Annotated in this window: 84 protein-coding genes and 1 tRNA gene (1 of these 85 running past the window's edge); 46 read left to right on the forward strand and 39 right to left on the reverse strand. The window is 60.8% G+C overall.

Annotated elements, in window-relative coordinates; all coding sequences use genetic code 11:
• A protein-coding gene (tyrS, locus tag C1X29_RS17530) for a tyrosine--tRNA ligase (RefSeq protein WP_011336180.1) crosses the window boundary here: on the reverse strand, positions 1-816 show its 5' portion. 384 nt of this gene lie to the left of the window's left edge; the window shows 816 of its 1,200 coding nt (coding positions 1-816); it begins with the start codon at positions 814-816; the stop codon falls past the left edge of the window.
• A 210-nt stretch (positions 817-1,026) separates the two neighbouring features.
• Between tyrS and C1X29_RS17540 the strand changes: the two genes are divergently transcribed.
• A complete protein-coding gene (locus C1X29_RS17540) occupies positions 1,027-2,451 on the forward strand; it encodes a peptidoglycan DD-metalloendopeptidase family protein (protein ID WP_102685677.1) in 1,425 nt (474 codons plus the stop codon).
• A 3-nt stretch (positions 2,452-2,454) separates the two neighbouring features.
• Entirely contained in the window at positions 2,455-3,546 is a 1,092-nt protein-coding gene (locus C1X29_RS17545; protein WP_085746573.1) for an anhydro-N-acetylmuramic acid kinase, read from the forward strand.
• A 72-nt stretch (positions 3,547-3,618) separates the two neighbouring features.
• Here the strand turns inward: C1X29_RS17545 and erpA are convergent, their stop codons facing one another.
• Both erpA and argC read right to left on the reverse strand, forming a co-directional pair.
• Complete coding sequence (gene erpA, locus C1X29_RS17550; RefSeq protein ID WP_003228776.1) at positions 3,619-3,969, reverse strand: iron-sulfur cluster insertion protein ErpA; 351 nt, start codon at positions 3,967-3,969, stop codon at positions 3,619-3,621.
• Between the two features lie 168 nt (positions 3,970-4,137).
• Positions 4,138-5,172, reverse strand: coding sequence for an N-acetyl-gamma-glutamyl-phosphate reductase (gene argC, locus C1X29_RS17555; RefSeq protein WP_011336183.1), 1,035 nt, complete (start codon positions 5,170-5,172; stop codon positions 4,138-4,140).
• 135 nt (positions 5,173-5,307) lie between these two features.
• On the opposite strand from argC, the gene hemJ reads away from it, so the two are divergent.
• From hemJ to coq7, 6 genes are all read left to right on the forward strand, one after another.
• Positions 5,308-5,736 carry a protoporphyrinogen oxidase HemJ gene (hemJ, locus tag C1X29_RS17560; RefSeq protein WP_007956328.1) on the forward strand — a complete coding sequence of 143 codons (429 nt, stop codon included), beginning with the start codon at positions 5,308-5,310 and terminating at the stop codon, positions 5,734-5,736.
• A gap of 33 nt (positions 5,737-5,769) precedes the next feature.
• Positions 5,770-6,738 carry a nitronate monooxygenase family protein gene (locus C1X29_RS17565; protein WP_085646872.1) on the forward strand — a complete coding sequence of 323 codons (969 nt, stop codon included), beginning with the start codon at positions 5,770-5,772 and terminating at the stop codon, positions 6,736-6,738.
• Positions 6,739-6,808: 70 nt separating this feature from the next.
• Positions 6,809-7,759: a DUF805 domain-containing protein gene (locus C1X29_RS17570; protein ID WP_102717993.1), complete on the forward strand. Its 951-nt coding sequence runs from the start codon at positions 6,809-6,811 to the stop codon at positions 7,757-7,759.
• A gap of 61 nt (positions 7,760-7,820) precedes the next feature.
• Complete coding sequence (locus C1X29_RS17575; protein ID WP_007956321.1) at positions 7,821-8,609, forward strand: SDR family oxidoreductase; 789 nt, start codon at positions 7,821-7,823, stop codon at positions 8,607-8,609.
• An 80-nt stretch (positions 8,610-8,689) separates the two neighbouring features.
• A complete protein-coding gene (locus tag C1X29_RS17580) occupies positions 8,690-9,028 on the forward strand; it encodes a histidine triad nucleotide-binding protein (protein WP_007956318.1) in 339 nt (112 codons plus the stop codon).
• A gap of 107 nt (positions 9,029-9,135) precedes the next feature.
• On the forward strand, positions 9,136-9,783 hold the full coding sequence (coq7, locus tag C1X29_RS17585; protein WP_007956317.1) for a 2-polyprenyl-3-methyl-6-methoxy-1,4-benzoquinone monooxygenase: 648 nt from the start codon (positions 9,136-9,138) through the stop codon (positions 9,781-9,783).
• Between the two features lie 62 nt (positions 9,784-9,845).
• Here coq7 and speD read toward each other — a convergent pair whose 3' ends face one another.
• Positions 9,846-10,640 (reverse strand): adenosylmethionine decarboxylase, encoded by a 795-nt coding sequence (gene speD / locus C1X29_RS17590; protein WP_007956315.1) that lies wholly within the window; start codon positions 10,638-10,640, stop codon positions 9,846-9,848.
• Between the two features lie 237 nt (positions 10,641-10,877).
• Positions 10,878-11,300, reverse strand: a complete 423-nt coding sequence (locus C1X29_RS17595) for an OsmC family protein (RefSeq protein ID WP_003228794.1) — start codon at positions 11,298-11,300, stop codon at positions 10,878-10,880.
• A gap of 236 nt (positions 11,301-11,536) precedes the next feature.
• On the opposite strand from C1X29_RS17595, the gene crp reads away from it, so the two are divergent.
• Complete coding sequence (gene crp / locus C1X29_RS17600; protein WP_011336190.1) at positions 11,537-12,181, forward strand: cAMP-activated global transcriptional regulator CRP; 645 nt, start codon at positions 11,537-11,539, stop codon at positions 12,179-12,181.
• Positions 12,182-12,191: 10 nt separating this feature from the next.
• Here crp and C1X29_RS17605 read toward each other — a convergent pair whose 3' ends face one another.
• From C1X29_RS17605 to C1X29_RS17620, 4 genes are all read right to left on the reverse strand, one after another.
• Positions 12,192-12,890, reverse strand: a complete 699-nt coding sequence (locus C1X29_RS17605) for a lipoate--protein ligase family protein (RefSeq protein ID WP_011336191.1) — start codon at positions 12,888-12,890, stop codon at positions 12,192-12,194.
• 95 nt (positions 12,891-12,985) lie between these two features.
• The gene (gene trpC / locus C1X29_RS17610; RefSeq protein WP_102717994.1) at positions 12,986-13,822 is read right to left on the reverse strand and encodes an indole-3-glycerol phosphate synthase TrpC; all 837 of its coding nucleotides are present in this window, start codon (positions 13,820-13,822) and stop codon (positions 12,986-12,988) included.
• Positions 13,819-14,868, reverse strand: a complete 1,050-nt coding sequence (gene trpD / locus C1X29_RS17615) for an anthranilate phosphoribosyltransferase (protein ID WP_039768098.1) — start codon at positions 14,866-14,868, stop codon at positions 13,819-13,821. Before trpD ends, trpC begins: the two co-directional genes overlap by 4 nt.
• Before the next feature lie 9 nt (positions 14,869-14,877).
• Positions 14,878-15,471 carry an aminodeoxychorismate/anthranilate synthase component II gene (locus C1X29_RS17620; protein ID WP_007956309.1) on the reverse strand — a complete coding sequence of 198 codons (594 nt, stop codon included), beginning with the start codon at positions 15,469-15,471 and terminating at the stop codon, positions 14,878-14,880.
• Between the two features lie 403 nt (positions 15,472-15,874).
• Here C1X29_RS17620 and estP point away from each other — a divergent pair, with 403 nt between their 5' ends.
• Positions 15,875-17,785 carry an esterase EstP gene (estP, locus tag C1X29_RS17625; protein WP_102717995.1) on the forward strand — a complete coding sequence of 637 codons (1,911 nt, stop codon included), beginning with the start codon at positions 15,875-15,877 and terminating at the stop codon, positions 17,783-17,785.
• A gap of 69 nt (positions 17,786-17,854) precedes the next feature.
• Here the strand turns inward: estP and trpE are convergent, their stop codons facing one another.
• From trpE to C1X29_RS17675, 10 genes are all read right to left on the reverse strand, one after another.
• Positions 17,855-19,333 carry an anthranilate synthase component I gene (trpE, locus tag C1X29_RS17630; protein WP_102717996.1) on the reverse strand — a complete coding sequence of 493 codons (1,479 nt, stop codon included), beginning with the start codon at positions 19,331-19,333 and terminating at the stop codon, positions 17,855-17,857.
• Positions 19,334-19,404: 71 nt separating this feature from the next.
• Entirely contained in the window at positions 19,405-20,223 is an 819-nt protein-coding gene (locus tag C1X29_RS17635) for a phosphoglycolate phosphatase (protein ID WP_039768095.1), read from the reverse strand.
• Positions 20,220-20,894, reverse strand: coding sequence for a ribulose-phosphate 3-epimerase (rpe, locus tag C1X29_RS17640; RefSeq protein ID WP_007918813.1), 675 nt, complete (start codon positions 20,892-20,894; stop codon positions 20,220-20,222). Before rpe ends, C1X29_RS17635 begins: the two co-directional genes overlap by 4 nt.
• Positions 20,895-21,008: 114 nt before the next feature.
• Positions 21,009-22,157, reverse strand: coding sequence for an iron-containing alcohol dehydrogenase (locus tag C1X29_RS17645; protein WP_085746580.1), 1,149 nt, complete (start codon positions 22,155-22,157; stop codon positions 21,009-21,011).
• Positions 22,158-22,438: 281 nt separating this feature from the next.
• Positions 22,439-23,263, reverse strand: coding sequence for an ABC transporter permease (locus C1X29_RS17650; protein WP_085746581.1), 825 nt, complete (start codon positions 23,261-23,263; stop codon positions 22,439-22,441).
• A gap of 12 nt (positions 23,264-23,275) precedes the next feature.
• The gene (locus C1X29_RS17655; RefSeq protein ID WP_007959935.1) at positions 23,276-24,523 is read right to left on the reverse strand and encodes an ABC transporter permease; all 1,248 of its coding nucleotides are present in this window, start codon (positions 24,521-24,523) and stop codon (positions 23,276-23,278) included.
• A 141-nt stretch (positions 24,524-24,664) separates the two neighbouring features.
• On the reverse strand, positions 24,665-25,708 hold the full coding sequence (locus C1X29_RS17660; protein WP_007959933.1) for an ABC transporter substrate-binding protein: 1,044 nt from the start codon (positions 25,706-25,708) through the stop codon (positions 24,665-24,667).
• Between the two features lie 48 nt (positions 25,709-25,756).
• Positions 25,757-26,881, reverse strand: coding sequence for an ABC transporter ATP-binding protein (locus C1X29_RS17665; RefSeq protein ID WP_007959931.1), 1,125 nt, complete (start codon positions 26,879-26,881; stop codon positions 25,757-25,759).
• Between the two features lie 218 nt (positions 26,882-27,099).
• Complete coding sequence (locus tag C1X29_RS17670; protein ID WP_011336200.1) at positions 27,100-27,729, reverse strand: response regulator transcription factor; 630 nt, start codon at positions 27,727-27,729, stop codon at positions 27,100-27,102.
• Complete coding sequence (locus C1X29_RS17675; protein WP_007959927.1) at positions 27,730-30,129, reverse strand: transporter substrate-binding domain-containing protein; 2,400 nt, start codon at positions 30,127-30,129, stop codon at positions 27,730-27,732.
• 73 nt (positions 30,130-30,202) lie between these two features.
• Between C1X29_RS17675 and C1X29_RS17680 the strand changes: the two genes are divergently transcribed.
• The gene (locus tag C1X29_RS17680; RefSeq protein ID WP_085746583.1) at positions 30,203-31,192 is read left to right on the forward strand and encodes an alpha/beta hydrolase family protein; all 990 of its coding nucleotides are present in this window, start codon (positions 30,203-30,205) and stop codon (positions 31,190-31,192) included.
• A gap of 62 nt (positions 31,193-31,254) precedes the next feature.
• Here C1X29_RS17680 and C1X29_RS17685 read toward each other — a convergent pair whose 3' ends face one another.
• From C1X29_RS17685 to C1X29_RS17695, 3 genes are read right to left on the reverse strand one after another with little or no spacing between them, the layout of a single operon-like run.
• Positions 31,255-32,022, reverse strand: a complete 768-nt coding sequence (locus C1X29_RS17685) for a TerB family tellurite resistance protein (RefSeq protein WP_102717997.1) — start codon at positions 32,020-32,022, stop codon at positions 31,255-31,257.
• Between the two features lies 1 nt (position 32,023).
• Positions 32,024-32,695 carry an N-acetylmuramate alpha-1-phosphate uridylyltransferase MurU gene (gene murU, locus C1X29_RS17690; protein ID WP_102717998.1) on the reverse strand — a complete coding sequence of 224 codons (672 nt, stop codon included), beginning with the start codon at positions 32,693-32,695 and terminating at the stop codon, positions 32,024-32,026.
• Positions 32,692-33,711, reverse strand: coding sequence for an aminoglycoside phosphotransferase family protein (locus C1X29_RS17695; protein ID WP_102717999.1), 1,020 nt, complete (start codon positions 33,709-33,711; stop codon positions 32,692-32,694). The genes murU and C1X29_RS17695 overlap by 4 nt, the downstream gene beginning before the upstream one ends.
• A gap of 130 nt (positions 33,712-33,841) precedes the next feature.
• Here C1X29_RS17695 and C1X29_RS17700 point away from each other — a divergent pair, with 130 nt between their 5' ends.
• The 11 genes from C1X29_RS17700 (at position 33,842) to C1X29_RS17750 (ending at position 48,037) form a co-directional block, all read left to right on the forward strand.
• Positions 33,842-36,640, forward strand: coding sequence for an LPS-assembly protein LptD (locus tag C1X29_RS17700; protein ID WP_102685685.1), 2,799 nt, complete (start codon positions 33,842-33,844; stop codon positions 36,638-36,640).
• Positions 36,621-37,937: a peptidylprolyl isomerase gene (locus tag C1X29_RS17705; RefSeq protein WP_146023262.1), complete on the forward strand. Its 1,317-nt coding sequence runs from the start codon at positions 36,621-36,623 to the stop codon at positions 37,935-37,937. The genes C1X29_RS17700 and C1X29_RS17705 overlap by 20 nt, the downstream gene beginning before the upstream one ends.
• A complete protein-coding gene (gene pdxA / locus C1X29_RS17710; RefSeq protein WP_102718000.1) occupies positions 37,934-38,923 on the forward strand; it encodes a 4-hydroxythreonine-4-phosphate dehydrogenase PdxA in 990 nt (329 codons plus the stop codon). The genes C1X29_RS17705 and pdxA overlap by 4 nt, the downstream gene beginning before the upstream one ends.
• Complete coding sequence (gene rsmA / locus C1X29_RS17715; protein ID WP_085746589.1) at positions 38,920-39,738, forward strand: 16S rRNA (adenine(1518)-N(6)/adenine(1519)-N(6))-dimethyltransferase RsmA; 819 nt, start codon at positions 38,920-38,922, stop codon at positions 39,736-39,738. Before pdxA ends, rsmA begins: the two co-directional genes overlap by 4 nt.
• Before the next feature lie 116 nt (positions 39,739-39,854).
• Positions 39,855-40,235, forward strand: a complete 381-nt coding sequence (gene apaG, locus C1X29_RS17720) for a Co2+/Mg2+ efflux protein ApaG (protein WP_011336209.1) — start codon at positions 39,855-39,857, stop codon at positions 40,233-40,235.
• A complete protein-coding gene (locus C1X29_RS17725) occupies positions 40,235-41,116 on the forward strand; it encodes a symmetrical bis(5'-nucleosyl)-tetraphosphatase (RefSeq protein WP_102718001.1) in 882 nt (293 codons plus the stop codon). Before apaG ends, C1X29_RS17725 begins: the two co-directional genes overlap by 1 nt.
• A gap of 33 nt (positions 41,117-41,149) precedes the next feature.
• A complete protein-coding gene (gene glpE, locus C1X29_RS17730) occupies positions 41,150-41,479 on the forward strand; it encodes a thiosulfate sulfurtransferase GlpE (RefSeq protein ID WP_085746591.1) in 330 nt (109 codons plus the stop codon).
• A 297-nt stretch (positions 41,480-41,776) separates the two neighbouring features.
• Positions 41,777-43,699, forward strand: a complete 1,923-nt coding sequence (locus C1X29_RS17735; RefSeq protein WP_007959909.1) for a PrkA family serine protein kinase — start codon at positions 41,777-41,779, stop codon at positions 43,697-43,699.
• A gap of 205 nt (positions 43,700-43,904) precedes the next feature.
• Positions 43,905-45,176, forward strand: coding sequence for a YeaH/YhbH family protein (locus C1X29_RS17740; protein WP_007959907.1), 1,272 nt, complete (start codon positions 43,905-43,907; stop codon positions 45,174-45,176).
• Positions 45,173-46,744: a SpoVR family protein gene (locus C1X29_RS17745; RefSeq protein ID WP_011336213.1), complete on the forward strand. Its 1,572-nt coding sequence runs from the start codon at positions 45,173-45,175 to the stop codon at positions 46,742-46,744. The genes C1X29_RS17740 and C1X29_RS17745 overlap by 4 nt, the downstream gene beginning before the upstream one ends.
• A 63-nt stretch (positions 46,745-46,807) precedes the next feature.
• The gene (locus C1X29_RS17750; protein ID WP_102718002.1) at positions 46,808-48,037 is read left to right on the forward strand and encodes a multifunctional CCA addition/repair protein; all 1,230 of its coding nucleotides are present in this window, start codon (positions 46,808-46,810) and stop codon (positions 48,035-48,037) included.
• 38 nt (positions 48,038-48,075) lie between these two features.
• On the opposite strand, the gene folK is transcribed toward C1X29_RS17750, so the two are convergent.
• Both folK and folB read right to left on the reverse strand, forming a co-directional pair.
• On the reverse strand, positions 48,076-48,594 hold the full coding sequence (gene folK / locus C1X29_RS17755; RefSeq protein WP_102718003.1) for a 2-amino-4-hydroxy-6-hydroxymethyldihydropteridine diphosphokinase: 519 nt from the start codon (positions 48,592-48,594) through the stop codon (positions 48,076-48,078).
• Complete coding sequence (gene folB / locus C1X29_RS17760; RefSeq protein WP_085697719.1) at positions 48,585-48,941, reverse strand: dihydroneopterin aldolase; 357 nt, start codon at positions 48,939-48,941, stop codon at positions 48,585-48,587. The genes folK and folB overlap by 10 nt, the downstream gene beginning before the upstream one ends.
• A gap of 74 nt (positions 48,942-49,015) precedes the next feature.
• Here folB and plsY point away from each other — a divergent pair, with 74 nt between their 5' ends.
• Positions 49,016-49,585, forward strand: coding sequence for a glycerol-3-phosphate 1-O-acyltransferase PlsY (plsY, locus tag C1X29_RS17765; RefSeq protein WP_007959895.1), 570 nt, complete (start codon positions 49,016-49,018; stop codon positions 49,583-49,585).
• 23 nt (positions 49,586-49,608) lie between these two features.
• On the opposite strand, the gene tsaD is transcribed toward plsY, so the two are convergent.
• The gene (gene tsaD / locus C1X29_RS17770; RefSeq protein ID WP_102685690.1) at positions 49,609-50,634 is read right to left on the reverse strand and encodes a tRNA (adenosine(37)-N6)-threonylcarbamoyltransferase complex transferase subunit TsaD; all 1,026 of its coding nucleotides are present in this window, start codon (positions 50,632-50,634) and stop codon (positions 49,609-49,611) included.
• Between the two features lie 199 nt (positions 50,635-50,833).
• Here tsaD and rpsU point away from each other — a divergent pair, with 199 nt between their 5' ends.
• The 16 genes from rpsU (at position 50,834) to C1X29_RS17850 (ending at position 71,532) form a co-directional block, all read left to right on the forward strand.
• The gene (gene rpsU, locus C1X29_RS17775; RefSeq protein ID WP_002551877.1) at positions 50,834-51,049 is read left to right on the forward strand and encodes a 30S ribosomal protein S21; all 216 of its coding nucleotides are present in this window, start codon (positions 50,834-50,836) and stop codon (positions 51,047-51,049) included.
• A 480-nt stretch (positions 51,050-51,529) separates the two neighbouring features.
• Positions 51,530-53,497 carry a DNA primase gene (dnaG, locus tag C1X29_RS17780; RefSeq protein WP_085746595.1) on the forward strand — a complete coding sequence of 656 codons (1,968 nt, stop codon included), beginning with the start codon at positions 51,530-51,532 and terminating at the stop codon, positions 53,495-53,497.
• Between the two features lie 67 nt (positions 53,498-53,564).
• On the forward strand, positions 53,565-55,412 hold the full coding sequence (gene rpoD, locus C1X29_RS17785) for an RNA polymerase sigma factor RpoD (protein WP_102685691.1): 1,848 nt from the start codon (positions 53,565-53,567) through the stop codon (positions 55,410-55,412).
• 126 nt (positions 55,413-55,538) lie between these two features.
• Complete coding sequence (locus tag C1X29_RS17790) at positions 55,539-59,285, forward strand: bifunctional diguanylate cyclase/phosphodiesterase (protein WP_085746597.1); 3,747 nt, start codon at positions 55,539-55,541, stop codon at positions 59,283-59,285.
• A 15-nt stretch (positions 59,286-59,300) separates the two neighbouring features.
• A tRNA-Ile gene (locus C1X29_RS17795) sits at positions 59,301-59,377 on the forward strand.
• Positions 59,378-59,591: 214 nt separating this feature from the next.
• Positions 59,592-60,680 carry a pyridoxal phosphate-dependent aminotransferase gene (locus C1X29_RS17800; protein WP_085746598.1) on the forward strand — a complete coding sequence of 363 codons (1,089 nt, stop codon included), beginning with the start codon at positions 59,592-59,594 and terminating at the stop codon, positions 60,678-60,680.
• A gap of 107 nt (positions 60,681-60,787) precedes the next feature.
• A complete protein-coding gene (locus tag C1X29_RS17805) occupies positions 60,788-61,249 on the forward strand; it encodes an Lrp/AsnC family transcriptional regulator (RefSeq protein ID WP_064599860.1) in 462 nt (153 codons plus the stop codon).
• Positions 61,250-61,395: 146 nt separating this feature from the next.
• Positions 61,396-63,078: an NAD(P)/FAD-dependent oxidoreductase gene (locus tag C1X29_RS17810; protein WP_102718004.1), complete on the forward strand. Its 1,683-nt coding sequence runs from the start codon at positions 61,396-61,398 to the stop codon at positions 63,076-63,078.
• A 12-nt stretch (positions 63,079-63,090) separates the two neighbouring features.
• The gene (locus C1X29_RS17815) at positions 63,091-63,885 is read left to right on the forward strand and encodes a carbon-nitrogen hydrolase family protein (protein WP_102718005.1); all 795 of its coding nucleotides are present in this window, start codon (positions 63,091-63,093) and stop codon (positions 63,883-63,885) included.
• Positions 63,886-63,923: 38 nt separating this feature from the next.
• The gene (pqqF, locus tag C1X29_RS17820) at positions 63,924-66,350 is read left to right on the forward strand and encodes a pyrroloquinoline quinone biosynthesis protein PqqF (RefSeq protein WP_102718006.1); all 2,427 of its coding nucleotides are present in this window, start codon (positions 63,924-63,926) and stop codon (positions 66,348-66,350) included.
• Between the two features lie 159 nt (positions 66,351-66,509).
• Positions 66,510-66,584, forward strand: a complete 75-nt coding sequence (gene pqqA / locus C1X29_RS17825; protein ID WP_003444522.1) for a pyrroloquinoline quinone precursor peptide PqqA — start codon at positions 66,510-66,512, stop codon at positions 66,582-66,584.
• An 84-nt stretch (positions 66,585-66,668) separates the two neighbouring features.
• Positions 66,669-67,580 (forward strand): pyrroloquinoline quinone biosynthesis protein PqqB, encoded by a 912-nt coding sequence (pqqB, locus tag C1X29_RS17830; protein WP_102685695.1) that lies wholly within the window; start codon positions 66,669-66,671, stop codon positions 67,578-67,580.
• Positions 67,581-67,601: 21 nt separating this feature from the next.
• A complete protein-coding gene (pqqC, locus tag C1X29_RS17835; protein ID WP_011336228.1) occupies positions 67,602-68,354 on the forward strand; it encodes a pyrroloquinoline-quinone synthase PqqC in 753 nt (250 codons plus the stop codon).
• Positions 68,351-68,626 carry a pyrroloquinoline quinone biosynthesis peptide chaperone PqqD gene (gene pqqD, locus C1X29_RS17840; protein WP_064380313.1) on the forward strand — a complete coding sequence of 92 codons (276 nt, stop codon included), beginning with the start codon at positions 68,351-68,353 and terminating at the stop codon, positions 68,624-68,626. Before pqqC ends, pqqD begins: the two co-directional genes overlap by 4 nt.
• Complete coding sequence (gene pqqE / locus C1X29_RS17845; protein ID WP_064380312.1) at positions 68,598-69,758, forward strand: pyrroloquinoline quinone biosynthesis protein PqqE; 1,161 nt, start codon at positions 68,598-68,600, stop codon at positions 69,756-69,758. The genes pqqD and pqqE overlap by 29 nt, the downstream gene beginning before the upstream one ends.
• The gene (locus C1X29_RS17850) at positions 69,724-71,532 is read left to right on the forward strand and encodes a S9 family peptidase (protein ID WP_102718007.1); all 1,809 of its coding nucleotides are present in this window, start codon (positions 69,724-69,726) and stop codon (positions 71,530-71,532) included. Before pqqE ends, C1X29_RS17850 begins: the two co-directional genes overlap by 35 nt.
• Before the next feature lie 3 nt (positions 71,533-71,535).
• On the opposite strand, the gene C1X29_RS17855 is transcribed toward C1X29_RS17850, so the two are convergent.
• Complete coding sequence (locus tag C1X29_RS17855; protein ID WP_003228885.1) at positions 71,536-71,694, reverse strand: YqaE/Pmp3 family membrane protein; 159 nt, start codon at positions 71,692-71,694, stop codon at positions 71,536-71,538.
• Positions 71,695-71,899: 205 nt separating this feature from the next.
• On the reverse strand, positions 71,900-73,183 hold the full coding sequence (locus C1X29_RS17860) for an aspartate aminotransferase family protein (protein WP_102718008.1): 1,284 nt from the start codon (positions 73,181-73,183) through the stop codon (positions 71,900-71,902).
• Between the two features lie 169 nt (positions 73,184-73,352).
• Here C1X29_RS17860 and C1X29_RS17865 point away from each other — a divergent pair, with 169 nt between their 5' ends.
• The gene (locus C1X29_RS17865) at positions 73,353-74,282 is read left to right on the forward strand and encodes a LysR family transcriptional regulator (RefSeq protein WP_085746606.1); all 930 of its coding nucleotides are present in this window, start codon (positions 73,353-73,355) and stop codon (positions 74,280-74,282) included.
• Positions 74,283-74,509: 227 nt separating this feature from the next.
• Here C1X29_RS17865 and C1X29_RS17870 read toward each other — a convergent pair whose 3' ends face one another.
• The 11 genes from C1X29_RS17870 to bioB form a co-directional block, all read right to left on the reverse strand.
• Positions 74,510-76,288, reverse strand: a complete 1,779-nt coding sequence (locus tag C1X29_RS17870) for an acyl-CoA dehydrogenase C-terminal domain-containing protein (protein ID WP_102718009.1) — start codon at positions 76,286-76,288, stop codon at positions 74,510-74,512.
• Positions 76,289-76,472: 184 nt separating this feature from the next.
• Entirely contained in the window at positions 76,473-78,269 is a 1,797-nt protein-coding gene (locus C1X29_RS17875; RefSeq protein WP_102718010.1) for an acyl-CoA dehydrogenase C-terminal domain-containing protein, read from the reverse strand.
• A gap of 90 nt (positions 78,270-78,359) precedes the next feature.
• Complete coding sequence (locus tag C1X29_RS17880; RefSeq protein ID WP_007959861.1) at positions 78,360-79,649, reverse strand: GGDEF domain-containing protein; 1,290 nt, start codon at positions 79,647-79,649, stop codon at positions 78,360-78,362.
• Between the two features lie 210 nt (positions 79,650-79,859).
• Positions 79,860-81,974: a cytochrome-c peroxidase gene (locus C1X29_RS17885; protein WP_102718011.1), complete on the reverse strand. Its 2,115-nt coding sequence runs from the start codon at positions 81,972-81,974 to the stop codon at positions 79,860-79,862.
• 260 nt (positions 81,975-82,234) lie between these two features.
• On the reverse strand, positions 82,235-84,040 hold the full coding sequence (locus tag C1X29_RS17890; protein WP_102685701.1) for a phenylacyl-CoA dehydrogenase: 1,806 nt from the start codon (positions 84,038-84,040) through the stop codon (positions 82,235-82,237).
• A 275-nt stretch (positions 84,041-84,315) separates the two neighbouring features.
• Positions 84,316-84,612, reverse strand: coding sequence for a pyrroloquinoline quinone biosynthesis protein PqqE (locus tag C1X29_RS17895; protein WP_085612954.1), 297 nt, complete (start codon positions 84,610-84,612; stop codon positions 84,316-84,318).
• 106 nt (positions 84,613-84,718) lie between these two features.
• Entirely contained in the window at positions 84,719-85,399 is a 681-nt protein-coding gene (gene bioD / locus C1X29_RS17900) for a dethiobiotin synthase (RefSeq protein ID WP_007959854.1), read from the reverse strand.
• Positions 85,396-86,202: a malonyl-ACP O-methyltransferase BioC gene (gene bioC, locus C1X29_RS17905; protein ID WP_102685702.1), complete on the reverse strand. Its 807-nt coding sequence runs from the start codon at positions 86,200-86,202 to the stop codon at positions 85,396-85,398. The genes bioD and bioC overlap by 4 nt, the downstream gene beginning before the upstream one ends.
• Complete coding sequence (locus C1X29_RS17910) at positions 86,195-86,926, reverse strand: alpha/beta fold hydrolase (protein WP_102685703.1); 732 nt, start codon at positions 86,924-86,926, stop codon at positions 86,195-86,197. The genes bioC and C1X29_RS17910 overlap by 8 nt, the downstream gene beginning before the upstream one ends.
• Positions 86,919-88,097, reverse strand: coding sequence for an 8-amino-7-oxononanoate synthase (bioF, locus tag C1X29_RS17915; RefSeq protein ID WP_102685704.1), 1,179 nt, complete (start codon positions 88,095-88,097; stop codon positions 86,919-86,921). The genes C1X29_RS17910 and bioF overlap by 8 nt, the downstream gene beginning before the upstream one ends.
• Before the next feature lie 171 nt (positions 88,098-88,268).
• Complete coding sequence (bioB, locus tag C1X29_RS17920; protein ID WP_011336244.1) at positions 88,269-89,324, reverse strand: biotin synthase BioB; 1,056 nt, start codon at positions 89,322-89,324, stop codon at positions 88,269-88,271.
• Between the two features lie 91 nt (positions 89,325-89,415).
• Between bioB and C1X29_RS17925 the strand changes: the two genes are divergently transcribed.
• The 5 genes from C1X29_RS17925 to rarD all read left to right on the forward strand — a co-directional run bounded on the left by C1X29_RS17925 (position 89,416) and on the right by rarD (position 94,995).
• A complete protein-coding gene (locus C1X29_RS17925; protein WP_102718012.1) occupies positions 89,416-90,156 on the forward strand; it encodes a ComF family protein in 741 nt (246 codons plus the stop codon).
• A 58-nt stretch (positions 90,157-90,214) separates the two neighbouring features.
• Positions 90,215-90,979 carry a TOBE domain-containing protein gene (locus C1X29_RS17930; RefSeq protein WP_102685706.1) on the forward strand — a complete coding sequence of 255 codons (765 nt, stop codon included), beginning with the start codon at positions 90,215-90,217 and terminating at the stop codon, positions 90,977-90,979.
• A 69-nt stretch (positions 90,980-91,048) separates the two neighbouring features.
• Positions 91,049-92,950, forward strand: coding sequence for a PhoX family phosphatase (locus C1X29_RS17935; protein WP_102685707.1), 1,902 nt, complete (start codon positions 91,049-91,051; stop codon positions 92,948-92,950).
• Positions 92,951-93,066: 116 nt separating this feature from the next.
• Positions 93,067-94,041, forward strand: coding sequence for a serine/threonine protein kinase (locus C1X29_RS17940; RefSeq protein WP_085609068.1), 975 nt, complete (start codon positions 93,067-93,069; stop codon positions 94,039-94,041).
• Positions 94,042-94,107: 66 nt separating this feature from the next.
• A complete protein-coding gene (gene rarD, locus C1X29_RS17945) occupies positions 94,108-94,995 on the forward strand; it encodes an EamA family transporter RarD (RefSeq protein ID WP_007959831.1) in 888 nt (295 codons plus the stop codon).
• Between the two features lie 223 nt (positions 94,996-95,218).
• Here rarD and C1X29_RS17950 read toward each other — a convergent pair whose 3' ends face one another.
• Complete coding sequence (locus C1X29_RS17950; protein ID WP_011336250.1) at positions 95,219-95,737, reverse strand: glycine cleavage system protein R; 519 nt, start codon at positions 95,735-95,737, stop codon at positions 95,219-95,221.
• Positions 95,738-96,191: 454 nt separating this feature from the next.
• Here C1X29_RS17950 and C1X29_RS17955 point away from each other — a divergent pair, with 454 nt between their 5' ends.
• A complete protein-coding gene (locus tag C1X29_RS17955; protein WP_102718013.1) occupies positions 96,192-98,369 on the forward strand; it encodes a malate synthase G in 2,178 nt (725 codons plus the stop codon).
• Positions 98,370-98,541: the final 172 nt, after the last annotated feature.

Below are 98,541 nucleotides of genomic sequence, written 5' to 3' on the forward strand. Positions count from 1 at the left end.
ATTGATCTCATCCATCGAACGGAAGCTGAGCAACTCGAAGTAGCGCCACATCAACGCATCGGGAATCGAAACCAGTTTGCTATACATGACACCTGGCGCTTCCTGAATACCGACGTAGTTGCCCAACGACTTGGACATTTTCTTCACGCCATCCAGACCTTCAAGCAGCGGCATCGTCAGGATGCACTGCGCCTCCTGACCATAACCACGCTGCAGCTCACGCCCCATCAGCAGGTTGAACTTCTGATCGGTACCACCCAGCTCCACATCAGCGCGCAAAGCAACCGAGTCATAACCCTGCACCAGCGGATAGAGGAACTCGTGAATGGCGATCGGCTGATTGGTGGTGTAGCGCTTGTCGAAGTCGTCACGCTCGAGCATACGGGCAACGGTGTATTGCGAAGTCAGACGAATAAAGTCCGCAGGCCCCATCTGATCCATCCAGGTGGAGTTGAACGCGACTTCGGTTTTCGCCGGATCAAGAATCTTGAACACCTGAGTCTTGTAGGTCTCGGCGTTTTCCAGAACCTGCTCACGGGTCAACGGAGGACGTGTGGCGCTCTTGCCGCTCGGATCACCGATCATTCCGGTGAAATCACCAATAAGGAAGATCACCTGATGCCCCAGTTCCTGGAACTGGCGCAGCTTATTAATAAGCACAGTGTGACCAAGGTGCAGATCCGGCGCAGTTGGATCGAAGCCGGCCTTGATTCGCAGCGGCTGGCCACGTTTGAGCTTTTCGATCAGCTCGGACTCGACCAACAGTTCTTCCGCACCACGTTTAATCAGCGCTAGCTGCTCTTCAACCGACTTCATAACAGACCCGCAAGGCTCAGATTCAAAGGGAACCAACCATACAAGATCGCGCACCAAATACAAGTTTTGCCCGGCGCACGGACGCCAATCCACAGACAGGGCGTCCGCAGACTTGCTTCAGGGATGATTTGGTTATATTTTATACAGTTATTTCATCTTCATCATGTCATTCATCTTTTCCAATTCATCTTTTTCAAAGTCAAATTACTTATGACCACTGAACCGTCTAAAGCGCCACCGCTTTACCCGAAGACCCACCTGCTCGCCGCGAGTGGGATCGCCGCCCTTCTCAGCCTGGCGCTCCTGGTGTTTCCATCCAGTGATGTTGAAGCCAAAAAGACAACGCTGAGCCTTGAACTGGAAAGTCCTGCTGAACAACTGACACAAGATCAAGACGCTGCCGAGGCGGCTCAAGCCACAAACGAATCCGTAGCCTCTCCTTTCGCGCAGATCGAAAACAGCGCCGAAGAGACGCAGGAAACCGCTCAGGCCGCACCAGCGCCGACACCGGTAGCTGAAGAAAAGAAGGCCCCAAATCACAGGGAAGTGATCGTCTCCAAGGGCGATACGCTTTCTACACTGTTCGAGAAAGTCGGTCTCCCGGCCGCGGCTGTGCATGAAGTGCTGGCCAGCGACAAACAAGCCAAGCAGTTCAGCCAGCTCAAACATGGCCAGAAACTCGAATTCGAATTGAACCCACAAGGCCAGCTGACCAACCTGCACAGCAAGGTCAGCGACGTTGAAACCATCACCCTGACCAAGAACGACAAGGGTTATGTGTTCAACCGCGTTACCGCCAAACCGACTGTTCGCACCGCCTACGTGCACGGTGTGATCAACAGCTCGCTGTCGCAGTCCGCCGCCCGCGCAGGCCTGTCCCACAGCCTGACCATGGATATGGCCAGCGTGTTTGGCTACGACGTCGACTTCGCTCAGGATATCCGTCAGGGCGACGAGTTCGATGTCATCTATGAACAGAAAGTGGTCAATGGCAAAGCCGTTGGCAACGGTCCGATCCTGTCCGCCCGTTTCACCAACCGCGGCAAGACTTACACTGCCGTGCGTTACACCAACAAGCAGGGCAACAGCAGCTACTACACCGCCGATGGCAACAGCATGCGCAAGGCGTTCATCCGTACACCGGTGGACTTCGCCCGCATCAGCTCGAAATTCTCCATGGGGCGCAAACACCCGATCCTCAACAAGATCCGCGCCCACAAAGGCGTCGACTATGCCGCTCCACGCGGTACGCCGATCAAGGCTGCCGGCGACGGCAAAGTGCTGCTGGCCGGCCGTCGCGGCGGTTACGGCAACACCGTGATCATCCAGCACGGCAACACTTACCGTACGCTGTATGGCCACATGCAGGGCTTCGCCAAGGGCGTGAAGACCGGCGGCACCGTCAAACAGGGCCAGGTGATCGGTTACATCGGCACCACCGGCCTGTCCACCGGCCCGCACCTGCACTATGAGTTCCAGGTCAACGGTGTCCACGTCGATCCACTGGGCCAGAAGCTGCCGATGGCCGACCCGATCGCCAAATCCGAACGCGCCCGCTTCCTGGCACAGAGCCAGCCGTTGATGGCTCGCATGGACCAGGAAAAAGCCACCATGCTGGCTTCGAGCAAGCGTTAAGCCATGGCTCTTTATATCGGAGTGATGTCCGGCACCAGTCTCGACGGGCTGGACATCGCCCTGATCGAGCAATCCTCGGCGATCAACCTGATCGCCACGCACTACATCCCCATGCCTGAAACCCTGCGCGCCGAGCTGCTTGGCTTGTGCGCCAGCGGCCCTGACGAGATCGCCCGTTCGGCGATTGCCCAGCAGAACTGGGTGAAGCTCGCCGCGCAAGGGATCCATACCCTTCTCGAACGGCAACAGCTCAAGCCTGAAGCCATTCGCGCAATCGGCAGCCACGGCCAGACTATTCGCCACGAGCCGGCGCGTGGTTTCACCGTACAGATCGGCAACCCCGCCCTGCTCACTGAACTGACCGGTATCACCGTCGTCAGCGATTTCCGCAGTCGCGATGTGGCCGCTGGCGGCCAGGGCGCCCCTTTGGTTCCGGCCTTCCATGAAGCGTTATTCGAAGAGCGTACCGGCAACCGCGCGGTCCTGAATGTCGGCGGTTTCAGCAATCTCAGTCTGATTGAGCCGAACAAGCCTGTAGCCGGTTTCGACTGCGGGCCGGGGAATGTGCTGATGGACGCCTGGATTCATCAGCAACGGGGCGAGAACTTCGACCGAAACGGGCAGTGGGCAGCCAGCGGGAAGGTTGAGCCTACCCTGCTGAAAGCCCTGCTCAGCGATCCGTTTTTCGTGACACAAGGCCCGAAGAGCACCGGTCGCGAAGTCTTCAACTTGCCTTGGCTGGAGCAGCAACTGTCGCGCCTGCCCGGTTTCGCACCCGAAAACGTACAGGCAACACTGCTCGAACTGACGGCGCTGACAATCGTCGAATCGCTGCAAAGCGCTCAATCGAATACCGAAGAGATCTTGGTCTGCGGGGGCGGTGCCCACAACGCCACGCTGATGAAGCGCTTGGCCGACCTGCTACCCAACGCCAAAGTCGCCAGTACCGCGACCCACGGCGTCGATCCGGACTGGGTCGAGGCCATGGCCTTCGCCTGGCTGGCCCACTGCTGTCTGGAGGGCATCGCCGCCAATCGCCCGAGCGTCACCGGCGCCAAAGGCTTGCGCGTGCTCGGCGCCATCTACCCCAACTGACAAATCGCAGATAACAAAACGCCGCAGAACCGTGAGGTTCTGCGGCGTTTTATTGTGTACGTTGAAGCGCGATCAGATCGAGAACGAGGAGCCGCAACCACAAGTGGTGGTGGCATTCGGGTTCTTGATCACGAAACGCGAACCTTCCAGACCTTCCTGATAATCCACCTCGGCACCCGCCAGATACTGGAAGCTCATCGGATCGACCACCAGACTGACGCCTTCGCGCTCGACGATGGTGTCGTCCTCGGCCACATCTTCATCGAAGGTGAAGCCGTACTGAAACCCTGAACAACCGCCGCCCGTAACGAATACGCGCAGCTTCAAGCGATCATTCCCCTCTTCATCGACCAGGCTCTTCACCTTGTGCGCGGCACCTTGAGTGAATTGCAAAGCCGTGGGGGTGAAGGATTCGACGCTCATGCTGACTATCTCCCGGCGTTACGCCGCCATAATGCGTGATGACGCGCATTATCCGCTTGTCCTAGAAAATCGGTCAACTATTGTTACGGTATATCAATAAAGCTGATCAGCCGACCAGAATGCAAAAAGGCCCGTCAAACGGGCCTTTTTGCCAAGCCAGATCAGTCGTTACGGCAGCATGCCGGCGTGGGACAGGCCCAAACGCTCATCCAGCCCGAACAGAATGTTCATGTTCTGCACCGCCTGACCCGACGCGCCCTTGACCAGGTTGTCGATCACCGAGAGCACTACCACCAGATCACCATCCTGCGGGCGGTGAACCGCGATGCGGCAGACGTTGGCGCCACGCACACTACGGGTTTCTGGATGGCTACCAGCCGGCATCACGTCGACGAACGGCTCATTGGCATAACGCTTCTCGAACAACGCCTGCAGATCCACCGAGCGATCCACCACGGTCGCGTAGAGCGTGGAGTGAATGCCACGGATCATCGGCGTCAGGTGCGGCACGAACGTCAGACCGACATCCTTGCCCGCCGCACGACGCAGCCCCTGACGAATTTCCGGCAGATGGCGGTGACCTTTCACCGCATAAGCCTTCATGCTTTCCGACGTCTCGGAGTACAGCGAGCCTACGGCAGCGCCACGACCGGCACCGCTGACACCGGACTTGCAGTCGGCGATCAGGTGCGAAGCGTCGGCAATACCCGCTTCAAGCAACGGCAGGAAACCCAGCTGCGTCGCGGTCGGGTAGCAACCCGGCACCGCGATCAGACGTGCTTTCCTGATCTGCTCACGATTGACTTCCGGCAGACCGTAAACCGCCTCGTCCAGCAACTCCGGCGCGCCGTGCGGCTGGCCGTACCACTTGGCCCACTCATCGGCGTCCTGCAGACGGAAGTCTGCCGACAGGTCGATGACCTTGGTGCCGGCCGCCAGCAATTCGCCTGCCAGTGCGTGGGCAACGCCGTGCGGAGTGGCGAAGAACACCACGTCGCAAGCGCCCAGCGTCTTGATGTCCGGCACGCTGAATGCCAGACCATCGTAGTGACCGCGCAGGTTCGGGTACATATCAGCCACGGCCAGACCGGCCTCGGATCGGGAAGTGATCACTACCACTTCTGCCTGCGGATGCTGTGCCAACAGACGCAGCAGTTCGACACCGGTGTAACCGGTGCCGCCGACGATACCGACCTTGACCATAAACCTGCCCTCAACGAACCCACTGGAAAGCCGTCGATAATAGGGGCCGCGCGCCTCTGCGACAACCGCCAAGGTGACGTGCGGACGCTCAAGCCTCTACTATCCGGCCTACCGTGAATTAGGGAATAACCAAAAATGCTCTATCTGTGGATCAAAGCGCTTCATATCGTCAGCATCGTGTGCTGGTTTGCCGGGCTGTTCTATCTGCCGCGACTGTTCGTTTATCACGCGCAAAGTGAAGATACGATCAGCAAGGAACGCTTCAGCATCATGGAGCGCAAGCTCTATCGCGGCATCATGGGCCCGGCGATGATCGCCGCGCTGATCTTCGGCGGCTGGCTGATCTACCTGAACCCGAGCATCTTCAGCAGCGGTGGCTGGATCCACGCCAAATTGACCCTGGTCGTGCTGTTGATCGGTTACCACCACATGTGCGGCGCGCAGGTAAAACGTTTCGCCCGTGGCGAGAACACCCGCAGCCATGTCTTTTATCGCTGGTTCAATGAAGTGCCGGTTCTGATATTGCTGGCTATCGTAATTCTGGTCGTGGTCAAGCCGTTCTAACTTCAACAAATACAACTTTCCGGGGTACTTCCGATGTCGCTGCCCGCTCTGCTCGAACAACGTCTGCGCCTGCCCGTAGTGGCGGCGCCGATGTTCCTTATCTCCAATCCTGAACTGGTGCTGGCGTGCTGTCGCAACGGCGTGGTTGGCAGCTTCCCGGCACTGAACCAACGCGAAAGCAGCGGGTTCAAGGCCTGGCTGGAGCAGATCGAAGCGGGGCTGGCGACATTGGAGAACCCGGCGCCGTACGCGGTGAACCTGATCGTCCACCACAGCAACCCGCGCCTGCAGGCTGACCTGGACATCTGCGTCGAGCACAAAGTCCCCATCGTCATCACCAGTCTCGGTGCCGTGAAGGAACTGGTAGACGCCGTGCACAGTTACGGCGGCCTGGTCTTCCATGACGTAACGACCCGTCGCCATGCCGAGAAAGCCGCCGAGGCCGGTGTCGATGGCTTGATCGCCGTCGCAGCCGGTGCCGGTGGACACGCCGGCACCTGGAGTCCGTTTTCGCTGATCGCCGAAATCCGCGAGTTCTTCGACAAGACCCTGTTGCTTGCAGGATGTTTGAACCATGGGCATGAGATTCTCGCCGCACAACTGCTCGGCGCGGATCTGGCCTACTTCGGCACGCGATTTATCGGCACCACTGAAAGTCATGCGCCTGACGCTTACAAGGAGATGCTGCTGACTGCCAAAGCCGCCGACATCATTCATACTCCTGCCGTGTCCGGTGTACCGGCCAGTTTCATGCGCCAAAGCCTGGAGGCCGCCGGTTTCGACATGGCCGCCCTGCAAGGCAAGGGCGAAGTGAATTTCGGCGACAAGCTCAAGCCGATCAACGACGAAGCCAAGGCCTGGAAAACCGTGTGGTCGGCGGGTCAGGGCGTAGGCCAGATCGACGATCTGCCAAGCGTGGATCAACTGGTGGCGCGTCTCGATGCCGAATACCGCCAGGCCCTGGAGCACGCAGCACAATTGCCGAAACGCTGGCCACGTTGAATGAAACCCGTCCAGTCGCTGTCTGACTGGCCTTAGACTCAATTTATCTCGCGACAAGGATGCCTGGGCCATGAGCGAACCCCGTTACAAGATCGTTTTCGACGGCGCGCTCCAGCCCGGCGTCGATATCACCACGGCCAAGCTCAACCTGGCCGACCTGTTCAAAAGCGATGTCGCCGCCATCGAGCGCCTGTTCAATGGCCGCACCGTCGCGCTCAAGCGTGATCTGTCGCACAGCGATGCGCAGACTTATCTACAAGCGCTGGGCAAGACCGGAATCGATGCCCGGATCGAAACCGAAACGCCCATCGAACTGAACCTGTCGGATGTCCACGAGCAAAGCGCCGCCGTCACCGAACCCGATTCGCCTTATGCGCCGCCTCGCGCCGCCGTCGGTGAAAACCTGCCGGCATTCGCACCTCTCAAACCGTTCAGCGTTGAAGGCCGGATCGGCCGCTTGCGTTACCTGGCATGGTCGATGGTGTTGAGCCTGGTAGCCCTGCCAATTGTCAGCGTGTTCGCGCTGATCGGTCTGGGCCTGGTGAGCGCCGACTCGACGACCGGCCTAATCATCGGCGGTCTCCTCGCCTTCTTCCTGTTTCTGGCCTTCGCGATTGTCGGGATCCTGTTCAGCATTCAGCGCCTGCACGATATCGGCTGGTCGGGTTGGCTCTGGCTGCTGACGCTGGTGCCGTTCGTGGGGAGCTTCTTCCCGCTGGTGATCATGGTCGTGCCGGGCAATACCGGCGCCAATCGCTATGGCCCACCGCCTCCGCCGAACAGCACGGCAGTCAAAGTGCTGTGCTCTTTGTGGATCGTGTTTATCGGGCTGTTTTTCATGGGCGGCATGCTGGGCGGGATTACCGCCATCCAGCAGGAATACGAAAGCAGTCTTGAAAGCAGCTACGAGAGCGGCTCGGTGACCACCGATGAAATCGATGTCGAAGTCGAACCCGCCGCGAATTCGGCAGACGATGCAGCCGAAGCCGCCCTCGCCCCTGTAGACTCTGCGAAAGAATGAACAACGCTCCCCGCCGTGACACCTGCGTCCACGGCGCGGCGCTGTTGCGATGGAGATTTGCATGACCCGTTACGCTCTGATCACCGGCGCCTCCAGCGGCATTGGCCTGGCCATGGCCGAAGCCCTGGCGCGCCGTGGCCGCAGCCTGATTCTGGTGGCTCGCCAGCGTGATCAGCTGGAAAGCATTGCGATTGAACTGACCCAGCGCTTCGGCGTGGAAGTGCTGTTCCGCGCCTGTGATCTTGGCGAGCCGCTGCGCCTGTCCGGTTTTCTGCTGGAGCTTGAAGAAGGCGATCGCCAAATCGATCTGTTGGTCAATTGCGCCGGCATCGGTACTTGCGGCCCGTTCCTGGCCCAGGACTGGATGACCGAACAGGACCTGATCGAAGTGAACATCCTCGCCCTTACCCGCCTTTGCCATGCCATCGGCAACAGCATGGCGTTGCAGGGCGGCGGGCAGATTCTCAACGTCGCGTCGGTGGCAGCCTTCAACCCCGGGCCGTGGATGAGCACCTACTACGCCAGCAAGGCGTATGTACTGCATTTCTCGGAAGCACTGCGGGTGGAACTGAAGAAGTGTGCGGTCAAGGTGTCGGTGCTCTGCCCCGGCCCGACCCGCACCGCGTTCTTCAGAACCGCACAACTGAACAACGACAAACTCAACGCCAGCAAACTGCTGATGAGTCCCGAGGAGGTCGCGCTGTATACCGTGCGCGCCCTGGAGAAAAACCGCGCGATCATCATTCCCGGACGCCGAAACCGCTGGTTCGCCTTTCTGCCTCGGCTCGGTTCGCGCTGGCTCAACCGCACCATCGTCGGCATGGTCAACAAAGCTTACTGCCCTCGCTGAAGGGCCGACAGGCAAATGGCTGGGCGTGGTGATCCTCCGTGGGTACACTCAGCCCAGCTCACACAACGGAGAAAACAGCTGTGGATACTCTGTTCACCAAGATCATCAACCGGGAAATCCCGGCGAAGATCATCTACGAGGACGACCAGGTTCTGGCGTTCCACGACATCGCCCCACAGGCACCGGTGCATTTTCTGGTAATCCCGAAGAAACCGGTACGCACCCTCAACGACCTGACCGAAGACGACAAGGCACTGGCCGGGCATATCCTGTTCACCGCCCAGCGTCTGGCGCTGGAACTGGGTTGCGAGGAAGGCTTCCGGGTGGTGATGAACTGCAATGAAATGGGCGGGCAGACGGTCTACCACATTCACATGCACGTACTCGGTCAACGCCAGATGAACTGGCCGCCGGGCTGATTGAACCCGCAGATCGGTGGGAGCGCCCTGCTCCCACATGACCCAGCGCAAACCTTCCCCGGCCGATTCGGTTAAACTGGCCGCCGAGATTCTTCCCGGAGGTCAGCATGACTACCCAACGTCACTACTCGCCCATTGATCGTCTTCTGCTGCAAGCCGATGCCGCGATGCGTACCTTGCTGCCCTTCAGCGGCCAGCCGTACCGTCCGTCGCCGGCAATCGTGCAGCCCGATGTGCAGATGAGCGATGAAGACACCCGCCACGTCGCCGGCCTGATGCGCATCAACCACACAGGTGAAGTCTGCGCCCAGGCGTTGTATCAAGGCCAGGCGCTGACCGCCAAGCTGCCGCAGGTGCGCGAGGCCATGGAGCATGCGGCCGAAGAAGAGATCGATCATCTGGTCTGGTGCGAACAGCGCATTCACCAGCTGGGCAGCCACACCAGCGTGCTCAACCCACTGTTCTACGGTATGTCGTTCGGCATCGGCGCAGTCGCCGGGCTGATCAGCGACAAGGTCAGCCTCGGATTTGTTGCCGCCACCGAGCATCAGGTGTGCAAGCATCTGAACGAGCATCTGGAGCAACTGCCGGCCGAGGACGAAAAATCCCGGGCGATTCTGGAGCAGATGCGTATCGATGAAGAACATCACGCGGAAAGTGCACTGGAGGCCGGCGGTTTCCGCTTCCCGGCTCCGGTGAAGTTCGGCATGAGCCTGTTGGCCAAAGTGATGACCAAGAGCACTTACCGGATCTGAAAAACGCCCACAAAAAAGGCGACTGCCGCAAAGCAGTCGCCTTTTTTTTGTGCCCGGATTTCTTAGCTCGGCATATTGCGCGCGTAGAAGATTTCCAGCATTTCGTGTTTCACACGCTCGGTCACCTGAGCACGTTGCTCGGAAGACAGATTGCTGGTGGCATCGCCGAACAGGTAGTTGTCCAGTTCGAAGTTCTTCAGCAGCATTTTGGTGTGGAACAGGTTTTCCTGATACACGTTCACGTCGGTCATCTGGTACGCGTCGCGGGTATCTTCGGAGAGGTAGTTCTGGATCGAGTTGATCTCGTGATCGATGAAATGCTTGTTGCCTTCAACGTCACGGGTGAAGCCGCGCACACGGTAATCCACGGTCACGATGTCCGAATCGAACTGGTGAATGAGGAAGTTGAGCGCTTTGAGCGGTGAAATGACACCACAGGTCGACACATCGATGTCCACACGGAAAGTCGCAATACCGGCGTCCGGATGGATTTCCGGGTAGGTGTGCACCGTGATGTGGCTCTTGTCGAGGTGGGCCAGGATGATTTCGGGCAACGGGCCCGGGGATTCTTCGATCTGGCTTTCGGTCGGGGTCACCGGCTCTTCCGAAATCAGAATCGTGACGCTGGCACCCTGAGGCTCATAGTTCTGACTCGCAATGTTCAGAATGTTGGCACCAATGATTTCGACAACTTCCGTGAGGATCTGCGTCAGGCGTTCGGCGTTGTACTCTTGATTGATGTACTCGACGTAAGCCTGCTGGTCTTGCGGGGTTTCCGCGTAGCAGATGTCATAGATGTTGAAGCTCAAGGTCTTTGTCAGGTTATTGAACCCGTGGAGCTTGAGTTTGCTTTTCACCGTTAAAAACTCTCTATGTATGCGGCACGGCCGCGTGATCAAGCATGCCCGTCAAGTGCGAACAACGCACCTGCGTAGGACGGTTAACACCTCTTCGCGATGGCGATTTTGGTTATCTGTTCAGGCGGATGACCCGTCGGCTGACTGATCACGGCCCTGAAAAAAGTGGCGCATTATGCAGACGTCAGCGGGGGATCGCCAGAGTCTGCACTGCTTTTATGATAGTTGAATGTCGGCTCAGCCGAGTTCAACGATTTCGTAGTCGTGGGTGATCGCTACGCCAGCTGCGCCGAGCATGATCGAGGCCGAGCAATACTTCTCGGCAGACAGTTCGATGGCGCGTTTGACCTGGGCTTCTTTCAGGCCACGGCCCTTGACCACGAAGTGCATGTGGATCTTGGTGAACACTTTCGGATCTTCGGTCGCGCGCTCGGCTTCCAGAAAGGCTTCGCAGCTTTCAACGGCCTGACGGGACTTCTTCAAAATGCTGACCACGTCGAAGTTGCTGCAACCACCAACACCCAGCAGGAGCATTTCCATCGGGCGGACACCCAGGTTACGACCACCGGCGTCCGGCGGACCGTCCATGACCACGACATGACCGCTGCCGGATTCGCCGAGGAACATGGCTTCGCCAGCCCATTGGATGCGTGCCTTCATCGCCAAGACTCCACTGTAGAAAAAAGGGTCGCCAGCTTAGCACAAGGTCCCGCCTGGACAGCGAGCATGTTCCTGGGACGAATGCACCTTTAACGTAGGTGATTTCTCGAAATTTCGACGAAGTGTCTGGTAAGCTGGCGCCAATTCACTGGCGCCTTCGCCAGACTGTGTAGCGACCGTCTCAGCGCCTCATATAAAAACCAAATATAACCGTGCAGTCTTTTCGGGATACAACCATGGTTGGTATTACCCCCACACCCAAAATCAAGAACCTCGACAAGCTGCTGATGCATTGCCAGCGCCGCCGTCACGCGGCCAAGAGCAACATCATCTGCGCCGGGGATCGCTCCGACACGCTGTACTTCATCATCCGCGGTTCGGTCACGATCCTGATCGAGGACGACGACGGCCGCGAGATGATCATCGCGTACCTGAATGCCGGGGACTTCTTCGGCGAGCTGGGCCTTTTCGAAGAGGCCGGCCAGGAACAGCAGCGCAGCGCCTGGGTGCGGGCCAAGGTCGAATGCGAAGTCGCGGAAATCAGCTACGCCAAGTTCCGCGAATTGTCGCAGCAGGATCCAGACATTCTTTACGTGCTCAGCGGACAAATCGCACAACGTCTGCGCAACACCACACGCAAGGTTGGCGACCTGGCGTTCTTCGACGTCACCGGTCGTGTCGCTCGCTGCCTGCTGGAACTGTGCAAACAACCGGACGCCATGACTCACCCGGACGGCATGCAGATCAAAGTGACCCGTCAGGAAATCGGCCGGATTGTCGGTTGTTCGCGAGAGATGGTCGGTCGCGTGCTCAAGGATCTTGAGGAACGCAACCTGGTGGATGTGAAAGGCAAGACCATGGTGGTCTTCGGCACTCGCTGAGTGCCAAAATTCAGCCGGCGTAGATCTGCGCCAGCATCAAACGAAAGAGTTCATCGAGACGCGCCAGTGCATGGGGCGCCGGGAATTTCTCATGCAAAGCGATGTGGCTGGCGGCACGGACCCGCTGCTCCAGACCACACGCTTCGTTGAAGCGGTTGACCGCCGCGACCATCGACTCACGTTCGTCATCCACCAGCATCGCCCCGTGCACCAACCCCACCGGACGCTGACCACCCTGACTCTGGCGCCAGCGCTGAGCGGTGCCGACCATCTTGCGACCGTCGAGATTGACGTTGAAGCGACCGTCGCAGAACGCACCGTCGATTTCACCCAGCGACGAAGTGCCACCCAACTCATCCAGCAACTCACAGATCGGATCGCACAGCCGCCGGTAACCGGTTTCGATGCGGTTCAGATCGCCTTCGCTGCGAGGCGGCGCGTAGACAAGCGCAATGTTGATGGTCGACGCCGATTGCGGAACAGGTTCGCCGCCGGTCTCACGCAGCAACACCGGCCAGCCGGCAGCAGCGGAGACTTCGCAGGCGTGATCGAATCCGGGCAAGCGATTCAAACGGCGTGGCATGACCAAAGCGCGATCGCTGGGTTGCCAGAACAGCAAGCCAAATTCGGCATCACCAGCGCAGACCGAGGCCAGCAGATCCTGTTCGGCTTGCAGGCCGGCTTCGATGGTCAGGGAAGTGGGGATCATAAGGTTTCCATAGGACGTTGAGTCTGAGGTGAATCTTATGCCGCCTTCGCGGGCAAGCCCGCTCCCACAGTGGACGGGCGCCTGCGAAGACTTGATCAGTCGAGGGTCGAACCGCTCACCGGAACGCCGCGCTCAGGGAAAAACAGACGCTGCAGTTCGATGCCCGGGCTTTCGGCGCGCATGAATGCTTCGCCGACCAGGAACGCGTAAACATCGCTGATTTCCATCAGTTCGACATCGGCACGGTTGAGGATGCCGCTCTCGGTGATGACCAGACGATCGCGCGGAATGCGCGGCAGCAGGTCGAGGGTGGTTTCCAGGCTGACGTCAAAAGTGTGCAGGTTGCGGTTGTTGACCCCGACCAGCGGCGTGTCGAGGGTTTTCAGCGCGCGCTCCAGCTCATCGCCGTCGTGCACTTCCACCAGCACATCGAGGCCGACGTCTTTGGCGACCGACGCCAGTTCCGCCATTTTCACGTCATCCAGTGCGGAGACGATCAGCAGCACGCAATCGGCGCCCAAGGCACGGGCCTCGACGATCTGGTACGGATCGATCATGAAGTCCTTGCGGATCACCGGCAGCGAGCAGGCCGCGCGGGCCTGTTGCAGGTAGGCATCGGCGCCCTGGAAGTAGTCGATGTCGGTCAGCACCGACAGGCAGGTCGCCCCGCCCTTCTCGTAGCTTTTGGCGATGTCGGCAGGAACGAAGTTCTCGCGGATCACGCCCTTGCTCGGCGACGTCTTCTTGATTTCGGCGATCACTGCCGGTTGTTTCTTCTTGGCCTGCGCCAGCAATGCCTGGGCAAAACCACGGGGTGCATCGGCCGCCTTGGCCAGACTTTCCAGCTCGCTCAGGCTCACACGAGCACTACGCTCGGCGACTTCCTGAACCTTGCGGGCCAGAATGTTTTCCAGAACCGTCGGTACACTCATCCCTCATTCTCCACTTTGAATACCGCGGTAAAGGCACCCAACTCCTCGAGTTTCTCCCGAGCAAGACCGGTGTGCAGAGCGTCGTGGGCCAGTGCCACGCCCTCTTTCAGACTTGTCGCCAGGTCGGCGGCGTACAGCGCCGCACCGGCATTGAGCACGATCATTTCGGCAGCCTTCTGGCCGTTCTCGGTCTTGCGCTTGCCGAGTGCATCGCGGATCAGCGCCAGCGACGCTTCCGGGCCTTCGACCGACAGGCCGTGCAGGCTCTGGCTCTTCATGCCCAGATCTTCCGGCTCGACCCAATATTCGGTGATCTGATCGTCCTTCAGCTCGGCGACAAAGGTCGGCGCCGCCAGACTGAACTCGTCCAAACCGTCCTTCGAATGCACCACCAGCACGTGCTTGCTGCCCAGACGCTGCAAGACTTCAGCCAACGGCCGGCACAGCGCCGGGGTGAACACGCCCACCACCTGATGCTTCACACCGGCCGGATTCGTAAGCGGGCCGAGCATGTTGAACAGGGTACGCAGGCCGAGATCGCGACGCGGGCCGGCGGCGTATTTCATGGCTTTGTGGTGAGTCTGGGCAAACATGAAGCCGATGCCGACGTTATCGATGCAGCGCGCCACCTGAACCGGGGTCAGGTTGAGGTAGATGCCGGCGGCTTCCAGCAAGTCGGCACTGCCGCTCTTGCCCGACACTGCACGGTTACCGTGTTTGGCCACGGTGCAGCCAGCTGCGGCGACCACAAAGGAAGACGCGGTCGACACGTTGAAAATGTTTGCCCCGTCACCGCCGGTGCCGACCACATCGACCACGCCGTCGAGGGTCTTGAGTTCGACCTTGTCCGCCAGCTCGCGCATCACCGACACGGCGCCGACGATCTCGTCGATGCTCTCGCTCTTCATGCGCATGGCCATCATGAACGCGCCGATCTGCGCGTCCGTGCATTGGCCGGTCATGATTTCGCGCATCACGTCGCGCATTTCATCGGTGCTGAGGTCGAGGTGATCGACGATACGGCTCAGGGCTGTCTTGATATTCATGGAAAGTCCTTAGCGCGTGCCGCCGGTTTGTTTGAGGAAGTTGGCAAACAGTTCATGGCCCTGTTCGGTGAGGATCGATTCCGGGTGGAACTGTACGCCCTCGATGTTCAGGGTCTTGTGACGCAGGCCCATGATTTCGTCGACCGAACCGTCATCGTGCTGGGTCCACGCCGTCAGCTCCAGGCAATCGGGCAACGTTTCGTGTTTGACGATCAGGGAATGATAGCGGGTGACGGTCAGCGGACGGTTCAGACCGGCAAACACGCCCTTGTCCTCGTGGAATACCGGGCTAGTCTTACCGTGCATCACTTGCCGGGCGCGGACGACATCGCCGCCAAAAGCCTGGCCGATGGACTGGTGACCGAGGCAGACGCCGAGGATCGGCAGTTTGCCGGCGAAGTGCTTGATGGCTTCGATGGAGATGCCGGCTTCGGTCGGTGTGCACGGGCCAGGGGATACGACGATCCGCTCAGGGTTGAGCGCTTCGATTTCGGCAATGGTCAGTTCGTCGTTGCGCACCACCTTGACCTCGGCACCCAGCTCGCCGAGGTATTGCACAACGTTGTAAGTAAAGGAGTCGTAGTTGTCGATCATCAGCAACATGGCGTTTCGAACCTCTTGAATTCTGACTTGAAGACAGCCTTCGGATGACTTGCCAGGGCGCTGCACACTGCCGGACGCGCAGGTCGCATCGGCACAGCGGCATTTCAAACGGGCAAGGAAGGCAAAGCGATACAGATCCGGCGGGGCCGGCAGAAAAGATTCAGGCGCGCCAACGCCAGCGGGCGTGTGCCTTGATGACTTGATCCAGAAGTTTGCTGGTGATCAACACGGGGAAGGTCTCGTTCATACGTTTCGGCACAGTAACTTAGCTGGGCGGAGCGTGCAATATGGCCGGGGCCGTGGGGGATAAAACAATGGGAGGCTTGACGACCGATGGCAAAACGCCGGAAGTTTTTGGTACTGTCGTTTCGTTCACTACAACAATAAATAAACGGACTAGCTCATGATCAAACAGACGTTGTTTGTACCGCTCGCCGGATGCCTGCTCGCGATGGCCTGCGCCCAGGCGAACGCCGCACCCAATCCTTATTCGAATTTCGTGGTTTTCGGCGACAGCCTGAGCGATGCCGGGACTTTCACTGACAGCGGCGGCCCGGCCGGCGCCACGCAGCGCTACACCAACCGCACCGGCCCGGTGTATCTGGACGGCAGCGGTGAACTCCGCTCGCTGAACTCGACGCAACTGCTCGGTGGCCGACTCGGCTTCACACCGGATCAAACCGCCTCCTCGTCCTCGGCAGTTCGTGCCGGCCAAGGCCAGCCGGACGGTAACAACTGGGCTGTCGGCGGCTACCGCACCGACCAGATTCTCGACTCGATCACCAGCCAGTCCGCCACCGGCGAACGCACCCGCGCCGGTTACCTGCCATCGAACGGCTTCCGCGCGGACCCGAATGCCCTGTATTACCTGACCGGGGGCGGTAACGATTTCCTACAGGGCCGCGTCACCAGTCTTCCGCAGGCTAATGCCGCCGCCGATCGACTGGTCGACAGCGTCCGCACGCTGCAAGGCGCCGGCGCCCGCTACATTATGGTCTGGCTGTTGCCGGACATCGGCCTGACTCCGGCCATCAACGGCTCGCCGCTACAAGCCTTCACCTCGCAACTCAGCGCCCAGTTCAACACCGAACTGGTCAGCCAGTTGCAGAGCGTCAATGCCAACGTCATCCCACTGAACGTCCCGGTTCTGCTCAAAGAGGCATTCGCCAATCCGGCGCAGTTCGGCCTGGCGACCGACCAGAATCTGGTCGGCACCTGCTTCAGCGGCAACAGCTGCACGGAAAACGCCCGGTATGGCATCAACAGCGCCACCCCGGATCCGACCAAGCTGATCTACAACGATGCCGTCCACCCGACCGAAGCCGGGCAGCGCCTGATTGCCGATTACGCCTACTCGTTGCTGGCCGCGCCATGGGAAGCGACCCTGTTGCCGCAAATGGCCCAAGGCACCTTGCGCTCGCATCAGGATGAACTGCGCAACCAGTGGCTGGCAGATTGGGAAAACTGGCAGGCCGTTGGCCAATGGCGGGCGATTGTCGCCGGTGGCGGCCAGCATCAGGATTTCGACAGCCAGCGCAGCGGCGCCAGCGCAGACGGCAACGGTTACAACCTGAACATCGGCGGCAGCTACCGTCTCAACGACGCCTGGCGCATGGGCGTGGCGGCCGGTTTCTACAATCAGAAACTCGAGGCCGGCGACAACGACTCGGACTACAAGCTGAACACTTATCTGGGCACCGCGTTCGCCCAGTACCAGCAGAACCGCTGGTGGGGTGATGCAGCCGTGACCGCCGGTCATCTGGATTACGACAGCCTCAAACGCAAATTCCAGCTGGGGGTCAACGAACGCGGCGAGAAAGGCGATACCGACGGCTATGTTCTGGCTTTCAGCGGACGCGTGGGTTACGACATTGCGCCAGAAGCGAGCAGCCCATGGCACCTGTCGCCGTTCGTCAGCGCCGATTTCGCCAAGGTTGAAGTCGATGGTTACTCGGAAAACGGCGCCGACTCCACCGCCCTGACGTTCGATGACCAGTCGCGCATTTCCCGGCGTCTCGGTCTCGGGATCCAGGGCAAGTACCAGATCACCTCGCAGACCCAGGTGTTCGGCGAACTGGCTCATGAGCGCGAGTACAATGACGACACCCAGAATGTGACGATGAACCTCAACAGCCTGCCGAACAACCGCTACACCCTGGCCGGCTACGCCCCTCAAACCAACCTGAACCGCCTGAACCTGGGCGTGAGCCACAACCTCACCAAGGATCTGGCATTGCGCGCGAGCTACGACATCCGCAAGGATGACGACTTCACCCAGCAAGGGATCAACGTCGGCGTAGCGCTCGACTTCTGATTCGCAGGCCATAAAAAACGCGGCGCCCTCACAGGCGCCGCGTTTTTTTATAGCTGAAGCATCAATCACTCAGTCCGGGGTTTGCTCGGCGAGCGCAACAGCGCGGAACATCGCCCGGCGCTTGTTGATGGTTTCTTCCCATTCCAGCGCCGGCACCGAGTCAGCGACGATGCCGCCACCCGCTTGCACGTGCAGTTCGCCGTTCTTGATCACTGCGGTACGGATCGCAATCGCGGTGTCCATGTTGCCGTTCCAGGCGAAGTACCCGACCGCGCCGCCATATACGCCACGCTTGACCGGTTCCAGCTCGTCGATGATTTCCATCGCACGGATCTTCGGCGCGCCGGACAAGGTGCCCGCCGGCAGGATCGCCCGCAGCGCGTCCATCGCTGTCAGCCCGGCTTTCAACTGACCGGTGACGTTGGACACGATGTGCATCACGTTGGAATAACGCTCGATGACCATCTTCTCGGTGAGTTTCACCGAGCCGATTTCCGAAACGCGTCCGGTGTCGTTGCGACCGAGGTCGATCAGCATCAGGTGCTCGGCGATTTCCTTGTCGTCGGACAGCAGGTCTTCTTCCAGTGCCACATCCGCCTCTTCGTTAGCCCCGCGAGGACGGGTGCCGGCAATCGGGCGCACGGTGATCAGGTTGTCTTCGACCCGCACCAGCACTTCCGGCGAACTGCCGACAACATGGAAGTCGCCGAAGTTGAAAAAGTACATGTACGGCGTCGGGTTGAAGCAACGCAGTGCGCGGTACAGATCGATCGGCGCCGCCTTGAAGTCGATCGACATGCGCTGGGACGGCACGACCTGCATGCAGTCACCGGCGAGGATGTATTCCTTGATGGTGTCGACGGCTTTTTCGTAGTCATCCTGGGTGAAACTGGAGCGGAACACCGGCTCGGCCGCCTGCTGCTTGCTGAAATCCAGGCCACGACGCGGGGTGATCGGCTGACGCAGTTTTTCCAGCAGTTGCTGCAATTGCGCCTGGCCCTGCTCGTAGGCATCGGACTGCGCCGGGTCGGCCAGCACGATCGCGTGCATCTTGCCGGCGAGGTTGTCGAACACCACCACCGCATCGGAGACCATCAGCAGAATATCCGGCACACCCAGCGGATCCGGGTTCGGGCATTTGCCGAGGCGCTTTTCTACATAACGTACGCAGTCGTAACCGAAGTACCCCACCAGACCGCCGTTGAAGCGCGGCAGACCGGCAATGGTCGGCACGTTGTAGCGGGCCTTGAAGGTTTCGACGAAGGCCAGCGGGTCTTCAACGTCATGGCTTTCGGTCTCGACACCATCGACGGTGATGCTCACGTGATGATCGTGAACTCGCAGCACGGTGCGGCACGGCAGGCCGATGATCGAGTAACGGCCCCATTTCTCGCCGCCCTGCACCGATTCGAGCAGGTAGGAGTTGGGCTGGTCGGCCAGTTTCAGGTAGATCGACAGCGGGGTGTCGAAGTCGGCCAGGGTTTCGCAGGCCAGCGGAATGCGGTTATAGCCGTCAGCGGCCAGACGCAGGAATTCTTCGCGGATCATAGGGTGCCTCGTGGTGTGAGGGGCAAATCAGTCAGGTGTGCAAACGCGCCGGCAGGCCGGCCAGGAACAAGTCAGGCGCGCCAACGCCAGCGGGCCAGGGCCTTGATGACTTTCATCCAGAGTTTGCGGGTGACCACCACGATGGCGTTTCCAGAAGGGGATTGAGAAGCGTCGGGCAACGTTATCTCAGCGGCCGTATCCAGGCAACCGGGAATTAGCTTGCGCAGATCGTCGATCACCAGCGCCGGGGATTCCTCGGCAATCGGCCGGCCATGGTTGTAGCCATAACTCAGCCCTACGCATTTGACCCCCGCCGCTTTCGCCGCCAGCACGTCGCTGCGCGAATCGCCGACGAACAGCGATTGCGAGGCCGGGATACCGGACATCTTCATGACAAAGAACAGCGCCGCCGGGTCAGGCTTCTTCTGCGGCAGGGTGTCGCCGCCGATGATCCACTTGAAGTAGCGGCCGATCTTCATCTGATCCAGCAGCGGCGCGACGAAGCGCTCCGGCTTGTTGGTGATCAGCGCCATGGCCACGCCCTGCTTGTGCAGCCATTTCAGGGTGTCGCGCACGCCGGGATAGACCACGGTCAGCTCATGGCTGGCGCCGTAGGCTTCCATGAACACCTCCAGCGCATGCTCGGCTTCGACGTCATCCACGGCGGAATGATCGATGCCGCCGGCCAACGCGCGGCGCACCAGCACCGGCGCACCGTTGCCGACCCATTCGCGCACCGACTCGATACCGGCAGGCTTGCGCCCGAGGGAGAGCAGCATGTTATCCACAGCCGCCGCCAGGTCGGGTACCGAATCGATCAGCGTGCCATCCAGATCGAACATCACCAACCGCGGCAGTTGCCCCGGGAACAGCTGCTCAAAACCGCTCATGGGCGAGCCAGCGCCAGTTCGGAACGCATCTTGTCGATGACTTCCTGATAGTTCGGCGCATTGAAGATCGCCGAGCCGGCCACGAAGGTGTCGGCGCCGGCGGCAGCGATTTCACGGATGTTGTTGACGTTGACGCCGCCGTCGATTTCCAGGCGGATGTCACGGCCCGAGGCGTCGATGATTGCGCGCGCTTCGCGCAGCTTGTCGAGGGTGCCGGGGATGAATTTCTGCCCGCCGAAGCCCGGGTTGACGCTCATCAGCAAGACCATGTCGACCTTGTCGATCACGTACTTGAGCACGTCCAGCGGGGTCGCCGGGTTGAACACCAGGCCGGATTTGCAGCCGCCTTCACGGATCAGTTGCAGCGAACGATCGACGTGCAGCGTGGCTTCCGGGTGGAAGGTGATGTAGGTGGCGCCGGCCTCGATGAAGTCGCCGACGATGCGATCCACCGGGCTGACCATCAGGTGCGCGTCGATCGGCGCGGTCACGCCGTACTTGCGCAGCGCGGCGCAGACCATCGGGCCGATGGTCAGGTTCGGCACATAGTGGTTGTCCATGACATCGAAGTGAACGAAGTCGGCACCGGCGGCCAGAACGTTGTCCACTTCCTCGCCCAGGCGGGCGAAGTCGGCGGAGAGAATCGACGGAGCAATAACGAAGGGCTGCATGACGCACCTTTTCTGAGCTAAATCACGATGGCGCGCATTGTATACCTCAAGTTTCCGCGCGCGCACCGTGACCGCGATGATTGGGTTGTGCCATGACCGATGACCGGCGGGTTCTCAGTACGCCGCCCGGTAGATCTTCTCGATGTCGGCGGCGCTGAGCTTGCGCGGGTTGTTGCGCATCAGGCGCTCGATGCCTGCGGCCTCTACGGCCATGGCCGGGATCGCCTCTTCGGGCACCCCGAAACTGCGCAAGCCCAGCGGAATTTCCACCACTGCGCACAGTTCGGTCATCGCCGCGACGGCGCTATCGGCCGCTTCATTGAGACTCAGATGAGCGGTCTTCACCCCCATGGCTTCGGCGATATCCTGCATCCGTTCGACGCAGGCCATCTTGTTCCAGGTCATGACATACGGCAGCAACAGCGCATTGCTGACCCCGTGAGCAATGTTGAAGCGCCCGCCCAGCGGATACGCCAGCGCATGCACCGCGCCGACCCCGGCATTGCCAAACGCCATGCCGGCCATCAGGCTGGCGGTGGCCATGTCTTCCCGGGCCTGCAGGTTGGACGGGTTGGCGTAGGCCTTGGGCAATGACCGGGCGATCAACTTGATCGCGCCGATGGCCAGCGAATCGGTGATCGGCGAGGCATTCAGTGACAGATAGGATTCGATGGCATGCACCAGCGCATCGACGCCACTGGCGGCGGTGACACTGCGCGGGCAGGTCAGGGTCATCTGCGGACTGACCAGCGCCACGTCCGGCAACAGGTAATCGCTGACGATGCCTTTCTTCAGTTGGGCGACCTTGTCCGAGAGGATGGCGACGTTGGTCACTTCGGAACCGGTGCCGGCCGTGGTCGGGATGGCGATCAGCGGCGGGCCTTTGCGCGGGACCTGATCGACGCCGAACAGATCCTCCAGTGCACCGTGATAACCGGCGTAAGCCGCGACGCTCTTGGCGATGTCGATGGCACTGCCGCCACCGAGGCCGATCAGCCCGTCATGCCCGCCTTCGCGGTAGACACGCATGCAATCCTCGACGATGGCGATTTCCGGATCGGGCAACACGCGGTCGAAGATTTCATATTCACGCTCGCCGATCTGCGCCAGCGCCAGCTCTACCGTGCCGGACTTGACCAGCGCGGCATCGGTAACGATCAGCGGGTTGTCGATATCCAGTCGGGTGAGCTCGGCCGCCAGTTGCTCGATGGCCCCGGCGCCGGTGATCAGTTTGTGAGCGATCTTGAACGAGGAAAGACTCATCGTGCGCAGCCTCTTATAGATGTGGGAGCTGAGCACAAGCGTAGCTGGGGAATTCGGGTTGTCTGGTATTCAGGGTGTGAATGACTGAAGCAGGAACAAGAGCGCCCTCACCCTAACCCTCTCCCGGAGGGAGAGGGGACTGACCGTGGTGAACTTTCGCCATCCATTGACCTGAATTACCGAGTTGAACTCAAATTTTGAAAAGCATAGAGATCGGCTCCCTTTCCCCCTTTCCCCATTGGGGAGAGGGTTGGGGTGAGGGGTGGCTCTTGAGCCGAACACTAAATCTGAGCAGTACGCAGTTTCTCACTCCGCCCACGCAACCACTCCAGCGTCAGCAGCAGAATCACCGAGAAGGCAATCAGTAGCGTTGCAGCCGCCGCAATCGTCGGGCTCAGATTCTCGCGAATCCCGCTGAACATCTGCCGAGGCAACGTCGCCTGCTCGGGACCTGCGAGGAACAGTGTCACCACCACTTCATCGAACGAGGTCGCAAAGGCAAACAGCGCCCCGGAAATCACCCCCGGCGCAATCAGCGGCAAGGTCACCCGACGGAACGTAGTCAGTGGCGAGGCGCCCAGGCTGGCCGCCGCCCGCACCAAGTTATGGTTGAATCCCTGCAACGTCGCCGACACCGTGATGATCACGAACGGTACACCCAACACCGCGTGCACCACGATCAGCGAAAAGAAACTGTTGCCCAGCCCCAGCGGCGCGAAGAACAGGTAACTGGCCACGCCGATGATCACCACCGGCACCACCATCGGTGAAATCACCAGCGCCATCACCAGCGGCTTGCCGGGGAAGTCGCCACGGGTCAGGCCGATGGCCGCCAGCGTGCCGAACACCATCGCCAGCACGGTCGCGGCCGGGGCGACGATGATGCTGTTCTTCAACGCGCGCATCCATTCCGCCGAGGCGAAGAAGTCCTGGTACCAGTGCAGCGAAAAGCCTTGCAGCGGGTACACCAGAAAACTGCCCGAGTTGAACGACAGCGGCACGATCACCAGCACCGGCAGGATCAGAAACAACAGGATCAAGCCGCAGAGGATCCGCAAGCTGTAGAACCACACCCGCTCGACGGGCGACATATAAGGACTCAGCATTTCAAATTCCCCTTAGCTCAGGCGCAGGCGACTGGCGCCCACCAGCCAGCTGTAGATCAGATAAAGCACCACGGTCGCCAGCAGCAACAAGCCGCCGAGTGCAGTGGCCATGCCCCAGTTGATGCTGGTGTTGGTGTAGAACGCGACGAAGTAGCTGACCATCTGATCGTTCGGGCTGCCCAGCAGCGCCGGGGTGATGTAGTAGCCGATGGCGAGGATGAACACCAACAGGCAACCGGCGCCGACACCGGCGTAGGTCTGCGGGAAGTACACCCGCCAGAAACTGGCGAACGGATGGCAGCCGAGGGAAATCGCAGCGCGCATGTAGGTCGGCGAGATGCCTTTCATCACGCTGTAGATCGGCAGGATCATGAACGGCAGCAGGATGTGCACCATCGAGATGTAGACCCCGGTGCGGTTGAACACCAGCTCCAGCGGTTTATCGATGATGCCCATCGCCATCAGCGCGCTGTTGATCAAACCACCGGATTGCAGCAACACGATCCACGCGGCGACCCGCACCAGAATCGACGTCCAGAACGGCAGCAGCACCAGAATCATCAGCAGGTTGCTCTGACGCGACGGCAGGTTGGCCAGCAGGTACGCCAGCGGATAGGCCAGCACCAGGCAGATCACGGTGATGATCAGGCCCATCCAGAAGGTCCGGGCGAAGATGTCGAGGTAGATCGCCTGATCCGGGGTGGCCGGGGCAATTTCGCCGAGGTCGTCGATACGATGATCCACCGCCGCCAACAGATAGAACGGGGTGATGCTGCTGGTGTTGCGCTTCACCGCTTGCCAGTAGGCCGGATCGCCCCAACGCTCGTCGAGGCCTTCCAGCGCTTCTTTATAAGAGGCCGGTTCGCTGGCGAATGGCAGCGAGCGGGCGGTTTTGGTCAGCAGGCTGCGATAGCCGGCCAACTCCATGTTCAGGCGTTTGGACAGATCGCCCAGGGTCTGGTTTTTGCGCGCTTCGGCGAGGTCTTCGCTGGCGGCTTTGTAGACCGGTTCTGCGGGCAGGCCTCGGCCGTCCCACGCAGCAATCGCGGTCACGGTGCGCGGCATGCCGCCAACCACTTCCGGGTTGCCGACGCTTTTATAGAGCAGCGCCACGATCGGCACCAGGAACACCAGCAACAGAAACAGCACCAGCGGCGCGATCAGCGCCTGGGCCTTCCAGCGGTTGACCCGCTCGGCGTGCTTGAGCCGCTGCTTCAAGGTGGGGCTGTTGCCCTCGTTCAGGGGAACGGCGATGGCCATGACGTACTCCGCAAATCTTTGATCAATCGAGAATGTGGGAGCGAGCCTGCTCGCGATAGCGCCTTCGGATTCAACATTGATGCCGACTGACACACCGCAATCGCGGGCAGGCTCGCTCCCACAGGAGGGCGAGCCCTCTGGTTACTTCGCAGCCCAGGAATTGAAGCGCTGCTCCAGTTGCTCGCCGTTGTCAGCCCAGAAGCTGACGTCGATCTGCACCTGGTTGGCGATGTTTTCCGGGGTGGTCGGCATGTCTTTCAGGATTGCCTTGTCCAGCAATGGCACTGCCTGGGAGTTGGCCGGGCCGTAGGCGATGTTTTCCGAGTAGGTCTTCTGCTGTTGCGGCTGCACCGAGAACGCGATGAACTTCTTCGCCGCTTCCGCACGCTTGGCGTCCAGGCCTTTCGGAATGGCCCATGCGTCGAAGTCGTAGATGCCGCCGTTCCACACCACTTTCAGGTTGGATTCTTTCTGCACCGCAGCAATACGACCGTTGTAGGCCGAGCTCATGACCACGTCACCGGAAGCGAGGTATTGCGGCGGCTGGGCGCCGGCTTCCCACCATTGAATGTTCGGTTTCAGCTCGTCGAGTTTCTTGAACGCACGATCCTGACCGCCCTTGCTGGCCAGTTCCTTGTAGACGTCTTTCGGCGCAACGCCGTCGGCCATCAGTGCGAATTCGAGGGTGTACTTGGCGCCTTTGCGCAGGCCGCGCTTGCCCGGGAATTTCTTGGTGTCCCAGAAATCCGCCCAGCTGGTCGGTGCGGTTTTCAGCTTGTCGGCGTTGTAGGCCAGCACGGTCGACCACACGAAGAAGCCCACGCCGCACGGCTGGATCGCGCCTTTGACGTAGTCTTCGGACTTGCCGAACAGCGCAGGATCCAGTTGCTCGAACATGTCTTCGTCGCAGCCACGGGACAGCTCCGGCGATTCAACCTCTACCAGATCCCAGGACACGCTCTTGGTGTCGACCATGGCTTTGACCTTGGCCATCTCACCGTTGTACTCGCCGGCGACGATCTTGCCGTTGCCCGCCGCTTCCCACGGTGCGTAGAAGGCTTTGACTTGCGCCGCCTTGTTCGCCCCGCCAAACGACACCACGGTCAGATCCGGCCCAGCGGCCATTGCGCTTGCCGCACCCATCAGGCCCAGGGTCAGGGCTGTGAACTTCAGGGATCTCAACATTTATTGTTCTCTCCACGTGCAGGGTTGGTGTTGGTATTGCGGGGCGTTTCAGTGCGCCTCTAGAAGAGGATCGAGCGCGCGAACGTGCTCGACCTGCCAGCCAAGCGGAACCACGTCGCCGACTGCGAGCGCAGGATCGAGCTCGGCAATCGGTTGTTTCACGAAGAAGTCGGTCTTGCCGCAGACTTCCAGGCGCACCCGGACGTGGTCGCCCAGATAGATGAATTCGGCAACCCGCCCGGAGAAGCGGTTGACGCATTGGTCACTCGAACCGTTGAGGCTGACGCGCTCCGGACGGATCGACAGAGTGACCGGCTCGCCGGTCTGGCCGATGTTGACCGCCAGCGCCTCGACCTTTTCCCCACGCCCCAGCTCGACCACACAACGCTCGCCGTTCTGGCTGAGCAGGCGACCGTTGAGGCGGTTGTTTTCGCCGATGAAGTTGGCGACGAAGGTGTTTTTCGGTTCTTCGTAGAGGGTGCGTGGCGGGGCGATCTGCTGGATCTCGCCCTGGTGGAATACGGCAACGCGGTCGGACATGGTCAGGGCTTCGCCTTGGTCGTGGGTCACGTAGACCACGGTTACGCCAAGGCGCTGGTGCAGGTGTTTGATTTCCATCTGCATGTGTTCGCGCAATTGTTTGTCGAGAGCGCCGAGGGGTTCGTCCATCAGCACCAGTTGTGGTTCGAACACCAGCGCGCGAGCCAGTGCCACACGCTGTTGCTGACCGCCGGACAGTTGCGCCGGGTAACGCGATGCGAACGCGTCGAGCTGGACCATGCTCAGGACTTTCTTGACCTTGTCGCTGACATCGCTCTTGTTCAGGCCGCGCACGGTCAGCGGGAACGCGAGGTTTTCAGCGACAGTCATGTGCGGGAACAACGCGTAGTTCTGGAACACCATGCCGATGTCGCGCTTGTGCGGCGGCACGTTGTTGATCGCCCGCCCGGCCAGGAGGATTTCACCGGCGGTCGGCGTTTCGAAACCGGCGAGCATCATCAGGCTGGTGGTTTTGCCCGAGCCGGACGGCCCGAGCAAGGTGAGGAATTCGCCCTTGCGAATGTCCAGGTTGAGGTCTTTGACGATCAGGTTCTCGCCGTCGTAGCTCTTCTGCACTCCACGAAAGCTGACCAGCACATCGCTGGCCCCTGCGTTTGATTCGACCTGGCTCATACCCACACCTTTGTTATTGATGACTGCTGTGGGATTAAGCCTAGTGGCTGCTTGCAGTCACGCAAATCGGGGCGCAGGAGAGAATCGCCTCAGCCGGATGGAAGGCCGGGGGTAGGGATTGCCCTACAAGGATGGCGCGTTTTGGCAAACCCGACGCATGGGTCGGGGCTCAAGCCGTCAGAACCGGCAAAAGCGCTTGTCGCTATTGGATATGTCGCTCAGAGCAGCTTGTGTTCCATCGCGTACTTCACCAGCTCGGCGAGCGAAGTGATGTTGAGCTTCTGCATCAGCCGCGCCTTGTGGGTGCTGATGGTCTTGCTGCTCAGGGCCAGTTGCTGGGCGATATCGTTGACGTTGGCGCCCTGGGCCAGGCGTTCGAACACCGAGAACTCGCGCTCCGACAGCAGCGAGTGCAGTGGCCGCGCATCGGTCAGGCCGACTTCGAAGACCATGCGGTCGGCCAGCTCCGGATCGATGTAGCGCCCGCCGGCCGCGACCTTGCGGATCGCCGTCAGCAGCAGCGCCGGATCACTGTCCTTGGTCGCATACCCGGCGGCGCCGATCTTCAGCGCCCGGGCGGCCATCTGCGCTTCGTCGTGCATCGACAGCACCAGAATCGCCGGCGGATGGTTCAGCGCGCGGATCCTTGGAATCGCTTCGAGCCCGTTGACGCCGGGCATCGAGATATCCAGCAGCACCACTTCGCAGGGCACGTTGCGCAAGGTTTCGAGCAACTGCTCGCCATTGCTCGCCTCCCCCACCACTTGCAGATCCTTGGCCAGGCCGATCAATTGCTTGATGCCTTCGCGAACGATGGTGTGGTCTTCGGCTACCAGTACACGGATCACTTACTTCTCCTCATCCAGTGGCACCCGCACGCTCAGCGTGGTGCCCTCGCCCGGCTCGCTGTCGAGTGACAGCTGCCCGCCCATGATCAACACCCGCTCGCGCATGCCCACCAGTCCAAAGGATGTCGGCCTGCCGGCAGCGGCGACAAATCCTACGCCATCATCGCTGACCGTCAGACACAATTCGTCGCCTTCCTGCGCCAGCGTCAGTTCAACAGTATGCGCCTGGGCATGGCGCATGACGTTGGTCAGCGCCTCCTGAAGAATGCGGAACAGGCCGATGGCCTTGGCGTCGCTGAGCGGCGCAAGGTTGTCCGGCACCTGCACCAGACACGGAATTTGCGTGCGCGCCTCGAACCGCCGCGCCTGCCACTCGATCGCCGAGGCGATCCCGGCATCGAGAATCGGCGGGCGCAACGCCGTCGCCACATCGCGCACCAGCTGGAACAACTGGGCGATCAGGCGTTTCATGCTGTTGAGCCGTTCGTTCAGACCGGGGTCGAGTTGCGCGTAGGCCAGTTCGCACATCGATGTCTCCAGTTTCAGCACCGTCAGCATCTGCCCCAGCTCATCGTGAACCTCGCGGGCGATGCGCGCCTTTTCCTCTTCCCGCACGCTTTCCAGGTGCGCCGACAATTCGCGCAGTTGCTCGCGGGAGGCCGCCAGCTCCAGTTCGATGCGTTTGCTTTCGGTGATGTCCCAGACAATGCCGTCCCAGACATATGAACCGCCTTCCAGCTGACGGGTGATCGCCTTGATTTCGGCCCAGCGTTGCTCGCCCTGGCGCGTGAGGATCCGGCCCTGCCACGACCAGTCGCTGTCGGTGTCCAGCGCTTGATCCTGGGTCTGGTGATAAGCGGCCCGGTCATCCGGATGCACCAGGCTGCGCAGGCCCATGTCGCGATGGGCGATGGCGGCCGGCGCGTAGCCGACCAGACTTTCGCTGCCCTCGCTGATGTAGGCAAAGTCGATCTGCCCGGTGACCGGTGCGCGCTCGAGACGGAACACCAGCCCCGGCACATTGGCCGCGATGCCTTGCAGCCGCGCCTCGCTTTCCTGCAACGCAGCCAGGGCACGACGGCGCTCGGTGACATCGGTGAGATAAACCACCAGGTATTCGCCATCACGAAAACGCAGGAAACTCAGCGACACGTCCGCCGGCAGCACACTGCCATCGGCCCGCACACAGTTGGTTTCAAAACTAAGCGGCCCTTCTTCGCTGGCCCGGGCGCGTTTCCACAGGTTGAGCCAGCGGTCCATGTGCAGGCCCGGTTCGAAGTCGATCAACGGCCGATCAATGATGGCGCCCTGTGGATAACCGAGCATGTTTTCTGCCGCACGGTTGGCGTAGCGCACATGGCTGTCCCAGTTGACCCAGAGAATGCCGACGGTGCTCTGATCGATGGAAAACTGGGTCAGGCGCAGGGCTTCTTCGCTGGCGGCACGCAGGGCGATGTCTTCACGCGCGTCGAACAAACGTTGTTCAAGACTGCGTTGCTGGCGGCGTTGCCAGAACACGATGGCCACGCAGCTGAGCAGCAACACTGCGAACAACAGACTCAGGTTCTGCCAGAAGCCCGGCGACTCGGAAAGCCGTGGATACTTGGGTTGCAGCCATTGCGCATGCAGGCGTTCCAGATCCTTGGCCGGGATTGCGCGCAGGGCGCTTTCAACGATTCCGGCCAGTTCCGGCCAGTCGCGGCGGGTGCCGATGCGCAGCAGTTGCGGCAGACCGATATCACCGACCACCACCAGCCCGGCAAACTCCGGCTCCGCCGACAGTCGACCGAGCTGCGCCTCATCGACCACCGCGTAGGACGCCTGCTGACTCAGCAACAGTTGCAGCGCCTGACGCTCCATCGGTACGCCTTGCAGATTCAGGTGCGGATAGTTGCCGCGCAGGTAATCGGCGGTGACGCCGGGCATGCGCACGGCGACGCGGGTCTGGCTGTCGAGTTTTTCCAGCTCCACGGTCGCGCTGCTTTTCTGGTCGCTGACCACCAGTTGCGGCACGCGCATGTACGGGTCGGAGAACTGCCACAGACGCAGCCCGCCCGGGGTCTGGGTCAGGCCCGGAGCGATGTCGATTTCGCCATCCCGGGCAGCAGCCTCGAGTTGGGCCAGATCCTGAAAATTGCGCCAGCTCAGCTCGACATTCAGCGCCCTGGCCAATGCTTTCATGACTTCGACGTTGGCCCCTGACAGCCGCTGCAAGCGCCGGTCGTATTGCGCGTACGGCGCCTGCAACACCAGGCCCACGCGCAATTCATTGTGCTGTGCGAGCCACTGTTGTTCGCTCGCCGATAACCGCGCGAGGTGGCTCGGTGGCGCAGGCGCCGCCCAACCCATCAAGGGAAACGCCAGACAGCCGATAACCCACAGGCAGCAAAAACGCATCATTGAAGTCTCATACACTGACAAATTCTGACCAACCCATTAGGCTGCCGGGATAACTTCTGGCCTGGAATAACCGATGCCCCCTGTCTATCGCCTGGCAATGCCAGCATTGTGCCTGTCGCTGATCCTGCCTTGTGCGTTTTCCGTCGAAGCTGCGGATCCGGCACCCGCCCCCGCCGCAGAAAAAGCCGCCGAAGAAAAACCGGTCGAACGCCAGCCACTGCTTGAGCGTAGTCAGGAAGAAGCCGCGGCACTCGAACGCAAGGTTCCGGCCCAGGAACAACAGCAACTGCAAGCGGGCAGCGACACCTTCCTCGCCCTGTGGAAACCGGCCAACACCGCCGAACCCAAAGGCGCGGTGATCCTCGTTCCCGGTGCCGGCGAAACCGCTGACTGGCCCCAGGCGATCGGCCCGTTGCGCCGCAAGTTGCCGGACGTCGAGTGGAGCAGCCTGAGTATCACCCTGCCCGATCTGCAAAGCGATGCCATCGCACCGCGCGTGGCTGAAGCCCCCGCCGCACCGAAAACCGCCGACCCGGGCAGCAAGGATTCGACCACCGCCGAGCCGATCGAACAAGCCGCCGGCGGCGAAGCCGATGTGGCCGACAAAGTCGTGGCTGAATCCACCGAAGAACAGTCCAAGGCCGACGCCGAGCGAATCTTCGCCCGCATCGACGCGGCACTGGCCTACGCCGAACAACAAAGCGCGCGCAGCATCGTCGTGCTCGGTCATGGTACCGGCGCCTACTGGGCGGCGCGTTACGTGAGCGAGCGACAGAGCTCGCAGGTCGAGAAGCTGCTGCTGGTGGCCGCGCAGACCCCGGCCAAGGCCAAACCGGAACTGGTGGAACTGACACCGACCCTGAAACTGCCGACAGCCGACATTTTCTACATGGATAAGGCGCCGGACCGCAACTCGGCACTGGAGCGCATGCAGGCGAGCAAGCGGCTGAAGACGTCCTCTTTCAGTCAGGTCGCACTCAAGGCCCTGCCGGACAACAAGGCCGAGCAGGAGCAATTGTTCCGCCGGGTGCGGGGCTGGTTGAATCCGCAGAGCCCGGACTAAAAATCCGGACTGTAAAAACGCAGACAAAAAAATCGCAGCCCAACGCTGCGATTTTTTTATGCCTAGCGAAAATCCCGCCGTTCGCGAATCAACGTGTAGGCATTGTGCAATTCGCGGGTCCTCTCGGTGGCCTCGCGCACCTGCGCCGGCGTGGCGCCCGTACCGGCCACCTTGTCCGGGTGATGTCGGCTGAGCAGACGCCGATAGGCACGCTTGATCTGCGCCGGTTCACTGGTGGCCGATACGCCGAGCAGGCGCATCGCCTCCTGATAACTCACCGCCGCGCTGACGATCGGACGCTTGTGTGGCTCGTAGTCCGCCGCCAGCGCCTGGATCTGGTGGGTCGTCCAGCCCAGCCACTTGCCCCACTGCGCCAGCAATTCCCGCTCGCTGACGCCGGCCCGACCATCGGCAAAGACCATTCGCCAGCAGGCGCGCAATACGCCTTCGGCCGCATGGGGTTGAGCACTCAGCCGGCGCAGATAACCGCGCAGATTGTCGTTGCCGGACTTGCCGCGATTGAACGCGGCAATCGCCCGGCGCTGCGCCGGCTCGCTCATTTCCAGCGCGCGCATCTCATGACGCGCCTGCTGGATGTGACCGTCCGTGACCCGCCCGTCGCTCTTGGCCAGACGCCCGAGCAACACGAACAACAGCTCGTCGTTGCGCAGCATCGGCCGACCGCCGAGTTTTTCCCGCAAATGCCCCCAGCTCTGCAAATGCAGACGCCGATCCAGCGCCTGCCCCAACAAAGCACCAAGCATGGCCCCCGGAATGCTGGCAATAGCAAAACCCGCTCCGGCTCCAATCAGAGTCCCTGGCCACAACATATCAGCGACTCGCTTCTATCAAGGCTTCAGCTTCGGCCAGACGCTCGTGCGTGCCGACATCGACCCAGTGACCTTTCAACCGCTCGCCGGTCACCTGCCCGTTCGCCATGGCTTTACGCAGCAGCGGCGCCAGTTTGAAGGCACCGTCGCTGCAGCCATCGAACAACTGCGGGTGCAGCACGGCGATACCGCTGTAGGTCAGGGTCGCCGCGTCGGTCTGGCCATCACGCACCTGGCCGTCGGTCAGGGTGAAGTCGCCGGTCGGGTGATGGGCCGGATTGTCCGCCAGCACCAGATGTGCCAGGCCGCTGATCGGCTGATGCAGCACGCTGAAGTCGTAATCGGTCCAGATGTCACCGTTGACTACCAGAAACGCGTCGTCGCCCAACAGCGGCAAGGCGCGGAAAATTCCGCCGCCGGTTTCCAGTGGCTCGCCCTCCGGCGAATACTGGATCGACACGCCGAATTGCGAACCATTGCCCAGATGATCTTCGATCTGCTGTCCGAGCCAGGCGTGATTGATCACGATCTCATTGAAGCCGGCCGCGACCAGGGCACGCAGGTGGTATTCAATCAGCGGCACACCGCCGGCTCGCACCAGCGGTTTGGGGGTGGTCAGGGTCAGCGGGCGCATGCGCTCGCCTTTGCCCGCCGCCAGAATCATTGCCTTCATGCCGTCACCCCACCACGCAGGCTGACCAGCAGTGCCTGCAGATCCGCCAGCTCGGGACGGCGCGCGATGACCGCTTCTATATAGGAGAAGAAACGCGGCACATCGCCGAGGTAACGCGGCTTGCCATCGCGATGGCAGATGCGGGCGAAGATGCCGATGACTTTCAGATGGCGCTGCACGCCCATCAGGTCGCTGGCGCGCAGGAACTCTTCGAAGTCCGGCTGCACCGGGATGTTAAGCGCCGACGCCTGCTGCCAGTAGCTTTCCAGCCAGCCGCGCACACGCTCTTCAGGCCAGCTGAGGAAGGCGTCCTTGAACAGGCAAGTCACGTCGTAGGTCACCGGGCCGTACACGGCGTCCTGGAAATCCAGCACGCCGGGATTTGGCTCGCTGAGCATCAGGTTGCGTGGCATGTAGTCGCGGTGCACCAAGACCTTCGGTTGGGCCAGGGCGCTGTCGATCAGCAGATCGCTGACCTTTTGCCACTGCTGCTGTTGGGTTGCATCGAACTCGACGCCCAACTCGCGTTTCACGTACCACTCGGGAAACAGTTCCAGCTCGCGGCGCAACAACGCGACGTCATAGCTCGGCAGCGGCGCCACCATCGGCAGCTGCTGAAAAGCCAGCAGTGCTTGCAGGGCATCGCTGAATAACGCGTCGGCATTTTCGCTGTCGATCACGTCCAGATAGGTCTTGTTGCCCAGGTCATTGAGCAAAAGAAACCCGCGTTCGAGGTCTTCTGCATAAATTTTCGGCACGTTGATGCCGGATTTCGCGAGCAAAAAGGCGATATCCACGAACGGTTTGCAGTTTTCCTGAGGTGGCGGCGCGTCCATCACGACGAAGCTGCGACCCGCGCCTTCCCAACGGAAATACCGACGGAAACTCGCGTCGCTGCTGGCCGCGGTCAACGTGGCCGGGGGTACGGCTCCCCAGCCCTGATCTGCAAAAAGGGTTGCCAACTGTTCATCGAGCCAAACTTTCAGGTGTTGCAAGCGTACATCTTGATCAGGCATTGCAAGGGTCTCCGACGGCGCTAGCCGTCAAGCGGGTCATGCTTTATTATCCAGCATCTTTTTCAGACCATCGAGAGGCGTGCGGCCCACACCGCGGGCAGATGGCACGCAGGAAGCCCGGACTAATAAGATGGCATTGAAATCCCCCGCGTTTCGTAAAAAATTTCCGTTGTTGGTAACCGGCAGTCTGCTGGCTATGCAACCTCTGGCCAGTTCATTCGTTGTTGCCGCCGAGCAGTATGACTGCGCCGTCTCGGCAACGGGAGGCTGGGCCTGCTCGCCGAAGACGCCGGCCGCTACCTTGCCGCCGCGTCCCGTGCATGACGGCAGTGCCGTCAGTGCCGCTGGCGAAGCCCCGGCCGAGAGCGGCTCCACTGCGGAGTCCGGGCCCAAGCCGGTACTGGTTACCGAGTCCAAGGGCCGTGGCCTGAAATCCCGTAGCGAAGACTACAGTCACCTCGACTGGGTTCCGCGCGAGAAGCTCACCGCCGCCCAGCTGGCCGAGACCGGTCCTTACTGCTCTGGTTCCTATATCGAACCGATTCGTCCTGGCATGAATGACAAGACGAATAAAAGTGACGCCCCGACCTTCATCGGCGCCAAAGCGTCGCGTTACCAGCAGGATTCGCAGGTCGCGAGTCTCGCCGGTGACGTGGTCATGCGTCAGGGCAGCATGCAGGTCGAAGCCGACGAGGCCAACCTGTATCAGGCCGAAAGCCGTGGCGAACTGGCGGGCAACGTGCGCATTCGCGACAACGGTGCACTGATCGTCGGCGACCACGCCGATGTGCAGCTGGACACCGGTGAAGCCAAGGTCGACAACGCCGAATACGTCATGCACAAGTCGCGCATCCGCGGTAACGCGCTGTACGCCAAGCGTGCCGAAAACGCGATCATCCGTCTGAAGGACGGCACGTACACCACGTGCGAACCGAACAGCAACGCCTGGCAGCTCAAGGGCAACAACATCACCCTGAACCCTGCCACCGGCTTCGGTACCGCGACCAACGTGACGCTGCGGGTCAAGGACATTCCTGTCCTGTACACGCCGTACATCTACTTCCCGATCGACGATCGTCGTCAGTCGGGTTTCCTGCCGCCGACCATCGGCACCGGCAGCGACACCGGCTTCATGCTGGTGACCCCGTACTACTTCAACCTGGCACCGAACTACGATGCCACGTTGTATCCGCGCTACATGAGCAAGCGCGGCATGTTGATGGAAGGCGAATTCCGTTACCTGACCAAGTCGAGCGAAGGTCAGTTCGGCGCAGCGTATCTCAACGACGAGGACGACGAGCGCAAGGGCCAGACCGACTACGACAAGACTCGCTACATGTACAACTGGCAGCACAAGGGTGGTCTCGACTCCCGCGTGCTCACCCAGGTGGACTACACCAAGATCAGCGATCCTTATTACTTCCAGGATCTGCAGACCGACCAGATCGGCGTGAAAAGTGCCGACTACGTGAACCAGCAGGGCTCGGTCACCTATCGTGGCGACAGCTATACCGCCCGTTTGAATGCCCAGGCGTATCAGCTGGCAACCGTATCGAACATCACACCGTATGACCGCCTGCCGCAAATCACCTTCAATGGCCAGCTGCCGTATCATCCGGAAGGACTGGATTTCGATTACGAGACCGAGATCGTTCGTTTCGATCGCGATCTGAAAAATGGCGATTTCACGAACGAAGACGGCACAACCGAGCCTCGCCTCGACAACAACGTGTTCGGCCTCGCTCGCGCCAATGGCGACCGTCTGAATCTGAAACCAGGCGTCAGCCTGCCAATGAACTGGACCTATGGTTTCCTGAAACCATCGTTGAAGTACCAGTACACGCAGTATCAACTGGATCTGGACAGCAAAGGCAAGTCGGATATCGCCGCGTTGTCGCCGGAGAACCAGAAACTGTTCGGCAAGTTCGACAGCAACCAGAACCGCGGCGTACCTATCGCCAGCATTGACGGTGGCCTGTACTTCGACCGCAACACATCCTTCTTTGGCAAGAACTATCGCCAGACCCTGGAACCGCGCTTGTTCTACCTCTATGTACCCGAGGTGGACCAGGAAGACATTCCGGTATTCGACACCAGCGAGTACACCTTCAACTACGCGTCGCTGTTCCGTGACAACCGCTTCTCCGGCTCCGACCGTGTCGGCGACGAGAACAAGCTGTCGCTGGGCGTGACCAGTCGCTGGATCGAAGACGACGGCTTCGAACGTCAACGCATCAGTGTCGGCCAGGCGCTGTACTTCAAGGATCGCAAGGTTCAACTTCCGGGTATCGCGTTCAACGATCGCGACGACGCCAAGTCCAGTGTTTCGCCTTATGCACTGGAATACGAATACCGCTGGAACCGCGACTGGCGCACCACTGCCGACTACAACTGGGATCCGGACAGCCACAGCCCGCGTTCCGGCAGCGCGATGTTCCATTACCAGCCTGAAGACAACCCGAACAAGGTGGTCAACGTCGGCTACCGCTATCGCAACGACCAGGTTCGTTACGACCAGAACACCGGCAAGTGGTCGGTGGGCGGCGGTGACTACGGCACGCCGGGTCAACCTGGCTACGTGAAGGACTACTACAAGATCCAGCAGCATGACTTCTCGGTCATCTGGCCAATCGTTCCACAATGGAGCGCCATCAGCCGCTGGCAGTACGACTACAACCGCAACCGTACACTGGAAGCCTTCGGTGGTTTCGAGTACGACAACTGCTGCTGGAAACTGCGCCTGATCAACCGTTACTGGGTTTCCTACGACGAATTCAGTCAGGAAGCTCCGCAAAACGAAAAAGGCGACCACGGCGTCTTCCTCCAAATTGTTCTGAAGGGACTCGGCGGCCTCACCGGCGCCAAGGTAGAGAGCTTCCTCGACAAAGGCATCCAAGGTTATCGTCAACGTGAAGACCAAGCTTTCTGATTGTCTGCGCCCGCTGATGCTGGGCGCGCTGTTCCTGGGTACCGCGGCCAACGCCGCGGTGCAGTCCATCGATAAAGTGGTGGCCATCGTCGACAACGACGTAGTCATGCAGAGCCAGCTGGATCAACGCGTCCACGAAGTTCAGCAAACCATCGCCAAGCGTGGCGGCGGTTTACCACCTCCGGGCGTGCTGGACCAACAGGTGCTCGAGCGCCTGATCGTCGAAAACCTGCAACTGCAGATCGGCGAGCGTTCCGGTATCCGCATCACCGATGAGGAACTGAACCAGGCTGTGGGCACCATTGCCCAGCGCAACAACATGACCCCGGAGCAGTTCCGCATTGCCCTGTCCCGTGACGGCCTCTCCTATGAAGACGCTCGCGAGCAGATCCGCCGCGAAATGATCATCAGCCGTGTACGCCAGCGCCGTGTGGCCGAACGCATCCAGGTATCGGAACAGGAAGTGAAGAACTTCCTCGCCTCCGACCTGGGCAAGATGCAACTGTCCGAAGAACTGCACCTGGCCAACATCCTGATTCCGACCCCGGAAAGCGCGAACTCCGAAGCAATTCAGAGTGCCGCACGCAAGGCGATGGACGTTTACCAGCAGCTCAAGCAAGGTGCTGACTTCGGCCAGATGGCCGTGGCCAACTCCGCCAGTGACAACGCGCTGGAAGGCGGCGATATGGGCTGGCGTAAAGCCGCTCAACTGCCACCGCCGTTCGACCGTGAGTTGAGTCGCATGGCTGTCGGCGACATCACTCAACCGGCACGCACTCCGGGTGGTTTCATCATCCTGAAGCTGCTGGAAAAACGTGGTGGCGAAAGCCAGATGCGTGACGAAGTGCATGTGCGCCATATTCTGGTCAAGCCAAGTCCGGTTCGCGACGAAGCCAAGACCAAGGAGCTGGCCCAATCGCTCTACAACCGCATCGAAGCCGGTGAAGATTTCGCCGAACTGGCCAAGAAGTATTCGGAAGACCCGGGTTCTGCCCTCAACGGCGGCGACCTGAACTGGATCGACCCGAACGCACTGGTACCGGAATTCCGCGCCGTTATGGCCAAGGCCCCACAAGGCCAGCTGTCCAAGCCGTTCCAGACCCAGTACGGCTGGCACGTTCTGGAAGTCCTTGGCCGTCGCGCCACCGATAGCACCGAACAGGCCCGTGAGCAGCAAGCGATGACCGTACTGCGTAACCGCAAATACGACGAAGAGCTGCAAACCTGGCTGCGTCAGATCCGTGACGAAGCGTACGTAGAGATCAAACTCCCTGGTGCAGACCAGGCAGCGCAGTGAAACCCAAGCGTTTCGCGCTGACACCCGGCGAACCGGCCGGCATCGGTCCCGACCTGTGCCTGCTGCTCGCTTCGCAAGCCCAGCCACACCCCCTGATTGCCATCACCAGCCGCGACCTGCTCCAAGAGCGGGCCGCGCAGCTGGGGCTGGCCGTCAGCTTGCTGGAAGTGGCGCCTGACCACTGGCCGGACGCACCGGCGCCCGCCAACAGCCTGTACGTCTGGGACACCCCGCTCAGCGCCCCCGTGGTCGCCGGGCAACTGGACAAGGCCAACGCCGCATTCGTCCTCGAAACCCTGACCCGCGCCGGCAACGGCTGCCTGAACGGCGACTTCGCCGGAATGATCACCGCCCCGGTGCACAAAGGCGTGATCAACGAATCGGGCATCGCGTTTTCCGGCCACACCGAATTTCTCGCCGACCTGACCCACACCGCCCAAGTGGTAATGATGCTCGCGACCCGCGGTTTGCGCGTGGCGCTGGTCACCACTCACCTGCCCTTGCGCGACATCGCCGATGCGATCACGCCCGAGCGGCTGGAGCGGGTCACGCGGATTCTGCACACCGATCTGCAACAAAAATTCGGCATCGCCCAACCGCGTATCCTGGTCTGCGGGCTCAACCCGCACGCCGGTGAAGGCGGACACCTGGGCCATGAAGAAATCGACATCATCGAACCCACATTGGAGCGCCTGCGCGGCGAGGGCATGGACCTTCGTGGCCCGCTGCCTGCCGACACTCTGTTTACCCCCAAATATCTGGAGCACTGCGATGCAGTGCTGGCGATGTACCACGACCAGGGCCTGCCCGTGCTGAAGTACAAAGGCTTCGGCGCTGCAGTCAACGTGACCCTGGGCCTGCCGATCATCCGCACGTCGGTCGACCATGGCACCGCCCTGGATCTGGCCGGCAGCGGCAAGATCGACACCGGCAGCCTGAAAGTCGCCCTGGAAACCGCCTACCAGATGGCCGAGACCCGTTTATGACCGAGCAATACCAACACAAGGCGCGCAAACGCTTTGGCCAGAACTTCCTGCACGATGCCGGCGTCATCGACCGCATCCTGCGCTCCATCAGCGCCAAGGCCGGCGACCGCATGCTGGAAATCGGCCCGGGCCAGGGCGCATTGACTGCCGGCATCCTCAACTCCGGCGCACAGCTGGACGTGGTGGAGCTGGACAAGGATCTGATCCCGATCCTCAACCAGCAGTTTGCCAACAAGAGCAATTTCAACCTGCATCAGGGCGATGCGCTGAAGTTCGATTTCAACAGCCTGAACGCTGCGCCGAACAGCCTGCGCGTGGTCGGCAACCTGCCGTACAACATCTCCACACCGCTGATTTTCCACCTGCTGAACAACGCCGGCATCATCCGCGACATGCACTTCATGCTGCAGAAGGAAGTGGTCGAGCGTCTGGCCGCAGGTCCGGGTGGCGGTGACTGGGGCCGTCTGTCGATCATGGTTCAGTACCATTGCCGGGTCGAGCATCTGTTCAACGTCGGCCCGGGCGCATTCAATCCGCCGCCGAAAGTCGACTCGGCGATCGTCCGCCTGGTACCGCACGCCGTACTGCCGCATCCGGCCAAGGATCATCGCCTGCTCGAGCGGGTGGTGCGTGAAGCCTTCAACCAGCGTCGCAAGACCCTGCGCAACACCCTCAAGCAGTTGCTGAGCAACGCCGAAATCGAAGCCGCCGGCGTCGATGGCAGCCTGCGACCGGAGCAACTCGATCTGGCCGCGTTCGTGCGCTTGGCCGACAAGCTCGCCGAACAGCCGGCAAAGGCGCCTGAAGCCGACTGACCGGCAATGATCGCTATCGGGCGGGACGCCAACTCTGGTCTACTGCCCGATACTTGCCTAGACTGAATCCCAATCAGCTACGCCCCGCGTCCCGCTTCGTTTTTAAGGCCTTTTGCATGTCCGATCCTCGCTACCAGGTCGATGTCAGTGTCGTTACCCACTATCTGGCAGACCAATCGCAACCCGAGCACGAGCGCTTTGCCTTCGCCTACACCATCACCGTGCAGAACAATGGCGAGCAACCGGCCCGCCTGATGTCGCGCCACTGGGTGATCACCGATGGCGACGGGCATGTCGAAGAAGTGCGCGGCGCCGGCGTGGTCGGCCAGCAACCGTTGATCGGCGCTGGAAAAAGCCACACCTACAGTAGCGGCACGGTCATGACTACCAAGGTCGGCACCATGCAAGGCAGTTACGAAATGGTCGCCGACGACGGCAAGCATTTCGATGCGATCATCAAGCCTTTCCGCCTCGCCGTTCCCGGAGCCCTGCACTGATGGCGACGTATGCCGTCGGCGACCTGCAAGGCTGCCTCGAACCGCTCAAATGCCTGCTCAAGCAGGTGGCGTTCGACCCGGCTCTGGATCGCCTGTGGCTGGTGGGTGATCTGGTCAACCGAGGCCCGCAATCGCTGGAAACCCTGCGCTTCCTGTATGGCATGCGCGACTCGCTGGTCTGCGTACTCGGTAATCACGACCTGCACTTGCTGGCAGCGGCGAAGAACATCGAGCGCATGAAGAAGTCCGACACGTTGCGTGAAATCCTTGAAGCGCCGGACTGCGCCGAACTGATGGAATGGTTGCGCCAGCAGAAACTCATGCACTACGACGAACAACGCGAAGTGGCCATGGTGCACGCGGGTATCCCGCCGCAATGGTCGCTGCGCAAGGCGCTCAAGTACGCTGAAGAAGTCGAGACCGCGCTGCGTGACGACAACCTGCTTCCACCCTTTCTCGACGGCATGTACGGTAACGAGCCGGCGAAATGGGACAGCGACCTCAAAGGCGTGACACGCCTGCGAGTCATCACCAATTACTTCACCCGCATGCGTTTCTGCACCGCCGAAGGCAAGCTCGACCTCAAGAGCAAGGAAGGCCTTGACACCGCGCCGCCGGGCTACAAGCCCTGGTTCCAGCACAAGGAACGCAAGACCCGTGGTCTGCGGATCATTTTCGGTCACTGGGCGGCACTGGAAGGCAACGTTCACGAGCCCGGCATCTCGGCCCTCGACACCGGTTGCGTATGGGGCGGCAGCCTGACCCTGATGAACGTCGACAGCGGCGAACGCCTGTCATGCAAATGCGACGAGCATGGGGCCGTACTGCCCAGCGTCGCGCCACTGATCACCGAATCTTCTCCCGTCAGCGCCCCGCGCTAGACTGCGTTTTCAGCCGAGCCACAGGAGCCCGCCATGAGCGAATTCAAACGTATCCCCCCGGAACAGGCCCAGGCCCTGCGCGAGCAAGGTGCTGTGGTCGTCGACGTCCGTGACCCGGCAACATTTGCCGCACTGCACATCAGCGGCTCGAAGCATCTGGATAATCATTCCCTCCATGCTTTCATCCAGGGCGCCGACCTCGATGCACCCACCGTCGTGGTCTGCTACCACGGCAACTCGAGCCAGGGTGCTGCGGCGTACCTCGTGAGCCAAGGCTTCTCCGACGTCTACAGCATGGACGGCGGCTTCGAACTGTGGCGTACGACTTTTCCTGCGGAAACCGCGCAAGGCACCTCCGAATAATTTTTTTGTAACGTGCAGGCCCCGGCTCCCGCGGGCTTGCGCGGTGGCAGACGAACGGTCTGCCACAACTAATTACGTATCTCGCCTTTACCTCCCGAATTCCCAACTATCCTTAAGCCCAGGCCATCCAAAACAGGGGAGAGCCGGTACACCGGCGCACGGGTCATCGGGAGTGACTTTCGCGATTGTCGATCGCGAAAGTGTTCTGGGGGGTAAACAACAGCTGCCATCGCAGCTGCTTGCCAGCATCGACTGAGTGATCCGGCGTCGGCTCCACGTATCGAGCGAGGTGACGTCATGAGTATCTTTAGCCACTTCCAACAACGCTTCGAGTCCACACGCCAGGAAGAATTCTCCCTGCAGGAGTACCTGGAACTGTGCAAAAAGGATCGCAGTGCCTACGTTTCCGCCGCCGAGCGTCTATTGCTGGCCATCGGCGAACCGGAACTGCTCGACACCTCGACCAACTCGAGACTGTCGCGCATCTTTTCCAACAAGGTGATCCGTCGCTATCCGGCCTTTGAAGACTTCCACGGGATGGAAGAATGCATCGACCAGATCGTGTCGTATTTCCGTCATGCCGCTCAGGGCCTGGAAGAGAAGAAACAGATCCTCTATCTGCTCGGCCCTGTCGGCGGCGGCAAGTCGTCCCTGGCCGAGAAGCTGAAACAGCTCATCGAAAAAGTGCCCTTCTACGCGATCAAGGGCTCACCGGTATTCGAATCGCCTCTGGGTCTGTTCAACGCCACCGAAGATGGCGCGATCCTCGAAGAAGACTTCGGCATTCCACGGCGCTACCTGAACACCATCATGTCGCCATGGGCCACCAAGCGCCTGGCCGAATTCGGCGGCGACATCAGCCAGTTCCGTGTGGTCAAACTGTACCCGTCGATCCTCAACCAGATCGCCGTGGCCAAGACCGAACCGGGTGACGAAAACAACCAGGACATCTCCGCGCTGGTGGGCAAGGTCGATATCCGCAAACTCGAAGAATTCCCGCAGAACGACGCCGACGCCTACAGCTACTCCGGTGCGCTGTGCCGGGCCAACCAGGGCCTGATGGAATTCGTCGAGATGTTCAAGGCACCGATCAAGGTGCTCCACCCATTGCTGACCGCCACCCAGGAAGGCAACTACAACAGTACCGAAGGCCTTGGCGCGATTCCGTTCACCGGGATCCTGCTGGCCCACTCCAACGAATCGGAGTGGCACACCTTCCGCAACAACAAGAACAACGAAGCCTTCATCGACCGGATCTACATCGTCAAGGTGCCGTACTGCCTGCGTGTGAGTGACGAGGTGAAGATCTACGACAAGTTGCTGTTCAACAGCTCCCTGGCTAAGGCGCATTGCGCGCCGGACACCTTGAAGATGCTGGCGCAGTTCACCGTGCTGTCACGCCTGAAAGAGCCGGAAAACTCCAACATCTACTCCAAGATGCGGGTGTATGACGGCGAAAACCTCAAGGACACCGATCCGAAGGCCAAGTCGATCCAGGAATACCGCGATGCGGCAGGTGTCGACGAAGGCATGAACGGCCTGTCGACCCGGTTCGCGTTCAAGATCCTGTCCAAGGTCTTCAACTTCGATCCGCATGAAATCGCTGCCAACCCGGTGCACCTGCTCTATGTGCTGGAACAGCAGATCGAACAGGAACAATTCCAGGCCGAGACCCGCGAGCGCTATCTGCGCTACCTGAAAGAGTACCTGGCACCGCGTTATATCGAATTCATCGGCAAGGAGATCCAGACCGCCTACCTCGAGTCTTACAGCGAGTACGGCCAGAACATCTTCGACCGCTACGTGCTGTATGCGGACTTCTGGATTCAGGATCAGGAATACCGCGATCCGGAAACCGGCGAGATCCTCAACCGCGTCGCCCTCAACGAGGAGCTGGAAAAAATCGAGAAACCGGCCGGCATCAGCAATCCGAAGGATTTCCGAAACGAAATCGTCAACTTCGTGCTGCGCGCCCGGGCCAACAACAACGGCAAGAACCCGACCTGGCTCAGCTACGAAAAACTGCGGGTGGTCATCGAGAAGAAAATGTTCTCGAACACCGAAGACCTGCTGCCAGTCATCAGCTTCAACGCCAAGGCCAGCAAAGAGGATCAACAGAAGCACAACGACTTCGTTACACGAATGGTCGAACGCGGCTACACCGACAAACAGGTACGACTGCTCTCCGAGTGGTACCTGCGGGTCAGAAAATCACAGTAAACCGCGGCCGGTCAGACCGGTTGTCGTCAGCCCGAGGCCTGTGCGCGCATTTTCTGCTACACAGGCCTCTGGAAGGTGTTCGAAAGGCGGTAGCGAGGTTCAGGCAGCACCCAAAGCGCTTGGGGGAGCGTGTACGTCCCTTGGCATTCGGTTCAATGCTGCATGACCGCTCGCCCCTTTGCAGGACAGCTTCTAAGGAGCAGTCATGAGCTATGTGATCGACCGACGTCTCAATGGCAAGAACAAGAGCACGGTGAACCGTCAGCGCTTCCTGCGGCGTTACCGTGACCACATCAAGAAGGCTGTCGAAGAGGCGGTCAGCCGGCGTTCCATCACCGATATGGAACACGGCGAGCAGATCAGCATTCCCGGTCGCGATATCGACGAACCGGTGCTTCACCATGGTCGCGGCGGCAAGCAGACCGTGGTTCACCCCGGCAACAAGGAATTCACCGCTGGCGAACACATCGCCCGTCCGCCGGGAGGCGGCGGAGGCCGAGGGCCGGGCAAGGCCGGCAACTCCGGCGAAGGCATGGACGAGTTCGTCTTCCAGATCACCCAGGAAGAATTCCTCGAATTCATGTTCGAGGACCTCGAACTGCCCAACCTGGTCAAGCGCAACCTGACCGGCACCGACACCTTCAAGACCGTACGTGCGGGGATCAGCAACGAGGGCAACCCGTCGCGGATCAACATCATCCGTACCCTGCGTTCGGCCCACGCCCGGCGCATCGCGCTCTCGGGCAGCAGCCGTGCCAAACTGCGCGAGGTCAAAGAGGAACTGGCGCGACTCAAACGCGAAGAACCCGACAACTTCGGCGACATTCAGGATCTCGAGGCAGAAATCGAGAAACTCAGTGCGCGCATCCATCGGGTGCCGTTCCTCGACACCTTCGACCTCAAGTACAACCTGCTGATCAAGCAGCCAAACCCCAGCTCGAAAGCCGTGATGTTCTGCCTGATGGACGTTTCCGGCTCCATGACCCAGGCGACCAAGGACATCGCCAAACGGTTTTTCATCCTGTTGTACCTGTTCCTCAAGCGGAACTACGACAAGATCGACGTGGTGTTCATCCGCCACCACACCAGCGCCCGCGAAGTGGACGAAGAGGAGTTTTTCTATTCCCGCGAGACCGGCGGCACCATCGTTTCCAGCGCCCTGAAACTGATGCAGGAGATCATGGCCGAGCGCTATCCGAGCAATGAATGGAACATCTACGCCGCGCAGGCTTCCGACGGCGACAACTGGAACGACGATTCGCCGATCTGCCGCGACATCCTGATCAACCAGATCATGCCGTTCGTGCAGTACTACACTTACGTGGAGATCACCCCGCGCGAACATCAGGCCTTGTGGTACGAGTACGAACGCATCGCCGAAGCCTTTTCCGACACTTTTGCCCAGCAGCAACTGGTCTCGGCCGGGGATATCTATCCGGTCTTCCGTGAACTCTTCCAGCGCAGGTTAGTGACATGACCGCCAAGACCGCCAAAGAGCAGAAGCGCCAACCCATTTCCACAGGCTCGGAATGGACTTTCGAGCTGATCCAGACGTACGACCGTGAAATCGCCCGTATCGCGGCCCGTTATGCTTTGGATACCTACCCCAACCAGATCGAAGTGATTACCGCCGAGCAGATGATGGACGCCTACGCTTCGGTCGGCATGCCGCTGGGCTATCACCATTGGTCCTACGGCAAGCACTTCCTCAGCACCGAGAAATCCTACAGCCGCGGGCAGATGGGGCTGGCGTACGAGATCGTGATCAACTCGGACCCGTGCATCGCGTACCTGATGGAAGAAAACACCATCTGCATGCAGGCACTGGTGGTCGCGCATGCCTGCTACGGCCACAACAGTTTCTTCAAGGGCAACTATCTGTTCCGCACCTGGACCGACGCCAGTTCGATCATCGATTACCTGGTGTTCGCCAAGCAGTACATCATGCAGTGCGAGGAGCGCCACGGGATCGATGCCGTGGAGGATCTGCTCGATTCCTGCCACGCCCTGATGAACTACGGTGTCGACCGCTACAAACGTCCGTACCCGATTTCCGCCGAAGAAGAGCGGCGTCGGCAGAAGGATCGCGAAGAACACCTGCAGAAGCAGATCAACGACCTGTGGCGCACCATTCCCAAAGGCGCAGACAAGTACAGCGACAAGGACAACGCACGCTTTCCGGCCGAGCCACAGGAAAACATCCTGTATTTCATCGAGAAGCACGCGCCATTGCTGGAGCCTTGGCAGCGCGAGATCGTGCGGATCGTGCGCAAGATCGCCCAGTATTTCTATCCACAGCGCCAGACCCAGGTGATGAACGAAGGCTGGGCGACGTTCTGGCACTACACGCTGATGAACGACCTGTACGACGAAGGCCTGGTGACCGACGGCTTCATGATGGAGTTCCTGACGTCCCACACCAGCGTGGTGTTCCAGCCGGGGTTCGACAGCCCTTATTACAACGGCATCAACCCATACGCACTGGGCTTTGCGATGTATCGCGACATCCGTCGCATGTGCGAAGAGCCTACGGAAGAAGACCGCCGCTGGTTCCCGGAAATCGCCGGCAGCGACTGGCTGTCGACCATCAAATTCGCCATGAGCAGCTTCAAGGATGAGAGCTTCATCCTGCAGTACCTGTCACCCAAGGTGATCCGCGACCTGAAACTGTTCAGCATTCTCGATGACGACCAGAAGGACGATCTGCTGGTGCCTGCGATCCATGACGAGGGCGGCTACCGGATCATTCGCGAAACGCTCGCAGCGCAATACAACCTCGGCAATCGCGAACCGAACGTGCAGATCTACAGCATCGACCGCCGCGGCGACCGCTCGCTGACTCTTCGCCACCAGCAACACGACCGCAAACCGCTGGGCGATTCCACCGAGGAGGTCCTGAAACACCTGCACCGGCTGTGGGGCTTCGACATTCATCTGGAAACCCTGCAAGGCGACCAGATCATGAAGACCCATCACGTTCCGCCTCGTAGCGAACACAGCGAGGGGGATTACGGTCGACTCGACCTGGCCGTCATTCATCTTTGATCCCGTTCAGGCCTCCGAAAGTCCGGCGCAAGGGTTATCCTGTCGGGCCAACGGAGGTTTTTTATGCAGATTTACAAGGTCGGCGGTGCTGTACGTGATCGCCTGCTGGGCAAACCGGTCACCGATATCGATTGGGTGGTGGTCGGCGCGACCACAGAAGAAATGCTCGCCAGGGGGTTTCGCCCGGTCGGCGCGGACTTCCCGGTTTTTCTTCACCCGAAAAGCGGCGAGGAGTACGCCCTCGCCCGCACCGAGCGCAAGAGCGGTCGCGGTTATGGTGGTTTCACCTTTCACGCCAGCCCCGAGGTCACACTTGAAGAAGACCTGATCCGCCGTGACCTTACGATCAACGCCATGGCCGAGGATGATCAGCAAAATCTGACCGACCCCTACCACGGCCAGCGCGATCTCGAAGAACGGATTCTGCGCCACGTTTCCCCCGCGTTTGCCGAAGATCCGCTCAGGGTTTTGCGCGTTGCGCGCTTTGCTGCCCGCTACGCGGAGCTTGGTTTCAAGGTGGCGCCCGAAACTCTGGGGCTGATGCGTCAGCTCAGCGAATCGGGCGAACTGGAAGCCCTTACGGCCGAACGCAGCTGGAAGGAGATTTCCCGCGCACTGATGGAAGATCAGCCCCAGGTTTTCATTCAGGTGCTGCGCGATTGCGGCGCCTTGAAGGTGCTGATGCCAGAGGTCGATACCTTGTTCGGCGTGCCGCAACCGGAAGCCCATCACCCGGAAATCGACAGCGGCATCCACACCCTGAGCGTGCTTGAGCAGTCAGCCCTGCACAAGCAGCCGCTGACCGTGCGCTGGGCCTGCCTGCTGCACGACCTCGGCAAAGGCCTGACTCCAGAGGAGGAATGGCCACGACACATCGCCCATGAGCACAAAGGCCTGAAGTTGATCAAAGCGGTCAACGAGCGCTTCAAGGCACCGAAGGACTGTCAGGAACTGGCCTTGCTGGTCGGCCAATATCACACCCACGGACATCGCGCTCTGGAGCTGAAGGCTTCGACCTTGCTCGAGTTGCTGCAAAGCTTTGACGTTTACCGTCGGCCACAGCGTTTCGAAGAGTTCATCGTCGCGTGCGAGATGGATGCCCGAGGCCGCAAAGGGCTCGAACAACGCAGTTATCCACAGGCGGATTACCTGCGCGGCGCGGCCAATGTGGCACGCGGCGTGGCGGTGCAGCCGTTGCTGGAAAAGGGATTCAAAGGCCCGGAACTGGGCGAGGCACTCAAGCGCGAACGGCTCAAGGCGTTGAAGGCTTACAAGGAATCGGCGGCGTCCTGAAACACCCGATCCGCCCTCACGAGGGCGGATCAAACCATTCAAGACAGATCTGAAGGCGTGAGCTGAATACCGCGCCATTCAAATCCGACCGGCGCCAGCACCTGATCGATCTGCGCCTCGGCCCACAATGCGGCAAAGCTTTTTCCTGCACCGGGATGCACCCGATCCGGCGCAATCAGCGACAGCGGCCACAGCACAAAAGCATTTTTCAGGATTTCCGCACGAGGCAGGATCAGCCCGTCGAAATTGCCGGCCAGATCGCCGTACAGCAACACGTCGATATCCAGCGGCAAGCCCTTGCGATCCGGCGCATAACGACCGTTGTCCGCTTCAATGAACTTCAAACGGCGATCCAGCTCGATCAACGGCAGATCGGTGAACGCCGACACCACGAAGTTGAAGAACGGCCCGCTCTTGATTCCCACCGGCTGGCTTTCGAACACAGGCGAACAGCGTATATCCACCAGAAACGTGGACAAGGCATCCAGACCGGCCTGCAAATGGGTTTCGCGCTCGATATTGCTACCGAGCCCGAGATAGACCTGGGTCAGCGGCATCCGCGCTCGATCTCCACACCCACACCACCCTTGGCGGCCGGCACGGCACCTGGCTTGGTCAGTTTCAGGCGCACCCAGGTGATCTTGAATTCATTCATCAGCACTTCAACCAGACGCTCGGCGAAGGTCTCGACCAGTTGATACCGGGATTGCTCGGCAAAGGCCTGGATCCGTGTGGACACACTGGCGTAATCGAGCGCCAGGGTCAGGTCGTCACCGGCGGCGGCCGGGCGATTGTCCCAGGCGAAGCTCAAATCAAGACGCAGGCACTGTCGGATGCCGCGCTCCCAGTCGTAGGCACCGATCACGGTGTCGACTTCCAGGCCCTCGATAAACACTCTGTCCAAGCACTTTTCTCCGCTGCACGACAAGGGCGCAATGCGCCGTTAGAATCAGGGCGTCCTCGCCCGGAATAGTTAGCATGTTTTGGTTACTGGCGATCCTCGCCTACCTGCTCGGCTCTCTGTCCTTCGCCATTTTGCTCAGCCGCCTGACCGGGAATCCGGATCCGCGAATGAGTGGCTCGGGTAATGCCGGCGCCACCAACATGCTGCGCCTGGCCGGACGCAAACTCGCGATCCTGACCCTGCTGGGTGATCTGTGCAAAGGCCTGTTGCCGGTGCTGATCGCTTCGGCGATGGGCCTTTCGCTGCAGGATCAGGCGTGGATCGGCGTCTGCGCCGTGATCGGTCACCTGTTCCCGTTGTACTTCCGCTTTCGCGGTGGCAAGGGCGTTGCCACGGCGGCCGGCATGCTGCTGGGCCTGTATCCACCCGCTGCGCTGCTGGCCGTGTGCGCCTGGCTGCTGACGTTCTACCTGACCCGCACCAGCTCACTGGCAGCGTTGATCGCCACTCCGCTGACCCTACCGTTGCTGGCATGGCAGGAACCGGCAGCGCTGTTGCCGATGAGCACGCTGACACTGCTGATCGTCTGGCGCCACCGGGGCAATCTACGCGACCTGTTCGCCGGGCGCGAACGGCATTTTTAAATACCGCACGTGAGCGCCACTCATCACAGCGCCGACAACTGCTCCATCGGCCAGCGCGCCTGCACGCTGATCGCCAGACTCTCCTGCTGACCAGCCTGCAAACGCTGGCAACCGGCAAACGCGATCATCGCGCCGTTATCGGTGCAAAACTCGGGACGGGCATAGAACACATCGCCCTTCATGTCGCCGAGCATCTTCTCCAGCGAAACACGCAGCGCCTTGTTGGCACTGACGCCGCCGGCGATCACCAGACGCTTCATGCCGGCCTGCTTGAGGGCGCGCTTGCACTTGATGGTCAAAGTCTCCACCACGGCCTGCTGGAACGCCAGCGCGATGTCGCAACGGGCTTGCTCGCTGTCGTCCCCGGCGCTGACGCACTGCTGCCAGGTGTTGAGGGCGAAGGTCTTCAGGCCGCTGAAGCTGAAATCCAGGCCCGGGCGATCGCACATCGGACGCGGGAAGGTGAAACGTCCTGCGACGCCCTTCTCTGCCAGCTTGGCGATTTCCGGTCCGCCCGGATAATTCAGGCCCATCATTTTTGCAGTCTTGTCGAAAGCTTCGCCCGCGGCATCGTCCAGCGTTTCACCGAGCAGGCTGTATTGGCCGATGCCATCGACCTGAACCAGCTGCGTATGACCACCGGAGACCAACAAAGCGACGAACGGGAATTCCGGCGGTTTTGGCTCCAGCATCGGCGCCAGCAAGTGGCCTTCCATGTGATGCACGCCGAGCGCCGGGATGCCCCAGGCAAACGCCAGCGCCTGGGCGCATGAGGCCCCCACCAGCAGCGCCCCGACCAGGCCGGGACCCGCGGTGTAGGCGATGGCGTCGATCTCGGTCGGCACGCAGCCGGCTTCGGCCAGCACCTGACGGATCAAAGGCAGCATGCGCTTGACGTGGTCGCGCGAGGCCAGCTCCGGTACCACGCCGCCATAGACGCGGTGCAGGTCGATCTGACTGAACAACGCGTCGGCCAGCAGGCCGCGCTCACTGTCGTATAAAGCGACGCCGGTTTCGTCGCAGGAAGTTTCTAATCCCAGTACTAGCATGGGTTTGCGCCTTGTTTAGGCTGAATTCGAAGGCGCGCATAATAGTCGCCGCGTGATGCCCCGACCAGCGGTTTTCGATCAGAGGCTTTGCATTCCGAGCGATGAGGGGTTAACATCCGCAACCCTTAAAAACCGACGTCTTCAAGTGCTCTTTTGCCGCGAGGATGTTGACCCCGGTAATGAATGAAGGTAGCTCTGGATGCCAGCCGTCAAAGTTAAAGAGAACGAACCCTTCGACGTAGCTCTGCGTCGTTTCAAGCGCTCCTGCGAAAAAGCCGGTGTACTGGCTGAAGTTCGTAGCCGCGAATTTTACGAGAAGCCAACTTCTGAGCGTAAGCGCAAGGCAGCTGCTGCTGTTAAGCGTCACGCCAAGAAAGTTCAGCGCGAACAGCGCCGCGCCGTTCGTCTGTACTAATACACAGACGATCGTAGCAAGCTTCTGCCAAGCCCGGCCCTCAGCCGGGCTAATGGCATTTGCGTAAAACGCTTGATGCTTCACCGTCGAAGCCGCAGATGCGACCGAGACAAACCCGCTTCACCGCGTCAGGCCTGGCTCTTTTGCCAGCGGTGCACGTCTTTTCTGACGAGCCTTTCAAGGCTACTGACGAGCACACCCACTGATTCCTCTTACGACGATCAGCCCAAGGCACCTGCTTGCGTGCCCGCTTCATGAGCTATCCGAGGCCGATTACAGGCCGTCAGCGGATTCAGCGCAACATTTTCGAATAGTCGAAGACTGATGAGTACTAACGTCAGTGGATTTTCGGCAGATACACTTCCCGACAGCGATTACGCAAACGACACCGGTCGAGCCGCACCACGTGCGCGCATCACTCAATGACCCGCGTCCGGCGGACTTTCGCATCGGATCCATTACAGCGCAGACGAGAACGCCATGGCCGGGCTGATTCCCCAGAGCTTCATTGACGACCTTCTGAACCGCACCGACATCGTCGATGTGGTCAGCTCGCGCGTGCAACTGAAGAAGGCCGGTAAAAACTACACCGCCTGCTGCCCGTTCCATAAAGAGAAAACCCCGTCGTTCAGCGTCAGCCCCGACAAGCAGTTCTATTACTGCTTCGGCTGCGGCGCCGGCGGTAACGCCCTCGGCTTTCTCATGGATCACGACAACCTGGACTTTCCCCAGGCCGTCGAAGATCTGGCCAAGGCCGCCGGCATGGAAGTGCCGCGTGAAGAAGGCGGCCGGTCGAACAAACCGCGCCAGCCGACCGATTCACCGCTGTACCCGCTGCTCACCGCCGCTGCCGACTTTTACCGGCAGGCGCTCAAGAGCCACCCGGCACGCAAGGCAGCAGTGGATTACCTCAAGGGTCGTGGCCTGACCGGCGAAATCGCCCGGGACTTCGGTCTCGGATTCGCACCGCCGGGCTGGGACAACCTGTTCAAACACTTGAGCAGCGACACCTTGCAGCAGAAAGCCATGATCGACGCCGGCCTGCTGATCGAGAACGCCGAAACCGGTAAACGCTATGACCGCTTCCGCGATCGCGTGATGTTCCCGATCCGCGACACCCGTGGACGGATCATTGCTTTCGGCGGTCGAGTGCTCGGCGACGACAAGCCAAAGTACCTGAACTCGCCGGAAACCCCGGTCTTCCATAAAGGCCAGGAACTCTACGGCCTGTACGAAGCCCGCAAGAACAATCGCAACCTCGACGAAATCATCGTCGTCGAAGGCTATATGGATGTCATCGCTCTAGCCCAGCAAGGCCTGCGCAATGCCGTCGCGACACTCGGCACCGCCACCAGCGAAGAACACCTCAAGCGTCTGTTTCGCGTAGTGCCGAACGTACTGTTTTGCTTTGACGGCGACCAGGCTGGCCGCAATGCCGCCTGGCGCGCACTCGAAGCCACACTGCCCTGCCTGCAGGACGGGCGCCGTGCACGCTTTCTGTTTCTGCCTGAAGGCGAAGACCCGGATACGTTGATTCGCGCCGAAGGCACAGACGCCTTCCGCGCCCGGATCAATCAGCACGCACAGCCGCTGGCGGACTACTTCTTCCAGCAACTGACCGAAGAAGCCGACCCGCGTTCGCTGGAGGGCAAGGCCCACATGGCCACCCTCGCAGCACCATTGATCGACAAGGTCCCAGGCGCCAATCTGCGCATCCTGATGCGCCAGCGCCTGACCGAGATCACCGGTCTGAGCAGCGAAAGCGTCAGCCAGCTGGCCCAGAGCGCTCCTCAGGAAGCACCGCCGGCCTACGACCCGGGCATCGATTACGACGCCATGCCGGACTACAGCGACTACCATCAGCCGCAGGCACAGGACATGTATGTGCCGCAGCAGGAATGGACGCCGAAAAAAACCGGCGCCGGCGGCAAGAAATGGGACAAGAAACCGTGGGACAAAAATGGCAAGCGTGGCGGTGATCGCGATCAGCCGCGTGCCCCACGCGTGCCGGCCGCCGTCGAACCTCCGACCCTGGCCGCTCTGAGAACCTTGCTGCATCACCCGCAACTGGCGGAAAAGGTCGAGGACGCCGGGCACTTCGCGGACGAGAACCAGACCAACGCACAGCTGCTGGTGGCACTGCTCGAAGCCGTGCAGAAGAATCCCAAGCTAAACTCATTTCAGTTGATCGCGCGATGGCACGGAACCGAACAGGGTCGCCTGCTCAAGGCGCTGGCGGAAAAGGAATGGCTGATTGACGGAGACAACCTTGAACAACAGTTTTTCGACACCATTACTAGCTTGTCAGCCCGCCAACGCGAGCGAAATCTGGAACAACTGCTCAGGAAAGCGCGTCAAAGCGAACTGAGCGCCGAAGAGAAAAATCAACTGCGCGACCTTTTAAGTCGCAATGTTTCCGCATCAAACCCGACCTCAACTGGCGCGTGAGGTCATAGCTCAGGTATAATCCTCGGCTTGTTTTTTGCCCGCCAAGACCTTCAGTGGATAGGGTGTTATGTCCGGAAAAGCGCAACAGCAGTCTCGTATTATTGAGTTGATCAAACTGGGTCGTGAGCAGAAGTATCTGACTTACGCCGAGGTCAACGACCACCTGCCCGAGGATATTTCAGATCCGGAGCAGGTGGAAGACATCATCCGCATGATTAACGACATGGGGATCCCCGTACACGAGAGTGCTCCGGATGCGGACGCCCTTATGCTGGCCGACGCCGATACCGACGAGGCCGCTGCGGAAGAAGCAGCCGCTGCGTTGGCGGCGGTGGAGACCGATATCGGTCGCACCACTGACCCGGTGCGCATGTACATGCGTGAAATGGGTACGGTCGAGCTTCTGACTCGTGAAGGCGAAATCGAAATCGCCAAGCGTATCGAAGAAGGCATCCGTGAAGTGATGAGCGCCATCGCGCACTTCCCTGGCACGGTTGACCATATTCTCTCCGAGTACACTCGCGTCACCACCGAAGGTGGTCGCCTGTCCGACGTTCTGAGCGGTTACATCGACCCGGATGACGGCATTGCGCCGCCTGCCGCCGAAGTACCACCGCCGATCGACGCGAAAGCGGCGAAAGCGGATGACGACTCCGAGGACGATGACGCCGAAGCTTCCGATGACGAAGAAGAAGCCGAAAGCGGTCCGGATCCGGTCATTGCCGCACAGCGCTTCGGTGCTGTCGCCGACCAGATGGAAATCACCCGCAAGGCTCTGAAAAAGCACGGTCGTCACAACAAGGCGGCAATTGCCGAACTGTTGGCTCTGGCTGAGCTGTTCATGCCGATCAAACTGGTGCCGAAGCAATTCGAAGCACTGGTCGAGCGTGTTCGCAGTGCCCTGGATCGTCTGCGTCAGCAAGAGCGCGCGATCATGCAACTGTGCGTACGTGATGCACGTATGCCACGCGCCGATTTCCTGCGTCAGTTCCCGGGCAACGAAGTCGACGAAAGCTGGTCCGACGCCTTGGCCAAAGGCAAGAGCAAGTACGCCGAAGCCATTGCCCGCGTGCAACCGGACATCATCCGTTGCCAGCAGAAGCTGACCGCGCTGGAAACCGAGACCGGCCTGACCATCGCCGAGATCAAGGACATCAACCGTCGCATGTCGATCGGTGAGGCGAAAGCCCGCCGCGCGAAGAAAGAGATGGTTGAAGCGAACTTGCGTCTGGTGATCTCCATCGCCAAGAAGTACACCAACCGTGGCCTGCAATTCCTCGATCTGATCCAGGAAGGCAACATCGGTCTGATGAAAGCGGTGGACAAGTTCGAATACCGTCGTGGTTACAAGTTCTCGACTTATGCCACCTGGTGGATCCGTCAGGCGATCACTCGCTCGATCGCCGACCAGGCCCGCACCATCCGTATTCCGGTGCACATGATCGAGACGATCAACAAGCTCAACCGCATTTCCCGCCAGATGTTGCAGGAAATGGGTCGCGAACCGACCCCGGAAGAGCTGGGTGAACGCATGGAAATGCCTGAGGACAAGATCCGCAAGGTATTGAAGATCGCCAAAGAGCCGATCTCCATGGAAACCCCGATCGGTGATGACGAAGACTCCCATCTGGGTGACTTCATCGAAGACTCGACCATGCAGTCGCCAATCGATGTCGCCACTGTTGAGAGCCTGAAAGAAGCGACCCGCGAAGTGCTGTCCGGCCTTACTGCCCGTGAAGCCAAGGTACTGCGCATGCGTTTCGGTATCGACATGAACACCGACCATACGCTCGAAGAAGTCGGCAAACAGTTTGACGTGACCCGTGAGCGGATCCGTCAGATCGAAGCCAAGGCGCTGCGCAAGCTGCGCCACCCGACGCGAAGCGAGCATCTGCGCTCCTTCCTCGACGAGTGATACCAGAACCCCCGGCCCAGGCCGGGGGTTTTGTTTTTAGGGCAGATTAAATACCTCGCACCGCCCTCCCCCCGCGCACAGCCCGTCTACACTCGAAACATTCCCCCGAGCCATAACGAGACCGTTATGCCCAGACTGGCGTCCGTGCTTTTTTTGCTGTCACTGATGATCTGGACCGCAACGGCTGACGCGCTGACTCTGACCGATGAAGAACGTCGCTGGCTGGCGGCTCACCCGGACTTGCGCCTGGGTGTGGATGCGTCGTGGCCGCCCTTCGAGTTCCGCGACGACCAGAACCGCTATCAGGGTCTGGCAGCGGACTATATCGATGTGATTCGCCAGCGCCTGGCGATCAAACTCACCCCCATCGAGCCGGTGAGCTGGACCGTGGTGCTCGAACAGGCGAAAAACGGCACGATCGACCTGCTGCCGGGCATCATGTCCACCCCGGAACGCCAGAGTTACCTGTCATTCACCCGCCCTTATCTCGACTTTCCGATCGTCATCCTCGCCCACGTCGGCGGCCCGCAGCCGCGCAAGCTCGAGGATCTTTACGGCCTGAAGATCGCCGTAGTCGAAAACTACGCACCCCACGAACTGTTGCGCACACATCACCCCGACCTGAACCTGGTGGCGATGCCCAACGTCAGCTCCGCATTGCAGGCCCTGGCTACCGATGAAGTCGACGCGGTGGTCGGCGATCTGGCCTCCAGTGTCTGGAGCCTGCGCCAGCTCAAACTGGATGGTTTGTATGTCAGCGGCGAAACCCCTTATCGCTACCAGCTGGCGATGGGCGTCCCCCGGGACAACAAAATGCTGGTGGGGATTCTCGACAAGGTGCTGGCCGACATGTCCCCGGAGGAAATCAGCAGCATTCAGGAGCACTGGGTCGGCAACGTCCTCGATCACCGGACATTCTGGTCGGATCTGCTGGTTTACGGTTTACCGGGGCTATCGCTTCTGGTCATCGTCCTGGCAGTGGTGATCCGCATCAACCGGCGCCTGAGCTCGGAAATCGCCCGACGCATCGACCTTGAACAGGAACTGCGCAGCAGCGAATACCACTATCGCGGGCTGGTGGAGAGTCTCTCAGCCATCGCCTGGGAAGCGCGGATCAGCGATTTCACCTACAGCTATGTTTCGCCCCACGCCGAGGATCTGCTCGGCTATCCGCTGTCCCATTGGCTGATTCCAGGCTTTTGGCGCAACATCATTCACCCTGCCGATCTGACTCGTGCCCAAAGCTTCTGCGATCACGAAGTGCTGGCCGGGCGCGATCACAGTCTCGATTACCGCGTCATCACCGCAGACGGCCGTTGCTTGTGGGTACGCGACATCGTCAGCCTGATCGAACACGGCCACGAACCGGTGATGCGCGGCCTGATGATCGACATCAGCGAAACCAAACGCACCGAAGAGGCGTTGCGCCTGTCGGAACAGAAATTCGCTTCGGTATTCCAGCAATGCCCGGACATTCTGGTGATCGCCCGGCTATCCGACGGCTGCTTGCTGGAGGTCAACGAAGCTTTTGAAGAACAGATCGGGCTCAAGGCCGAAGAAGTGATTGGCCAGACCGCCACCGAACTCAACATCTGGGGCATTCCAGGGGTTGGCCCGGGCCTGCTTCAGCGCCTGCAAGCAGGCAGCATTCGCAACCTGGAGATGCCCTTTCGTCGCAACAATGGCCAGGTGTTTACCGGGCTGATTTCCGCCGAGCCCTTCGAGCTCGACACCACACCGGCGCTGGTCGTGGTGGTGCGCGACATTACCCAGCTCAAGGAAACCCAACAGCAACTGCAAACCTCCGAAGAGAAGTTCGCCAAGGCCTTCCACGCCTCGCCGGACGGTCTGCTTCTGTCGCGCCAGAGCGATGGCCTGCTGCTGGAGGTCAACGAAGGTTTCAGTCGTATCACCGGTTTCAACAGCGCGATGTCGGTGGATCGCTCGGCGCTGGACCTGGGAATCTGGGTCAACCTCAACGAACGCAAGCAAATGCTCGACCTGCTGCACCGCGACGGGTTCGTTCGTGACTTCAGCTGCCACATCCGCCGCAGCGACGGGCAGATCCGCCTCTGCGAAGTGTCCAGCCGTCCGCTGCCGATCGGCGACGAAGATTGCATGCTGACCATCGCCCGGGACATCACCGAACGCCACCTGATGCAGGAAAAACTGCAACAGGCTGCGACCGTGTTCGAGAGTACTGCCGAAGGCGTGCTGATCACCGACACCCAGCAACACATCAGCGCCGTGAACCGGGCGTTCACCGAAATCACCGGTTACAGCGAAAGCGAAGCACTGGGGCACACTCCGCGCCTGCTGGCGTCCGGCCTGCACGACAGCGCGTTTTACGCGGCGATGTGGCATCAATTGACTGACGAAGGCCATTGGCAGGGCGAAATCTCCAACCGGCGCAAAAATGGCGAGCTGTACCCGAGCTGGCTGACCATCAGCGCCGTGCGCAACCGCGACAAGTTCATCACTCACTTCGTAGCGGTGTTCGCCGATATCTCCAGCCTCAAGCACGCCCAGGCCAAGCTCGACTATCAGGCGCATCACGACCCGCTCACCGGCCTGCCAAACCGCACGCTGTTCGAAAGTCGCCTGCTGATGGCACTCAACAGTCAGCAGGAAAACGGCGGTCAGGGCGCAGTGCTGTTCCTCGACCTCGACCGTTTCAAGCACATCAACGACAGCCTCGGTCACCCGGTCGGCGATTTGCTGCTCAAGGGCATCGCCGTGCGCCTCAAGGAGCAACTGCGCGATATCGACACCGTCGCGCGGCTGGGTGGCGACGAATTCATCATTCTGCTGCCTGGCCTGCAGCAGCCCGGCGATGCAGACAACATCGCCACCAAACTGCTGAACTGCTTTGGCGCACCGTTCCAGGCTGGCGAGCATGAGTTCTTCATCAGCGCCAGCATCGGCACCAGCCTTTACCCGCGCGACGGCTGCGATGTCGCGACCCTGATCAAGAACGCAGACGCGGCGATGTACCGCTCCAAGGCCAAGGGCCGCAACCGGGTCGAAAGCTACACCCGCGATCTCACCGCCCAGGCCAGCGAACGCGTAGCACTGGAACACGAACTTCGCCGGGCCATTGAGCGCGAAGAGTTGTACCTCTATTACCAACCGAAAATCAGCCTCGACGATCACAGCCTGGTCGGCGCCGAAGCCTTGATCCGCTGGCGCCACCCGAACTTCGGCGATGTGCCGCCGGAGCACTTCATCCCGCTGGCGGAAGAGAACGGGATGATTCTGCAAATCGGCGACTGGGTGCTGGAAACCGCCTGCCGGCAGATGTTCGAGTGGGGCCAGATCTACGAATCCCTCGGCCCTCTCTCGGTGAACCTCGCCGGCGCGCAACTGCGCCAACCGAACCTGCTGGGACGCATCGAGCAACTGCTCAAAGACAACCGCCTGCGGCCGGAATTACTGCAACTGGAAATTACCGAAAACTTCATCATGAGCCAGGCTGAAGAAGCGCTGGCGGTGCTGCATCAGCTCAAACACCTGGGCGTGCAACTGGCCATCGACGACTTCGGCACCGGTTATTCCTCGCTGAGTTACCTCAAGCGCCTGCCTCTGGACATCCTCAAGATCGACCAGTCTTTCGTTCGCGGACTGCCCGACGACCCGCACGACGCGGCGATAGTCCGCGCCATCATCGCCCTGGGCCGCAGCATGCAATTTACCGTGATCGCCGAAGGCGTGGAAACCCAGGCCCAGCAACAATTCCTCGCCGCCGAAGGCTGTGAACAGATCCAGGGCTACATCGTCAGCCTGCCGCTGCCACCAGAAGAGTTTGCCGCGACGTTTCTTCGCATAGCCGTATCAGATTTTTCGGATAGCACAGCCGAGAAACCGTCGCTATAATCCGCGGCCTACTGAGGGCCTATAGCTCAGTTGGTTAGAGCAGAGGACTCATAATCCTTTGGTCCACGGTTCAAGTCCGTGTGGGCCCACCAAACATGAAAAAGCCGCGCTTATGTGCGGCTTTTTCGTTTCTGTCTTTCCCGCCACGAGGCCGTCGTCCCATCTCCCTTCAAAGCGTGCGACTTCTGAAAGCGTAAACAGGGCTTGCCTCATGCCCGTCTAAATCGACAACTAACCATTTCGTTACACCATATGTCCTGGCACCCAAAGCCGAGGCTCATCTGATGATTCGAAAAAGGAATTTTTATGGTTGATGTCACTCGCCGTTCGCTGATGGGAATCGCCGCAGCACTTCCCCTGCTCGCGCAGTCATCCTGGGGGCAGGCGCAACGTCAGGATGCACCGGCACCAGTACCCGGCGATGAGGTACTGATCAATTTCAACGAGAGCCCCTGGGGACCGGCGCTCGCCGCCCGACAGGCGATGCAGGAAGGCATTGCACTGTGCGGGCGTTATCCCTACAAGATCCAGTACCGACTCAACGCTCTGTTTGCCCGCCAACAAGGCATACCGGAGGAATATGTTCAGACTTTCTGCGGCTCCAAACTGGCCTTGCAGCATGCGGTTCACGCCTTCACTCGACAGGGTAGCCTGGTCGTTGCGTCGCCCTCTTATGAAGACCCTGTCGAGGCGGCTCGCGGCAGACAGGTCGCGGTCCACGAGATAGCACTGAATCCTGATCATGCCCATGATCTTCCACACATGCTGGCGGCCGATCCGCAGGCGGGACTGATCTACGTCTGCAATCCGAATAATCCGACCGGTACTGTGACGCCACACGCAGATATCCTGCTCGCGCTGGCGAACAAGCCAAAAGGAACGATTCTGTTGGTGGACGAGGCCTATATCGACTTCTCGAATGCGCCGACCTGCATTCCGCTGGTCAAGGATCATCCCGAACTGATGGTGCTGCGAACTTTCTCGAAAATCTATGGCATGGCAGGCGCCCGTCTGGGTATCGCGATAGCCAACCCCGCCCTGCTGGAGCAACTGGAGGTGTTCGGCAATTACAACGTGCCGGCGGCCCCTTCGCTGTTGGGCGGCATAGCCAGTCTCGAGGACACGCAGTTGCTGCCACAGCGCAAGCACACCAACACGAGGCTGCGTGACGAGACAATCACCTGGCTGACCGCTCGCGGTTTTCGCTGCACGGTGTCGCAGGCCAACTGCTTCATGGTCGACGTGAAACGTTCTGCCAGGGAGGTGGTGCAGGCGTTGGCCGATCGCCGGGTCAAGGTGGGCCGGGTATGGAAAGAGTGGCCGACGTGGATTCGGGTCAGCGTTGGTACGGAAGACGACATGCGACGGTTTCGTGAGGCATTTGCCAGCGTCTGATATCAAGACAATCCCTATGGAAAACCGCGCGAGTATCGCCCACAAGCTTACCGCCGGCCGAGCCTGTAACATGCGCAACCAAAGATCCGCGCCCATGGAGACGCCCCTTGTCCGACATCCGCCCACCCGTGCTTGATGAAATTGACCGACAGTTGATCGCGGCCCTGCAAATCAACGCCCGCGAGAGCGTGGCGATGCTGGCCCGGCAATTGGGGATCGCCCGCACGACCGTGACTTCGCGACTCGCGCGGCTGGAAAAGGCCAAGGTCATCACCGGCTATGGCGTGCGTCTGGGCCAGCGTGTGGTGGATGGCGGATTGCAGGCTTACGTCGGGATCAAGGTGCAGCCACGCTCCGGCAAAGAGGTGTTGCGCCGGTTGAGCGCGATGGCTCAGGTGCAGCAATTGTGCGCTGTTAGTGGTGAATTCGATTATGTGGCGTGGCTGCGGACCGATTCGCCGGAGCAGCTCGATCAGCTTCTGGATCAGATCGGCAGCGTAGACGGTGTAGAGAAGACCACAACCTCGATCATCCTCAGCAGCAAGATCGATCGCGGGCATCCAGTTTGACCTCCGGACTCGTCATATTGCAGCGCTAACACTCAAAACGACGACATATTGCGTCTTATTAACGTGTTCTACGCTCCCTAGAATGGCTGGCATCTTTTCCTATACTCAGACGCGCATCCAGCGTCGGGTCGCCAGCAAGGTCAGCCATGAACAAGAACAATCGCCATCCTGCAGACGGTAAGAAACCGATCACCATTTTCGGTCCGGACTTTCCATTCGCCTTCGACGACTGGATCGAACACCCGGCCGGCCTGGGTAGCATTCCCGAGCACAACCACGGCGCCGAAGTGGCGATTGTCGGTGCCGGCATCGCAGGTCTTGTGGCCGCTTACGAGTTGATGAAGCTCGGCCTGAAGCCGGTGGTTTATGAGGCCTCGAAGCTTGGCGGTCGCCTGCGCTCCCAAGCGTTCAACGGCACTGACGGCATCGTCGCCGAGCTCGGCGGCATGCGCTTCCCGGTGTCGTCCACCGCGTTCTATCACTACGTCGACAAGCTCGGCCTCGAAACCAAGCCCTTCCCCAACCCGCTGACGCCGGCCTCCGGCAGCACCGTGATCGACCTGGAAGGCAAAACCCATTACGCACAGAGCCTGAAGGATCTTCCTGCACTGTTCCAGGAAGTGGCTGACGCCTGGGCCGACGCTCTGGAGGCCGGTTCGCAGTTCTCCGATATCCAGCAAGCGATTCGCGACCGTGACGTGCCACGCCTCAAGGATCTGTGGAACACTCTGGTTCCGCTGTGGGACGACCGCACCTTCTACGACTTCGTCGCCACGTCGAAAGCCTTCGCCAAACTGTCGTTCCATCACCGTGAAGTGTTCGGCCAGGTCGGTTTCGGTACCGGCGGCTGGGACTCGGACTTCCCCAACTCGATGCTGGAAATCTTCCGTGTGGTGATGACCAACTGCGATGATCACCAGCACCTGGTGGTCGGCGGTGTGGAACAAGTACCGCAAGGCATCTGGCGTCATGCGCCGGAGCGCTGCGTACACTGGCCGGCAGGCACCAGCCTGAAATCGCTGCACCACGGTGCACCGCGCTCCGGGGTAAAGAAAATCGCCCACGCGCCTGACGGACGTTTCGCGGTCACCGACAACAATGGCGACACCCGCGAATACGCCGCCGTACTGACCACCTGCCAGAGCTGGCTGCTGACCACCCAGATCGAATGCGACGAAAGCCTGTTTTCGCAAAAGATGTGGATGGCCCTGGACCGCACGCGCTACATGCAATCGTCGAAGACCTTCGTGATGGTCGACCGCCCGTTCTGGAAGGACAAGGACCCGGAAACCGGCCGCGACCTGATGAGCATGACCCTCACCGATCGCCTGACACGTGGTACTTACCTGTTCGACAACGGCGACGACAAACCCGGTGTGATCTGCCTGTCGTACTCGTGGATGAGCGATGCGCTGAAGATGCTCCCGCACCCGGTGGAAAAACGCGTGAAACTGGCGCTGGATGCGTTGAAGAAGATCTACCCGAAAGTCGACATCGCCGCGCGGATCATCGGCGATCCGATCACCGTGTCGTGGGAAGCCGACCCGCACTTCCTCGGTGCGTTCAAGGGCGCCCTGCCCGGCCACTATCGCTACAACCAGCGCATGTACGCGCACTTCATGCAGGACGACATGCCGCCGGAGCAGCGCGGCATTTTCATCGCCGGCGACGACGTATCGTGGACGCCGGCCTGGGTGGAAGGCGCGGTGCAGACGTCGCTTAACGCGGTGTGGGGAATCATGAAGCACTTCGGCGGGTCCACACATAAAGAGAACCCTGGCCCGGGTGATGTGTTCAACGACATCGGCCCGATCGCCCTGCCCGAATAAGAGGAATCCCTGATGCGTGTAGCCCTTTACCAATGTCCACCGCTGCCACTGGAACCCGCCGCTAACCTTCAGCGCCTGCATCAACTGGCGATGGAAGCCAAAGGCGCCGACCTGCTGGTGGTGCCGGAGATGTTCCTGACCGGCTACAACATCGGCAAGGAGGCGGTCGCGACATTGGCCGAGGTCTACAACGGTGAGTGGGCCCAGCAAGTCGGACGGATCGCCAAGGCTGCGGGCCTGGCGATTCTTTATGGCTACCCGGAGCGCACCGCCGAAGGACAGATCTACAACGCTGTGCAGTTGATCGATTCGAGCGGCGAGCGCCTGTGCAATTACCGCAAGACGCATCTTTTCGGCGATCTGGATCGTTCGATGTTCAGTCCCGGCGATGGTGAGTTCCCCATCGTCGAGCTCAACGGCTGGAAGCTGGGTTTCCTGATCTGCTACGACCTGGAGTTTCCGGAGAACGCCCGGCGCCTGGCTCTTGAAGGTGCTGAGCTGATTCTGGTGCCGACGGCGAACATGATTCCTTTTGATTTCATTGCCGATGTTTCCGTGCGCTCCCGCGCCTTCGAAAACCAGTGCTACGTGGCTTACGCCAACTACTGCGGCCACGAAGGCGACATTCATTACTGCGGGCAAAGCAGCATTGCCGCGCCGGATGGCAGCCGCATCGCCCAGGCCGGACTGGACGAAGCCTTGATCGTCGGTGAGCTGGATCGTCAGTTGATGGTCGACTCGCGCAACGCCAACCGCTACTTCAACGACCGCCGCCCCGAACTTTACGACGCGCTCAACAAGCGCTAATCCGCTAGCATTGGCACTTCACTGTTCTGGAAGTGCCCATGCCTGCGTCGACTCACCCCCGCCCCCACACCGAAACCCTGGCCAACGGCTTGCGCGTGACCCTGCGCCACACGCCCGGTCTGAAGCGCAGCGCCGCCGCGTTGCGGGTGGCTGCCGCCAGTCATGACGTGCCGTTGGCGTGGCCGGGGCTGGCGCATTTTCTTGAGCATTTGCTGTTTCTCGGCACCGAGCGTTTTCCTGCACAGCAAGGGCTGATGGCCTACGTGCAAGGTCACGGCGGTCAGGTGAATGCCAGCACCCGCGAGCGCACCACCGATTTCTTCTTTGAGTTGCCGCCAACGTCCTTCAGAGGTGGACTGGAGCGTCTGTCGGACATGCTCGCTCATCCGCGTATGAATCCGGACGATCAGTTGCGGGAACGGGAAGTGCTGCAGGCGGAGTTTGTTGCGTGGTCGCAGGATGCTGCGGCTCAGCAGAAAGAGGCGCTGTTTGAGGGATTGTCGGCAGCACATCCTCTGCGCGGCTTTCATGCCGGAAACCGCGACAGCCTGCCGGTTGAACAAGCGGATTTTCAGCAGGCGTTGAAAGACTTCCATCAGCAGTTTTACCGCACCGGGCAGATGACTCTGAGTCTGGTCGGGCCGCAAAGTGTTGAAGACCTGAGAACGCTGGCAGAACAGTTTGCCGCCGCGCTGACAGCTGGGGATAAAACTTCACAGGCAGCCCCCGTTCGCTTGATGGACACTCCACAGAAAAGTTATCAACAGGTCGGCGAGCGGCACGGCAATCTGCTGTTTGCGTTAGAGGATTTGCCGGAGTCGTCGGCCGAGGCACTGGCGTTTTTATGTCACTGGTTGAACAGCGCCAAACCCGGTGGGCTGCTCGCTCAATTGCAGCAGCAGGGATTCGCGGAAGACTTACAGGCCTGTGTGCCTTATCAATTTGCTGGGCAGGCTTTTCTACATCTTCAGTTCACTGGGGCATCCGGGTCACTCGACGCCATCCGCGCACAGTTTCTCGACTGGTTGAGCTTCTTCGCAGCGCAGCAGGACTGGCCGACACTACGCGAGGAATATTCGGCACAGCTTCAACGTCAGCAGCAGGTCAGCGGTGCGTTGCAACTGGCGCGACTCGACAGCGAACAACTCGAAAGCGGCCTCTGCGAATCGGCCGTTGCAGCGCTCAACGTGATTCTCGGCAAAATCGGCACTGTGGATAACTTCAGCAGTCACTGGCATCTGCCCGCTGCCAATCCGTTCCTGCGCGCAGCCGAACCGCTGGCCAACGCCGGCCTGATCCGCGGCCAAACCAGCGCCCACCGTGGGCTGCGCACGTTCGCTCAGGATCGCTCGCGCAGCCGACGCGAACGTTCGCCGATGCAATTCAGCCAGGCGCTGTCGGATAACGGTGACGAAGGTGCGGTGTATGTTCGCTGGCAGACGGAAGCAGCGGCCACGGCCGAGCTGCAAGCGAAACTGCAACGCAGTCTGCGGGAGATTTCTGACGACGCGCGTCAGGCCGGGGTCGAGTTGTCCTTCAGCGCCTCAGCTGATCAGTGGCTGCTGAAACTCACTGGCCTGCAGGACACGCTGCCCGTTGTCCTGGAGCACGCACTGAAATCTCTGACACAAGTGGGCGCCGATGCCGCAAAAGGCGAGCCGCAACCTGCGCTGATACCGATCCGCCAACTGCTCAAAGTACTGCCGGAAAAATGCCTGCCAGCGGTAGGCAAATCCGATGACGCCGCCCACCTGTGGACAACTTCCCGCTGGGACGGCCTGGCTTTGAGGCTAAACCAACAAACCCAGTCAGCCATGGGCCTGGCCCTGAGTCGCATCCCCGGCATCCCGGACAATCAAATTCCCGCACCGTCGGCAATCAACGCCGGATACCGGTGGAGTCAGATCGACAGCGCGTCCAGCGAACACGCCTTGCTGCTGTTCTGCCCGACCGCCAGCCACGAAATCGCCGACGAAGCCGCGTGGCGCCTGCTCGCGCATCTGTGCCAGACACCGTTCTACCAACGCCTGCGCGTCGAACTGCAACTGGGTTATGCGGTGTTCAGCGGGCTGCGTCAGCTCCACGGCCAGACCGGATTGCTGTTCGGTGTGCAATCGCCCACGGCCACCGCCGCGCAATTGCTCGGTCACATTCAGCAGTTTCTCGATAGCCTGCCAGCCCTTGTCGAACGACTCGATGACGCGAGCCTCGCCCGGCAACGCCAGACGCTTGTCGATCAGTTCGATGACAGCGTCCTGTCCGGCAAAGATGCGGCCGAACTCCTGTGGCAGGCCCGCCTCGCCGGCCACTCGTCGGATTATCTGGCCCATCTGCGCAGCGCTATCGCCCAACTGGATCGCCCGGCATTGCTGGCCGCCGCACAACGTCTGATCCGCGCCGAGGGCGGCTGGCACGGCCTCTCCAACGCCGCTTCGCCGGACGCGCCATGGCAAGCGGCAAAATGATCATTACCGGGGCTGCAAGGAGCTTTCTCAAAGATTCACGGGCCAACCCCCTGAAATTTTGAGTAACATAGCCACCTAACTATTTGGAACATCCCTGCGCTGCCGTGGACTATACCTATGGATAGCGCTATCCCACCCACCTGAAAAAGGAGTCACCCGATGGCTTGGACCAAACCTGCTTACACCGACCTGCGCATCGGCTTCGAAGTCACCATGTACTTCGCCAGCCGCTGAGTCCTGCCTCAAGCAGAACACTGCAGTGCAACGCCTCGGCTCGCCGGGGCGTTTTATTTTCAGCGTTGAAATGATGGAGCGTTCATGTTCGTCCAGATTCTGGGTTCGGCCGCCGGTGGCGGTTTTCCGCAGTGGAACTGCAACTGCGTCAATTGCGCCGGTTTTCGCGACGGCAGCCTGAATGCCCAGGCCCGTACCCAATCGTCCATCGCGATTTCCGATGACGGCGTGAACTGGGTGCTGTGCAACGCCTCGCCGGACATCCGCGCGCAGCTTCAGAGCTTCGCCCCGATGCAGCCGGGCCGTGCCCTGCGTGACACCGGCATCAGCGCGATCATCCTGATGGACAGCCAGATCGACCACACCACCGGCCTGCTCAGCCTGCGCGAAGGCTGCCCGCATCAGGTCTGGTGCACGGACATGGTCCACGAAGACCTGAGCACCGGTTTCCCGCTGTTCACCATGCTCAAGCACTGGAACGGCGGGCTGGACTGGAACCGCATCGAACTTGACCAGAGCTTCACCGTCGCCGCCTGCCCGAACCTGCGCTTCACCCCGCTGCCGTTGCGCAGCGCGGCACCGCCCTACTCGCCGCACCGCTTCGACCCGCACCCAGGCGACAACATCGGCCTGATCGTCGAAGACCTCAGCACCGGCGGCAAGCTGTTCTATGCCCCAGGCCTGGGCAAGGTCGACGCGCCGCTGCTGGAAATCATGTCCGGCAGCGACTGCGTGCTGGTAGACGGGACGATGTGGGACGACGATGAAATGCAGCGCCGTGGCGTCGGCACCCGCACCGGCCGCGAGATGGGCCACCTGGCCCAGAACGGCCCCGGCGGCATGCTCGAAGTGCTGGAACAGCTTCCCGAGCAACGCAAGGTGCTTATCCACATCAACAACACCAACCCGATTCTCGACGAAGACTCGCCGGAACGCGCGGAACTGGTTCGGCGCAATGTTGAAGTGGCGTATGACGGCATGAGCATCGTCCTGTAACGAATGGCCCGGAGAACCGCAATGACCGACACCCCGCTGTCCCCCGCCGAATTCGAAGCGGCCCTGCGCGCCAAGGGCGCCTATTACCACATTCATCACCCGTATCACGTGGCGATGTATGAAGGCCGGGCCACCCGCGAGCAGATCCAGGGCTGGGTCGCCAACCGCTTCTACTATCAGGTGAATATCCCCCTGAAAGACGCAGCGATCCTCGCCAACTGCCCGGATCGCGAGATCCGCCGCGAGTGGATTCAGCGCCTGCTCGACCACGACGGCGCGCCCGGTGAAGACGGCGGCATCGAAGCCTGGCTGCGCCTCGGCCAGGCCGTCGGTCTCGATCCGGATCAATTGCGTTCCCAGGAGCTGGTGCTGCCCGGCGTGCGCTTCGCCGTCGACGCCTACGTCAACTTCGCCCGTCGTGCCAGTTGGCAGGAAGCCGCCAGCAGCTCGCTGACCGAACTGTTCGCACCGCAGATCCACCAGTCGCGGCTCGACAGCTGGCCGCAGCATTACCCGTGGATCGACCCGGCCGGCTACGAATATTTCCGCACCCGTCTCGGTCAGGCCCGGCGCGATGTCGAGCATGGTCTGGCCATCACGCTGGAGCACTACAAGACCCGCGAAGGTCAGGAACGCATGCTGGAAATTCTCCAGTTCAAACTGGACATTCTTTGGAGCATGCTCGATGCCATGAGCATGGCCTACGAACTGAACCGCCCGCCGTATCACAGCGTCACCGATCAACGGGTCTGGCATAAAGGAATCGCCTTATGAGTTTCGACCGCAGCAAGACCCCGACCTGGCGTCCCGGCTACCGTTTCCAGTACGAACCGGCACAGAAAGGCCACGTGCTGCTGTACCCGGAAGGCATGATCAAACTCAATGAAAGTGCCGCATTGATCGGCGGCCTGATCGACGGTGAGCGGGATGTCGCGGCGATCATTGCCGAACTCGACAGACAGTTCCCCGGCGTGCCCGAGCTCGGTGACGACATCGAGCAATTCATGGAGGTTGCCCGTGCGCAGCACTGGATCACCCTTGACTGATCTGCCGCCCAAGCCTGAGGTCGGCCTGCCGCTGTGGCTGCTCGCCGAGCTGACTTACCGCTGCCCGCTGCAATGCCCGTATTGCTCCAATCCGCTGGATTTCGCCGAGCAGGGCAAAGAGCTGAGCACCGAGCAATGGATCAAGGTATTTCGCGAAGCGCGGGAGATGGGCGCGGCGCAACTGGGCTTCTCCGGCGGCGAACCGCTGGTGCGCCAGGACCTCGCCGAGTTGATCCGTGAAGCGCGTCAGTTGGGTTTCTACACCAACCTGATCACCTCCGGCATCGGCCTGACCGAACAGAAGATCAGCGACTTCAAAAAGGCCGGGCTCGATCACATCCAGATCAGTTTCCAGGCCAGCGACGAGCAAGTGAACAACCTGCTGGCCGGCTCGAAAAAAGCCTTCGCGCAGAAACTGGAAATGGCCCGCGCCGTGAAGGCCCACGGCTATCCGATGGTGCTGAACTTCGTCACCCATCGGCACAACATCGACAAGATCGACCGCATCATCGAGCTGTGCATCGCGCTGGAGGCCGACTTCGTCGAACTCGCCACCTGCCAGTTCTACGGCTGGGCACAGCTCAATCGTGTCGGCCTGTTGCCAACCAAAGAGCAACTGGTTCGCGCCGAACGCATCACCAACGAATACCGCGCCAAACTGGAAGCCGAAGGGCATCCGTGCAAGCTGATTTTCGTCACCCCGGACTATTACGAAGAGCGCCCGAAAGCCTGCATGAATGGCTGGGGCAGTCTGTTTCTGACGGTCACGCCGGACGGCACCGCCCTGCCCTGTCATGGCGCCCGACAGCTGCCGGTACAATTTCCCAATGTGCGCGACCACAGCATGCAGCACATCTGGTACGACTCGTTCGGCTTCAACCGCTTCCGCGGCTATGACTGGATGCCCGAGCCGTGCCGCTCCTGTGACGAAAAGGAACAGGATTTCGGCGGCTGCCGCTGCCAGGCCTTCATGCTCACCGGCGATGCGAGCAATGCCGATCCGGTGTGCAGCAAGTCCGAACATCACGGTGTGATCCTCAAGGCCCGCGAAGAAGCTGAGCACGCCACCCAGACCATTGAACAACTGGCCTTTCGCAATGAACGAAACTCGCGCCTCATCGCCAAAGGCTGAGCCTTTCAGCGCCACCGCCGCGGTTGCTGCCGGCGTGGATTTTGCCGAGCTGCAACTTGGCACCCATGGTTTGTTCTGGAATGAATATCGCCCGACAGACGCCGCGTGCCGGATCTGGCACTGGCGCGATGGTGTGGCGAAATGTCTGACGCCTACGGGTTTCAGCGTGCGCAGCCGGGTGTACGAATATGGCGGTGGGGCGTTTTGCCTGACGCCTGACGGGGTGGTTTTCGTCAACGAGGCGGACCAGCAGTTGTACCGACAGACGTTGGACGGCGAGCCCGTGGCATTGACCTCCGGAGATTGCCGATATGGTGATCTGCACTTTGCCAACGGGCAGGTGCTGGCCGTTGAAGAGAACGGTGATCGGCATCGGCTGGTGGCTATCGATCTGGCGAATGGCGACCGCCATAGGCTGTTTGAAGGCGCGGATTTTTATGCATCGCCGATCATCAGCCCGGACAGCCAGCGCTTGGCGTGGATCGAGTGGAGCCGTCCGCATCAGCCGTGGACATCCACACGACTGATGCTCGCCGAGCGCTCGGATAACGGGTTTTCCGTCCCACGCTGTGTGGCGGGTGAAGCCCTTGAAGAGTCGATCCAGCAACCGCGTTTCGATGCCAATGGCCGACTGGGCTGTCTGACCGATCGTGATGGTTATTGGCAACCGTGGGTCGAGTCGGCAAACGGCTTGCAACCGTTAGCCAGCGCCGAAGCCGATCACGCGCCAGCCCCATGGCAACTTGGCGGCTGCACCTGGCTGCCCGCCGGCGAAAGCTTTCTGGCGAGCTGGAGCGAAGGCGGTTTCGGTCGTCTGGCGCTCAACGGCGAAGACTTCACCGGTGATTACAGCCGCTTCCGTCATCTGGCTGTCGATGATCAATTTGTTTACTGCATTGCCGCCTCACCGGTCAGCCCTTCAGCGGTGATCGCCATTGATCGCGAATCGCGTGAAGTGAATGTCCTGGCCGGCGGTGTCGCACCGCTGCCCGCCGAGCGCATCAGCCGCCCGCAAACCCTGCGCTACCCAAGCGGTGCGGGTGAAGCACACGGCTTCTTTTACCCGGCCACGAATGGTGATGTGAAGCCGCCGCTGGTGGTGTTCATCCACGGTGGCCCGACGTCAGCTTGCTACCCAATGCTGGATCCGCGAATCCAGTACTGGACGCAACGCGGCTTTGCCGTCGCCGATCTCAATTATCGTGGTAGCAGCGGTTATGGCCGGGAGTATCGGCAAGCGCTGCATCTGAGTTGGGGCGCAGTGGATGTCGAGGATGCCTGCGCAGTGGTGGCCTATCTGGCCGAACGCGACATGATCGACGGTGATCGTGCATTCATCCGTGGCGGCAGCGCCGGTGGTTACACGACGCTTTGTGCATTGGCGTTCCATCAGGTATTCCGCGCCGGCGCCAGTCTGTACGGCGTCAGCGACCCGGTAGCCCTCGCCCGCGCGACACACAAGTTCGAAGGCGATTACCTGGACTGGCTGATCGGCGATCCCGAGAAAGATGCCGAACGCTACACCGCCCGCACGCCGTTGCTGCACGCAGGCAACATTCGCGTACCGGTAATCTTCTTCCAAGGTGAACTGGACGCCGTGGTCGTGCCGCAACAGACCCGCGACATGGTCGCGGCCCTGGAGCAAAACGGCATTGAGGTCGAAGCGCATTACTACGCCGATGAACGTCACGGCTTCCGCCGGGCCGCCAACCAAGCCCATGCGCTGGAGCAGGAATGGCGGTTTTACCGGCGGGTGATGGGTTTGACGGACTGACCCTCAGCGCTTGGCGATGATGTACACCGCGTGCACGATCCCCGGGATATAACCGCACAACGTCAGCAGAATGTTCAGCCAGAACGCGCCGCCGAACCCGACCTGCAGAAACACACCCAGTGGCGGCAACAGAATGGCGATGATGATGCGGATAAAGTCCATGGGGCAGCTCCTGATTGGGGTTGGCTCACCTGAGCCATACAAGCTAATCGACCTGTGCCGTTCGTCAGGGTTCAGTGCAAACCGCAATCTCGCCATCTGATTGCCATTATCCGGCCACAAAAAAACGCCCCACGCCAAAAGAATCAGGCGTGGGGCGTGCGTTATACCGCGAGACGGTTCTTGAATTCGGGTGGGAAATTTCAGCTCAGACGGCAATCCCTTTGCGGCATTGCAGTTGCGCGGTGCGTACCCGGGAGAAGGCGCGGGCCAGACGCAGGAGCATTTCGTCGATGTTGGCCTTGCTGACGTTGAGCGCCGGGGTGAAGCGCAGGCAGTTGGCCTGTGGGGCGTTGAGCAGCAAGCCTTCATGCAGCGCGGCTTTGACGACGGCCTCGGCGGAGTCTTCCGACAGGGTCAGTCCCCAGAACAGTCCTTGCCCGCGCAACTCGCCGTGTTCATAACGATGGGCCAGACGGGCGAGCCCTTCGCGCAGATGCTGGCCGTTGTCCCGGATTTGTTCGAGGAATGCGCGGTCTTGCACGCTGTCGAGCACCACCAGCCCTGCGGCGGTCATCAGCGCGTTGCCGTGATGAGTGCCGCCCAACTCGCCGGAGTCGAAACAGCAGGCCTTGCCTCGCGCCAGCAGCGCCGCCAGCGGCACGCCACCACCGAGGCCCTTGCCGAGCACGACGATATCGGCGCGCACGCCGTAGGATTGTTCGGCGAGCAAGGTGCCGCAACGGCCGATGCCGGTCTGAACCTCATCGAGAATCAGCAGAATCCCCAACTCACGGCACAAGCGCTCGACACCCTTGAGGTAATGCTCGGTCGCTGGAATCACCCCGGCATCGCTCTGGATCGGTTCGAGCATGATTGCCACCGTCTGTGCATCGACTGCCGCATGCAGCGCTGGCAGGTCGTTGAACGGCACCAGATCGAAACCCGGCAGCAACGGTGCGAAGCGGTTGTGCAGGTTGCAACTGTCTGACGCCGAAATCGTCGCCAGACTACGCCCGTGACAGCCTTGTCTGGCGACAATGATCCGCGAGGCGCCACTGCGATGCAGCTGGCCCCATTTGCGCGCCAGTTTGATCGCCGCCTCACAGGCCTCACTGCCACTGTTGAGCAGATACGCCTGATCGCTGGAAGTACTGGCACACAGGCGCTCGGCGAGGCTGAGCATGCCGCGGTTGTGCAGATTGAAGCCGGGATTGATCAGAGCCTGGGCTTGATTGGCGATGGCCTTGACCAGCGCCGAAGGGCTGTGGCCGAGGCTGTTGGCGCCACCGGCCTGGGAAAAGTCCAGGTAGGCGCGATCATTGCTGTCCCATAGCCAGGAGCCCTGGCCGCGAACGAATACCTGTTGTGGGCGCTCGACGCTGGGCATGAGACGTTCGGCATTCAGGCCATCAGAAACGTCCGATTCCTGGGTTTCAAAAGCCAGGTCATCGAGGCTCGGCGTCTGGCGCCGCAAACCGAACAGATTCATTGAAAAAAACCTCGATCGAGGTTTTTTGAACTGCCTATGCAAACACTTTCAAAACAAACGCTGGTCATTGCGCTTTGCGGCCCTGTAAGCCTTGTGAATGCGGTTAGACTAGGCCTGTTCCTGCCTTCGAGCCATTTCGATTTCCCAGCATTTTCGATAAGTATTACTTATGGATTTCAAACAACTGCGTTATTTCGTCGCGGTCTACGAAGAAGGTCATGTCGGACGCGCCGCCGAGCGCCTGTCGATCTCTCAACCCGCGCTGTCCCAGCAGATTCGCCAGCTGGAGCAGAACCTCGACGTCACCCTGTTCGAGCGCAGCAGCAAACGCCTGTTGCCGACCCTCGCCGCCCACACCTTGTACAACCACGCCTTGCCACTGCTCGACGGCCTGCAGCGGGCGCGTGAGGCGCTGGGCAACTTCAAGGGTCAGGCACTGCGCACATTGGCGATCGGCGTGCTGCAAACCGTGCACACCAGCCTGGTGCCGCAAATGCTGGAGAGAGTGCGCAAGGCCCAGCCGCATCTGGTGGTGCAGATTTATGAACTGACGGGGCTTGAGATCGAGCGGCGACTGCTCAACGGCTCGCTGGACATTGGCATCAGCTATCTGCCGCCACGCCAGCCGGGGCTGCACGGCGTGATGTTGTACGAAGATGAACTGACACTGGTCATCCCGGCGGATCATCCGCTGCGGGAATTCAAGAAAGTCTCCATGAGTCAGGCCGCTGAATTGCCGATGTTGCTATTGGGTGAAGAATTTCAGATCCGCCAGATCTGGCAGGCGCAACTGGCCAGCCTCGGACGACGCCCGCAAGTGCAGGCCGAGTTGAACAATATGGTGGGGATTCTCGACAGCCTGCCGCATACCCGTCTGGCGACGGTGCTGCCTGGTCGTTCGCAAAAGGAGTACGACGATCAGGACCTGCTGTGGAAACCGTTGAGTGAGCCGCGCGTGCCGTTGAAGGTCGGGCTGGTGTGTCGCGATGTGCAGCGCCAGCAGGCGCCATTGGCCTTGCTGCGAACGTTGCTGGAAGAAGTGATGCAGCGTGAGGACAAACCGCTGAAAGGGGCACCGCCGCTGGACGCGTTGAGCTGAAAACTTTTCTGCGGGCATAAGAAAACCCCGCCGAAGCGGGGCTTTGCAGACTGTTTCCCTGACATCCATTTCACTCCGCCACCCTGGCAGAATCCTACGTGTCCGTGTTGTTGCTTTGCGCTTCCTGCGCGACGTCCATGGAAAGTAGATTAGCTCTGGATCCAATCTACGCCTATGGGAGAACAGCAGCACGTCATGTAAGAGATCGCTTACATGACGTTACATCATCAGAACTGCGCAGCGTCCAGCAGGAACAGCGACTCGCTGCCGGCCTTGACCGACGCGCTCAGCGAGTGAATCCGCGGCAGCAGACGGGCGAAATAGAACCGAGCCGTGCCGAGTTTGCTCGCATAGAAATCGTCCTGCGCTTCTTTGCCCAGCGATGCCTTGGCCATCAGTGCCCACATGTAGGCGTAAGCGGTGTAGCCGAACGCTTGCAGATACTCGACCGATGCCGCGCCGATTTCGTTCGGGTTGGTTTTCGCCCGGTCCAACAGCCACGAGGTCAGCTCGTCGAGAGTGTCGACAGCGTCATTCAGCGGCTTGGTGAACTCGCCCAGATCGGCACTGGCGGTCGCGGTGAAATGGCGGATCTCGTCGGCGAACAGTTTGTAGAACGCGCCGCCGCTGCCGACGATCTTGCGACCCACCAGGTCCAGCGCCTGAATGCCGTTGGTGCCTTCGTAGATCTGGGTGATGCGCACGTCACGCACCAGTTGCTCCTGACCCCACTCGCGGATGTAGCCGTGGCCGCCGAAGATCTGCTGGCCGTGGACGGTGGTTTCCAGACCCAGATCGGTCAGGAACGCCTTGGCCACTGGCGTCAGCAACGCCACCAGATCTTCCGCACGTTTACGGGTGGCGGCGTCTTCACTGAACTTGGCGGTATCGAGTTGCATCGCCACGTAAGTGGAGAACGCACGGCCGCCTTCGTTCGAGGCTTTCATGGTCAGCAACATGCGACGCACGTCCGGGTGAACGATGATCGGGTCGGCGACCTTGTCCTTGTTCTGCGCGCCAGTCGGCGAGCGGCTCTGCAGGCGGTCGCGGGCGTATTCGATGGCGTTCTGGTAGGAACGCTCGCCGGTGGCCAGGCCCTGAATGCCGACGCCCAGACGCTCGTAGTTCATCATGGTGAACATCGCGGCCAGGCCCTTGTTCGGCTCGCCGACCAGGTAACCCACCGCTTCGTCGAAGTTCATCACGCAAGTGGCGGACGCCTGGATGCCCATCTTGTGTTCGATCGAACCGCAGTTCGCCGGGTTGCGCGCGCCCAGGCTGCCATCGGCATTGACCATGAACTTCGGCACCAGGAACAGCGAAATGCCTTTCGGCCCCGCCGGTGCGTCCGGCAGTTTGGCCAGCACCAGGTGGATGATGTTTTCAGTCAGGTCGTGCTCACCGCCGGTGATGAAGATCTTGGTGCCGCTGACCTTGTAGGAACCGTCAGCCTGAGGCTCGGCCTTGGTACGGATGATGCCCAGGTCGGTGCCGGCATGCGGCTCGGTCAGACACATGGAGCCGGCCCAGACACCGGCGTACATGTTCGGCAGGTAAGCGGCTTTGAGCTCTTCGCTGGCGTGGGCATTGATCGACAGGCACGCGCCGGCGGTCAGCATCGGATACAGACCGAAGGACAGGCTGGCGGAGTTGACCATTTCTTCAACTTGAGCGGAAACAGCTTTTGGCATACCCATGCCGCCGTAAGCCGGATCACCACCAACACCGACCCAGCCGCCTTCGGCATAAGTCTGATAGGCCTGTGGGAAACCGGCCGGCGTGGTGACGGAACCGTCGGCCCAGTGGCAGCCTTCTTCGTCGGCCGCTCGGCTCAGGGGCGCGATGCTTTTGCTGGTGACCTTGCCGGCCTCTTCGAGAATGGCTTCGACAGTTTCCGCGTCCACGGTCTCGGCCAGGGCCGGCAGTTCGGCCCAGAGTTTGGCGACTTCGAACACTTCATTGAGGACGAAGCGCATATCGCGCAGCGGCGCTTTGTAGTCAGCCATGGCAAACCTCGCAAAGATCTAAACAGGTGATTCGTGGAAGGGTGTTTTCGTTGAGCTGGAGTGTAACCCAACAACTTTTGCGACACATAGGGTCAGGCGGTGACTGTTTTGTTATTTTTAGTCACTGACAATCAACCATAAAGAAGCCCGCAATCTGCGGGCTCTTTTGTTTAACAGTGGCGTGTTACAGGGAGAACAACTGGGCCGGCAGTTTCATCAGGCAATCGCTGCCCGCCTCGATCGCCGAACGATGCGCCGCGGTGCGCGGCAACAGACGCTTGAAGTAAAACTCGCACGTCGCCAGTTTGCCCTGGCAGAAATCGCCGTCCCCCTCGCCCGACTCCAGCTGCGCCTGGGCAACCAGCGCCATGCGCAGCCACAGGTAGCCGAGAACGATGTAACCGCTGTACATCAGGTAATCCGACGACGCGGCGCCGACTTCATCCGGGTTCTTCATCGCGGCCATACCGACCTTCATGGTCAGGTCGCCCCACTGCTGGTTGAGGCCATCAAGCTGCGCGACAAATTCACCCAGTTGCGCATGCCCGGCGTTGGCGGCGCAAAACTTGTGGACGATTTTGGTGAAGTTGCGCAGCAGCTTGCCTTGGCTCCCCAGCACTTTGCGCCCGAGCAGATCCAGTGCCTGAATGCCGTTGGTACCCTCGTAGATCGGTGCGATACGGCAATCGCGAACCAGCTGCTCCATGCCCCACTCGCGGATAAATCCGTGGCCACCGAACACCTGCATGCCGTGGTTGGTCACTTCCAGCCCGGTGTCGGTCATGAACGCCTTGCAGATCGGGGTCAGGAACGCCGACAGATCTTCGGCTTCCTGAAGCGCATCGGCGTCCGGGCTCAGGTGCGCGACATCGAGCATCTGCGCGGTGAAATAGGTTAACGCGCGGTTGCCTTCGTTGAAGGCTTTCATGGTCAGCAACATGCGCCGCACGTCCGGGTGGACGATGATCGGGTCGGCCGGTTTGTCCGGGGCCTTGGCGCCGGTCAGGGCACGCATCTGCAGGCGATCGTTGGCGTATTTGATTGCGCCCTGGAAACTCGCCTCGCCCAGACACAGGCCCTGCATTCCGGTGCCGAGGCGCGCGTGGTTCATCATGGTGAACATGCAGTTCAGGCCCTTGTTCGGCTCGCCGATCAGGAAGCCTTTGGCGTCGTCGAAGTTCAGCACGCAGGTGGCCGAGGCCTTGATGCCCATCTTGTGTTCGATCGAGCCGCAGGAAACACCGTTGCGCTCGCCCGCCTCACCGGATGTGTCCGGGAGAAATTTCGGCACGATGAACAGCGAAATCCCCTTGGTCCCGGCCGGTGCGTCCGGCAGTTTGGCCAACACCAGATGAATGATGTTGTCGCTCATGTCGTGCTCGCCGGCAGAGATGAAAATCTTGCTGCCGGTCACTGCATAACTGCCGTCGGCTTGGGGCACAGCACGGGTCTTGATGATGCCCAGGTCGGTGCCGCAGTGGGCTTCGGTCAGGCACATGGTGCCGGTCCACTGGCCGGCAGTGAGTTTGCGCAGGTAGGTGTCTTTCTGTTCTTCGGTGCCGTGGGCGTGGATCGCCGACATGGCGCCGTGGGTCAGGCCCGGGTACATGCCCCAGGAAGTGTTGCTGGAGGCGACCATTTCGCTGATCACCAGCCCCAGCGAACTTGGCAGGCCCTGGCCGCCGTAAGCCGGATCTGCCGCCAGACCGTGCCAGCCACCTTCCACGTATTGTGCGAAGGCTTGCTTGAAGCCTGTAGGCGTTGTCACCACGCCGTTGTCGAAATGGCAGCCCTCTTCGTCGCCGCTGCGATTGAGCGGTGCCAGAACGTTCTCACAGAACTTCGCGCCCTCGTCGAGGATCGCGTTGATCATGTCCGGGCTGGCGTCGTGGGCGCCGAGGGTCGCGTACTGAGTGTGGAAGTCAAAGACGTGGTCGATCAGAAAGCGCATGTCGCGCAGGGGAGCTTTGTACTCGGGCATGGTGGCTTCTCCTTCAGCAGATTGCTTCAACCTACTGCCGGCCACCCTGCCCCACAATCACTGTCCAGACGCTGAATGCGCCGTCATCACTCAACCTGCGGCGTTGTCCATGCGCACCGCGCCACGGCGGTTCTGCCCGAATGCCATCACACAGTTTCGCCCTGCACCCTTGGCGCTATAGAGCGCTTGGTCGGCGGATTTCAGCACTTCTTCCGGGGTGCGCTGTTCCAGGCGTTCGGCCACGCCGATGCTGACGGTGACCGACACGCTGGATGCGCCCGAACCCGAGCGACGCTGACGGCCCTGCTGATCGTCCTGCGGGCGACTTTCCTGATTTCGCAGCTGGATGTTGTAGGACGCAATCGACTCACGGATGACTTCCAGATGCGGCATGCACTCTTCAAGAGTCTTGCCCGCAAACACCAGGGCGAATTCCTCACCACCGTAGCGATACGCCCTACCGCCGCCGCTGATTTTGGACAGCTTGCTGGCGACCAGACGCAAGACCTGATCCCCAACGTCGTGGCCGTGGGTGTCGTTGAATTTCTTGAAATGATCGACGTCGCTCATTGCCAGCACATAGTTGCGACCCAGTCGCTGCATGCGCTCGTTGAGTGCGCGGCGGCCCGGCAGGCCTGTGAGTTCGTCGCGGAAGGCCATTTGATAAGCCTCATGCGCTACCGCTGCAGCAATCATCAGCATGACCTGGCTGCACATGATGTTCAGGGTGAACGGCAGGATGAAGGTTTTCGGCAGCATCCAGAACACCCCGAGCAACCCCACCAGTTGCGCCGCGTGCAGCGGACGCGGGTTGCGCCAGTATTGCCAGGCCAGCAACAGAAACGCCGAGATGAACACCGGATACGACAACTGGATCAGGCTCATCCATGCGCCATGCAGCGCCGGCCAGCGGATCTCGGAAAGCCACATCAGCAACGCCTGCGGATAACTTTGCTCAAGCCCCAGCGCCACGCTGCCAAATGCCAGCAGCACTGCGAAGCGCGCGACCATGTCCTGGAACAGGTGCGTGCGCTCCTGCCACGCGGCGAATAGTCCGAACAACAGCGGCAATAGCAGACAGACCAGGTGGAACACCACGGCCGCGTCTTCGCGAACCTTGCCGTTGTCGCGGTAATAGTCGGTCTGGGTGTCGAGCAGGAAGTAGGCGATGTACACCGTGACCATCAGAAACAGCTCGCGCTGGCGTCGGTAAACCGCACAGTACGAACCGCCCAACAGCAGCACCAAGGTCGGCAACACGTTAAACAGCGAGGTGAAGAACACGTTGAGGTCTTTGACGTACGCAGCCGCCAACCCCGCGAGCAACAACAGCAGTGAAGGTAGGAAATGACTGAAACGTACAGCGGAAGAACGCGGCAAGGGTAAAAGCTCCGACCCGTCATGGCAAAGAGATGGCATTGTGCCTGCAATGTGGCCAGTTAAGCACACACAATGTGATCCAGATCACAGGCTGTCTCTTTAACGGCCGAAATCTGCAGTTGCTGAGGGATTTAGTCAGGTTTTTTATGCAATGGTCGCTAGACGGCCACCATGGCCATCATCTTTGATGGCCATGGTGCGTTTTTCTGCTCAGAGATCGTTGTAGAACGGCTGCAATGGCCCCTCTGCCGCCGGCCGGCCTTCAGCACCGTAAGGCTTGAGATTGAGCGATGCGTCCATCGCCTGACGGGTCGTGACTTTCGGACTGGCCGGGCGCTGGGTCACGGCATTCTCGTCGCCGATATGGCCCTGCGGGATCACCAGCGATGGATGATCGAACGGTGCGCGTTCCCAGGCCACGCGCGGATCGGTCAGGCCGAACTCCATGAATTTCACCAGCGCGTCGATTTCATCGGGCGTCAGGTTCAGCGCCGTCATGTCCGGATCGAGGTTGGAAGTGTTGTGCTGGTTCACCGCCGGATGCTCGAAGCCGCTGGTGTTGTTGGCGTCTTCGCCGCGCCGGTCACCGCCACGGTTGTAGAACTCCATCACCTGTTTAAGCGTCGAGCGGCTGCCGTTGTGGAAATACGGGCCGGTCAGGGCGATGTTGCGCAGGGTCGGCGTCTTGAACGCGCCATCGACCGAATCGCGGAAACCGACATTCGGCTTGAGCGTGGCATCGCACGGATTCGCCGCGCTCAGCGGAGCCTCGAACGTGCAGACATCGACGTCCAGCGGATCCACCGAACGGCCGCCCTGCAACACGGTGTTGTACTGACGGGTGAACGACCATGGATTGCCCCACGCATCCGCACCGCCGAGGGCCAGGTCTTCCGAAGTCGGACGCACACCGGTGTTGTAGAAGCCGTTGTCGTAAAGGGTGGTCAGGTTGTCGGCCATCACCATGCGTTCGATGCGTTCGCGCGGATGCATCAGCAGGCGGCTGGCGGCGTTGGTCAACTCCGGCCCGCCGTGGCAATTGACGCATTTGCCCTTGCCGAGAAACAGGTTCATGCCCTCGACCTGTTGCGCGTTCATCGCGGTGTGATCGCCCTGCAGGTAGGCATCGATCGGCGCCTGATCGGACACCAGCGTCGCCTCATACATCTGGATCGCCAGACCGAAGAACAGCGGGAAGTTGGCCTCCATCTGGGTATACGGCGCGCCGCCCACCAGAACGTTTTGCGTGGCGTTCCACAGCCGGGGCTGGAAGGCGTTCTTGATCAGCTCGCGGTAGGTTGGCCGCCGCGCGCCGGATACCGGAGCCAGCACCGAGTCGGTAGACGAAATTCGTTGCTGCTTGAGCATCAACGTGTCGAGCATCCTGCGACCGATGTCGGCAAAGGTACGGCCACCGCAGGACATTTCCACCGGGCTGCCGGGCGGGCCGACGGCTTGCGAGGCGGCAGACGCATCGTTGAGCGCCAGCCGCACTTTGGTGGCGACCGTACTGCGTTCGCTGGTCACGTAGATCCCGGCATCCGGATCGCGATTGCCGAACGGCGAGAAACCGTTGAAGACGTTATTGGCCCGACCGTCCCAGAAGTTGCGCACGTTGAACGCGGCATTGATTACCGACGGCGCGTTGCGCCCGGTGCTGCGACGCACGTTGATGCCACCGACCTGGAAAATACCGTCCGGCTGCTGAGTACATTTGTCGAAACGCGCCTGATTGGGTTTGACGAAGTTGGCGTCGAACACGCCTTGCGAGCCGACCACATCGTCCGTCGAGTACACGATGGGCGAGTTGCGCTCCAGCGGATTGCTCAGCACGTGGGTCGGGAAGTCAGTTTTCTTCAGCGTGTAGTTCGGGCCGCCCTTGCCTCCGGACAACGTCGCGTAGGACGCCACATCACCGGGAATGTCCGAGGCTACAAACGGCTTGTTGAAGATCGACGCGACATTGGCGTTGGTATGGGCCTGGCCGGGGTTGAGCTGGTTGGTGATGCGGTGGTCGACGCCGGCGTGGTAGTGGCAGGAAGCGCATGCCGTGGAGCCGTCGCTGCCGATCTCCATGTCCCAGAACAACGCCTTGCCCAGCAAAATCGCAGCCTGGCGATTGAGCACGTAGTCGGTCATCAAGTCGACCTTTCGACCTCCTTCTGTCCCGGACGGATCGGGGGGCACCATCCCGCGCAACGATTGCAGCGAGGGAACCTCCGGCACGGGAGGATCGACTTCGGCGGGGTCGGCGGCCCATGCGCTTTGGACTGATAGCGCAACAGGTAACCAGAAGGTCAAACGAGCGAGTCGACTGATGTTCATAGGCTTCACCCTGACTGTTGTTGTTAAGTGCCGGGCGTCTTGCTTCTTTGAGCAGGCAGTTCTGGTTAGCACCGGTAAATCGGGCAGTGCAATTAATTGGCCACTCTTCTGGAAACATCTTGAATCAATAAGCACAGCGGTTCAGCTGAGCGGAGCTGTCATCAATGCTGGGGAATCAGCCCCGGGATTGGGGAAATCCGGGCACAAAAAAACCGCTGCCCCCGAAGGAGCAGCGGTTTTTTGAAAGACTGCGTTAAGGCTTAGTAGCCCAGTGCGAAGTCTTCTTCTTTCATATCCATCAGGTTGTTGGCGCCCGACAGCATGGTGGCCACGTGCGTACGGGTACGCGGCAGGATGCGCTGGAAGTAGAAGCGCGCGGTTTGCAGCTTGGCGGTGTAGAACGCCTCGTCGGTGGTGCCGGCAGCCAGTTTTTCAGCGGCCAGACGCGCCATGTCAGCCCAGAAGTAGGCCAGGCAGGCGTAACCGGAGTACATCAGGTAGTCCACGGAGGCCGCGCCGACTTCTTCGCGATCTTTCATGGCGGCCATACCGACCTTCATGGTCAGTTCGCCCCACTCTTTGTTCAGTGCAGCCAACGGTGCGACAAATTCTTTGACGGCTTCGTTGCCTTCGTTGTTCTGGCAGAACTTGTGGACGATCTTGGTGAAGCCTTTCAGAGCCTCGCCTTGAGTCATCAGCACTTTACGGCCCAGCAGGTCGAGTGCCTGGATACCGGTGGTGCCTTCGTACAGCATCGAGATGCGGCTGTCGCGAACGTTCTGCTCCATGCCCCACTCGGCGATGAAGCCGTGGCCGCCGTAGATCTGTACGCCGTGGTTGGCGGATTCGAAACCGACTTCGGTCATGAACGCTTTGGCGATCGGAGTCATGAAGGCCAGCAGTGCGTCGGCTTTCTTCTTCTCTTCTTCGTCCACGCCGTATTTGACGATGTCGACCTGCTTGGCGGTGAAGTACACCATCGCACGGTTGCCTTCGGCGAATGCCTTCATGGTCAACAGCATGCGGCGTACGTCTGGGTGAACGATGATCGGGTCAGCGGCCTTGTCCGGCGCTTTCGGGCCAGTCAGGGAACGCATTTGCAGGCGATCGCGAGCGTATTTCAGGCCGCCCTGGAAGCCGATTTCGGCGTGGGCCAGACCTTGCAGCGCGGTACCCAGACGTGCGGTGTTCATGAAGGTGAACATGCAGTTCAGGCCTTTGTTCGCCGGGCCGATCAGGAAACCGGTCGCGCCGTCGAAGTTCATCACGCAGGTCGCGTTGCCGTGGATGCCCATCTTGTGTTCGATCGAACCACAGGTCACGGCGTTGCGTGCACCAACAGTACCGTCAGCGTTTGGCATGAACTTCGGAACGATGAACAGGGAAATGCCTTTGGTGCCGGCCGGTGCGTCCGGCAGGCGGGCCAGCACGATGTGGACGATGTTGTCGGCCATGTCGTGTTCACCGGCCGAGATGAAGATCTTGGTGCCGGAAACTTTGTAGGAACCGTCGGCCTGAGGTTCGGCCTTGGTGCGCAGCATGCCCAGGTCGGTGCCGCAGTGCGGCTCGGTCAGGCACATGGTGCCGGTCCACTCACCGGAGACCAGTTTGGTCAGATAGGCTTCTTGCTGTTCTGGGGTGCCGTGCTCGGAGATGGTGTTCATCGCGCCGTGCGACAGGCCCGGGTACATGCCCCAGGACCAGTTGGCTTCGCCGACCATTTCGCTGACTGCCAGACCCAGCGACTCAGGCAGGCCTTGACCGCCGTGCTCGACGTCATGGGCCAGGCTTGGCCAGCCGCCTTCGACGAATTGCTTGTAGGCCTCTTTGAAGCCGGTCGGGGTTTTCACGCCGGACTCGCTCCAGGTGCAGCCTTCGGTGTCACCCACGCGGTTCAGCGGTGCCAGCACCTGCTCACAAAACTTGGCGCCCTCTTCGAGAATGGCGTCAACCATGTCCGGCGTTGCCTCTGCACACGCTGGAAGGCTCTGATAGTGCGCTTCGTAGCCGAGCAGTTCGTCACGAACGAAGCGAATATCACGCAAGGGGGCCTTGTAGTCAGGCATAGCGATAAACCTCTGCTGATGTAACCGGGAATGAACGACCGCGTTGATTTGTTGTGACGGTCAAACAGTTGTTTGAAACATACGTTTACGCCGAAATCTTGTCAAGCGTCGTTCTTTTGCCATTCGTCATCACATTTTCCGAACGCCGGACACAGCAACACGACATACGCCCGACCGAGCCATGTGCACTGAAAAAAGATTAGTTGAGGGAGAAGGACTTACAACGAAAAACGCCGCGAACAGTCGCGGCGTCTGGCAAAGCGCAGATCAAAAAATCAGGCAAACGTATCGATGATCGTACCGAGCATTTCATCGGATGCCTTGGCGACTTTCACACCCAGTTCCGCCTGAAACTTGCCTTGAGCCATCTCGACCATGTTGCTCGACAGGTCCGATTGCTGGGCGCGATCCACGGAACGCAGACGATCGACCTGTACTTCCGAAGACTGGCTGGTAACCGAACGCTCGATGGTGCTGCTGGCGATCTGGCTGGCGGCCTGATCGACGCGGTTCTGCCCGGTCTGAATGGTGCTCAGACCTGCATAAAAAGCTGTGTTTCCGGAGATTTCCATGGGAGCTCTCATCCTTGGGAAGGATCAATGGGTGCCATTGAACCAGAGGCATCAGAAAAACACCCGTCAAAAACACTAATGGCACAGTGCCTTGTCATAGCCAAAATCAGTCGAGCAGATCCAGTTGCAAGTGATCGGCGACCGCTTCGGCGCTGACCGCCTTGAGTTTCGGCACCCGCCCCAGGCACGGCGCCGGAATCCGCTCGGCCAGTGTCGCCAGGTTTTCCTCCAGCCGCGACGTCTTCGGATCAATGATATTCGCCACCCATCCCGCCAGTTGCAGCCCGTCCCGGGCAATCGCCTCGGCCGTCAGCAACGCATGGCTGATGCAACCCAGACGCACGCCGACCACCAGAATCACAGGCAGCTTCAGCGCAATCGCCAGATCCGACAGATTGTCCTGATCCGCCAACGGCACCCGCCAGCCGCCCGCGCCTTCGATCAGCGTGAAGTCGGCATTCATGGCCAGAATCTCGCGCATCGGCGCCAGCAACGATTGCACGGTCAGCGCCACACCCGCCTCGCGCGCTGCCAGATGCGGCGCGATCGCCGGCTCGAACGCCACCGGGTTGACCTGTTGATACGTCAGCGGCAACGAGCATTCGGCCTGCAACGCCAGCGCATCGGAATTGCGCAAACCTCTGGGCGTCACCACACAACCGGACGCCACCGGTTTGCCCGCCGCCGTACTCAGCCCCGCCGACCGCGCAGCGTGCAGCAACCCGGCGGCGACGGTGGTCTTGCCAACGTCAGTGTCGGTTCCGGTGATGAAATAGGCTGCGCTCATAAGGGTTTCTCCAACACGGCGTAGACCACCTGATAAGTCGCCGGCAAGCCCTGCGGCTGACGGAACTGCTCATAGGCTTCGACCAGCCCCAGAATCCGCGCCCGACCGGTCAATCCGCCCGGCCGGCCGGGGTTCAGGTTATGCGCACCCAGGGCCTTGAGTTCATGGGTCAGGCTGCGCACATCCGGGTAATGCAGCACATGCGGCCGGTTCTCCAGACAAACACTGCGCAAACCACTGGCCGCGCACAATTGCTCGTAGCGGGCGAACTCGCGGAAGCGGTTGACGTGCACCAGACCATCGACCTGACGCCAGCTGTCGCGCAATTCGTACAGCGTCCCTGCACAAAGACTAGCAAACGCGAAAATCCCCCCCGGTTTCAGCACCCGAAACGCTTCGCCGAGCACAGCTTCAAAGTCCGCGCACCACTGCACGGCGAGGCTGGAGAAGATCAGATCACACGTAGAATCCTGCAACGGTAAACGTTCGGCATCGCCAGCAATGAAGTGCGTGGCCCCGCCCAACGGCCGCGCGTGATTGAGCATGCCCTCAGCGATATCCAGCGCCAGCCCCTCACCAAATCGCTCGGCCAGTGCCCGAGTGAAATACCCGGTGCCGCAACCCAGATCCAGCCAGCGTGCCGGCCGAAAATCCGCCGGCAAGCGATTCATCAACTGCGTACCGACATCACGCTGCAACTCGGCGACGCTGTCATAGCTGGCCGCTGCACGAGAAAAAGAAGCCGCGACCTGGCGCTTGTCAGGCAAGCCGCCGGGCAACGCCGCAACAGACAAATCAGTCATCACCGCACTCACTTAAAAACGCCTGGATCGCACCCGCTACACCGTGGGGATCTTCCAGAAGAAACGCATGGCTGGCCTGCTCGATCAGACCGACCTCGACATCTGCCAGCAACGCGAACAGCTCACCCGCGGCCTCCGCCGGCACCAACCCGTCCAGCCCGCCGAACAGATGCAATTGCGGGCCACGAAACGCCTGCAAGGCTTCGCGCGTATCGATCTGCGCCAACAATTCCAGACCGGCCATCAACGCGGCCGGCGAGGTATTCGGCGCGCCGCCGAGCAACAGCCGCGACAAGCCGCGCGCGTCTTGCGCGCCCTGGGCGCACAGCAGAGAGAATCGTTTGAGGGTCGTGCGCGGATCGACGCTGCAGCCGGCCAGAAACGCATCGAAGGTCTCGCCGGGCATCGCGCTCGGCCACTGTTCATGGGCGACAAACGAAGGATTGCTCGCCAGGGTCAGCAAGCCGCAGCAATGTTCGCCACGCCGCGCCGCCAGCTCGGACGCGAGCATGCCTCCCAGTGACCAGCCACCGAGCCAGGTATCTTCGGAGATGCGCTCATCGAGCTCGTCGAGCCAGTCTTGCAGATCGCTGGAGTCCAGCTCCGGCAACGGCTCGATGTCGACCTGCAGGTGTTCGTCGAGTCCGCGCAACGCAGCGACCAGCGGCTCCAGCGGCGAAACGCCGAGGCCCCAACCCGGTAGCAGAATCAGGCGATCACGCATGGCTTGGCTCCGACTTGAGTTGCGCAAAGCAATCGGCCAGTCCTTCTAACAATAGCTGCACCTGCGCCTCGCTGTGGGCAGCGGTCAGCGTCACCCGCAACCGCGCGCTGCCGGCAGGCACGGTCGGCGGGCGGATCGCGGTGACCATCAGCCCACGCTCGCGCAGCATCTGCGACAGACGCACAGCGCGACCGGCATCGCCGATCAGGATCGGCTGAATCGGCGTGAAGCTGTCCATCAGTTCCAGACCTATCTGCTCGGCGCCATAGCGGAACTGGCGGATCAGCGTTTGCAGATGCTCTCGACGCCAGTGCTCGCTGCGCAGCAGTTCGAGGCTCTTCAAGGTCGCGCAGGCCAGCGCCGGCGGCTGGCTGGTGGTGTAGATGTACGGACGGGCGAACTGGATAAGGCTTTCGATCAGCTCCTCACTGCCGGCGACGAACGCACCCGCCGTACCGAACGCTTTGCCGAGCGTGCCGACCAGCACCGGCACATCCTCCTGGCTCAAACCGAAATGCTCGACGATTCCGCCACCGTTTGTCCCCAGCGGACCGAAACCGTGAGCGTCGTCAACCATCAGCCACGCACCTTTGGCCTTGGTTTCCCGGGCCAGCGCCGGCAGATCGGCGAGGTCGCCGTCCATGCTGAACACGCCGTCAGTGACCACCAGCGTATTGCCGGTGGCTTTCTCCAGACGCTTGGCGAGGCTGTCGGCGTCGTTGTGCAGATAACGATTGAAGCGCGCGCCGGACAACAATCCGGCATCCAGCAAAGACGCATGGTTGAGCCGGTCTTCCAGCACCGTATCGCCCTGCCCGACCAATGCGGTGACCGCGCCAAGGTTGGCCATGTAACCGGTGGTGAACAACAGCGCACGCGGCCGTCCGGTGAGATCCGCCAAAGCCTCTTCAAGCGCGTGATGCGGGCCGCTGTGGCCGATCACCAGATGCGAGGCACCGCCGCCGACGCCCCACTTCGACGCACCGGCGCGCCAGGCTTCGATCACTTGCGGATGATTGGCCAGGCCCAGGTAATCGTTGTTGCAGAACGCCAGCAACGGCTGACCGTCGACCACCACTTGCGGCCCTTGTGGGCTTTCAAGCAGCGGTCGCTGGCGATAGAGATTGTCGGCACGACGGGCAGCAAGGCGTGCGGCGAGATCGAAAGACATGCAAGCCTCGAACAGTCAAATCACATGAATCAGGATGGACACCGACCTTGTGGGAGCTGGCTTGCCAGCGATGGCGGCGCCACATTCAACATCAGTGTCGACTGTCAGTCCGCTATCGCTGGCAAGCCAGCTCCCACAGGGGAGTGTTCCTTCAGCAAATCGGGGCGAGTTTCAGACCGCCGCGTTGTAGAACTGCTCGCTGCTCTTCTGCTCCACCAGCGCCTGCTCGATGGCGGCCTGGTGGACTTCGTCGGCATGCTCTTCGCGGGCTTCCGGCTGAATGCCCAGACGTGCGAACAGCTGCATGTCCTTGTCGGCCTGCGGGTTGGCGGTGGTCAGCAGTTTGTCGCCGTAGAAGATCGAGTTGGCGCCGGCGAAGAACGCCAGGGCCTGCATCTGCTCGTTCATCGCTTCGCGGCCGGCAGACAGGCGCACGTGGGATTGCGGCATGAGGATGCGCGCCACGGCGAGCATGCGGATGAAGTCGAACGGATCGACGTCGTCGGCATTTTCCAGCGGCGTACCGGCGACTTTCACCAGCATGTTGATCGGCACCGACTCCGGATGCTCCGGCAGGTTGGCCAGCTGGATCAGCAGGTTGGCGCGGTCATCGAGGGACTCGCCCATGCCGAGGATGCCGCCGGAGCAGATCTTCATCCCCGCGTCGCGCACGTACGCCAGGGTCTGCAGACGCTCGGCATAGGTGCGGGTGGTGATGATGCTGCCGTAGAACTCCGGCGAGGTGTCGAGGTTGTGGTTGTAGTAGTCGAGCCCGGCCTTGGCCAGCGCTTCGGTCTGATCCTGATCGAGACGACCGAGGGTCATGCAGGTTTCCAGGCCCATGGCCTTCACGCCTTCGACCATCTTCAGCACGTACGGCATGTCCTTGGCCGACGGGTGCTTCCACGCCGCGCCCATGCAGAAACGGGTCGAACCGATGGCCTTGGCGCGGGCAGCCTCTTCGAGGACCTTCTGCACTTCCATCAGCTTTTCTTTTTCCAGCCCGGTGTTGTAGTGACCGGACTGCGGACAATATTTGCAATCTTCCGGGCAGGCACCGGTCTTGATCGACAGCAGGGTGGAAACCTGGACGCGGTTGGCGTCGAAATGCGCGCGGTGCACCGTCTGCGCCTGGAACAGCAAGTCGTTGAATGGCTGAACGAAGAGTGCTTTGACTTCGGCCAAAGTCCAGTCGTGACGCAGGGTGGCAGTGGTGCTGGCGCTCATGGGCGTTTCCTTGGTTATGCTTGGCTGGCGCCTGGGGAAACGGAATACCCACAGGCACGACACGGATGTTCGGCATATTTAAGGAAGAGTCATGCGCTGTCAACCACACTACGAAAGGCCGGTTTACATCTGGTTAAAAAACAAACAGAACTGTTTATTGTGCGATGAACCGGCAGACGCGCAAATCCCGATCTGCACCGCCTGCGAAACCGATCTGCCGTGGCTGGGCGATCAATGCCTGACCTGCGCCCTGCCCTTGCCAGCTGGCGGCCTGACCTGTGGGGGCTGCCTGAACGATCCACCGGCCTTTGAACAGGTGGCCGTGCCATGGACTTACAGCTTTCCGGTGGACACGCTGATCACCCGCTTCAAGCACAACGCCAAATGGCCGCTTGGCCACTTGCTCGCCGACGTTCTCGGCGAGTTCCTGCAACATCGCTTCGAAGAAGACCTGCCTCGCCCGGACGCATTGCTGCCAGTGCCGCTCGCACCAAAACGCCTGCGCCAGCGCGGCTTCAATCAAGCGGCGATGCTGGCGCAGTGGCTGGGCAAGTCACTCGACCTGCCTTGCGAGGAACACAGCCTTTTGCGCGTGCAGGATACCGACGCCCAGCAGGCCCTGAACGCCAAGGCGCGTAAACGCAATCTGCGTCACGCCTTCGCCTTGAGCCCCGATGCAAAGATGAAAGGCCGGCACCTGGCCCTTGTCGACGACGTGCTGACCACCGGCGCCACCGCTCAGGCACTGGCCCGTTTGCTGATGGACGCCGGCGCCGCGCGGGTGGATGTGTACTGCCTGGCCCGCACGCCAAAACCCGGCGACGCGGCTTGACGGATACGTCCCGAGCCGCCAACGTCCTCCCTCAACCCTTCAGCACAAAGCGTCCGCCATGTCCCTGCCCACCCTGTTGTCCCAGCACATCGTCCGCCGTCCGCAGCGCATCGCCTTGCTGCAACACATCGCCGAACAGGGTTCGATCACCCGCGCCGCAAAAAGCGCCGGTCTGAGTTACAAGGCGGCGTGGGATGCCATCGATGAGCTGAACAACCTCGCGCAAAAGCCTCTGGTCGAGCGCGCGGTCGGCGGCAAGGGTGGCGGTGGCGCCAAACTGTCGAGCGAAGGCGAGCGAGTGCTGCGCCTCTATCAAAAGCTGCAAGCCTTGCAGGCTCAAGTACTGGAAGCAGCCGAGGACGCCAGCGATCTGGACCTGCTCGGTCGGCTGATGCTCAGGACCAGCGCGCGCAATCAACTGCACGGCAAAGTCGTGCTGATCGAAGGTCAGGGCCGCAACGACCTGATCCGCCTCGAACTCGCCGAAGGTCTGTCGATCGACGCGCAGATCACCCACGACAGCACCGTGCATCTGGAGCTGCAACCGGGCACCGAAGTGGTGGCGCTGATCAAGGCCGGCTGGCTCGAATTGCTCGCGCCAGAGGCCACGCCTGCCGTCGGCCACAACCTTTTGAGCGGCCGGATCGAGGCGATTCTCGACGCCGAGGACGGCCCGAGCGAAGTGCGCATCGCCCTGCCCAATGGCCAGACCCTGTGTGCGCTGGCCGAACCGCTGGACTTGCGCACCCGAGGCCTGACGGTCGAGCAACCGTTGCAAGTGCAGTTTTCTCCGTCCAATGTGCTGCTCGGAACACCGCTCTAAACAGCGCTGCAACGAAAGCGTCATCGACCCGCATTAAGGTGGCTGCCAAAACCATGCAGGGAGCCTGATGTGAGCCTATTAGAAGAAAACCAATCCACAGACCTGGAAAAAATAGTCGGCCTGAGCCGTCGCGGTTTCATCAGCGCCGGCGCGCTGTGCGGCGCGGCGATGTTCCTCGGCGGCAACCTGCTGAGCCGCAGCGTACTGGCCGCCAGTGTCAGCGCCGGCAACAGCCGTCTGCTCGGCTTCGACAGCATTCCGGCGGCCACCACCGACACCATCAGCCTGCCCAAGGGCTACAAGTCGTCGGTGCTGATCAGCTGGGGCCAGCCGCTGCAAAAGAACGGCCCGGCCTTCGACCCGAGCGGCAACGGCACAGCGGCTGCGCAGGAAGTGCAGTTTGGCGACAACAACGACGGGATGAGCCTGTTTGAATTCCCGGGCGAGAAAAACCGTGCGTTGATGGCGATCAACAACGAATACACCAACTACCGCTACCTCTATCCGCACGGCGGCATGCCGCAATCGGCCGAGGACGTGCGCAAGGCCCTGGCCTGCGAAGGCGTGTCGGTGATTGAGGTGCAGCGCAAGAACGGCCAGTGGCAGTTCGTCCAGGGCTCGCGCTACAACCGGCGCATCCACGGCAACACGCCGATCCGCCTCAGCGGCCCGGCTGCCGGCCACGAGCTGATGAAAACCAGCGCCGACAAGCACGGCAAGAAAGTTCTCGGCACCTTCCAGAACTGCGCCAACGGCAAGACGCCGTGGGGCACCTATCTGACCTGCGAAGAAAACTTCACCGACTGCTTCGGCAGCAGCAACGCCCAGCAACAGTTCGACCCGGCGCAGAAACGCTACGGCGTGTCGGCCGCCAGCCGCGAGATCAACTGGCATCCGTTCGATCCGCGCTTCGACATGGCGAAGAACCCGAACGAACTCAACCGTCACGGCTGGGTCGTGGAAATCGATCCGTTCGACCCGCAATCAACCCCGGTCAAACGCACCGCGCTGGGCCGCTTCAAACATGAAAACGCCGCACTGGCCGAGACCGACGACGGTCGCGCCGTGGTGTACATGGGCGACGACGAACGCGGCGAGTTCATCTACAAATTCGTCAGCCGCGACAAGATCAACCACCGCAACGCCAAGGCCAACCGCGACATCCTCGATCACGGCACGCTGTACGTGGCCAAGTTCGATGCCGGCGACGGCAATCCGGATCACCCGAAAGGCCAGGGCCAGTGGATCGAACTGACCCACGGCAAGAACGGCATCGACGCCAGCAGCGGTTTCGCCGATCAGGCCGAAGTGCTGATTCACGCGCGTCTGGCAGCCAGTGTGGTCGGCGCCACGCGCATGGACCGTCCGGAGTGGATTGTGGTCAGCCCGAAAGACGGCCAGGTTTATTGCACCCTGACCAACAACGCCAAACGCGGCGAAGACGGCCAACCGGTGGGCGGCCCGAACCCGCGCGAGAAGAACGTCTACGGTCAGATCCTGCGCTGGCGCACCGACCGCGACGATCACGCGGCGAAGACCTTCGCCTGGGATCTGTTCGTGGTCGCCGGCAACCCGGGCGTCCATGCCGGTACGCCGAAGGGTGGTTCGTCGAATATCACGCCGCAGAACATGTTCAACAGCCCCGACGGCCTCGGTTTCGACAAGGCCGGACGGTTGTGGATTCTCACCGACGGCGACTCGAGCAACGCCGGTGATTTCGCCGGGATGGGCAACAACCAGATGCTCTGCGCCGATCCTGCAACCGGTGAGATTCGCCGGTTCATGGTCGGGCCGATCGGGTGTGAAGTCACCGGGATCAGTTTCTCGCCGGATCAGAAAACCCTGTTCGTCGGGATTCAGCACCCGGGCGAGAACGGCGGTTCGACCTTCCCCGAGCATTTGCCGAACGGCAAGCCACGCTCATCGGTGATGGCGATTACCCGTGAGGATGGCGGGATCGTCGGCGCCTGATCTGACGACGCTCTGATCGTTCCCGTGCGCTGCACGGGAACGATCCCACTCAAGACAGCCCGTCTGCGCTACCATGCTGAGCCGGACGCGGCAGCCTGCTGCGCGCAGGAGTCAGCATGGCCCACCCGTTTGAAACCCTCACCCCAGACCTCGTGCTCGATGCCGTCGAAAGCATCGGCTTCCTGAGCGACGCGCGCATTCTGGCGCTCAACAGTTATGAAAACCGCGTCTATCAGGTCGGCATCGAAGACTCGGAACCGCTGATCGCCAAGTTCTATCGCCCGCAGCGCTGGACCAACGAAGCAATCCTGGAAGAACACCAGTTCACCTTCGAACTGGCCGACGTCGAAATCCCGGTGGTGGCGCCGTTGATCCACAACGGTGAAACCCTGCACGAACACGCCGGTTTTCGTTTCACCCTGTTTCCCCGTCGTGGTGGCCGGGCGCCGGAGCCGGGCAATCTCGACCAGTTGTATCGCCTCGGCCAGTTGCTCGGGCGCATGCACGCGGTCGGCGGCACCAAACCGTTCGAACACCGCGAAGCACTGGCGGTGAAGAACTTCGGCCATGACTCGCTGACCACTTTGCTGGAAGGCAACTTCATACCGAAAAGCCTGCTGCCGGCCTACGAGTCCGTCGCCCGCGACCTGCTCAAGCGTGTGGAAGACGTCTACGCCAACACGCCGCACCAGAACATCCGCATGCACGGCGATTGCCACCCCGGCAACATGATGTGCCGCGACGAGATGTTCCACATCGTCGACCTCGACGACTGCCGCATGGGGCCGGCGGTACAGGACATCTGGATGATGCTCGCCGGCGATCGTCAGGATTGTCTGGGACAGTTGTCGGAATTGATGGACGGCTACAACGAATTCCATGACTTCGACCCGCGTGAACTGGCGCTGATCGAACCGCTGCGCGCCCTGCGCCTGATGCATTACAGCGCGTGGCTGGCCCGACGCTGGGACGATCCGGCGTTCCCCCGCAGCTTTCCGTGGTTCGGCAGCGAGCGGTACTGGGGCGATCAGGTGCTGGCGTTGCGTGAGCAACTGTCGGCGCTGAACGAAGAGCCGTTGAAGCTTTTCTGACACGACACGTCTATACAACTGCCCGTACAATCGCTGCTTTGTTAGCTGCCTAAGCAAGGATTCTGCATGCAAGCCGCCAACCCGCGTCGCGGGTACATTCTGGGCCTTAGCGCCTACATTATCTGGGGACTGTTCCCGCTCTACTTCAAAGCCATCGCCGAAGTGCCGGCGGTGGAAATCATCATCCACCGGGTGCTGTGGTCGGCGCTGTTCGGCGCGCTGCTGTTGATGGTGTGGAAGCATCCCGGCTGGTGGCAGGAGCTGCGCGACAACCCGAAACGCTTGGCGATTCTTGCGCTCAGCGGCACCTTGATCGCGGCCAACTGGCTGACCTACGTCTGGTCGGTGAATAACGGCCGGATGCTGGAAGCGAGCCTCGGTTACTACATCAACCCGCTGGTGAATGTGCTGCTGGGCATGCTGATCCTTGGCGAACGCCTGCGGCGCATGCAGTGGCTGGCGGTCGGTCTGGCGGCGGTCGGCGTGGCGCAGCAGGTGTGGCAGGTCGGCAGCCTGCCGTGGGTGTCGCTGGTGCTGGCGCTGACCTTCGGTTTCTACGGGCTGATCCGCAAGCAGGCGCCGGTCAAGGCGTTGCCGGGGCTGGTGGTGGAGACCTGGATGCTGGTGCCGATCGCTCTCGCGTGGCTGTTGTTCAATCCGACCGCAACCAGTGCCCAGGCCGAGTTCTGGACCACTTCCGAAGCCTGGTGGCTGGTGGCGGCCGGTCCGGTGACGCTGGTGCCGCTGGTCTGCTTCAACGCGGCGGCGCGGCATCTGCCCTACACCACCCTCGGTTTCCTGCAATACCTGGCGCCTACTTTGGTGCTGCTGCAAGCCGTGTTGCTGTTCGGCGAGCACTTGTCGTCCAGCACGCTGATCGCCTTCATGTTTATCTGGGCCGGTCTGGCGGTCTACAGCGTCGATGCGTGGCTGAGCCTGCGCCGGCGCAGCTGATCAAAAAACGCACAAACCTCCACAGGCCACGGTTCTCGTGGCCTGTATCGTTCCTTCCCAAGGTTATCCACAGCGTGATCCCCGCCGTTTGTGCGCAAGTCACTGAATGCTGGCGTTTTTTTGATCAATCTTCGCCAAGCCACGGCGGACGTGGCCTGGCGGTCAGTCTCTACAGGTTATCCACAGGCAGGTGCACGTTTAAACTGGATAACCCGATCCCTCTTCACAGGTCGGTGCGCAGCACCAATTCCACCATCAAGTCATCGGCCAGGGTTTCCAGGCGCGATTGCAGCACGTCCAGCGACAGGGTCAGCGGCACCGCCAGAATCGCCTCGGCGTGGAACAGCGGCTCGCTGCTCATCGGTGCCGGGCGCACCTCGGTCACCAGCCGCTCCAGGTTTACGCCCTGCTCGCTCAGCAACCGGGTGATGTCACGCACGATGCCCGGACGATCATTGCCCACCAGCTCCATGGCGATCGGCTTCCAGGTGCAGGCCTGCTCGATACCGCTTTCGGCCACCAGCACGCGAATCCCCTGAGCCGACAAAGCTTGTAGGGCATCGACTAATTCGTCGTAAGCCTCCGCCGGCACGCCGACCCGCAGGATCCCGGCGAACTGCCCTGCCATGCGTGACATGCGGCTTTCCAGCCAGTTGCCGCCGTGTTCGGCGATACATTGGGCGATGCGCTCGACCTGCCCGGGCTTGTCCGGTGCGAAGACGGTGAGTACGAGGTGATCCATGGCGCAGCCCTCTTGTCATGACTTTTGTTATAGAAAAGCAAGTATAGGCAAGCGTTCGACAGACGCCTCAGACGCTCGAAATCACAAATCGTGTACAACTTTTTATATTTAACTGGAACAATCCATTGGTTTTTTGAGAACATCCCGTTCCGCGCCGTGACCGCAATGCGTCATGGGGTCGCAGAACGACGTAATTAGTCTGATTTTCACAACCGCAACTCATCATGTAGTATGCCGCAGCGCGCACTACATAACGTTGGATCGATGTCTGCCCAAGGCACGTTCGCAACCCTGAAAGCCCCGTCAGCAAGGCCCCCAAGCCGTTGATTGGTCCCAGCCCAGCCGCCAGCGATGGCATGTACTGGTCGAGGGGTTTGTGGTTTAAGTGGCCAGAGGCTTCATTGTTAAATTGAAGAGCTGAAAAGCGAAATAGCTGAGCAGAGTGAGGCAAGCAATGACTGAACACGTTCAAGTCGGTGGCCTGCAGGTCGCCAAAGTCCTGTTCGACTTCGTGAACAACGAAGCCATTCCCGGTACCGGCCTCACCGCCGACAAATTCTGGGAAGGTGCCGACAAGGTCATTCACGACCTGGCGCCAAAGAACAAAGCCCTACTCGCCAAACGCGATGACTTCCAGGCTCGTATCGATGGCTGGCACCAGAGCCGTGCCGGTCAGCCGCACGACGCCGTGGCCTATAAAGCCTTCCTGCAAGAGATCGGTTATCTGCTGCCAGAAGCGGCTGATTTCCAGGCAACGACGCAAAATGTCGATGACGAAATCGCCCGTACCGCCGGCCCGCAACTCGTGGTTCCGGTGATGAACGCCCGCTTCGCCCTCAACGCCTCGAACGCCCGCTGGGGTTCGCTGTACGACGCCCTGTACGGCACCGACGCCATCAGCGAAGCCGGCGGCGCGGAAAAAGGCAAAGGCTACAACAAGGTGCGTGGCGACAAAGTCATCGCCTTCGCCCGTGCGTTCCTCGACGAAGCCGCGCCATTGGCGACCGGCTCCCACGTCGATTCCACCGGCTACAAGATCGCTGACGGCAAACTGGTGGTCACCCTCAAGGGCGGCAGCACCAGCGGCCTGCGCAACGAAGCTCAGTTGATCGGCTTCCAGGGCGACGCCAATGCGCCGATCGCGATCCTGCTGAAGAACAACGGCCTGCATTTCGAAATCCAGATCGATGCCAGCACCCCGGTTGGCCAGACCGATGCCGCCGGCGTCAAAGACATCCTGATGGAAGCAGCGCTGACCACCATCATGGACTGCGAAGACTCGGTGGCGGCTGTCGATGCCGACGACAAGGTTGTGATCTACCGCAACTGGCTCGGCCTGATGAAGGGCGACCTGGCGGAATCCGTTCCCAAGGGCGGCCAGACCTTTACCCGCACCATGAACCCGGATCGCACCTACACCAAGGTCGACGGCAGCGAGCTGACCCTGCACGGCCGCTCGCTGTTGTTCGTGCGTAACGTCGGTCACCTGATGACCATCGACGCGATCCTCGACAAGCACGGCAACGAAGTGCCGGAAGGCATCCTCGACGGTCTGGTGACTTGCCTCGCGGCGATGCACAACCTGAACGGCAACACTTCGCGCAAGAACACCCGCACCGGTTCCGTCTACATCGTCAAACCGAAGATGCACGGCCCGGAAGAAGCGGCGTTCACCAACGAGCTGTTCGGTCGCATCGAAGACGTGCTGGGCCTCAAGCGCAACACCCTGAAAGTCGGGATCATGGACGAGGAACGCCGTACCACGGTCAACCTCAAGGCCTGCATCCAGGCGGCCAGCGAGCGCGTGGTGTTCATCAACACCGGTTTCCTCGACCGCACCGGCGACGAAATCCACACCTCCATGGAAGCCGGCCCGATGGTGCGCAAGGCTGACATGAAGGCCGAGAAATGGATCGGCGCCTACGAGAACTGGAACGTCGATATCGGTCTGAGCACCGGCCTGCAAGGTCGTGCGCAAATCGGTAAAGGCATGTGGGCGATGCCCGACCTGATGGCGGCGATGCTCGAACAGAAAATCGCTCACCCGCTGGCCGGCGCCAACACTGCCTGGGTTCCGTCGCCGACCGCCGCTGCGCTGCACGCGCTGCACTACCACAAGGTCGACGTGTTCGCCCGTCAGGCCGAGCTGGCCAAACGTGCCCGCGCTTCGGTCGATGACATCCTGACCATCCCGCTGGCGGTCAACCCGAACTGGACCCCGGAGCAGATCAAGAACGAACTGGACAACAACGCCCAGGGCATTCTCGGTTACGTGGTGCGCTGGATCGACCAGGGCGTGGGTTGCTCGAAAGTGCCGGACATCAATGACGTCGGCCTGATGGAAGACCGTGCGACGCTGCGTATTTCCAGCCAGCACATCGCCAACTGGCTGCGCCACGGCGTGGTGACCGAAGCGCAAGTGATGGAAAGCCTCAAGCGCATGGCGCCGGTGGTTGACCGTCAGAACGCCAACGACCCGCTGTACCGTCCGCTGGCCCCGAACTTCGACAGCAACATCGCCTTCCAGGCGGCGGTCGAACTGGTGATCGAGGGCACCAAACAGCCGAACGGCTATACCGAGCCGGTCCTGCACCGTCGTCGTCGCGAGTTCAAGGCTGCCAACGGCCTGTAACCTGCGCTGATGCCAGACATGAAAAAGCCCTGATCTTTTGATCAGGGCTTTTTTTGTGCTCGTGAATTTGAGATTGGTGAAGGGCTTTGGATCGCCCCCTCACTGTAGAGACCGGTACATCCTTTACACATTAGACCGGGGACATCGTTTACACCTTTTACAGGCTTGATAC

It is taken from the genome of Pseudomonas sp. GW456-12-10-14-LB2 (genome assembly GCF_002884345.1).
GTDB lineage: Bacteria > Pseudomonadota > Gammaproteobacteria > Pseudomonadales > Pseudomonadaceae > Aquipseudomonas > Aquipseudomonas paraglycinae.

Coding starts and splice junctions, on each gene's coding strand:
- folK (WP_102718003.1), bottom strand. CDS start 48,594: ATGCCGCTGACCCAGGTCTATCTCGGGCTCGGTAGCAATATCGAGCGC.
- C1X29_RS17930 (WP_102685706.1), top strand. CDS start 90,215: ATGTCCCTGCCCACCCTGTTGTCCCAGCACATCGTCCGCCGTCCGCAG.
- pqqB (WP_102685695.1), top strand. CDS start 66,669: ATGTTCGTCCAGATTCTGGGTTCGGCCGCCGGTGGCGGTTTTCCGCAG.
- bioB (WP_011336244.1), bottom strand. CDS start 89,324: ATGAGCGCCAGCACCACTGCCACCCTGCGTCACGACTGGACTTTGGCC.
- C1X29_RS17790 (WP_085746597.1), top strand. CDS start 55,539: ATGCCCAGACTGGCGTCCGTGCTTTTTTTGCTGTCACTGATGATCTGG.
- C1X29_RS17700 (WP_102685685.1), top strand. CDS start 33,842: ATGGCATTGAAATCCCCCGCGTTTCGTAAAAAATTTCCGTTGTTGGTA.
- C1X29_RS17695 (WP_102717999.1), bottom strand. CDS start 33,711: ATGCCTGATCAAGATGTACGCTTGCAACACCTGAAAGTTTGGCTCGAT.
- trpC (WP_102717994.1), bottom strand. CDS start 13,822: ATGAGTGTACCGACGGTTCTGGAAAACATTCTGGCCCGCAAGGTTCAG.
- C1X29_RS17645 (WP_085746580.1), bottom strand. CDS start 22,157: ATGAGTCTTTCCTCGTTCAAGATCGCTCACAAACTGATCACCGGCGCC.
- rpsU (WP_002551877.1), top strand. CDS start 50,834: ATGCCAGCCGTCAAAGTTAAAGAGAACGAACCCTTCGACGTAGCTCTG.
- C1X29_RS17685 (WP_102717997.1), bottom strand. CDS start 32,022: ATGTTGTGGCCAGGGACTCTGATTGGAGCCGGAGCGGGTTTTGCTATT.
- argC (WP_011336183.1), bottom strand. CDS start 5,172: ATGGTCAAGGTCGGTATCGTCGGCGGCACCGGTTACACCGGTGTCGAA.
- apaG (WP_011336209.1), top strand. CDS start 39,855: ATGTCCGATCCTCGCTACCAGGTCGATGTCAGTGTCGTTACCCACTAT.
- C1X29_RS17855 (WP_003228885.1), bottom strand. CDS start 71,694: ATGGACTTTATCCGCATCATCATCGCCATTCTGTTGCCGCCACTGGGT.
- C1X29_RS17595 (WP_003228794.1), bottom strand. CDS start 11,300: ATGAAGGCACGCATCCAATGGGCTGGCGAAGCCATGTTCCTCGGCGAA.
- trpE (WP_102717996.1), bottom strand. CDS start 19,333: ATGATCCGCGAAGAATTCCTGCGTCTGGCCGCTGACGGCTATAACCGC.
- pqqD (WP_064380313.1), top strand. CDS start 68,351: ATGAGTTTCGACCGCAGCAAGACCCCGACCTGGCGTCCCGGCTACCGT.
- C1X29_RS17740 (WP_007959907.1), top strand. CDS start 43,905: ATGAGCTATGTGATCGACCGACGTCTCAATGGCAAGAACAAGAGCACG.
- C1X29_RS17800 (WP_085746598.1), top strand. CDS start 59,592: ATGGTTGATGTCACTCGCCGTTCGCTGATGGGAATCGCCGCAGCACTT.
- C1X29_RS17565 (WP_085646872.1), top strand. CDS start 5,770: ATGTCGCTGCCCGCTCTGCTCGAACAACGTCTGCGCCTGCCCGTAGTG.
- C1X29_RS17665 (WP_007959931.1), bottom strand. CDS start 26,881: ATGAGCCAGGTCGAATCAAACGCAGGGGCCAGCGATGTGCTGGTCAGC.
- C1X29_RS17745 (WP_011336213.1), top strand. CDS start 45,173: ATGACCGCCAAGACCGCCAAAGAGCAGAAGCGCCAACCCATTTCCACA.
- bioD (WP_007959854.1), bottom strand. CDS start 85,399: ATGAGCGCAGCCTATTTCATCACCGGAACCGACACTGACGTTGGCAAG.
- C1X29_RS17660 (WP_007959933.1), bottom strand. CDS start 25,708: ATGTTGAGATCCCTGAAGTTCACAGCCCTGACCCTGGGCCTGATGGGT.
- glpE (WP_085746591.1), top strand. CDS start 41,150: ATGAGCGAATTCAAACGTATCCCCCCGGAACAGGCCCAGGCCCTGCGC.
- C1X29_RS17875 (WP_102718010.1), bottom strand. CDS start 78,269: ATGCCCGAGTACAAAGCTCCCCTGCGCGACATGCGCTTTCTGATCGAC.
- C1X29_RS17725 (WP_102718001.1), top strand. CDS start 40,235: ATGGCGACGTATGCCGTCGGCGACCTGCAAGGCTGCCTCGAACCGCTC.
- C1X29_RS17950 (WP_011336250.1), bottom strand. CDS start 95,737: ATGGATCACCTCGTACTCACCGTCTTCGCACCGGACAAGCCCGGGCAG.
- pqqC (WP_011336228.1), top strand. CDS start 67,602: ATGACCGACACCCCGCTGTCCCCCGCCGAATTCGAAGCGGCCCTGCGC.
- dnaG (WP_085746595.1), top strand. CDS start 51,530: ATGGCCGGGCTGATTCCCCAGAGCTTCATTGACGACCTTCTGAACCGC.
- erpA (WP_003228776.1), bottom strand. CDS start 3,969: ATGAGCGTCGAATCCTTCACCCCCACGGCTTTGCAATTCACTCAAGGT.
- coq7 (WP_007956317.1), top strand. CDS start 9,136: ATGACTACCCAACGTCACTACTCGCCCATTGATCGTCTTCTGCTGCAA.
- rarD (WP_007959831.1), top strand. CDS start 94,108: ATGCAAGCCGCCAACCCGCGTCGCGGGTACATTCTGGGCCTTAGCGCC.
- C1X29_RS17865 (WP_085746606.1), top strand. CDS start 73,353: ATGGATTTCAAACAACTGCGTTATTTCGTCGCGGTCTACGAAGAAGGT.
- C1X29_RS17870 (WP_102718009.1), bottom strand. CDS start 76,288: ATGGCTGACTACAAAGCGCCGCTGCGCGATATGCGCTTCGTCCTCAAT.
- bioC (WP_102685702.1), bottom strand. CDS start 86,202: ATGACTGATTTGTCTGTTGCGGCGTTGCCCGGCGGCTTGCCTGACAAG.
- C1X29_RS17540 (WP_102685677.1), top strand. CDS start 1,027: ATGACCACTGAACCGTCTAAAGCGCCACCGCTTTACCCGAAGACCCAC.
- C1X29_RS17680 (WP_085746583.1), top strand. CDS start 30,203: ATGCCCCCTGTCTATCGCCTGGCAATGCCAGCATTGTGCCTGTCGCTG.
- C1X29_RS17675 (WP_007959927.1), bottom strand. CDS start 30,129: ATGATGCGTTTTTGCTGCCTGTGGGTTATCGGCTGTCTGGCGTTTCCC.
- C1X29_RS17885 (WP_102718011.1), bottom strand. CDS start 81,974: ATGAACATCAGTCGACTCGCTCGTTTGACCTTCTGGTTACCTGTTGCG.
- rpe (WP_007918813.1), bottom strand. CDS start 20,894: ATGCAGCCCTTCGTTATTGCTCCGTCGATTCTCTCCGCCGACTTCGCC.
- C1X29_RS17635 (WP_039768095.1), bottom strand. CDS start 20,223: ATGAGCGGTTTTGAGCAGCTGTTCCCGGGGCAACTGCCGCGGTTGGTG.
- plsY (WP_007959895.1), top strand. CDS start 49,016: ATGTTTTGGTTACTGGCGATCCTCGCCTACCTGCTCGGCTCTCTGTCC.
- C1X29_RS17655 (WP_007959935.1), bottom strand. CDS start 24,523: ATGGCCATCGCCGTTCCCCTGAACGAGGGCAACAGCCCCACCTTGAAG.
- C1X29_RS17650 (WP_085746581.1), bottom strand. CDS start 23,263: ATGCTGAGTCCTTATATGTCGCCCGTCGAGCGGGTGTGGTTCTACAGC.
- trpD (WP_039768098.1), bottom strand. CDS start 14,868: ATGAATATCAAGACAGCCCTGAGCCGTATCGTCGATCACCTCGACCTC.
- C1X29_RS17570 (WP_102717993.1), top strand. CDS start 6,809: ATGAGCGAACCCCGTTACAAGATCGTTTTCGACGGCGCGCTCCAGCCC.
- pqqF (WP_102718006.1), top strand. CDS start 63,924: ATGCCTGCGTCGACTCACCCCCGCCCCCACACCGAAACCCTGGCCAAC.
- murU (WP_102717998.1), bottom strand. CDS start 32,695: ATGAAGGCAATGATTCTGGCGGCGGGCAAAGGCGAGCGCATGCGCCCG.
- C1X29_RS17890 (WP_102685701.1), bottom strand. CDS start 84,040: ATGCCTGACTACAAGGCCCCCTTGCGTGATATTCGCTTCGTTCGTGAC.
- crp (WP_011336190.1), top strand. CDS start 11,537: ATGGTTGGTATTACCCCCACACCCAAAATCAAGAACCTCGACAAGCTG.
- bioF (WP_102685704.1), bottom strand. CDS start 88,097: ATGTCTTTCGATCTCGCCGCACGCCTTGCTGCCCGTCGTGCCGACAAT.
- C1X29_RS17910 (WP_102685703.1), bottom strand. CDS start 86,926: ATGCGTGATCGCCTGATTCTGCTACCGGGTTGGGGCCTCGGCGTTTCG.
- tsaD (WP_102685690.1), bottom strand. CDS start 50,634: ATGCTAGTACTGGGATTAGAAACTTCCTGCGACGAAACCGGCGTCGCT.
- rsmA (WP_085746589.1), top strand. CDS start 38,920: ATGACCGAGCAATACCAACACAAGGCGCGCAAACGCTTTGGCCAGAAC.
- C1X29_RS17955 (WP_102718013.1), top strand. CDS start 96,192: ATGACTGAACACGTTCAAGTCGGTGGCCTGCAGGTCGCCAAAGTCCTG.
- C1X29_RS17735 (WP_007959909.1), top strand. CDS start 41,777: ATGAGTATCTTTAGCCACTTCCAACAACGCTTCGAGTCCACACGCCAG.
- rpoD (WP_102685691.1), top strand. CDS start 53,565: ATGTCCGGAAAAGCGCAACAGCAGTCTCGTATTATTGAGTTGATCAAA.
- estP (WP_102717995.1), top strand. CDS start 15,875: ATGATCAAACAGACGTTGTTTGTACCGCTCGCCGGATGCCTGCTCGCG.
- C1X29_RS17895 (WP_085612954.1), bottom strand. CDS start 84,612: ATGGAAATCTCCGGAAACACAGCTTTTTATGCAGGTCTGAGCACCATT.
- C1X29_RS17860 (WP_102718008.1), bottom strand. CDS start 73,183: ATGAATCTGTTCGGTTTGCGGCGCCAGACGCCGAGCCTCGATGACCTG.
- C1X29_RS17575 (WP_007956321.1), top strand. CDS start 7,821: ATGACCCGTTACGCTCTGATCACCGGCGCCTCCAGCGGCATTGGCCTG.
- C1X29_RS17850 (WP_102718007.1), top strand. CDS start 69,724: ATGAACGAAACTCGCGCCTCATCGCCAAAGGCTGAGCCTTTCAGCGCC.
- C1X29_RS17620 (WP_007956309.1), bottom strand. CDS start 15,471: ATGTTGCTGATGATCGACAACTACGACTCCTTTACTTACAACGTTGTG.
- C1X29_RS17925 (WP_102718012.1), top strand. CDS start 89,416: ATGCGCTGTCAACCACACTACGAAAGGCCGGTTTACATCTGGTTAAAA.
- C1X29_RS17810 (WP_102718004.1), top strand. CDS start 61,396: ATGAACAAGAACAATCGCCATCCTGCAGACGGTAAGAAACCGATCACC.
- C1X29_RS17940 (WP_085609068.1), top strand. CDS start 93,067: ATGGCCCACCCGTTTGAAACCCTCACCCCAGACCTCGTGCTCGATGCC.
- C1X29_RS17815 (WP_102718005.1), top strand. CDS start 63,091: ATGCGTGTAGCCCTTTACCAATGTCCACCGCTGCCACTGGAACCCGCC.
- C1X29_RS17545 (WP_085746573.1), top strand. CDS start 2,455: ATGGCTCTTTATATCGGAGTGATGTCCGGCACCAGTCTCGACGGGCTG.
- C1X29_RS17750 (WP_102718002.1), top strand. CDS start 46,808: ATGCAGATTTACAAGGTCGGCGGTGCTGTACGTGATCGCCTGCTGGGC.
- C1X29_RS17605 (WP_011336191.1), bottom strand. CDS start 12,890: ATGATCCCCACTTCCCTGACCATCGAAGCCGGCCTGCAAGCCGAACAG.
- hemJ (WP_007956328.1), top strand. CDS start 5,308: ATGCTCTATCTGTGGATCAAAGCGCTTCATATCGTCAGCATCGTGTGC.